Annotated in this window: 107 protein-coding genes, 2 pseudogenes and 1 riboswitch; of the genes and pseudogenes, 58 read left to right on the plus strand and 51 right to left on the minus strand. The window is 63.8% G+C overall.

Going from position 1 to position 102,569, the window contains the following annotated elements:
* The first annotated feature begins 324 nt into the window (after positions 1–324).
* A riboswitch (TPP riboswitch) is annotated at positions 325–440 on the plus strand.
* A 92-nt stretch (positions 441–532) separates the two neighbouring features.
* Positions 533–1,102 (plus strand): TenA family protein, encoded by a 570-nt coding sequence (locus DES43_RS04560; protein ID WP_245264655.1) that lies wholly within the window; start codon positions 533–535, stop codon positions 1,100–1,102.
* Between the two features lie 72 nt (positions 1,103–1,174).
* A complete protein-coding gene (locus DES43_RS04565; protein ID WP_035024586.1) occupies positions 1,175–1,837 on the plus strand; it encodes a TenA family protein in 663 nt (220 codons plus the stop codon).
* A 199-nt stretch (positions 1,838–2,036) separates the two neighbouring features.
* Here DES43_RS04565 and DES43_RS04570 read toward each other — a convergent pair whose 3' ends face one another.
* Positions 2,037–2,750: a L,D-transpeptidase gene (locus DES43_RS04570; RefSeq protein ID WP_035024584.1), complete on the minus strand. Its 714-nt coding sequence runs from the start codon at positions 2,748–2,750 to the stop codon at positions 2,037–2,039.
* 19 nt (positions 2,751–2,769) lie between these two features.
* Positions 2,770–3,444 carry a DsbA family protein gene (locus DES43_RS04575; protein WP_051520441.1) on the minus strand — a complete coding sequence of 225 codons (675 nt, stop codon included), beginning with the start codon at positions 3,442–3,444 and terminating at the stop codon, positions 2,770–2,772.
* 260 nt (positions 3,445–3,704) lie between these two features.
* On the opposite strand from DES43_RS04575, the gene DES43_RS04580 reads away from it, so the two are divergent.
* On the plus strand, positions 3,705–5,069 hold the full coding sequence (locus tag DES43_RS04580; RefSeq protein ID WP_035024583.1) for an ATP-binding protein: 1,365 nt from the start codon (positions 3,705–3,707) through the stop codon (positions 5,067–5,069).
* A gap of 74 nt (positions 5,070–5,143) precedes the next feature.
* Here the strand turns inward: DES43_RS04580 and DES43_RS04585 are convergent, their stop codons facing one another.
* The 4 genes from DES43_RS04585 to DES43_RS04600 all read right to left on the minus strand — a co-directional run bounded on the left by DES43_RS04585 (position 5,144) and on the right by DES43_RS04600 (position 9,096).
* Complete coding sequence (locus tag DES43_RS04585; protein WP_035024581.1) at positions 5,144–5,944, minus strand: TlpA disulfide reductase family protein; 801 nt, start codon at positions 5,942–5,944, stop codon at positions 5,144–5,146.
* 13 nt (positions 5,945–5,957) lie between these two features.
* Positions 5,958–7,784, minus strand: coding sequence for a protein-disulfide reductase DsbD (gene dsbD / locus DES43_RS04590; RefSeq protein WP_035024580.1), 1,827 nt, complete (start codon positions 7,782–7,784; stop codon positions 5,958–5,960).
* A gap of 34 nt (positions 7,785–7,818) precedes the next feature.
* Positions 7,819–8,319 (minus strand): thioredoxin family protein, encoded by a 501-nt coding sequence (locus DES43_RS04595; protein WP_166647705.1) that lies wholly within the window; start codon positions 8,317–8,319, stop codon positions 7,819–7,821.
* A 114-nt stretch (positions 8,320–8,433) separates the two neighbouring features.
* A complete protein-coding gene (locus DES43_RS04600; RefSeq protein ID WP_035024577.1) occupies positions 8,434–9,096 on the minus strand; it encodes a response regulator in 663 nt (220 codons plus the stop codon).
* 153 nt (positions 9,097–9,249) lie between these two features.
* On the opposite strand from DES43_RS04600, the gene DES43_RS04605 reads away from it, so the two are divergent.
* A complete protein-coding gene (locus DES43_RS04605) occupies positions 9,250–10,692 on the plus strand; it encodes a metal-dependent hydrolase family protein (RefSeq protein WP_035024576.1) in 1,443 nt (480 codons plus the stop codon).
* An 8-nt stretch (positions 10,693–10,700) separates the two neighbouring features.
* Positions 10,701–11,516, plus strand: coding sequence for a DUF481 domain-containing protein (locus DES43_RS04610; protein WP_051520436.1), 816 nt, complete (start codon positions 10,701–10,703; stop codon positions 11,514–11,516).
* Positions 11,517–11,580: 64 nt separating this feature from the next.
* On the opposite strand, the gene DES43_RS04615 is transcribed toward DES43_RS04610, so the two are convergent.
* From DES43_RS04615 to DES43_RS04630, 4 genes are all read right to left on the minus strand, one after another.
* Positions 11,581–12,135, minus strand: coding sequence for a copper chaperone PCu(A)C (locus tag DES43_RS04615; RefSeq protein ID WP_035024575.1), 555 nt, complete (start codon positions 12,133–12,135; stop codon positions 11,581–11,583).
* 184 nt (positions 12,136–12,319) lie between these two features.
* On the minus strand, positions 12,320–12,673 hold the full coding sequence (locus DES43_RS04620) for a DUF2946 family protein (protein ID WP_051520435.1): 354 nt from the start codon (positions 12,671–12,673) through the stop codon (positions 12,320–12,322).
* A gap of 103 nt (positions 12,674–12,776) precedes the next feature.
* Complete coding sequence (locus tag DES43_RS04625; RefSeq protein ID WP_035024573.1) at positions 12,777–13,964, minus strand: Gfo/Idh/MocA family protein; 1,188 nt, start codon at positions 13,962–13,964, stop codon at positions 12,777–12,779.
* 13 nt (positions 13,965–13,977) lie between these two features.
* The gene (locus tag DES43_RS04630) at positions 13,978–15,033 is read right to left on the minus strand and encodes a sugar phosphate isomerase/epimerase family protein (protein WP_035024571.1); all 1,056 of its coding nucleotides are present in this window, start codon (positions 15,031–15,033) and stop codon (positions 13,978–13,980) included.
* 127 nt (positions 15,034–15,160) lie between these two features.
* Here DES43_RS04630 and mgrA point away from each other — a divergent pair, with 127 nt between their 5' ends.
* From mgrA to DES43_RS04645, 3 genes are all read left to right on the plus strand, one after another.
* Positions 15,161–16,207 (plus strand): L-glyceraldehyde 3-phosphate reductase, encoded by a 1,047-nt coding sequence (gene mgrA, locus DES43_RS04635; protein WP_035024569.1) that lies wholly within the window; start codon positions 15,161–15,163, stop codon positions 16,205–16,207.
* 113 nt (positions 16,208–16,320) lie between these two features.
* The gene (locus DES43_RS04640) at positions 16,321–16,725 is read left to right on the plus strand and encodes a Fur family transcriptional regulator (RefSeq protein ID WP_035024568.1); all 405 of its coding nucleotides are present in this window, start codon (positions 16,321–16,323) and stop codon (positions 16,723–16,725) included.
* A 46-nt stretch (positions 16,726–16,771) separates the two neighbouring features.
* Entirely contained in the window at positions 16,772–17,314 is a 543-nt protein-coding gene (locus tag DES43_RS04645; RefSeq protein ID WP_035024566.1) for a hypothetical protein, read from the plus strand.
* Here the strand turns inward: DES43_RS04645 and DES43_RS04650 are convergent.
* Entirely contained in the window at positions 17,262–18,332 is a 1,071-nt protein-coding gene (locus DES43_RS04650; RefSeq protein WP_035024565.1) for a D-alanine--D-alanine ligase family protein, read from the minus strand. The two genes, DES43_RS04645 and DES43_RS04650, sit on opposite strands and share 53 nt — an antisense overlap.
* A gap of 178 nt (positions 18,333–18,510) precedes the next feature.
* Here DES43_RS04650 and DES43_RS22650 point away from each other — a divergent pair.
* Positions 18,511–18,945: pseudogene (locus DES43_RS22650) on the plus strand (GrpB family protein); the annotation flags it as partial.
* Between the two features lie 17 nt (positions 18,946–18,962).
* On the opposite strand, the gene polA reads toward DES43_RS22650, so the two are convergent.
* The gene (polA, locus tag DES43_RS04660; RefSeq protein ID WP_035024652.1) at positions 18,963–21,890 is read right to left on the minus strand and encodes a DNA polymerase I; all 2,928 of its coding nucleotides are present in this window, start codon (positions 21,888–21,890) and stop codon (positions 18,963–18,965) included.
* A 381-nt stretch (positions 21,891–22,271) separates the two neighbouring features.
* On the opposite strand from polA, the gene DES43_RS04665 reads away from it, so the two are divergent.
* The 5 genes from DES43_RS04665 to DES43_RS22655 all read left to right on the plus strand — a co-directional run bounded on the left by DES43_RS04665 (position 22,272) and on the right by DES43_RS22655 (position 25,151).
* Positions 22,272–23,657, plus strand: coding sequence for a M20/M25/M40 family metallo-hydrolase (locus DES43_RS04665; RefSeq protein ID WP_035024651.1), 1,386 nt, complete (start codon positions 22,272–22,274; stop codon positions 23,655–23,657).
* Between the two features lie 7 nt (positions 23,658–23,664).
* Positions 23,665–24,285, plus strand: a complete 621-nt coding sequence (locus DES43_RS04670) for a ribonuclease D (RefSeq protein WP_035024563.1) — start codon at positions 23,665–23,667, stop codon at positions 24,283–24,285.
* A 68-nt stretch (positions 24,286–24,353) separates the two neighbouring features.
* The gene (locus tag DES43_RS04675; protein ID WP_035024562.1) at positions 24,354–24,581 is read left to right on the plus strand and encodes a hypothetical protein; all 228 of its coding nucleotides are present in this window, start codon (positions 24,354–24,356) and stop codon (positions 24,579–24,581) included.
* 146 nt (positions 24,582–24,727) lie between these two features.
* Entirely contained in the window at positions 24,728–24,982 is a 255-nt protein-coding gene (locus DES43_RS04680; RefSeq protein ID WP_035024561.1) for a GlsB/YeaQ/YmgE family stress response membrane protein, read from the plus strand.
* A gap of 22 nt (positions 24,983–25,004) precedes the next feature.
* Positions 25,005–25,151, plus strand: coding sequence for a hypothetical protein (locus DES43_RS22655; RefSeq protein WP_035024560.1), 147 nt, complete (start codon positions 25,005–25,007; stop codon positions 25,149–25,151).
* A gap of 82 nt (positions 25,152–25,233) precedes the next feature.
* Here the strand turns inward: DES43_RS22655 and DES43_RS04685 are convergent, their stop codons facing one another.
* Positions 25,234–25,536 (minus strand): DUF982 domain-containing protein, encoded by a 303-nt coding sequence (locus tag DES43_RS04685; RefSeq protein ID WP_051520434.1) that lies wholly within the window; start codon positions 25,534–25,536, stop codon positions 25,234–25,236.
* 291 nt (positions 25,537–25,827) lie between these two features.
* Here DES43_RS04685 and DES43_RS04690 point away from each other — a divergent pair, with 291 nt between their 5' ends.
* The 11 genes from DES43_RS04690 (at position 25,828) to DES43_RS04740 (ending at position 36,663) form a co-directional block, all read left to right on the plus strand.
* Positions 25,828–26,277, plus strand: a complete 450-nt coding sequence (locus DES43_RS04690) for a universal stress protein (RefSeq protein WP_035024558.1) — start codon at positions 25,828–25,830, stop codon at positions 26,275–26,277.
* Between the two features lie 142 nt (positions 26,278–26,419).
* Positions 26,420–26,950: a hypothetical protein gene (locus tag DES43_RS04695; protein ID WP_035024557.1), complete on the plus strand. Its 531-nt coding sequence runs from the start codon at positions 26,420–26,422 to the stop codon at positions 26,948–26,950.
* A 287-nt stretch (positions 26,951–27,237) separates the two neighbouring features.
* Positions 27,238–28,122 carry a GNAT family N-acetyltransferase gene (locus DES43_RS04700; protein WP_245264654.1) on the plus strand — a complete coding sequence of 295 codons (885 nt, stop codon included), beginning with the start codon at positions 27,238–27,240 and terminating at the stop codon, positions 28,120–28,122.
* 143 nt (positions 28,123–28,265) lie between these two features.
* Positions 28,266–28,505 (plus strand): HP1242/YdcH family protein, encoded by a 240-nt coding sequence (locus DES43_RS04705; protein WP_035024554.1) that lies wholly within the window; start codon positions 28,266–28,268, stop codon positions 28,503–28,505.
* Positions 28,506–28,662: 157 nt separating this feature from the next.
* On the plus strand, positions 28,663–30,945 hold the full coding sequence (locus DES43_RS04710; RefSeq protein ID WP_035024553.1) for a transglycosylase domain-containing protein: 2,283 nt from the start codon (positions 28,663–28,665) through the stop codon (positions 30,943–30,945).
* Positions 30,946–31,041: 96 nt separating this feature from the next.
* A complete protein-coding gene (locus DES43_RS04715) occupies positions 31,042–31,791 on the plus strand; it encodes an SDR family NAD(P)-dependent oxidoreductase (protein WP_035024551.1) in 750 nt (249 codons plus the stop codon).
* Positions 31,792–31,961: 170 nt separating this feature from the next.
* Complete coding sequence (cysG, locus tag DES43_RS04720) at positions 31,962–33,404, plus strand: siroheme synthase CysG (protein WP_035024550.1); 1,443 nt, start codon at positions 31,962–31,964, stop codon at positions 33,402–33,404.
* Positions 33,401–33,700 carry a DUF2849 domain-containing protein gene (locus DES43_RS04725; RefSeq protein ID WP_035024548.1) on the plus strand — a complete coding sequence of 100 codons (300 nt, stop codon included), beginning with the start codon at positions 33,401–33,403 and terminating at the stop codon, positions 33,698–33,700. Before cysG ends, DES43_RS04725 begins: the two co-directional genes overlap by 4 nt.
* A 15-nt stretch (positions 33,701–33,715) precedes the next feature.
* Positions 33,716–35,386: a nitrite/sulfite reductase gene (locus DES43_RS04730; RefSeq protein ID WP_035024546.1), complete on the plus strand. Its 1,671-nt coding sequence runs from the start codon at positions 33,716–33,718 to the stop codon at positions 35,384–35,386.
* The gene (locus DES43_RS04735) at positions 35,361–36,110 is read left to right on the plus strand and encodes a phosphoadenylyl-sulfate reductase (protein ID WP_035024544.1); all 750 of its coding nucleotides are present in this window, start codon (positions 35,361–35,363) and stop codon (positions 36,108–36,110) included. Before DES43_RS04730 ends, DES43_RS04735 begins: the two co-directional genes overlap by 26 nt.
* Positions 36,103–36,663 carry a DUF934 domain-containing protein gene (locus DES43_RS04740; protein ID WP_035024541.1) on the plus strand — a complete coding sequence of 187 codons (561 nt, stop codon included), beginning with the start codon at positions 36,103–36,105 and terminating at the stop codon, positions 36,661–36,663. Before DES43_RS04735 ends, DES43_RS04740 begins: the two co-directional genes overlap by 8 nt.
* A 20-nt stretch (positions 36,664–36,683) precedes the next feature.
* Here DES43_RS04740 and DES43_RS22295 read toward each other — a convergent pair whose 3' ends face one another.
* Positions 36,684–36,896, minus strand: a complete 213-nt coding sequence (locus DES43_RS22295) for a hypothetical protein (RefSeq protein ID WP_156953465.1) — start codon at positions 36,894–36,896, stop codon at positions 36,684–36,686.
* Between the two features lie 217 nt (positions 36,897–37,113).
* Here DES43_RS22295 and grpE point away from each other — a divergent pair, with 217 nt between their 5' ends.
* Positions 37,114–37,722: a nucleotide exchange factor GrpE gene (grpE, locus tag DES43_RS04745; protein ID WP_035024540.1), complete on the plus strand. Its 609-nt coding sequence runs from the start codon at positions 37,114–37,116 to the stop codon at positions 37,720–37,722.
* 105 nt (positions 37,723–37,827) lie between these two features.
* On the plus strand, positions 37,828–38,460 hold the full coding sequence (locus DES43_RS04750; RefSeq protein WP_035024649.1) for a trimeric intracellular cation channel family protein: 633 nt from the start codon (positions 37,828–37,830) through the stop codon (positions 38,458–38,460).
* Positions 38,461–38,475: 15 nt separating this feature from the next.
* On the opposite strand, the gene olsB is transcribed toward DES43_RS04750, so the two are convergent.
* The 5 genes from olsB to DES43_RS04775 form a co-directional block, all read right to left on the minus strand.
* A complete protein-coding gene (gene olsB / locus DES43_RS04755; RefSeq protein ID WP_035024538.1) occupies positions 38,476–39,354 on the minus strand; it encodes a l-ornithine N(alpha)-acyltransferase in 879 nt (292 codons plus the stop codon).
* 122 nt (positions 39,355–39,476) lie between these two features.
* A complete protein-coding gene (locus tag DES43_RS04760) occupies positions 39,477–41,762 on the minus strand; it encodes an ATP-binding protein (protein WP_035024536.1) in 2,286 nt (761 codons plus the stop codon).
* Positions 41,763–41,838: 76 nt separating this feature from the next.
* A complete protein-coding gene (gene lspA / locus DES43_RS04765) occupies positions 41,839–42,351 on the minus strand; it encodes a signal peptidase II (RefSeq protein ID WP_035024535.1) in 513 nt (170 codons plus the stop codon).
* Positions 42,348–43,202, minus strand: a complete 855-nt coding sequence (locus DES43_RS04770; protein WP_035024648.1) for a TrmH family RNA methyltransferase — start codon at positions 43,200–43,202, stop codon at positions 42,348–42,350. Before DES43_RS04770 ends, lspA begins: the two co-directional genes overlap by 4 nt.
* Positions 43,199–44,200: an RsmD family RNA methyltransferase gene (locus DES43_RS04775; protein ID WP_035024647.1), complete on the minus strand. Its 1,002-nt coding sequence runs from the start codon at positions 44,198–44,200 to the stop codon at positions 43,199–43,201. The genes DES43_RS04770 and DES43_RS04775 overlap by 4 nt, the downstream gene beginning before the upstream one ends.
* Before the next feature lie 173 nt (positions 44,201–44,373).
* Here DES43_RS04775 and DES43_RS04780 point away from each other — a divergent pair, with 173 nt between their 5' ends.
* Positions 44,374–45,279: an alpha/beta hydrolase gene (locus DES43_RS04780; RefSeq protein WP_051520433.1), complete on the plus strand. Its 906-nt coding sequence runs from the start codon at positions 44,374–44,376 to the stop codon at positions 45,277–45,279.
* Between the two features lie 4 nt (positions 45,280–45,283).
* On the opposite strand, the gene DES43_RS04785 is transcribed toward DES43_RS04780, so the two are convergent.
* The 3 genes from DES43_RS04785 to sppA all read right to left on the minus strand — a co-directional run bounded on the left by DES43_RS04785 (position 45,284) and on the right by sppA (position 46,942).
* The gene (locus DES43_RS04785; protein WP_035024533.1) at positions 45,284–45,619 is read right to left on the minus strand and encodes a LapA family protein; all 336 of its coding nucleotides are present in this window, start codon (positions 45,617–45,619) and stop codon (positions 45,284–45,286) included.
* A gap of 4 nt (positions 45,620–45,623) precedes the next feature.
* Positions 45,624–45,908 carry an integration host factor subunit beta gene (locus DES43_RS04790; RefSeq protein ID WP_035024645.1) on the minus strand — a complete coding sequence of 95 codons (285 nt, stop codon included), beginning with the start codon at positions 45,906–45,908 and terminating at the stop codon, positions 45,624–45,626.
* Positions 45,909–45,991: 83 nt separating this feature from the next.
* Positions 45,992–46,942 carry a signal peptide peptidase SppA gene (sppA, locus tag DES43_RS04795; RefSeq protein WP_035024531.1) on the minus strand — a complete coding sequence of 317 codons (951 nt, stop codon included), beginning with the start codon at positions 46,940–46,942 and terminating at the stop codon, positions 45,992–45,994.
* Between the two features lie 234 nt (positions 46,943–47,176).
* Between sppA and lptC the strand changes: the two genes are divergently transcribed.
* From lptC to ptsN, 6 genes are all read left to right on the plus strand, one after another.
* Positions 47,177–47,899, plus strand: a complete 723-nt coding sequence (gene lptC / locus DES43_RS04800) for an LPS export ABC transporter periplasmic protein LptC (RefSeq protein WP_245264652.1) — start codon at positions 47,177–47,179, stop codon at positions 47,897–47,899.
* Positions 47,886–48,458 (plus strand): LptA/OstA family protein, encoded by a 573-nt coding sequence (locus tag DES43_RS04805; protein ID WP_035024529.1) that lies wholly within the window; start codon positions 47,886–47,888, stop codon positions 48,456–48,458. Before lptC ends, DES43_RS04805 begins: the two co-directional genes overlap by 14 nt.
* A gap of 44 nt (positions 48,459–48,502) precedes the next feature.
* A complete protein-coding gene (gene lptB, locus DES43_RS04810; protein WP_051520439.1) occupies positions 48,503–49,291 on the plus strand; it encodes an LPS export ABC transporter ATP-binding protein in 789 nt (262 codons plus the stop codon).
* Between the two features lie 165 nt (positions 49,292–49,456).
* On the plus strand, positions 49,457–50,986 hold the full coding sequence (rpoN, locus tag DES43_RS04815) for an RNA polymerase factor sigma-54 (RefSeq protein ID WP_035024527.1): 1,530 nt from the start codon (positions 49,457–49,459) through the stop codon (positions 50,984–50,986).
* A 249-nt stretch (positions 50,987–51,235) separates the two neighbouring features.
* Positions 51,236–51,817 carry a ribosome hibernation-promoting factor, HPF/YfiA family gene (gene hpf, locus DES43_RS04820; protein WP_035024526.1) on the plus strand — a complete coding sequence of 194 codons (582 nt, stop codon included), beginning with the start codon at positions 51,236–51,238 and terminating at the stop codon, positions 51,815–51,817.
* Positions 51,818–51,888: 71 nt separating this feature from the next.
* Entirely contained in the window at positions 51,889–52,353 is a 465-nt protein-coding gene (gene ptsN, locus DES43_RS04825; protein WP_035024525.1) for a PTS IIA-like nitrogen regulatory protein PtsN, read from the plus strand.
* A gap of 306 nt (positions 52,354–52,659) precedes the next feature.
* On the opposite strand, the gene DES43_RS04830 is transcribed toward ptsN, so the two are convergent.
* The 4 genes from DES43_RS04830 to DES43_RS04845 form a co-directional block, all read right to left on the minus strand.
* Positions 52,660–52,929 carry a BQ00720 family protein gene (locus DES43_RS04830; protein ID WP_035024524.1) on the minus strand — a complete coding sequence of 90 codons (270 nt, stop codon included), beginning with the start codon at positions 52,927–52,929 and terminating at the stop codon, positions 52,660–52,662.
* 58 nt (positions 52,930–52,987) lie between these two features.
* Positions 52,988–53,413: an Hsp20 family protein gene (locus DES43_RS04835; protein WP_035024643.1), complete on the minus strand. Its 426-nt coding sequence runs from the start codon at positions 53,411–53,413 to the stop codon at positions 52,988–52,990.
* A 166-nt stretch (positions 53,414–53,579) separates the two neighbouring features.
* Positions 53,580–54,476, minus strand: a complete 897-nt coding sequence (locus DES43_RS04840) for a methylated-DNA--[protein]-cysteine S-methyltransferase (protein ID WP_035024522.1) — start codon at positions 54,474–54,476, stop codon at positions 53,580–53,582.
* An 88-nt stretch (positions 54,477–54,564) separates the two neighbouring features.
* Complete coding sequence (locus DES43_RS04845; protein ID WP_035024521.1) at positions 54,565–55,059, minus strand: DUF2244 domain-containing protein; 495 nt, start codon at positions 55,057–55,059, stop codon at positions 54,565–54,567.
* Between the two features lie 52 nt (positions 55,060–55,111).
* On the opposite strand from DES43_RS04845, the gene nth reads away from it, so the two are divergent.
* On the plus strand, positions 55,112–55,885 hold the full coding sequence (gene nth, locus DES43_RS04850; RefSeq protein ID WP_425352066.1) for an endonuclease III: 774 nt from the start codon (positions 55,112–55,114) through the stop codon (positions 55,883–55,885).
* Positions 55,886–55,904: 19 nt separating this feature from the next.
* Here nth and DES43_RS04855 read toward each other — a convergent pair whose 3' ends face one another.
* The 4 genes from DES43_RS04855 to DES43_RS04870 form a co-directional block, all read right to left on the minus strand.
* Positions 55,905–56,405 carry an NUDIX hydrolase gene (locus tag DES43_RS04855; protein WP_035024519.1) on the minus strand — a complete coding sequence of 167 codons (501 nt, stop codon included), beginning with the start codon at positions 56,403–56,405 and terminating at the stop codon, positions 55,905–55,907.
* Between the two features lie 62 nt (positions 56,406–56,467).
* Positions 56,468–56,866, minus strand: coding sequence for a hypothetical protein (locus DES43_RS22810; protein WP_245264651.1), 399 nt, complete (start codon positions 56,864–56,866; stop codon positions 56,468–56,470).
* A gap of 17 nt (positions 56,867–56,883) precedes the next feature.
* Positions 56,884–57,069 (minus strand): Flp family type IVb pilin, encoded by a 186-nt coding sequence (locus DES43_RS04865; protein WP_035024518.1) that lies wholly within the window; start codon positions 57,067–57,069, stop codon positions 56,884–56,886.
* Between the two features lie 249 nt (positions 57,070–57,318).
* Entirely contained in the window at positions 57,319–58,272 is a 954-nt protein-coding gene (locus DES43_RS04870; protein ID WP_051520431.1) for a phosphatase PAP2 family protein, read from the minus strand.
* Between the two features lie 104 nt (positions 58,273–58,376).
* Between DES43_RS04870 and DES43_RS04875 the strand changes: the two genes are divergently transcribed.
* A complete protein-coding gene (locus DES43_RS04875) occupies positions 58,377–58,700 on the plus strand; it encodes a hypothetical protein (protein WP_035024517.1) in 324 nt (107 codons plus the stop codon).
* Positions 58,701–58,731: 31 nt separating this feature from the next.
* Positions 58,732–59,397: a peptide-methionine (S)-S-oxide reductase MsrA gene (msrA, locus tag DES43_RS04880; protein WP_035024516.1), complete on the plus strand. Its 666-nt coding sequence runs from the start codon at positions 58,732–58,734 to the stop codon at positions 59,395–59,397.
* Between the two features lie 29 nt (positions 59,398–59,426).
* On the opposite strand, the gene DES43_RS04885 is transcribed toward msrA, so the two are convergent.
* Together DES43_RS04885 and upp are read right to left on the minus strand one after the other, a co-directional pair.
* Positions 59,427–59,630 carry a SlyX family protein gene (locus DES43_RS04885; RefSeq protein ID WP_035024515.1) on the minus strand — a complete coding sequence of 68 codons (204 nt, stop codon included), beginning with the start codon at positions 59,628–59,630 and terminating at the stop codon, positions 59,427–59,429.
* Between the two features lie 7 nt (positions 59,631–59,637).
* On the minus strand, positions 59,638–60,267 hold the full coding sequence (gene upp / locus DES43_RS04890) for a uracil phosphoribosyltransferase (protein ID WP_035024514.1): 630 nt from the start codon (positions 60,265–60,267) through the stop codon (positions 59,638–59,640).
* A gap of 246 nt (positions 60,268–60,513) precedes the next feature.
* Between upp and ubiE the strand changes: the two genes are divergently transcribed.
* The 3 genes from ubiE to coaBC all read left to right on the plus strand — a co-directional run bounded on the left by ubiE (position 60,514) and on the right by coaBC (position 64,196).
* On the plus strand, positions 60,514–61,290 hold the full coding sequence (gene ubiE / locus DES43_RS04895) for a bifunctional demethylmenaquinone methyltransferase/2-methoxy-6-polyprenyl-1,4-benzoquinol methylase UbiE (RefSeq protein WP_035024639.1): 777 nt from the start codon (positions 60,514–60,516) through the stop codon (positions 61,288–61,290).
* Between the two features lie 13 nt (positions 61,291–61,303).
* Positions 61,304–62,878 carry a 2-polyprenylphenol 6-hydroxylase gene (gene ubiB, locus DES43_RS04900; protein WP_035024513.1) on the plus strand — a complete coding sequence of 525 codons (1,575 nt, stop codon included), beginning with the start codon at positions 61,304–61,306 and terminating at the stop codon, positions 62,876–62,878.
* A 79-nt stretch (positions 62,879–62,957) separates the two neighbouring features.
* Entirely contained in the window at positions 62,958–64,196 is a 1,239-nt protein-coding gene (gene coaBC / locus DES43_RS04905) for a bifunctional phosphopantothenoylcysteine decarboxylase/phosphopantothenate--cysteine ligase CoaBC (RefSeq protein WP_035024638.1), read from the plus strand.
* Between the two features lie 54 nt (positions 64,197–64,250).
* Here coaBC and DES43_RS04910 read toward each other — a convergent pair whose 3' ends face one another.
* The 4 genes from DES43_RS04910 to DES43_RS04925 form a co-directional block, all read right to left on the minus strand.
* Positions 64,251–64,727, minus strand: a complete 477-nt coding sequence (locus tag DES43_RS04910) for a DUF992 domain-containing protein (RefSeq protein WP_035024512.1) — start codon at positions 64,725–64,727, stop codon at positions 64,251–64,253.
* A gap of 168 nt (positions 64,728–64,895) precedes the next feature.
* Positions 64,896–65,732 (minus strand): tetratricopeptide repeat protein, encoded by an 837-nt coding sequence (locus DES43_RS04915; RefSeq protein WP_035024511.1) that lies wholly within the window; start codon positions 65,730–65,732, stop codon positions 64,896–64,898.
* Between the two features lie 154 nt (positions 65,733–65,886).
* A complete protein-coding gene (rpsU, locus tag DES43_RS04920; RefSeq protein ID WP_035024510.1) occupies positions 65,887–66,135 on the minus strand; it encodes a 30S ribosomal protein S21 in 249 nt (82 codons plus the stop codon).
* 164 nt (positions 66,136–66,299) lie between these two features.
* On the minus strand, positions 66,300–67,808 hold the full coding sequence (locus DES43_RS04925; protein ID WP_035024509.1) for a helicase HerA domain-containing protein: 1,509 nt from the start codon (positions 67,806–67,808) through the stop codon (positions 66,300–66,302).
* A gap of 215 nt (positions 67,809–68,023) precedes the next feature.
* On the opposite strand from DES43_RS04925, the gene DES43_RS04930 reads away from it, so the two are divergent.
* From DES43_RS04930 to DES43_RS04950, 5 genes are all read left to right on the plus strand, one after another.
* Positions 68,024–69,277, plus strand: coding sequence for a sarcosine oxidase subunit beta (locus DES43_RS04930; protein WP_035024508.1), 1,254 nt, complete (start codon positions 68,024–68,026; stop codon positions 69,275–69,277).
* 10 nt (positions 69,278–69,287) lie between these two features.
* The gene (locus tag DES43_RS04935) at positions 69,288–69,578 is read left to right on the plus strand and encodes a sarcosine oxidase subunit delta (RefSeq protein ID WP_035024507.1); all 291 of its coding nucleotides are present in this window, start codon (positions 69,288–69,290) and stop codon (positions 69,576–69,578) included.
* Between the two features lie 3 nt (positions 69,579–69,581).
* Entirely contained in the window at positions 69,582–72,575 is a 2,994-nt protein-coding gene (locus DES43_RS04940) for a sarcosine oxidase subunit alpha (protein ID WP_035024506.1), read from the plus strand.
* The gene (locus DES43_RS04945) at positions 72,568–73,146 is read left to right on the plus strand and encodes a sarcosine oxidase subunit gamma (RefSeq protein ID WP_035024505.1); all 579 of its coding nucleotides are present in this window, start codon (positions 72,568–72,570) and stop codon (positions 73,144–73,146) included. Before DES43_RS04940 ends, DES43_RS04945 begins: the two co-directional genes overlap by 8 nt.
* Positions 73,147–73,219: 73 nt before the next feature.
* Positions 73,220–73,447, plus strand: a complete 228-nt coding sequence (locus DES43_RS04950) for a hypothetical protein (RefSeq protein ID WP_035024504.1) — start codon at positions 73,220–73,222, stop codon at positions 73,445–73,447.
* Positions 73,448–73,539: 92 nt separating this feature from the next.
* Here DES43_RS04950 and DES43_RS04955 read toward each other — a convergent pair whose 3' ends face one another.
* The 6 genes from DES43_RS04955 to DES43_RS04980 all read right to left on the minus strand — a co-directional run bounded on the left by DES43_RS04955 (position 73,540) and on the right by DES43_RS04980 (position 80,854).
* On the minus strand, positions 73,540–73,776 hold the full coding sequence (locus DES43_RS04955) for a hypothetical protein (RefSeq protein ID WP_035024503.1): 237 nt from the start codon (positions 73,774–73,776) through the stop codon (positions 73,540–73,542).
* Between the two features lie 402 nt (positions 73,777–74,178).
* Positions 74,179–74,868 (minus strand): TetR/AcrR family transcriptional regulator, encoded by a 690-nt coding sequence (locus DES43_RS04960; protein ID WP_035024502.1) that lies wholly within the window; start codon positions 74,866–74,868, stop codon positions 74,179–74,181.
* A gap of 49 nt (positions 74,869–74,917) precedes the next feature.
* The gene (locus DES43_RS04965; RefSeq protein WP_035024501.1) at positions 74,918–75,388 is read right to left on the minus strand and encodes a MaoC family dehydratase; all 471 of its coding nucleotides are present in this window, start codon (positions 75,386–75,388) and stop codon (positions 74,918–74,920) included.
* A 111-nt stretch (positions 75,389–75,499) separates the two neighbouring features.
* Positions 75,500–78,628 carry an efflux RND transporter permease subunit gene (locus DES43_RS04970; RefSeq protein WP_035024500.1) on the minus strand — a complete coding sequence of 1,043 codons (3,129 nt, stop codon included), beginning with the start codon at positions 78,626–78,628 and terminating at the stop codon, positions 75,500–75,502.
* Between the two features lie 87 nt (positions 78,629–78,715).
* On the minus strand, positions 78,716–79,855 hold the full coding sequence (locus DES43_RS04975; protein WP_035024499.1) for an efflux RND transporter periplasmic adaptor subunit: 1,140 nt from the start codon (positions 79,853–79,855) through the stop codon (positions 78,716–78,718).
* A 171-nt stretch (positions 79,856–80,026) separates the two neighbouring features.
* Complete coding sequence (locus DES43_RS04980) at positions 80,027–80,854, minus strand: MurR/RpiR family transcriptional regulator (protein WP_035024498.1); 828 nt, start codon at positions 80,852–80,854, stop codon at positions 80,027–80,029.
* A gap of 142 nt (positions 80,855–80,996) precedes the next feature.
* On the opposite strand from DES43_RS04980, the gene DES43_RS04985 reads away from it, so the two are divergent.
* The 11 genes from DES43_RS04985 to DES43_RS05035 all read left to right on the plus strand — a co-directional run bounded on the left by DES43_RS04985 (position 80,997) and on the right by DES43_RS05035 (position 93,220).
* A complete protein-coding gene (locus DES43_RS04985) occupies positions 80,997–81,785 on the plus strand; it encodes an N-formylglutamate amidohydrolase (protein ID WP_035024497.1) in 789 nt (262 codons plus the stop codon).
* On the plus strand, positions 81,778–82,290 hold the full coding sequence (locus DES43_RS04990) for a TRAP transporter small permease subunit (protein ID WP_035024496.1): 513 nt from the start codon (positions 81,778–81,780) through the stop codon (positions 82,288–82,290). Before DES43_RS04985 ends, DES43_RS04990 begins: the two co-directional genes overlap by 8 nt.
* Positions 82,287–83,615 (plus strand): TRAP transporter large permease, encoded by a 1,329-nt coding sequence (locus DES43_RS04995; RefSeq protein WP_035024495.1) that lies wholly within the window; start codon positions 82,287–82,289, stop codon positions 83,613–83,615. The genes DES43_RS04990 and DES43_RS04995 overlap by 4 nt, the downstream gene beginning before the upstream one ends.
* Before the next feature lie 126 nt (positions 83,616–83,741).
* A complete protein-coding gene (locus DES43_RS05000) occupies positions 83,742–84,812 on the plus strand; it encodes a TRAP transporter substrate-binding protein (protein WP_035024494.1) in 1,071 nt (356 codons plus the stop codon).
* Positions 84,813–84,908: 96 nt separating this feature from the next.
* Complete coding sequence (locus DES43_RS05005; RefSeq protein ID WP_035024493.1) at positions 84,909–86,279, plus strand: glutamine synthetase family protein; 1,371 nt, start codon at positions 84,909–84,911, stop codon at positions 86,277–86,279.
* 106 nt (positions 86,280–86,385) lie between these two features.
* Positions 86,386–87,774: an aldehyde dehydrogenase family protein gene (locus tag DES43_RS05010; RefSeq protein WP_035024492.1), complete on the plus strand. Its 1,389-nt coding sequence runs from the start codon at positions 86,386–86,388 to the stop codon at positions 87,772–87,774.
* 18 nt (positions 87,775–87,792) lie between these two features.
* Positions 87,793–88,965 (plus strand): iron-containing alcohol dehydrogenase, encoded by a 1,173-nt coding sequence (locus DES43_RS05015; RefSeq protein WP_035024485.1) that lies wholly within the window; start codon positions 87,793–87,795, stop codon positions 88,963–88,965.
* Positions 88,966–89,189: 224 nt separating this feature from the next.
* Entirely contained in the window at positions 89,190–90,290 is a 1,101-nt protein-coding gene (locus DES43_RS05020) for an ABC transporter substrate-binding protein (protein ID WP_035024484.1), read from the plus strand.
* 169 nt (positions 90,291–90,459) lie between these two features.
* Positions 90,460–91,347: an ABC transporter permease gene (locus tag DES43_RS05025; protein WP_035024482.1), complete on the plus strand. Its 888-nt coding sequence runs from the start codon at positions 90,460–90,462 to the stop codon at positions 91,345–91,347.
* Positions 91,344–92,135, plus strand: a complete 792-nt coding sequence (locus DES43_RS05030) for an ABC transporter permease (RefSeq protein WP_133674829.1) — start codon at positions 91,344–91,346, stop codon at positions 92,133–92,135. The genes DES43_RS05025 and DES43_RS05030 overlap by 4 nt, the downstream gene beginning before the upstream one ends.
* A gap of 20 nt (positions 92,136–92,155) precedes the next feature.
* A complete protein-coding gene (locus DES43_RS05035) occupies positions 92,156–93,220 on the plus strand; it encodes an ABC transporter ATP-binding protein (RefSeq protein ID WP_035024480.1) in 1,065 nt (354 codons plus the stop codon).
* Here DES43_RS05035 and DES43_RS05040 read toward each other — a convergent pair.
* The 3 genes from DES43_RS05040 to DES43_RS05050 form a co-directional block, all read right to left on the minus strand.
* On the minus strand, positions 93,194–94,930 hold the full coding sequence (locus DES43_RS05040; protein WP_198027473.1) for an ABC transporter permease: 1,737 nt from the start codon (positions 94,928–94,930) through the stop codon (positions 93,194–93,196). The genes DES43_RS05035 and DES43_RS05040 overlap by 27 nt on opposite strands.
* Before the next feature lie 41 nt (positions 94,931–94,971).
* On the minus strand, positions 94,972–95,994 hold the full coding sequence (locus DES43_RS05045; protein WP_035024478.1) for a Fe(3+) ABC transporter substrate-binding protein: 1,023 nt from the start codon (positions 95,992–95,994) through the stop codon (positions 94,972–94,974).
* A 115-nt stretch (positions 95,995–96,109) separates the two neighbouring features.
* Complete coding sequence (locus tag DES43_RS05050; RefSeq protein ID WP_133674830.1) at positions 96,110–97,183, minus strand: ABC transporter ATP-binding protein; 1,074 nt, start codon at positions 97,181–97,183, stop codon at positions 96,110–96,112.
* A gap of 191 nt (positions 97,184–97,374) precedes the next feature.
* On the opposite strand from DES43_RS05050, the gene DES43_RS05055 reads away from it, so the two are divergent.
* Positions 97,375–98,220 (plus strand): EamA family transporter, encoded by an 846-nt coding sequence (locus DES43_RS05055; protein ID WP_035024476.1) that lies wholly within the window; start codon positions 97,375–97,377, stop codon positions 98,218–98,220.
* 6 nt (positions 98,221–98,226) lie between these two features.
* Here DES43_RS05055 and DES43_RS05060 read toward each other — a convergent pair whose 3' ends face one another.
* Both DES43_RS05060 and DES43_RS05065 read right to left on the minus strand, forming a co-directional pair.
* Complete coding sequence (locus DES43_RS05060) at positions 98,227–99,255, minus strand: serine hydrolase domain-containing protein (RefSeq protein ID WP_035024474.1); 1,029 nt, start codon at positions 99,253–99,255, stop codon at positions 98,227–98,229.
* A gap of 28 nt (positions 99,256–99,283) precedes the next feature.
* Complete coding sequence (locus tag DES43_RS05065) at positions 99,284–99,529, minus strand: hypothetical protein (protein WP_035024472.1); 246 nt, start codon at positions 99,527–99,529, stop codon at positions 99,284–99,286.
* Between the two features lie 168 nt (positions 99,530–99,697).
* Here DES43_RS05065 and DES43_RS05070 point away from each other — a divergent pair, with 168 nt between their 5' ends.
* The gene (locus tag DES43_RS05070; protein ID WP_035024470.1) at positions 99,698–99,949 is read left to right on the plus strand and encodes a GlsB/YeaQ/YmgE family stress response membrane protein; all 252 of its coding nucleotides are present in this window, start codon (positions 99,698–99,700) and stop codon (positions 99,947–99,949) included.
* A 457-nt stretch (positions 99,950–100,406) separates the two neighbouring features.
* Here the strand turns inward: DES43_RS05070 and DES43_RS05075 are convergent, their stop codons facing one another.
* From DES43_RS05075 to DES43_RS05090, 4 genes and pseudogenes are all read right to left on the minus strand, one after another.
* Entirely contained in the window at positions 100,407–101,411 is a 1,005-nt protein-coding gene (locus tag DES43_RS05075) for a tyrosine-type recombinase/integrase (RefSeq protein ID WP_133674831.1), read from the minus strand.
* 14 nt (positions 101,412–101,425) lie between these two features.
* Positions 101,426–101,569, minus strand: a pseudogene (locus tag DES43_RS23315) (hypothetical protein); the annotation flags it as partial.
* Positions 101,566–102,051 carry an HNH endonuclease gene (locus DES43_RS23320; RefSeq protein ID WP_133674833.1) on the minus strand — a complete coding sequence of 162 codons (486 nt, stop codon included), beginning with the start codon at positions 102,049–102,051 and terminating at the stop codon, positions 101,566–101,568. The gene DES43_RS23320 and the pseudogene DES43_RS23315, both read right to left, overlap by 4 nt.
* Before the next feature lie 203 nt (positions 102,052–102,254).
* Entirely contained in the window at positions 102,255–102,497 is a 243-nt protein-coding gene (locus DES43_RS05090; RefSeq protein WP_133674834.1) for a hypothetical protein, read from the minus strand.
* Positions 102,498–102,569: the final 72 nt, after the last annotated feature.

Genomic DNA, 102,569 nt, shown 5'->3' on the forward strand with positions numbered 1-102,569 from the left:
ACGGCCGTGAAACGCCCCTGCGCCGATGGTACTTCGTCTCAAGACGCGGGAGAGTAGGTCGCTGCCAGGTCTGCTAAACGCATGAAATCTTCTCGGGTGTAAGCAGAACAGCTTTATTTCAGGACTTCAGAACGCCGCCCTTCGGGGCGGCGTTTTGCGTTCCGGATTCTTTTGCAGACGATGCAGTGTTTGTGGTGGAACCGGAATATTCATAGCGCGAATTTCTTTCTGCAACGCGCCGGCCATGTGCGTTTGTCATTATCTTCGTCGCCTCATGGTTACGGTTCCGGATGGTGACGGATCCGGCCAGATCGTCTACAAGGAACATTCACCAAGGGGAGTCCCGGCAAGGGGCTGAGAGACCGCTGGCGCAAGCAGCGCGGTGACCCTCCGAACCTGATCCGGATCATGCCGGCGAAGGGATGGCGATTTTTCCTGCTGTCTTTTTTGCCGGCCTCCTTGCGAGGCCGCCTATGCCAGAAACCGATTTTTCAACAGCCGGTCTCGCTGTCATCCATGAAAGGACAGCGCGATGAGCGAACGCTTCACCGAAACCCTGAAACGAGAGAGCGAACCGCTATGGGCGCAAGCGGTAGAACACCGTTTCGTCGGCGAGTTGTTCGCAGGAACCCTGGCCAATGAGGTCATGACCTCGTATCTGGTTCAGGATCATCGCTTTCTCGACAGTTTCCTGACCCTTCTTGGTGCCGCAATCGCCGCCAGCGACAGCTTTGAGGCTCGGCTGCTTCTGGGCCGGTTCATCGGAATGGTGTCAGGAGAGGAAAACACCTGTTTCCTGCGTGCCTTCGATGCGCTGGGCGTCAGCGGGGAGCAACGCGCCACCATTCCCGATACGAAACCGACGCCGGGTTCAAGGCGATCATGCGTGAGGCGGCGACCTCGGGCTCTTATACGGCCACGCTTGCGGTGCTCAACGTGGCGGAATGGCTTTATCTCGACCGGGCCATCAGGGCGCCGGCCACACTGCCGCAGAATTTCATTCATGGCGAATGGATCAGTTTGCACGACAATCCGGATTTTCGCGATTTCGTCGGCTCTTCGCCGGGAACCGGACCGTGCAGCCCCGGCGAGGCCGACGTGAGCCGCTTTTCCGGAGGGCCGTGGCACTGGAACTGGCCTTCTTCGATGCAGCCTATGAGCAGGGAGAGTGAGAATGGATGTCTTTGAACGGTTGAAGCAGGCGGCGGCCGAAGACTGGAAGAGCTATGTCGGGCACAGCTTCGTGCGCGAGCTGGGTGCGGGTTCGCTGCCGCAGGAAGCTTTCAAGGCCTATCTGGTGCAGGATTATCTGTTCCTGATCCAGTTTTCGCGCGCCTGGGCCCTTGCCGCTTACAAGAGCCGTACCATACCCGAGATCAGGGCGGCGCAGGCGGGCCTTGCAGGAATATTGGACGAAACCGAGCTGCATGTGCGGCTTTGCGGGCGCTGGGGGCTTTCACCGGAGCAACTTCATTCAGTGCCCGAGCATCAGGCCACAGTCGCTTATACCCGCTTCGTTCTCGATTGCGGTGCGGCCGGCGACCTCCTGGACCTGCATGTGGCGCTTGCCCCATGCGTCATCGGCTATGCCGAGATCGGCAAGGCGCTGGCGCCGGAAGGTATCGAAAAGATCGACAGCGATCACCCCTATCGCGAGTGGATCGGCGAATATGCCGGCGATGCATTCCAGCAACTCGCAGCCGGTTCGCGCGGGCTGCTCGACGATCTTGCGGCACGGTCCATGACGGAACGGCGTTTCAAGGAGCTTGCGGACCTTTTCGGAAAGGCGTCCCGGCTCGAGGCGGACTTCTGGCAGATGGGGCTCGATGCGGCCTGAAGCGTGCCGCCCGAAAGCGGGCAGCGGTTTCGGGACAACGACATGCGCAAGAACAAGAGCTGAAAGCGTCAGGAGCGAATCGGAGGGATCGCGACGCGCTTTAAGGGGGAAAATGAAAAACCTCCCCGGCTTGCGGATCTCAGCCGGGAGGTCGTTTGGGCGGACCGCATGGGGGACCATGGGTCCGCAATGTTCCTGCCTACAGAATGACGACCTTGGAGCCGGGGCGCACGCGCTGGTAGAGGTCGACGACATCCATGTTGAGCATGCGGATGCAGCCGGCAGACACGGATTTGCCGATGCTGGAGGGCTGGTTGGTGCCGTGGATGCGGTAGTAGGTGTCCTTGCCATCCTTGAACAGATAGAGCGCGCGGGCACCTAGCGGGTTGCCGGGGCCACCCTCGACGCCATTCTCATATTTCTTGTACTGCTCCGGGGCGCGGGCGATCATGGAATCGGTCGGCCGCCAGCGCGGCCATTCCTGCTTCCATGCCAGATCGGTCACGCCGCTGAAGCCGCGGCCGGCGGCGCCCACCCCCACGCCGTAACGAAGCGCCTTTCCGTTTGCCTGAACCAGATAGAGGAAATGGCTGGCGGGGTCGACGACGATCGTGCCCGGAACATGGTCGGTCCGATAATCGACCATCTGGCGATGGAACTTCTCGGGAACCCTGGACAGGTCTTCGTTGGGGAGCGGGAAGCGCTCGTTCGGTTTCGGCCCATAGCGCGGAGGAGTGGCGGAGGTTTGAACCTCTCCGACCGGAGGGGGCGGTGCGGCGGCCGGCGCGGTCGGCTGCAATCCCGGAGGCGTCGCCGTCCCCGATGAGGTGGCACAGGCGGCCAGCCCCATGCAGGCGAGAAGCGCCATTGCCGTCAAAGCGCGTCGTGCCGGGCCGTCCGTTGCATCGATCATTTGCCTGAAGTCCTTCGTATCAGTTGCTGTCGCGCTCGCGCGCGTCGGAGATAACCTGCCTGAAGCCCGCCTCGTCGAGCGCGGAGGCGACAAGGAACGGGCCGATCAGGAAAACCGGCGTTCCGGCAAGACCGAGCGCATCGGCCTGCGCGCCGTGACGGCGCAAAAGCGCGGTGATTTCGGCATCCTTCGCCTTCATGTCGCGTTCCAGCCGCGCCATGTCGAGCCCCGCGCCAGCCACGGCCTTGCGCATCTTCTCTTCCGGAACCTTGCCGCCCGGTATGCCCATGAGGGCATGATGCGCCTGGCTGTACCTGCCCTGATAGTGGGCTGCCAGGGCCAGCTTCGCGCCGTAGATGGAAGCCGAGGTGAGGATCGGCCAGTCCTTGTAGACGAGGCGAACCTTGCCGTCCTGCTTCACGGCCGTGTTCAGAGGCCCCATGGTCTTCTTGCAGAAGGGGCAGTTGTAATCGAAGAAGTAGACGATGGTGACATCGCCACTGGCGTTCCCGGCTTTCGGGTCGGCCGGATCGTTCACGATCATTTCGGTGTCGAGGCCGTCTCCGTCCTGAGCATTGGCGCGCATGGCGAAACCAGGCGCGGCCGCTAGGGCCATCAGCCCCAGTGCCGCGCGCCGGTTAAGGGAGGCATTGCAAAAGGCTTCAGATGAACTGGTTTTCAAAAGCGGCAACATGATGCGGGACAGGGTGGTCGACATGATAAGCGGCCTCGGTTTCGGGTGTTCGGGCCGACAGGGTTGGGTAGACCTTAAGGCAGGCTTAAGGGCAAAAGGAAAGCCTTTGCGCACGTAAAAAACAGTGTGTTGCAGACAGCGCACAGCTGCCGTTCAGGCAACCGGCAAGGTTTCTTAAGTTTGCCTTAAGCCGCTTGCATGAGGCATGAAGCGCTCATGCCGTCCCGTGGGAGACGGCTCGGCAAACGGAGAAAAGCCCGATGCGTTCCATGCGGACCCGGCTGTTCGCTATTCTCATCCTTATCACCGGGCTGGTGTGGCTGTCGGCGGTGGCGTGGATCTTTCATTCCACCGGCGCGCAGCTCGAGCGGGTTCTCGATGCGCGGCTGATGGAAGCCGCGCGCATGGTGAACTCGATGGTGACGAGGCGCGCGCTTGGCGGGGGCGGCGACGCCGTGGTTCCGCCGGTCGGGATGGAAACGCACGAAGCCTATAACCGCCAGCTTTCCTGCCAGATCTGGTCGCTGGAGGGCACGCTGCTCAGCCAGTCCGAAGGAGCGCCGGAAGCCAGGCTGTCGGAGCATGCGGAAGGCTTCTCCAACACCGTCATCAACGGAGAGACATGGCGCGTCTACACGGTGGACAATCCGGAAGCGGGCGTGCGCGTGATGGTTGGCGATCGCGTCTACTTCCGTGACCATCTCGTCAACAGCGTCATCTTCGGTGTGCTATTGCCGGCGCTGCTCATCCTGCCGGTGCTGGCCGGCCTTATATGGCTGAGCGTCGGGCGCGGGCTGATGCCGCTCAGCCGGATTGCCGGTGAGCTGTCCATGCGTCCTGCATCCGACCTCCACCCGATCGACGCCGGCGGCGCGGCCAGCGAGCTGCAGCCGGTGGTGAAGTCTCTCAACGCGCTGTTCAGGCGGGTCTCGGATGCGCGCGAGCGCGAGCGGGACTTCATTGCCTTCGCCGCTCATGAGCTGCGGACGCCAGTGGCGGGCCTGAAAACACAGGCCCAGATCGCGCTGGCTTCGCAGGAACCTGCGATCCGGCAGAAGGCACTTTCGCAGATCGTGGCGGGCGTCGACCGGACGGGCAGGCTGGTGCGGCAGCTGCTCGATATCGCATCGCTTGAAAGCGGTGCCGCTCCAACGGCGGAAGGTCGGTTCAACGCCGGACAGATGCTGAAATCGGTAACCGATGACCTCGCTGCCCATGGGGGAGGTGCGGTCGTTATCGATCCGGCCCTGCATACCCTTCAACTGACCATGCCGGCAGAGCTTTTCCGGCTTGCCGCGCGCAACCTGATCGAGAACGCGCTGCACCATTCGCCGGAAGGCGCAAAGGTCGCCTGCGGAGTGTCGGAAGGGGAGGGTGAGGTTGCCGTCTGGATCCGGGACGAAGGGCCGGGCATTCCGGATGAGGAACTGGCGCGGGTAACCGAGCGGTTTTTCCGGGGCCGGTTCCGCTCCGCGGTGGGAAGCGGGCTGGGCCTGAGCATTGTCGAAACGGCGCTCGACCATGCCGGCGCGAGGCTGGAGCTGCGCAACGGCGAGAAGGGCGGTCTTTTTGCGGCCATCGTCATTCCTGCGGACAGGGCGCGGGTTACGGCGGCGGCCGCCTGAGCCGGAGTATTTCCGCGTTCCCTCGTCGTGAAGATGTTATGGCGCGCTGTGCATTTTACGGAAGTTCTGCGGGTTCAGTTCTGCAGTTTCCGGATGCCCGACAGAAGCGCCTCGCGGGAAATCTCGCCCATGTGGACAGCGCGCAACCGACCGTCCGCGCCGACGAACAGGGTCGCCGGCAGGCCGGGTGTGGTGTAGTGGCGCGAGAAGCGACCGAGACTGTCCAGCAAAACCGGATCGAGCGTCAGCGCTTCCCGTTCGAGGTAGGATTGCACGGTGTTCTCATTCTCACCCTGGTTGACGAACAGGAAGGCTGCATCCTCGCTGGCTGCTGCGACATCGGCCATCATCGGCATTTCGCGCCGGCATGGCGGGCACCATGACGCCCACAGATTGACGACCATGGGCTTTCCGGTGAGCGCCGAAGGTATGATCTCGCCACCGCCCAGCGACGTATAGGAGCCGGAAGGCAATGGAGTGGGCGGCACCCCGGCGGTAAGCTGGATGACCAGCGTGGCCATGAAGGCAGCGGCCGCCGCCGGAACCGGGGTCCACAGAAGCAGTCTGGGGTGGCGGCGCAGATGCAGGAGCGTCACGATTATCACCGCGGCAATGCCGGCCGGGATCATGAAGCCGCCCTGCCAGATGGCCAGCACGCGCCACGGCTCCGCTGCGAAGCTGTCGAAGTGGCGGATGAGATGGCCGAGGCGGGCGGCAAGGAAGAAGGCGACGGCTGCCCGCCACGTCCAGCCGGCAAAGCGTCGGTCTACAGTGCGGGCCAGAAGCTCGGCCCCGGCAAGAAAGGTGGCGATGGCAAGCACCGCGGCAAGGCGATCGGATGAAAACATAAGGGGGCCGATGGTGAAGGCGTTCATTTCCGGTCCCGCCCTATTTTCCGGCCAGAGTGGCTGAAGCCACCAGTGCATCGACACCGATCTCGCCGATCAGCCTGGTGCCATCGATCTCGGCCTTGTCGGGCCCGAAGAAGATCATCGTCGGCGGGCCGATCACCGCAAGGTCGCGCATCAGGGACCGGTTGGTGTCGTCGAGCCGCGACAGGTCCACCTTGATGCGGCGAAAGCCGGAAAGGTTTTCGGCTACCTGTCGGGCCGGCAGCACTTCGCGCTCGATCCCGGCGCAGGTCACGCACCAGTCGGCGGTGAAATAGACCAGCGTGGGACGCTTTTCGGAAGAGGCAGCGGCGAGCACGCTTTGCAGTTCTGTCGCGGAGGAAATACCGGCGAACTCCGGCGCAGCGGTCTGTGCTGTCTCTTGGGGAAGGCTGAAGTGCGCCAGCGGGCGGAGCGGATCGCTGCCGCCGGACGCCGCTCCCACACCGAGGATCAGCGCATAAAGCGCCAGCGCCATGCCACCGCCCTTGACCAGTCGCCGGCCCGCACTTGCATCGCTTCCCACCAGATCGAAAGCGCCGATGAAGGCAGCGGCGGTCATCGCCAGAGCCGCCCATAGTGCCAGTGTCAGGGGAGCCGGCAGCAGGCGCGATGCCATCCACACGGCCAGGCCAAGCAGCACGAAGCCGAATGCATATTTCACATATTCCATCCAGCCGCCGGCTTTCGGCAGGGCGCGGCTGCCGAAGGTGCCGAAGGCGATCAGCGGCAGGCCCTGTCCCAGACCCAGAGCAAACAGGGCAGCCGCACCCAGCACGGCATCGCCGGTCTGGGCGATGTAGAGCAGGGCTGCGGCCAGCGGGGCGGTGACGCAGGGGCCGACGATCAGCGCGGAGGTGAAGCCGATGGCGGCAGCGCCGCCCAGCGAGCCGCGCCGGCTGCTGCCGGCCCCCGCAACACGGCTGACCCATGCGGAAGGAAGCTGGATATCGAACAGGCCGAACATGGAAAGCGCGAGGATGGTGAAGATCGCCGCAACCGTGGCGACGGCATAGGGCGATTGCAGCACGATCTGCAGGTTCTGGCCGGACCAGGCGGCGGCGATGCCGAGCAGGCCGAAGGCCGCTGCCATGGCCAGCACATAGGCCAGCGACAGAGCAAAGCCACGGCGGGGCGTAAGCGTCTCGCCCGAGCGGGCGAGCGTCGCGCTCAGGATCGGATACATGGGCAGCACACAGGGGGTGAAGGCAAGCAGCAGCCCGAAAACGAGGAAGCTGCCCACGACCCACAACGCGCCGCCATCGGCCAGCAGCGAGGCGACCATGCCGCCCGCCGCCGCCTCCTGCGAGACCATGAAACCGGCGGCGGATGTCCCCGCGGACCGGGCAGGTGTCTGTACCTGTTGCGGCGCATCGGCGAACAGGCCGAAGCCCGAGGCGGCCGCCGTGATTTCGAACGTGTCGAGGTTCACCTTGCGCGTTTCGGGCGGATAGCAGATCGAATCCTTCTTGCAGCCCTGATAGGTAAGCAGGATCTCGGCTGCCTCACCTGCTGCGAGCCGTGCTTCCGCCTCGCCATAATAGACTTCAGAAACGCCGAAGTTCGGATCGTCTTCCCTGGTCCCATCGGGTGTTTCCAGCGCGACCGGCGTGTCGCCATTGGCGGCCTTTGCCTCCATGTGGTCGCGGTAAAGATAGTATCCGTCGGCGATCTCCCATTCGAAGATCGCGCCGCCTTCCGGTGCCGGCAGGACTTTCAGGCGGAACGCCTCATCGGCCTGAAGCAGGCCGGGCTGTTGTGCGGCAGCGGGAAGCAGACCGGCGAGGAGCAGCAGCGTACAAAGTGCAGGTATGATTTTTCTCAACGTTTCATTCTCTCGCTGGCTTGCCGGTGGCGGTTCAGGTGGCAAAGGGCTCCAGTCGGGCGATGAGGCTTTCGGTGGGGAAACTGCCCACCGAGCGCGTCCCTTCATGTTCGTGCCCGCTGGCTGCATCGACTATGAAAACCGTTGGCGGACCGTCAACCTTCAGATGCCGCAACAGGGCACGGTTGTCATCGGTCGTGGCGGTGACGTCGATCCTGATGAGGCCGAAATTCTGCATCAATCCCGCCACCCTGCGGTCGGGCAGGATCTTGTCGTCGATGACCTTGCAGAAGGCGCACCATTGCGCGCCCACGTCGACAAGCGCCTTGGCCTTGCTGCGAGCCAGATCGGCAAGCGCGGCCCGATATTGGGGAACGCTTTCGACCAGATAGGTCGAGGCGCGCGAGGGGGTGGCGAAAATGCCGGTGCCGGCGATCAGCGGCAGGCCAAGCAGCAATGTGCGGCGATTCACCTTCTGCAACGTCGCCGTACCCGGCTTCGCACTATCTCTGGCAGGGAGAAACCTGTCGTGCATGGAACCCTGGCTCCTTGTATGCCGGGACATCTGCCTCCGTCCGGCAACTCACTCGGTACGTGCATGAGGCTCGCAGCTTAAGTCAGGCTTAAAGCACGATCGTTTGCGGGCGGTTCAGGGTTCCGGACCCAGCCGGTAGCCCAGCCCGCGCACCGTCTCGATCAGCCCCGGTCCAAGTTTGGAGCGCAGATGGTGGATGTGGACTTCCACGGTGTTGCTCTCCACCTCTTCCTGCCACCCATAGAGCTTGTCTTCCAGTTGTGCCCTGGACAGGATCGCGCCCGGGCGGCTCATGAGCGCCTGAAGGAGGGTGAACTCGCGTCGCGACAGCCTGATCTGCCTTCCGGCACGTTCCACCAGCTGGCTGGCGGGCTGGAGCGTGATGTCGCGCCAGCGCAGCTCTGCGCTTGAACGCCCGTTGGAGCGGCGGGTCAGCGCCCGCAGGCGGGCCGCCACCTCATCCAGATCGAAGGGCTTTCCGAGATAATCGTCCGCGCCATTGTCAAGGCCGTTGATGCGGTCGGCCACCGTGTCGCGCGCTGTCAGCATCAGCACCGGTGTTTCGTCACGGGTGGAGCGCAACGATCTGAGGATGTCGAGCCCGGACCCGTCCGGCAGCATGAGGTCGAGGACGACGGCGTCATAGGCGTTCGTTTCCAGGGCCGCCCGCGCACTTTCGCAGGTGGCGACGGCATCGGTTGTAAAGCCCGCCAGCGACAGGCCGACCTTCAGCCCGTCGCGCAAAATATCGTCGTCTTCAACGATCAGCAGCCGCATCTCATGACTTCCGGTTATATCTCTGCGCATTCGCCGCCTTGCCTTAAGCCAGCCTTAAGGAATCATCGGGGCAGATGGACGCCGGTTTTGCAATGGATGGCAAATCGACTATCGTCATCGTTCGTCAGAGTCACCGGAGAGACAGGCGTGGGCATGAATTTCGGATCGAAGTACAGCCATCTGAGCCATGGTTTCGGCTGCCTGTGCCATAGTCCCATGGTCGCCGAAATAAATGCGCGGCTCAGTGGCGGCCTGTCGCGCAGGTCTGTGCTGCGCGGCATTGCCGGCGCCATCGGCGTCATGGCCGCGGGCGTGCCCGCTTTTGCCGCGGAGGGAAAGCCGGTGCTCCTGAGGAACGTCAAGATATTCGATGGCAAATCCTCTTCCTACATCGAGGGCCGCGATGTCCTGGTCTCGGGCGACCGGATCGAGAACCTCGTCGGGCAGGATGAGACGGTGGCCGATGCCGAGGTGATCGACTGCGGGGGCAGGGTGCTGATGCCGGGCCTCATCGATGCGCACTGGCACACCATCCTTGCCGGCATCAATCAGATGATGGCGATGACGGCTGATATCCCCTATGTCCATCTTGTGGCCGCGCAGGAGGCGGAACGCACGCTGATGCGCGGTTTCACCACGGTGCGCGATGTCGGCGGTCCGTCCTTCGCGCTGAAGCGGGCGATCGATGAAGGGCGCATGCCGGGCCCGCGCATCTATCCCAGCGGCGCGATGATCTCCCAGACCTCGGGTCACGGCGATTTCCGCATGCGCACCGATCTGCCGCGCACGGCGCAGAGCAACCCCAGCACCGCCGAGGCTGCGGGCATTTCTGCTATTGCCGACGGCGTGCCGGAGGTTCTGCGGCGTGCGCGCGAACAGCTGATGCTGGGCGCCAGCCAGCTCAAGATCATGGTGGGCGGCGGCGTGACGTCGCTGTTCGATCCGCTGGATTCGCTGCAGTTCACGGAAGCCGAGATCAGGGCTGCGGTCGATGCCGCCAGCGACTGGGGCACCTATGTGTGCGCCCACGTCTACACTTCGGCCGGCATCCGGCGTGCCCTGGACTGCGGCGTGAAGAGCATCGAACACGGTCAGCTGGCGGATGAGGAGACGGTGCGCCGCATCGCCGATGCGGGCGCCTGGTGGAGCCTGCAGCCATTCCTTGCCGACGAGGACGCCAATCCCGGCGGCACGCCCGAACAACAGGCGCAACGCCGGGAGATCGCGGAAGGCACGGTCCGCGCTTTCGAGCTCGGAAAAAAGCACGGCGTCAACATGGCGTGGGGCACGGATATTCTCTTCAACCCCAGGGGCACGGCGGCGCAGGGCCGTCATCTGGCCAAGATCGCGCGCTGGTTCGACAATCATGAAGTGTTGTCGCTGGCCACCAGCCGCAATGCCGAACTGCTGGCACTGTCGGGGCCGCGCAATCCCTACCGCGGCGCTCTGGGCGTCATAGAAGGCGGCGCCATGGCCGACCTGCTTGTCGTAGACGGCGATCCGTTGCAGGATATCTTGGTTATTGCCGACCCGGAAAACAGCCTGAAGCTCATCATGAAGGATGGGCGCATCCACAAGAACACGCTCGGAGCCTGATCACAGAAATGACAGCAAAAGCTATTGCCGGCCTCGCCGCACTTTTTGCCATGGCAGCTCCGTCCGCAATGGCGGCAGATGTGCTGCCGGTGAAAGCCCCGGCGGTGGTGGACACAGCGCGGCCGCTATGGGCTTTTCAGGTTACGCCCTATATGTGGGCGGCGGGCCTGAAGGGGGACATCTCGCCCTACCGGGTGGGTCCGACCATTCCGGTGGAAAAGAGCTTCGGCGACATCTTCGACGATCTCAATTTCGGTGGCTTCATCAATCTGTGGGGCCGCTATGATCGTTTCGTGTTCTCCGGCGACCTCATGTACACCAACACGACGGATGCACACAGCTTCGGAAATATCCCGCCATTTCCCGGCAATCCCGGGATCACCAGCGCGGATGTCAGCATCGACACCGCGCAGTTCACTTCCACGCTAGCGGCGGGCTACCGCGTTGTCGATGTGCCGGGCACCACGCTCGATCTGCTGGGAGGCGTACGCGTCTGGCACATATCGAACAGGGTAACGGGAACCGCGGCCGGGATCACCGTTTCCCACAAGGAGAGCTTCAGCTGGGTCGATCCGGTGATCGGCGCGCGTCTGTTCCATGGCCTGACCGACCGGATGTCCATCCAGATGCAGGCCGACATGGGCGGTTTCGATGTCGGATCGAAGTTCACCTATCAGGCTTTGGCTACCTTGAACTATATACTGACCGATCATCTTTCGACGTCGGTCGGCTACAAGGTGCTGAGCGTCGACTACCGCGATGACGGGCATGTGTTCGACACCACGCTGCATGGCCCGGTGCTCGGCCTGACCTATCGGTTCTGAGTTCGTAACGCCGGATATGTAAAATGCGAAGGCCGGCGCGGGGCGCCGGCCTTCGTGTTTGTGGTCAGTGACCGCTTTGGTCGTCTTTGTTGCCATGTTCGCCATGGCCGCCGTGATCGGGCTCTCCGCCCATTGCATCGACCGCGAACTCGACGTCGATCTTTCCGGCCTTCTCGAAAGTCAGCGTGCCGGGGAAGCGCTCGCCCTTCTTCGGTTGCGCTTTCAGGCCCATGAACATGAGATGATAGGAACCGGGCTTCAGTTCCACCTTGCCGCCGGGAGCGATTTCCAGTCCCTCCGGCAACTGGCGCATGGTCATGACGCCATCATTGACGGCCATTTCATGAATTTCGCCCTTCTCCGATATATCGGAGGAAACGGCGATCAGGCGGTCGGCTTCCCCGCCATGGTTGGTGACGGTGAGGTAGCCGCCGGCTACCTTGGCGCCGGCCGGGGTTTCGCGCGACCACGGATGCCCGATTTCAAGCTCGCCAAGCTTGTATTCATGCGCCGAAGCCGGCGCAGCGAACAAGCCGAGCGGAAGCATGAGGCCAAGGGTAAGGGCGGCCAGGCCGCGACGGGTGAGGGTGGTGCGTGCGGGGACGTGCGAACGGGACATTGGGTCTTCTCCGAAACTGATGCGCAACTGATGGCGCTGAAAATTGCATGATTGGCGGCGACCTCGCGGTCGTCGGTTAGAGCAGTTCCAGCAAAAGTGCGAAGCGGTTTTGCGTCCGGAACTGCGTAGAAACAAAGAGATAGAGCATTGTTGGTGATCCCTTTTTCACCAACAATGCTCCAGATCACGCCGTTTTCGGAGGTGCGCGGGGGTTGGCCGGAGAGCGCTGGCGCGCAAAGGACAGGTGATCCTGCGAGCCCGTCCGGAAACTGAGGGTTGCGAAACCGAAGCCGGTTTCGAGGGCCACGGGTGCCGGCGGATTGGCCAGAAGCGGGGCGGCCAGATTGCAGCCGAGCACGCAACAGTCCGGAAAATGGGCAGGCTGTGCACCGTCGGGAAGCTCGCCAATGCCCTCATGGGTGCAGATGACGTTGCCGAAGGCGTCGAGTTGCAGGCGCTCTGGCCCCGCTGCCATGGCGAAGGCGCCGAGCAGCGATTGCAAGACAAGGAACCAGGCTGCGGCGAAAGCCACTGCCATGTTCCAATTTTTGCGTCCTGCCCGCACCTGAGCCTGTCTCCGGCTGATCGGTGCCAGACCTAGCACATCGTGTTGCGCCGGCAAGCGGCCACTTTGTCGCCGCTCAGAGTTTCGTCCAGGCGCCGTTCTTCTTCGAGGATCTCACGCAGGCTTCGATGAAGGCCATGCCCTCCACCCCGTCATGAACCGTGGGGAAGACAATGTCCTTCGGTGGCTTGTGGCCGTCGCGGGCAGCGCGGATTGCGGCTGCGGCCTCGCGATAGATATTGGCGAAGCCTTCGAGGTAACCTTCCGGATGGCCGGCAGGCACGCGCGTCAGCCGGCTGGCGCTGGCGAGCGCGCCCGCTCCGCCGCGCGTCAGCAGCCGCTTCGGCTCGCCGAAGGGCGTGTACCACAGATAGTTCGGGTCGGCCTGCACCCATTCCAGCCCGCCCTTCGAGCCATAGACCCGGAGCTTCAGCCCGTTCTCGTGGCCGGGTGCGACCTGGCTCGCCCACAGCATGCCTTTGGCGGGCGGGGCGTTGGCCTTTGCCCTGAAGCGCAGCAGCACGTTGAGATTGTCGTCCAGCAGCCGGCCGGGCACGAAGGAGTCGAGGTCGGCGGCGAGGCTGTCCAGTTCCAGCCCGGTGACGAAGCGGGCGAGATTGTAGGCATGGGTGCCGATGTCGCCCGTCGCGCCGCCCGCTCCCGCCTGCTTCGGGTCCGAGCGCCACGACGCCTGCTTGTTGCCTGCGGCCGAAACGTCCTCGGTCAGCCAGTCCTGCGGATATTCGACCTGCACCAGCCGGATGTCGCCAAGCAGACCCCTTTCCACCATCTCGCGTGCCTGCCGCACCATCGGATAGGCGGTGTAGTTGTGGGTGAGCACGAACAGCTTGCCGGTTTTTTCGACGAGTGCGGCAAGCTTCCTCGCCTCGGCAAGCGTGGTGGCCAGCGGCTTGTCGCAGATCACGTGGATGCCGGCTTCGAGGAACGCCTTTGCCGCCGGGAAATGGTGGTTGTTGGGCGTGACGATGGACACCGCCTCGATGCCGTCCGGGCGCTTCGCCTCGGCCTTCGCCATCTCGGCATAGGAGGCATAGCTGCGCGCGGGATCGAGCCCCAGTTCCTCGGCGGAAGCTTTTGCGCGCTCGGGGTTGGAGGACAGCGCGCCGGCCACCAGCACGAACTCGCCATCCATGCGTGCAGCGATGCGGTGCACGCCGCCGATGAATGCGCCCTGGCCGCCACCCACCATCCCGTAGCGAATTGGGCCGTAGCGTATCGGACCCTGAAGTTTGTCGTTCGCCATGAAGTCCTCCTTCTCAGATGCCCATCATGGTGCGCAGCAGCTTGCGGTCGGTGGTGCTGGCGGCGAAATCGTCGAAGGCTTTTTCCGTCACCCGGATGATGTGGTCGCGGATGAACGGTGCCCCCTCGGCCGCGCCGTCTTCCGGGTGCTTGAGGCAGCATTCCCATTCCAGCACCGCCCAGCGGTCGTAGCCATATTGCGCGAGCTTCGAGAAAATGCCCGTGAAATCGACCTGTCCGTCGCCCGGCGAACGAAAGCGGCCGGCGCGTTCCAGCCAGCCCTGATAGCCCGAATAGACGCCCTGCCGTCCGGTCGGATTGAACTCGGCATCCTTGACGTGAAAAGCCCGGATGCGCTCGTGGTAGATGTCGATGAAGGCCAGATAGTCGAGCTGCTGCAACAGGAAATGCGAGGGGTCGTAGTTGATGGCGCAGCGCCTGTGCCCGCCCACGGCGTCGAGGAACATCTCGAAGGTGACGCCGTCGAACACGTCCTCGCCCGGATGGATTTCGAAGCCGATGTCGACGCCCTGTTCCTCGTAGGCATCGAGAATGGGTTTCCAGCGCCGGCCGAGTTCGGCGAAGGCTTCCTCGACCAGTCCTGCGGGGCGCTGCGGCCACGGATAGAGATAAGGAAAGGCGAGCGCGCCGGTGAAGCTCACCGACACGTCGAGGCCGAGATTGCGCGACGCCCTTGCCGCAAGATGCATCTGCTCGACGGCCCATTCCTGCCGCGCCTTGGGATTGCCGCGCACCTGCTCCGGCGCGAAGGAATCGAATTGCGCGTCATAGGCGGGATGCACGGCCACGAGCTGGCCCTGGATATGGGTCGAAAGCTCGGTGACCGCGACGCCGGCCTCGGCGCAGATGCCTGCAAGCTCGTCGCAATAGTCCTTCGAGGTGGCGGCGCGGCGAAGATCGAACAGGCGCGCATCGCCGCTCGGAATCTGGATGCCCTCGTAGCCGAGTCCCGCCGCCCATTTCGCGATGGCGGGGAGCGAATTGAACGGGGCCTCTTCGGCGGCGAACTGCGCCAGGAAGATCGCGGGACCCTTCATCGTTGTCGGCATCGGCATCTCCTTCAATTCCGCAACATCGGGGGAAATCCTGTGTTCCAGACCGGCACGGATTTTTCAATCGGTTCATACAGCGAAACCCGATCATTCCCCAGAGGTCCGCGATGCGCTAAGAAAGGGCATGGCTTACCTTCCCGCTTCCGACCGCTACAACAGGATGATCTACAACCGCTGCGGGCGCTCCGGCCTGAAGCTGCCGGCGATTTCGCTCGGGCTGTGGCAGAATTTCGGCGATACGACACCCCATGCCACGCGGCAGGCGCTGGTGCGCAGGGCGTTCGATCTCGGCATCACCCATTTCGACCTCGCCAACAATTACGGCCCTCCCAAAGGGGCTGCGGAAGCCGCGTTCGGCGAAATTTTGCGCACCGATCTTTCCGGCTATCGCGACGAGCTCATCATTTCGACCAAGGCCGGTTACGATATGTGGCCCGGTCCTTATGGGGAATGGGGCAGCCGCAAATATCTGCTCGCAAGCCTCGACCAGAGCCTGAAGCGCATGGGGATCGACTATGTCGACATCTTCTATTCGCACCGCTTCGATCCCGACACGCCGCTTGAGGAGACCTGTGGCGCGCTCGACCATGCGGTGCGCTCGGGCAAGGCGCTTTATGCCGGCATCTCGTCCTACAATTCGCAGCGCACCCGCGAGGCGGCCGACATTCTCAAGCAGATGGGCACGCCCTGCCTGATCCACCAGCCAAGCTATTCCATGCTCAACCGCTGGGTGGAGGATGACGGGCTGCTCGATACGCTGGATGGGCTGGGCATCGGCTCCATCGTGTTCTCGCCGCTGGCACAGGGCATGCTCACCACCAAATATCTCGCCGGCATTCCGCAGGACAGCCGGGTGAAGAAGGGCGGACCGCTGCGCGAATCCTTCATAAACGAGGAAACGCTGGCCAATATCCGCGCGCTCAACGCCATTGCCGAACGGCGCGGGCAGACGCTGGCGCAAATGGCGCTGGCATGGGTGCTGCGGGGAGGGCGCGTCACCTCTGCGCTGATCGGGGCAAGCCGCGTCGAGCAGATCGAGGATTGCGTTGGCGCGCTTGCGAAGCCCGATTTTTCGGATGCGGAGCTTGCCGGGATCGACACTTATGCGCGCGACGCCGACATCAATCTGTGGGCGGCATCGGCCGAGCGCGAGGGGCCGCCGCGCAAGTAGGGCGCGCGCTTGCTTCCCCTTTGGGCAGGCGGTAGCCATTGAGCCACATAATTACTACATAAGGGCAGGCGCGTTGCGGAACTTTCCCTGTGCGCTCCGGACAAGGCAGGACTATGGCGGCAAGAAGCAGTCTCACCAGGAACCAGCTCTGGGTGCTCGAAAAGCTCGAGGCGGCCGGTGCGCCGCTCAGCGCCTACACGCTGCTCGACCAGTTGCGCGAGAAGGGGTTTCGCGCGCCCTTGCAGGTCTACCGGGCCCTCGATGCACTGGTGAAGGAAGGGCTTGTCCACCGGCTGGAAAGCCTCAACGCTTTCGTCGCCTGCGCCGAGCCGCATGACCACAGCCATTCCATGACGACATTCGCCATCTGCGACACCTGCGGGCAGGTGGCCGAACTGTGCGATCACGACGTCAGCCACAGGCTGGAAGACTGGGTGCGATCGACCGGCTTTGCGCCGAAACATGCGGTCATCGAGTTTCGCGGCATCTGCGAAAGCTGCCGCAACAAGGCGGCCTGAGCCGGATGGCGGCTGTCCTGCCTGCCCACGCGCCATTGCCGGAATAATGGCGGGCAAGAAGAAAAAGCAGGCGCAGGAAGGCAGCGCGCGGGTTGCCTATCTGGTCTGCGCGCTGTTCGCTTTCATCGCCACCATCTTCGGCAGCATCGCCGCTTGTTTTCTCCTGACCACGCAAGGTCCGCAGGATGCCGCCGGCATTTTCATCGGTTTCGTCTGGCTGTTCCTGTCGGTCATCGTGGAGATACTGGTGATCGCCCGCGCCGGCCTGTTCAGGCAGACCGATGAACCGGCGCAACCCTTGCCGGAAGAGGCCCTGGAACGAAGCGTGTTCTACGGCAAGAGTCATGAAGCGAACGTGTCGGCGGAGGCCGAGGTCCGGGACCCGAAGATGCGCTTCGGGCTGACGGGCTTCATGCTCGTTTCGGCCCTTGGCCTGCTCGTTGTCGAGATCATGCTCTATCGCGCAGGGCGCTCGACAATGGCAGGCTTCGCCTTCTCATGCCTGCCGGTGATGTTCATGTGCTATTGGGCGGCGCTCAAATTACACGATCCGCCCGCGCGAAAGCGTGCGCGACCAGCCGGTCGATGATTTCGGGATAGCTGACGCCGCTTGCCGCCATGGCCTTGGAATACATGGAGATGTCGGTGAAGCCGGGGATGGTGTTGAGCTCGTTGACGAGGATGCGCCTGTCCGCCGTCACGAAGAAATCGGCGCGCGCCATGCCGTCGCAGCCGAGCGCGCGAAAGGCTTTCGCCGCAAGCGTACGGATTTCGTCCTCCACGCCTTCGGGCAGGTCGGCCGGCACCTTGATGGCGGCGCCGTCGGCATCGATATACTTGGCGTCATAGGTGTAGAAGCCGTGGCTGTCGGCCGGCACGATTTCGCCGGTGCGCGAGACGAACAGGCTGCCATCGGGGGCTTCGAGCACGCTGCATTCGACCTCGCGGCCATCGATGAACTCTTCAGCGAGCAGCTTTGTGTCATGCCTGAAGCCTTCCGCCAGCGCCGTCTCGTAGCCCTTTTCTCCCGATACCTTGCTGACGCCGACCGACGAGCCCTGCCTTGCCGGCTTGATGAACAGCGGCAAACCGAGCTTCTCCTGCATCTCTGCGAAGGAAGGAGCGGAATCGGGGAGAATGGTGAGGGAGCGTGCCGCGGGAACGCCGGCCTCGTTGAACAGGCGCTTGGCGATGTCCTTGTCCAGCGCATTGGCGGAACCGATGATGCCGCAACCCGCCAGAGGCACGCGCGCCACCTGCGCAAGCCCCTGCACCGCACCGTCCTCGCCATGCAATCCGTGCAGCACCGGGAAAAGAATGTCGATCCTGTCCAGCTCGTGCGGCGTGCCGTTTTCCGGGATCGCCAGTGCGCGGCCCTTGCCGCCAGCCAGCAGGCTGACTTCGCTGCCGCTGGCAGGCTTTTCGAGGGCGCCGTCTTCGAAGCTGCTCAGCAGCCAGCGGCCTTCGCGGGTGACAAAAATCGGGACGGCGTCATATCGGACGGGATCGAGAGCCCGCATGACATTTGTGGCGGAGAGCACCGAAACGTCGTGCTCGGCCGAGCGCCCGCCGAAGAGGACCGCGATGCGCAATCTGCTGGAGGCCATGTCCTGCCTTTCATGTCGAGGGGTTCAGCGTATAGAAGTGCCGAACTGACTAAGAACAGATGAAAGAGACAGAAAAATGCCGCCTCCCATAAAGGTCGCTCTGGTTGCACACAACTCGGATTGGGCGAGGCAGGCGGAGGCCGAAGCATAGAGTCTTTCGGCAGCGGCAGGCGGCTGCCTCGTCGCCGTCCATCATATTGGCTCGACCGCCATTCCCGGCATCCATGCCAAACCGGTCATCGACCTGTTTCCGGTGGTGCGCGATCTGGAGGCGTTCGATGCCTGATGTGTCGCAGTCGAAGCGCTCGGCTATGAATGGTGAGGAGAGTACAGGTTGCCGGGGCGGCGCTACTGCACCAGGTCGGATCCGCAAAGCGGGCAGCGGCTTGTTCAGGCGCATTGCTATCTGGAAGGCTCGCCGGTAATTACGCGCCATCCGGCCTTCCGCGATTATCCGCGCGCCCATGCCGACACCGCGGCCGAATATGATCGCGTGAAGCAGGGCTGCCGCGACGCGCATCCAGACGATTCGCACGCCTATTCGGATTGCAAGGACGGCTGGATCAAGCGCATCGAGGCCGATGCGCTCAAATGGGCCGGGCAGGCGGCCTGACGCGTCCTGCCATTACCTCAGTGCGCCTCGTCCCAGTTGAGAGCAGCGCGCGCATCGACCCTGAGCGGTACCGACAGCGAGCGAGCCGGCATCGGCGCGTTTTCCATCACGTCGCAGATCACCGGGATCGTCGCCCCGACCTCGTCGTCGGCCACCTCGAAGATCAGTTCGTCGTGCACCTGTAGAAGCATGCGGGCCGAAAGCCCGGCCTCGGTGAGGGCAGGCTCCATGCGGATCATGGCGCGGCGGATGATGTCGGCCGCCGTGCCTTGCAGGCGGGCGTTGATCGAGGCGCGTTCGTTGAAGGCGCGCACCGAAGGGTTGGGCGAGCGGATTTCCGGGTAGTGGATGCGCCGGCCGAACACGGTCTCGACATAGCCGAACTCGCGCGCATAGGTCTTGGTCGCCTCGATATAGTCGCGGATGCCGGGGAAGCGCTCGAAATACTTCTTGATGTAGGCCCCGGCCTCCTCGCGCGGAATGGAAAGCTGGTTGGCGAGGCCGAAAGCCGAAATGCCGTAGATGATGCCGAAATTGATCGCCTTGGCGCGCCGGCGCACCTCGGAAGGCATGCCTTCCACCGGCACGCCGAACATCTCCGAAGCGGTGATGGCGTGGATGTCGGCCCCTTCCGCGAATGCCTGCTTGAGCTGGGCAATGTCGGCGACATGGGCAAGCACGCGCAGCTCGATCTGGCTGTAATCCGCCGAAACCAGCTTGAAGCCCTTGTCCGCGACGAATGCGGTCCTGATCTTGCGCCCCTCGGCGGTGCGTACCGGGATGTTCTGCAGATTCGGGTCGGATGAAGAAAGCCGCCCCGTCGTGGTCGCGGCGAGTGCAAAATTCGTATGAACGCGGCCTGTCTCAGGGTGAATGTAGCCGGGCAGGGCGTCCGTATAGGTCGATTTCAGCTTGGTGAGCTGGCGCCAGTCCACGATCTTGCGCGGAAGCTCATGACCTTCCGCCGCAAGGTCTTCCAGCAGTTGCGCGGAGGTCGACCACTGGCCGGTCTTGGTCTTCGAGCCGCCGGGCAGGCCCATGCGCCCGAACAGGATTTCGCCCAGCTGCCTGGGCGAGCCGATATTGATGCGCTCGCCGATCAGGCCGTAGATTTCCTCCTCGATCGCCGCCGCGCCCTGCGCCAGTTCGCCGGAAAGCCGCGACAATATCTGGCGGTCCACCGAGATGCCGCGCTGCTCCATGCGGGCCAGAACCGGGACGAGCGGGCGTTCCAGCCGCTCATAGACCGATGCCAGCCCCTTGGCCGCAAGGCGCGGCTTCAGCACCTGCCACAGCCGCAGCGTCACGTCGGCATCCTCGCCGGCATAGCGGGTGGCCTTGTCGATGGCGACGTTCTCGAAGCCGATGAAGCTCTTGCCGGTGCCGGCGACCTCGCCGAACTGGATGGTCTTGTGGCCGAGCCATTTTTCCGCGAGCGAGTCCATGCCGTGGCCGCGCGCCGCGCCGCCGTCCAGCACGTAGGAGATCAGCATCGTGTCGTCATAGGGGGCGATGTCGAGGCCGTAGCGGCTCATCACGACAAGGTCGTATTTCAGATTCTGCGCCACCTTCAGCACGGAAGGCGCTTCCATCAGCCGCTTCAGCTCGGCCAGCGCCTCGCGCACCGGCAACTGACCCTCGACCGGACCGCCGCCGAGCAGATCGCCGGCGCCTTGCCTGTGGCCAAGCGGCACATAGGCCGCGCGGCCCGGCCTCGTGGCGAGCGAAAAGCCGACCAGTTCGGCCTGCATCGGGTCGAGAGAGGTGGTCTCGGTGTCGAAGGCGACGACGCCGGTCTCGAACGCTTCTTCGATCCAGTCCTTCAGCGTCTGAAGGTCGGTTATGGTGTGATAGGCATCGACGTCGATCTTTTCCGCCGTCGCCGCCCCGGCCCGCAGGGCCGCGAGCAGGGAAGGGGTGTCGCCTTCGTCCATGGCCGGAGCGGCCCCGGCGGTCTCGTCCGCAGCTTCGGCGGGGGCGGTTTCCATGTCCGGGCCGTGCGCGGAATCCGCGCGCTCCACAGGAATGTCCGCCGGCTCGATCTCCGCGGCATCCGTTCCCGTCGCTTCGGCGACGCGACGGGTCAGGGTGGTGAACTCCATCGCCTTGAGGAAGGCGAGCAGCTTTGCACCATTGGACGGTTCGAGCACGAAATCGTCCGGCACTTCCTTTACCGGAACATCGCGCTTCAACGTCACCAGCTCGCGGGAGAGGCGGGCCTTGTCGGCATTTTCGATGATCGATTCGCGCCGCTTCTGCTGCTTGATCTCTTCCGCGCGGGAAAGCAGCGTGTCGAGATCGCCGAACTGTTCCAGAAGCTGGGCGGCGGTCTTCGGGCCAATGCCGGGAACGCCGGGAATGTTGTCGATGGAGTCGCCGGTGAGCGCCTGAAGATCGATCATTTTTTCCGGCGGAACGCCCCACTTCTCGATCACCTCGGGAATGCCGATCTGGCGGTCCTTCATCGGGTCGTACATGGACACGGCCGGGCTGACGAGCTGCATCAGGTCCTTGTCGGAGGAGATGATGGTGGCGTCGGCGCCCGCTTCCTCGGCCATCCGGCAATAGGTGGCGATCAGGTCGTCGGCCTCAAAGCCTTCCATCTCCACGCAGGGCAGGCTGAAGGCGCGGGTGGCGTGGCGGATCAGCCCGAACTGCGGGATCAGGTCCTCTGGCGGGGCCGAGCGATTGGCCTTGTATTCCGGATAGAGGTCGTTGCGGAAGGTCTTCGACGAATAGTCGAAGATGACGGCGAAATGGGTGGGCGTGACGCCGACATCGGTGTCGCGCGCATCGCGCATCAGCTTCCACACCATGTTGCAGAAGCCGAGCACCGCATTGGTGGGCAGCCCATCCGACTTGCGGTTGAGCGGCGGCAGTGCGTGATAGGCGCGGAAAATATAGCCCGAGCCGTCGACAAGGAAGAGATGATCGCCTTTTTTCATGGCGAATGGATAGCGTGGCGAGGCGTCGCGGTCCATCGCAAAGGCGGGTTATACCCGCCGTAACCGGCCTCTGCTGACAGGGGAAACAGGCATCACACCTATGTTACAAAGATGTAATCTTTGTGCCCTTGAATCGCCATGTTCCAATCCACAGATAGCAGTCATCGGCAGTTTTCGCCGAAGTCCGGAACCAAGGCCCGTCCCCCGCCTTTCCCGGACAAACGCGGCAGCCTATCCCCCTCTCCGGGCTGCCGCGCCGTTTGAAGCAAGCCGCCGTGGTTCCCCCTCCGCCACGGCGGCACTTTTTTGCGCTTTTGGCGGGCTTCCGGTTTTCAGGCAACGGCTTTAGGGTTGCGCGCAGAATCGAAAGGCCCGAAATCCATGTCCAGACTTTCCCCCGTTCTCGACCGCATCGACCAGTCGCTCGACGACAGCCTTGAGCGGCTGTTTTCGCTGTTGCGCATCCGCTCGATCTCGACCGATCCCGAATTCGCCGCCGATTGCCGCAAGGGCGCCGAATGGCTGGTCGAAGACCTCAGGAGCATCGGCTTCGACGCTTCGGTGCGCAACACGCCCGGCCACCCCATGGTCGTCGCCCATCATGATGGCCCGGAAGGCAGCCCGCATGTGCTGTTCTACGGCCATTACGATGTGCAGCCGGTCGATCCGCTGGAGCTGTGGCATGACGACCCTTTCGCGCCGGCGCTGAAGGAAGTGGAGCCCGGCCGCAAGGTCATAACCGGACGCGGCTCGGCCGACGACAAGGGTCAGCTCATGACCTTCGTCGAAGCCTGCCGGGCATGGAAGGCGGTTCATGGCGGCCTGCCATGCCGCATCACGCTTTTGTTCGAGGGCGAGGAGGAAAGCGGTTCGCCGTCGCTGAAGCCGTTCCTGGAGGCCAATGCCGAGGAATTGAAAGCCGATTTCGCGCTGGTGTGCGACACCGGCATGTGGGACCGGGATACGCCCGCCATCTCCACGGCGCTGCGGGGCCTGGTCGGCGAGGAAGTGACCGTTCATGCCGCCGACCGCGACCTTCATTCGGGCGAGTTCGGCGGCGCGGCCGCCAACCCGATCCGCATCCTTGCGCGCGCGCTTGCCGACATCCACGACGAGAACGGCCGCGTCACCATTCCCGGCTTCTATGACGGGGTCGAGGAAACGCCCTCGCAGGTTCTGAAATCGTGGGAGACGCTGGGCGAAACGGCCGAGTCTTTCCTCGGTCAGGTCGGCCTGTCGATCCCGTCCGGCGAAAAGGGCCGCTCGGTTCTGGAACTGGTGTGGGCGCGCCCGACGGCCGAGTTCAACGGCATAACCGGCGGCTACACCGGCAAGGGCTTCAAGACGGTGATCGCCGCGCAGGCTTCGGCCAAGGTGTCGTTCCGCCTCGTGCACAAGCAGGATCCGGCGAAGATCCGCGCCGCCTTCCGCAAGTTCGTCGAGGAGCGCATTCCCGCCGACTGCTCTGTCGAGTTCCACGAGCATGGCGGCTCGCCCGCCATCCAGCTTTCCTACGACTCGCCGTTCCTGGCCAAGGCCAAGGATGCCTTGTCCGACGAATGGCCGAAGCCGGCGGTGATGATCGCCATGGGCGGCTCGATCCCGATCGTCGGCGACTTCCAGACCTATCTCGGCATGGAGTCGCTGCTGGTCGGCTTCGGTCTTTCCGACGACCGCATCCATTCGCCCAACGAGAAATACGAGCTGTCGTCCTTCCACAAGGGCCAGCGCTCGTGGGCGCGCATCCTCGATGCGCTGACGCAGTGAGGCCAGCATGAGCACCATCCGTTTTCACAAGGGCGATCTGCCCGATCTCGCCCATTACGACGTCGATGCGATCGCCATCGACACCGAGACGCTTGGCCTCAATCCGCATCGCGACCGCTTGTGCGTGGTGCAGATTTCTCCCGGCGACGGGTCGGCCGATGTGATCCAGATCGCCGCCGGCCAGAAGACGGCGCCGAATCTCGTCAGCCTTCTGGGCAATCCGAAGGTGACGAAGCTGTTCCATTTCGGGCGCTTCGACCTTGCGGTGCTGTACAATGCCTTCGGGGTGATGCCCGAGCCGGTGTTCTGCACCAAGATCGCCTCGCGGCTGACCCGGACCTATACCGACCGCCACGGGCTGAAGGACATCTGCAACGAGTTGCTGGGCGTCAGCATCTCCAAGCAGCAGCAGTCATCGGACTGGGCGGCCGAGACGCTGTCGCCCGAGCAGCTCGAATATGCGGCTTCAGACGTGCTCTATCTGCACCGCCTGCGCGATGTGCTGGCGGGGCGGCTGGAGCGCGACGGGAGGGTGAGGGAAGCCGAAGCCTGCTTCCGATTCCTGCCCACGCGCTCGAAGCTCGACCTCATGGGCTGGGAAGAAACCGATATCTTCGCCCATAGCTGAGACCGGAACCGCCGGTGGCGCGGCGCGTTGCTCAGCGTCACCGGACATGCATCAGGAAGGAACGCTTCATGGCCGACCGCGAACCCATTTCCAGCGCCCCGAAAGACGGTTCGCGCGTCACCGTCTACTGGACCGACAGCGACGGGGTGATGAACGAATCCATTGCACGCTGGGATGCCGGGGATCAGGCGTGGTGGGCCTATACGGATTCGAGGACGCAGAAGAAGATCGAGCCGACAAGCTGGCGTCCGGACAATGCCGATGACGAGGCGGATGAGGCCGACGAGGAAGAATAGCATCGCCAAGGCTTGACGGCCTGCAACCGTGCCCAATGTAACGGCTGGCGGCGGTGTGCATATTCCCATACCCTGCATTTGTTGAAACCCGAGGTTGATTCGGGGCGAGACGCTCCGACTTGGCCATTTCTCATGGAGGGAATGTCATGGGTGTGGAAGGTCTTATCATCTTTCTCATCGTCGGTGCGGTCGCGGGCTGGCTCGCCGGCCTGATCGTCAAGGGGTACGGCTTCGGCCTGCTCGGCAATATCGTGGTGGGCATTGTCGGCGCGCTCATCGCCGGGTGGCTGTTGCCGCGGATCGGCCTTTACATTGGCGGCGACATTATCGGTGCCATTATCAATGCGGTAATCGGCGCGGTGATCCTGCTGCTGCTCATCCGCCTCGTGAAAACGGCCTGAGCCTGGTCGAGAGAGTGTGCCTATGAACAGGAATATGCTTTATCTTCTCATCGGCGCGCTTGTCGTCGTCGTGATCGGGCTGGGTACCTACGTTTATCGCGAGGAATCGAAGCCGAGCGGCGTCGAGCTCAAGATTGACGAAAGCGGCGTTTCCATCGAGCAGAACTGAACATGCGCCGCCCGCGACGGGACGTCTGCGGGTGGCGTTTCCTTTGCAACCCGGCTGCCAGACCGGTGCTGCGATGCATCGGTCAGGTTGCCGGACGGCGCATGCCCGAGCGTGCGCTGGCCACGAACGGCGATGGGCCGCTGTCGATCAGCAGTCCGGTGATGCGCGCAAAGCCCGCAAACGATTTGCGGGCTTCCTCCGCGCTCATCTGGGCCGCCATTGCCGCCGCGCAGCAGTTCAGCGCGCAACGGTATACCGGGCCACGCCGGCCGATCGGCCATTCGCGCAAAAAGGCGAGGGCCTCGGCAACATTCTCGATGTCATGAACAGGTTGGCCGCGCCCGAGCGAGACGCGGACAGGCGAAAAGAACTGCAGGCGATCCATCGGCAACCTCCCTGGACATGATGCACTGGTGGAGAATTTACCTTAACGCAGAAAAGCGCAGATGGTTCCGAGAACCGGCCCTGGCGGCGAAAAATATGCGGCCATGAGATGGAATGGCAAAGCGGGTTGACCTGCATCAAGGTCGTGGCTGGGCCATTGGGGTGAAGTGCATTTGTGTTCCGGGCGGCAGTTTGTGCCACAGCCGGATCATCATTGTCTGTCTGGCCTGACACACTTGCGGGCCATGCGCGGCTCTGGTTTCCTTAACCGGACACAAAAAGAGGTCGAACCATGTACACCCACATCCTCATCGCCACCGACGGATCCGAACTTGCCCAGAAGGGCATCGATCACGGATTGTCGCTGGCCAAGGCCCTGTCTGCCAAGGTCACTTTCGTAATGGTTACGGAACCTTTCCCCGTTGCTGCCGGCGCAACCGCTTCGGGCTGGGTCGCTGGCCCGAACGATATTTCCCGTTACGAGGAAGGCCAGAAGGAATTCGCTGGCGGCATCCTGGAGAAGGCGCGCGCGGCGGCGGAGAAAATGGGGGTCAAGGCCGATGTCGACCATCTGGCCGACCGCTGGCCGGCCGATGCGATCATCGAAGTCGCCGAAGAGAAGGGCGCCAACCTGATCGTCATGGCCTCGCATGGACGCCGTGGTCTCGGCCGTCTGCTGCTCGGCAGCCAGACGGTGGAGGTTCTGACCCACTCGAAGGTGCCGGTACTGGTCGTGCGCTGAGATCGATGCGCGTGCCCGGCACCTGTGCCGGGCATTCCGGCGCGGGCCGTTTCCCGACCAGCCGGTGCCGGGCGGGATGATCATGTCATTGGCCTTGTCGGCTGCCCTTTTTTTTCGCTATAGGCAAAAAAGGAGGCCTGAAATGCATATACTGCTTGCTGTTGCCGGTATTTTCGCAGCGGCGGCGTTCTGGTGGTACCGGCTCAAATATATGAGAGAGGCTGCGAGCGAGGTGGCCGATGCTGTCGGCAAGGTGCGGGGAAACCTCAGGCGCAACACGTTGCGCAAGAAGGCCGCGATTGCACCGGTTACGGCCATCGACCATCCGGTGACTGCCGCCGCCACGGTGGTGATGGCGATAGCCGCGGAAGACAGACCCGTCTCCGATGTGCTCGAAACCCGTGTGCGGGAGCAGATCGAAACTGTCGCAGACAGCGAAAAGCAGCTCGACGAAGCCATTGCCTATGCCAAATGGGCGAGCGATCAGGTGGCCGATGTGCAGACCGTGATCGACAGCACTGCCGATTTTCTGAAGCCTCTTCTCGATCTCGCCGAGAAAGAGCAACTGGTCGCAATCGTTCTTGCCGCGACGCCGGTGGCGGAACGTCATCACATGTTCCGGCAGCGCGTTGAACGCTTGCGCCGCAAGCTCGGCCTTGAAACCGTTTCCTGACGGACGCTTTCGGCAAGCGGGCGTGATCGCGAATTTCAGGAAGACAAGGGAAGATGGCGACCGCTCTCTGCGACCGCTGCCATGGGCGCACGACGCTCTGGATTAACCATGCCTCGAAACTGGGCGGGAAAGCCACTGTCAGCCGTGCGGCTTCGCCTGCTATTATCGCTGGCGAAGGTTTGGGGGAACCTGAAACATGCGCGCAATGGCTGTAAATCTTAATTTAATCAATTAAGGATTGCATTTAGCGGCCATGGCGATCATGCGCCGTTGCATTTGGGGACAGAATGGCGGTTCTTGGGGGACTACCCGCAGGCAGCAATTTCCGACCGATAGAACAGGCGGACTGGCCGGGGGTGATTGCCTGCCTGTGCCGGGGTTTCCCCGACAGGAATCCCTCTTATTGGGAACAAGCGCTGGTCAAGCTGTTTGCGCGTCCGCCGGTAGACGATCTGCCTCGCTGCGGCTTGCTGCTGGAAGTGGAGGGACGCATCGTCGGCGTGGTGTTGACGCTCTATACGCGTCATGCAGGCGACGAGGGCGACGCTATACGCTGCAATCTGTCCAGCCTCTGTCTGGATCCCGAATTCCGGCCCTATGCGACCAGGCTGATCGCCATGATGCTGAGGCGAAAGGATGTCACCTATGTGAACATCTCGCCTGCACCCGCAACGGTGCGTATCAACAAGGCGCTGGGTTTCCGCATCCTTACAAGCGGCCAGATGATGTTCCTGCCTGTCCTCAGCGCGGTAAGGGAAGCCGGCCGCGTATTGGATGTGCACTCATCTCTGGCAGAGCTCGCCCGCCTGCCGCAGGCGCATCGGAATATGCTGGTGGAGCATGCCGCGATGGGATGCCGGGCCCTAATTTGCGAATGCGGCGGCGAGATGCATCCCTTCCTTCTGAAGCGGCGTTCCCTCCTGCATGGCGTCGTGCCGTGCCATCAGGTCATTTACTGCCCGTCTCTGGCAGATCTGTCGCATTGTGCCGGGCTGCTGGGCCGTCATCTGATGCGCAGCGGCATCCTTTTGTGCCTCGTCGATGCCAACGAGCCGGTGCCGGGGCTGACAGGACACTATTTCGCCGACAGGGCGATAAAGTTCGTCAAGGGTCCCAATCCACCGGGACCGGGAGACCTGACCTTCACGGAACTGGCGGTGTTCCAGTCCTGAAGGCTGCTTTCCTTTCGAATCGGCTGTGCGCTGAATGCGTTCAAAGCACGCTGGTTGCCGGACCTTCGCGGCGCTGTTTGACCTTGATCAAGCGTCGCTGCGCGTGAGCCTGTATGCTTGCGGCGAATACAACAGGAGACGACATGTCCAACACCCCACACACCCTTGGCGAGGAGTTTCCCGGACAGCTCGATGCCATCCATGCCATCAAGGCTAGGGACCCTGAATTCGCGCGTGTTCTGGAAGAATATGACGAGGTCAACGACCGGATCCACAGGGCGGAGACCCGCATAGATCCGATCAGCGACGACGCGGAAGCCGAGCTGCGCAGGCGTCGCCTTGCCCTCAAGGACAGGATCGCGGCCGCCCTGAACGCACAATAACAGGGATCGTCTTCGCACCGCTGTCCGCACCCGTGCGGCGGCGGTGTTTTCACATGCGCAGGAATGCCACGTTTTCTGGCGAATTAACCCGCCCTTAAATCGCCGCAACTAGCCTTCACCTCATCGCCAATGGCTGGGGGCAGGTACGGCATCGCGCATGGCGAACCGCAGAAACAGACGCATCGAACCGAGTTTCGACGAGCCGGCGCGGGACGCATCGGTGGCGGGCTTCTCGCTGCGTGAGGAAGATCGGGTCGTGCCTTCGGGCCGCAAGCCGCGTTCCCGCAAGGCGGAAAGCTCGCGGCGGTCCCCTAAGGCGCGTTCCGGGCGCGGGGGCCGGCGCAAGCGACGCGGCCTGTTCGGCATCTTCATGCGGACGGTCTACTGGTGCTTCGTGCTGGCGATCTGGGGCGGCATCGCGGCTGCCGGCATGGTGGTCTACTACGGCGCCAAGATGCCCGCCGCCACGACATGGTCCATTCCCGAGCGGACGCCCAACATCAAGATCGTTTCGGTGGACGGGCGTCTCATCGCCAATCGCGGCATGAGCGGGGGCGAGGCCGTGCGTTTGTCGGAGATGTCGGCCTATATCCCGAAAGCGGTGATCGCCATCGAGGACCGCCGCTTCTATTCGCATTTCGGTATCGATCCGATCGGTCTCGGCCGCGCCGTCGTCACCAACCTCATGCATGGGCGCTTCTCTCAGGGTGGCTCGACGCTCACCCAGCAGCTCGCAAAGAATCTTTTCCTCAAGCCCGACCGCACGCTGGAGCGCAAGGTGCAGGAGGTTCTGCTGGCGTTGTGGCTGGAGCACAAGCACACCAAGGACGAGATTCTCGCCATGTATCTCAACCGGGTCTATTTCGGCTCGGGCGCATATGGCGTGGAGGCCGCGTCACGGCGTTATTTCGGCAAGAGCGCGCGCGATGTGAGCCTTTCCGAAGCCGCTCTCCTTGCAGGGCTGCTCAAGGCCCCGTCGCGGCTTTCACCGGCGCGCGACCCCAAGGCGGCGGAAGAGCGCTCGCAACTGGTGCTGGCCGCCATGCAGGACGAGGGGCTGGTAAGTTCGCGCGAAGTGGCGCACGCCATGAGCGCGCCGGCCGCGCGCGTGCCATCCTACTGGACCGGGTCCGAGAACTATGTCGCCGATACGATCATGGAGGAACTGCCGGCCCTGATCGGCGAGGTGCAGGGCGACATCGTGGTCGACACCACCATCGATCTCGATTTGCAGAAGCTGGCCGAGCGCTCCATCCGCAGGCTGATCGACGAGAGCGGCAGGAAGCTCGACGTCAGCCAGGGCGCGCTGGTGTCGATCGACAATTCCGGCGCGGTGCGCGCGATGGTCGGCGGCTACGACTATTCGACCAGCCAGTTCGACCGCGCCTCCGAGGCGCGCCGCCAGCCGGGCTCGGCCTTCAAGCCTTTCGTCTATGCGGCCGCGCTGGAGGCAGGCCGTACGCCCGACAGCGTGCGCAACGATGCGCCGATCCAGATCGGCAAGTGGAAGCCGGTCAACTATGGCGGCAAGTATTATGGCAAGGTCACGCTGGCGACCGCGCTTGCCAGGTCGCTGAATTCCGTTGCGGCACAGCTTGCCATGGAAGTCGGGCCGGAAGCGGTGATCGAGATCGCCAACCGCATGGGCGTGCAGTCGGACCTTCAGAAGAACGTTTCGATAGCTCTCGGCACCTCCGAGGTGACGCCGCTGGAACTGACGGCTGCCTATGTGCCCTTCGCCAATGGCGGCTATCGCCCGCAAGTGCATTTCGTGCGCCGGGTGACAACCGCCAAGGGCAAGGTGCTTTACGAATATACCGGGGGTTCCGCCCCGCGCGTGCTGAAGCCCGAGATCGTCGGCATGATGAACGCGATGATGATGGGCACGGTGGAAATCGGCACGGCGCGCAAGGCTGCCTTCGCATGGCCCGCCGCCGGCAAGACCGGCACCAGCCAGAATTCCCGAGACGCCTGGTTTGTCGGCTATACGGCCAATCTCACCACCGGCGTCTGGTTCGGCAACGACGATGCGAAACCGATGAAGAACGTGACCGGCGGCGCGCTGCCGGCACAGGCCTGGCACGAATTCATGGTGGCCGCGCATGAAGGCGTGCCGGTGGCGCGCCTGCCAGGTAGCTGGCAGCCCGCCCCGGCCAGCGTCGCGCCCGCGCAGGAAGCGCCGCCCGCGCTTCCGCCGGCTGTGGTTGGCAAGCCCGCCAACCCCGCTCCGCAACGGGTGACGCCTGTCCCGCCCGCGGCGGTTCCGAGGCCCTCCGTGCCGGTCGCCGGCGGTGCGAAGAGCGGTGGCAATGGCCGCCCGGCCATGCCTTCCGACGGCGGTTCGACCGCTTCGATCAAGCGTCCGGTGCCGCCTGGCGATGTCGGCGGCCCCATGAAGAAGGGCTCCGGCTCGATCCTCGACATATTGACCGGCGGCTGAACCGGCCTCGTCGTCGCCCCGTGGCGCCGCCCTCTCGCCAGAACCTTCCGCTTGAGCTAGATGTCTCGGCACAGATCAACAGGCCGGACCTTCGCCATGACCGAGACAGACAGCAGAAAGACGATCGTGCTGACCGGCGCCAGCCGCGGTATCGGCCATGCGACGGTGAAGCGCTTCTCCATGGAAGGGTGGCGCGTCATCACCTGTTCGCGGCAGGCCTTCGCCGAGAACTGCCCGTGGCCGGCAGGCCCGGAGGATCACATCAAGGTCGATCTGGCCGACCCGGAGGATGTGGGCGTTGCGGTTGCCGAAATTCGTCACCGGCTGGAAGCGCATGGCGGTCAGCTCAATGCGCTGGTCAACAATGCCGGCATCTCGCCGAAGCTGCCCGGCAGCCAGCGTATGGACTCGCTCGAAACGCCTATGCATGTGTGGCGGGATGTGTTTCAGGTGAATTTCTTCGCGCCGATCATGCTGGCGCGGGGCCTGTTCAGGGAACTGGCGGCGGCCCGGGGATCGGTGGTCAATGTCACGTCCATCGCCGGTTCGCGCGTGCATCCCTTCGCGGGGACGGCCTATGCGACGTCCAAGGCCGCGCTCGGCTCGCTGACGCGCGAGATGGCGCACGATTTCGGCCCCCACGGCATCCGCGTCAACGCCATCGCGCCGGGTGAGATCGACACCGCGATCCTGTCTCCTGGCACGGACAAGCTTGTCGAGACCATTCCGCTGCGGCGGCTCGGCACCACGGCGGAAGTCGCTGACATCATCTATTTCCTGTGTTCTGGCCAGTCCTCCTATGTGACCGGCTCCGAAATCCACATCAATGGCGGCCAGCACGTCTGAGCCCGGAAATCCGGTGAGGCACGGCATTCGCGTCGCACCGGAATGGTTTTCTTCCAAATGCCGGCCCTGGGCAAAAAACATTGCCTGCCGCAAAGGCAGGCGCGAGCCCGTTTCTTCGCCGCGCTCCCCTTTCAGGCTAAAAATGCCAGCCTGTACAGGGTTTTACCGCTATGCCGCATGTTCCTCCCAAGCTGAACGCTTTTCCCGTCTTCATGCGCGTCGAAGGCGAGACGGTCGTCATCGTCGGTGATGGCGACGAAGCGCTGGCCAAGGCAAGGCTGCTTGGCCAGTCCTCGGGGCGTTTGCGCATCGTCGCGCCCGAAGCTTCAGCCGACCTGCTGGGCTGGATCGCCGCCAATGCGGCTGTTCATGTCGCGCGCGCTTACGCGCGGGAGGATCTCAATGGGGCCGCGCTGGTGTTCGCCGCGAGCGGGGACGAGCCACTGGATCGACGCGTTGTCGCGGATGCCCGTGCTCTCGGCATCAAGGTCAACGCGGTCGACCGGCCCGAGCTTTGCGATTTCTTCACCCCGGCGCTGGTCAATCGCGCCCCGGTCGCGGTCGCCATCGGCACGGAGGGTGCCGGGCCGGTTCTTGCCCAGATGATTCGTGCGCGCATCGACCGGATGCTGTCGCCGTCGCTGGGCACGCTCGCTTCGCTGGCCGTCACCTTTCGCGATGCGGCGGAGAAGCTGCTTGCCAAAGGCGCGCCGCGCCGTCGCTTCTGGCGTGAGTTCTTCGAGGGGGCGCCGGCGCGCGCCGTTGCCGGGGGCGATGTCGCGGGCGCGCATGCGGTGGCTTCCGCCATGCTCACCGGTCCCGACACATCGACCGGCCATGTGGCTCTGGTGGGGGCCGGTCCGGGGGCGGAAGACCTTCTGACGCTCAGGGCGCAGCGGCTTCTGATGGAGGCCGACATCATCCTGCATGACGCGCTGGTGCCGGACGCCGTGGTTGCCATGGGGCGCCGCGATGCCGAGCGCATCGCGGTGGGCAAGCGCAAGGGCTGCCATTCGAAAAGCCAGTCCGAGATCAATGCGCTGCTGGTCGCGCTTGGCCGTGAGGGCAGGCGGGTGGTGCGCCTGAAATGCGGCGATCCACTGGTGTTCGGGCGCGCCGGCGAGGAAATGGCGGCACTTCGCGATGCCGGGGTTTCCTGTGAGGTTGTGCCGGGCGTTACCGCCGCTTTTGCTGCCGCTGCGGATTTCGAACTGCCGCTGACGCTGCGCGGCGTCACCTCGTCCATGATGTTCACCACGGGCCACGACCTGAAGGGCGGGGCGCTGCCGGACTGGGCGAAGCTTGCCATCTCGGGCGCGACGGTTGCGGTCTATATGGGCCGTTCGGTTGCGGCCGACGTGGCAGGCCGGCTGATCGAGGCGGGGCTGTCGCCCGATACGGCGGTGGCCGTTGTGGAGAACGCCAGCCTGTCCGGATGCCGCCGTTTCCATGGCACGCTGGCCGATCTGCCGGCGCTGGAGGACCGCCACGATCTTGCCGGTCCGGTGATGACCATCATCGGCGATGCCGTCGCCGGGGCGAATTTCAGCCGCTCGCAGGCGCTTGCCGCGCTTCCGGTTCGCGGGCTGACCCGTAACGAGGTTGCAGCATGAAGATCCTGACCGCAAACCGCCTGAGCGACGGAGAGGTTGTCTGGTTCGCAAACGGACAATGGGTGGAGAGCATCTCCCAGGCTGAAATCGCGGAAGACAAGGCCGCCGAAGCCGCGCTGGAAGCCGCGGGAGCCAGGGGGCTGGCGGACAATCTCGTGGTCGATGTCGACCTGATCGACGTGGAGATCGTCGACGGTGCGACCCATCCTCTTCGACTGCGCGAGCGCATTCGCGCCGCCGGTCCTACCAATCGCAACGATCTGGGCAAGCAGGCCCGTACGCAGCACGCGGCGTAAGCCGGAGGACCACCGATGTACCGCTACGATGAATTCGACCACGAATTTGTACAGGCAAGGGTCGCACAGTTCGCCGATCAGGTGGAACGGCGCCTGTCGGGCGAACTGACCGAGGACCAGTTCAAGCCGCTCCGGCTCATGAACGGCGTCTATCTGCAACTCCATGCCTATATGCTGCGCATCGCCATTCCCTACGGCACGCTGCATCCACGCCAACTGAGGATGCTGGCCCACATCGCGCGCACCTACGACAAGGGCTACGGCCACTTCACCACGCGCCAGAACATACAGTTCAACTGGCCGGCGCTTTCGGACGTTCCGGCCATCCTTGCCGATCTGGCGCAGGTCGAGATGCACTGCATCCAGACCAGCGGAAACTGCATTCGCAACGTGACCGCCGACCATTTCGCAGGAGCGGCGGCCGACGAGGTCGCCGATCCGCGCCCCTACGCCGAGATTTTGCGGCAATGGTCGTCGGTGCATCCCGAGTTCTCCTATCTGCCGCGCAAGTTCAAGATTGCGGTCACGGGCGCCGAACGCGACCGGGCCGCCATCAAGACGCACGACATCGGCCTGCACCTGAAGAGGAACGAGGCGGGCGAACTGGGCTTCGCCGTCTATGTCGGCGGCGGACTGGGCCGCACGCCGATGGTGGGCAAGAAAATCCGCGATTTCCTGCCGCAGGAGCATCTGCTGTCCTATGTGACGGCGATCCTGCGCGTCTACAATCTGCATGGCCGCCGCGACAACAAGTTCAAGGCGCGCATCAAGATTCTGGTCCACGAAACCGGAACGGAGGAGCTGGCAAGCTGGATCGAGGCCGAATGGCAGGCGCTGAAGGACAGCGAACTGAAGCTGCCGGAGGGGGACGTCGCCGCCATCAAAGCCTATTTCGCGCCGCCGGAACTGCCGGCCCGGCCGGAAGGTGACGATGCCGTGCGGCTTGCGCGGCTGGATTCGCGCGCCTTCTCCGAATGGCTCGGCCAGAACGTCACCACGCATCGCAACCCCGATTATGCGGCCGTTACCATCTCGCTCAAGGGGATCGGCGAGGCACCGGGCGACGTGACCGATGTCCAGATGGAGGCGGTGGCCGACCTTGCCGAGCGCTATGCCTTCGAGGAAGTGCGGGTGACGCATGAGCAGAATCTCGTTCTGCCGCATGTGGCGCGCGCCGATCTGAAGACAGTCTATGACGAGCTGGTCGGGATCGGTCTCGCCACGGCCAATGCGGGGTTTATCAGCGATATCATCGCCTGCCCCGGCCTCGACTATTGCGCGCTGGCCAATGCCCGCTCGATTCCCGTCGCGCAGCAGATTTCCACCCGCTTTTCCTCGCTGGAGCGCCAGCGCGAGATCGGTGAGCTGAAGCTCAAGATTTCAGGCTGCATCAATGCCTGCGGTCATCACCATGTCGGCCATATCGGCATCCTCGGCGTGGAGAAGAAGGGGGCGGAGCTTTACCAGATCACACTGGGCGGCTCGGCCGACGAGAACACCAGCGTTGGCGATATCATCGGGCGCGGTTTCGGGCCGGACGAGATCGTCGATGCCATCGAGACGCTGGTCGAGACCTATCTCGCGATCCGCTCGGATCGTTCGGAAAGGTTCCTCGACGTTTATCGTCGTGTGGGCCCCGCGCCTTTCAAGGAAGCGCTCTATGGCGCGGAAGCCAGGGCGGCCTGAGGTGGACGCACCGGACGTCGCCGCTCTCGATGCGCGCCACGGGCACTTGCCCGCCGTCCGTATCATCGAGCTTGCCGCGGCTGAACTTTTTCGCGGAGAAGTGGCGGCGGTGTCGTCGTTCGGGGCGGATTCGGCGGTGCTGCTGCATCTTGTCGCTCGGGTGGACCGGCATCTGCCCATCGTCTTCCTCGATACCGGCAAGCATTTCGAGGAAACGCTCCGCTACCGCGATGCGCTGGCCGACGACTTCGGCCTCACCGACATCAGGGTGATCCATCCGGACGCGACGGCGCTGCAACGCGCCGATCCGTCGGGGCGCCTGCATGAAAGCGATGTCGAGGCTTGCTGCCATGTGCGCAAGGTGGAGCCGATGGCGCGGGGCGTCGAGCCGTTCCGGGCATGGTTCACGGGCCGCAAGCGTCATCAGGCACAAACGCGCGCCACCCTGCCGGTGTTCGAGGCCGTGGGGCCGCGCGTGCGGATCAATCCGCTGGCGAGCTGGGCTCCGGCCGATCTGGCCGACTACATGCAGGCGCATGAGTTGCGCGAAAATCCGCTGGTCGCCTATGGTTATCTCTCCATCGGATGCTTCCCCTGCACGCGCCCGGTCGAGCAGGGACAGGATGCGCGCAGCGGCCGCTGGGCCGGCCAGGCCAAAACAGAATGCGGAATCCATCTTGGCGGGCTGGAACAGTCCCTCGGTCAGGAAAGACACCATGAGTGAGACGATAGCCGGACGCGACGAAAATCCGGCTCCCGAAAGCCGTTTGTGGACGCCTCACGGCTTCCGCGACGACGAATGGGTGCATGCCGAAACGGCCGATGCGCTTGCCGGCAACGGCCGCGTGATCCTGCCGCTTGCGGTTTTCCTTGAGCTCGATCCGCAGGCGCGGGCCCTCAACCGCGAGCGCCTGGGCGTGCTCCTGCAACCCGGCGACCAGCTCGATGCAATCGCCGGGCTGCTCGATACGCTGTCGCTGGTCGCCCTCGCGTTCCCCGCCTACAATGACGGGCGCAGCTACTCCAAGGCAGAATTGCTGCGAAGCCGGCATGGGTTCAAGGGTGCGGTTCGCGCGGTCGGAGACGTCTTGTACGACCAGCTTTCCCACATGCTGCGCGTGGGTTTCGACGAGTTCATCATCGCGAATCCGGTGCTGATCAGAAGGCTCGAGGATGGGAACACTGGTGGACTTCCTCTCCATTATCAGCCTTCGGCGCGCTCTTCCGGGGCGACGGGAGGCTATTCGTGGAGGCGCGCCGGCCACAACCGGGCTTAGAGCAATTCGAGCAAGGCGCTTCAGCGCCTGCGGCCCTCGCTGGGCTGCAATTCCGCAGCGTCGAGGCTGTCCAGAAGATTCTGCAGGTGTTCGGGCATGTCCTTGACGACCTTGAAGGTCGGCATGGAACGCAGAAGTCCGCGCGTGGCATGGCTGCGCACCTGGCTGCGGATGGTCGTTGCCAGCTTCATGCGAACCATTTCCTGCGGACGCTCTTTGCCTGTTCGGGTCATCGTACCAAAAATCCTTTCGGTCTCGAAACTCCCTGTAACCGGCTATGGTTCCCCTTGTTGACCGGTGTTTCCCTTCAGGTCACTCCAACAAGGTAAAATTTGAATTAAATGCAAGTTTGCGCAGGGTGAGGTTGCCGACAGGCGAGCCCTTGATTTTTGGCCGTCGAACCTCGATATCGGGCGCAACTGTGCTGTTTGAAAAGAATGGGAATACGCCATGAGTGACCAGGCCAGAGACGAGCGCACGCCCGAAGAGATCGAGGCTGCGGAGGCTGCCGCCGAGCGCCCCGCCGAGGCTGCCGAGGGCGATTATGAAGCGCTCATGCGCCTGATGAAGGAAAACGAGGACCTGAAGGACAAGGCCCTGCGGGCCGCCGCCGAGGTCGAGAACATGCGCCGCCGCGCGGCCCGCGACGTGCAGGATGCCCGCGCCTATTCCATCGCCAATTTCGCGCGCGACATGCTGACGGTCGCCGACGATCTCCAGCGGGCGCTGGATGCGATCCCGGAAGAGGCGAAGGTTTCCGGCGATGCGGGCTTCAAGGCGCTGATCGAGGGCGTGGAGATCACCGCGCGCGGCCTGCTTGCCGCTCTTGAACGCCATGGCGTCAGGAAGCTGACGCCCGAGGGTCAGAAGTTCGATCCGAATTTCCATGAAGCGCTGTACGAGATTCCCGATCCGCAGGTCGTGAGCGGCACGGTCCTGCAGGTCGTGCAGCCCGGTTATTCGATCGGTGAACGCGTTCTGCGCCCGGCCAAGGTCGGCGTCTCGAAGGATGGCCCGAAGCAAGCCGCCAGGCCCGCGGACGAAAACGCCGGGGGCTGACCGCTTCCGCGGTCGGAACGCCCGCGGAGTTGCCGTTGGGGCTTTCACTGCGCAGGACGGCTGCTACTGTGGCGGCCGCCTGACACCGGAGTGAACGCCGCCGCGATGAATCTCGTCACCTTTCTCGACTATTCCGGCGTCGCGGTCTTTGCCGCCACGGGCGCGCTTTCCGCCTCGCGCAAGCAGATGGACATCATCGGCTTCCTGTTCCTTGCCGGGGTGACGGGGATCGGTGGCGGTACCTTCCGCGACCTCATCCTCGACGTGCCGGTGTTCTGGATCGCAAACCACGACTATGTGCTGGTCTGCGCCGCCATGGCCGTTCTGGTGTTCTTCACGGCCCATCGGGTCGAATCCCGCTACAAGCTGCTTCTGTGGCTCGATGCCGTCGGCCTCGCCGCTTTTGCGGTGATGGGAGCCTCCAGGGGACTGGCGGTGACAGGATCGCCGGTGATCGCCATCATCATGGGCGTTCTGACTGCGACCTTCGGCGGCATATTGCGTGATATCCTGGCGGGGGAACCCTCCGTTCTGCTTAGACCGGAAGTGTATGTCACCGCGGCTCTGGCTGGCGCGGGCGTCTATACGCTGGGCGATCTGGCGGCCTTGCCGCCCATTGTCTGCCAGCTCGCGGGCTTCATTGCCGCGCTGGCGGTCAGGGGAGGGGCGATCCGCTTCGGCTGGCGTATTCCACCCTACAAGAGCCGGCCCGGACGCCGGCCCGAGGATATTCCCTGAACGCCCCCGCGCGGTTCAGGCCGCGTAGCTCTGGCCGTCCCCGGCATAGTAGGTGATGTAGCGGGCGGCGATCTCCTTCACCGGCATGACGATGAAGACGTCGACGGTCGCGAAGTCGCGGTCGACGACGCAGCCGTCGCCGATGCGCGCCCCGATGCGCAGATAGCCTTTCACCAGCGGCGGCATGGCGGCGATGGCCGCTTTCGGGTTCACCGCGTCGATCGGCATCAGCTTCATCGGGTGATAGCGGCCGGCGACGGCGCGCACATCCCAGTCGGATGCGGTGCGGCAATGATGCGCAAGATAGGTCAGCGCTTCGGCGTGGGCGGCAGGGTCGATGCCGGGGAAGGAGGCGCAGCCCACCATGACGTCGATCCGGTAATGGCTGAGATAAGCCCAGATACCCTGCCACAATGCCTCGATGGTGCGTTTGGAGCGATATTCGGGCAGGACACAGGACCGGCCGAGTTCGAGGAACCGGCGCTCCGGGTGGCGGGCAGCCAGCCCGCGCAGCTCGAACTCGCCTTCCGAGTAGAAACCGCCGGCTGCTGCCGCCATTTCCTGCCGCAGCAGGCGATAGGTGCCGACGATGCGGCGATGGTCGGGTCCGGTCAGGCTGTGGTCGAAGACCAGAAGATGGTCGCAAAGCGGATCGAACCGGTCGGCGTCGCGGCGGTCGATGTGGTGCAGGCTGCTGCGGGCGCCGAGCTCGTCATAGAAGATGCGGTAGCGGATTTCCTGCGCGGCCTCGATCTCCGCCTCGTTGCGGGCCAGCCGGACTTCAAGGGTGCCGATGCGGCCCAAAGGCCTGGTCAACGGGTGCCCTTTTGTTCCGGCGGTCGGACCGGGAACGCCATTCGGGCGGGTGTGACCTTGCGGCATCGCTGTCTGCACGGGCGATTCTCCTTCGAGCCATCCCTCGTGGCGCGGGGATACGATTGTGGTGCAACAGGATTGTGACAGTAGCGTGATATGTCGTGATCGGCAACAAAGGCGGCTTCAGGCAAAGGTGTTGTTCATGCTGAAACCTGTTCCTGCACGGCGGCGACCAGGGCCTGCGGATCGAGCGGCTTGCTCAGGAAGCCGTTCGCGCCATGGGCAAGCACGGAATGGCGTGTCGTTTCCTGATTGTCCGCGGACAGAACGAGGATCGGCACGGGGAGCAGGCCACGCGCCTCCTCATGGCGTCTGATGTGGGCGATGGCGTCCATGCCGTCCATCACCGGCATGTGCAGGTCCATCAGCACCACGTCGTAGCGTTGCCGGCTTCCGGAAGCGGAGAGCGCCTCGACGGCTTCCTTGCCCGTGCGGACGACATCGACCCGATGTCCCGCCTTGGTGAGGCTGGCTCGAGCCAGCATTGCGTTGATTTCATTGTCTTCCGCAATCAACACATGAAGGCTTTCCTCAGCCGGACCTGTGTCGCCCGCATGCTCGCTGGAGCCGGATTCCGATATGGCAACCGATTCCCGGGCAAGCAGGACCCTCAGCAGGGTTTCGCCGCGCACCGGGCGGGCGAGGAAGCTTCCATAGCCGCTGGTGCGGTATTCCGTGAGCCGGCCACGGTCGGTCGGCGCGATCATGGTGATGGCCCGGCTCGTTGCGAAACCTGCGTCGCGCAGCTTGCGGAGCAGCAGGCCGTCTCCGCACTCGAGCGCAGCATCGACCAGCAGCGTGTCGCAACCGCCCGCCAGCGCCGCAGCCCTGGCGGGCGTGTCTGCCAATTCCGCCCTGCCGCCGAGAGTGCGGATGGTTCCGGCAATGAGTTCGGCCTCCACCGTGCTGGGCGAGAGGATCACGACCTTGCGCCCGGCGAGCATGTCATGGCGGTCATGGAGGGGCGCGCTGGCGTGGGTGGCCGGAAGTTCGAGAATGAACTCGCTGCCTTCGCCCGGCGCGCTCGATACGGACAGGGTGCCGCCCATGGCCGCGACCAGGCGGCGGGAAATGGCGAGGCCAAGCCCGGCGCCGCCATGCCTGCGGGTCGAAGTTCCATCCACCTGCTCGAATTCGTGGAAAATTCGCTCCAGATCGCTCTGGTTCATACCCGCCCCGGTATCCGTGACGGTAAAGCGGATACGGTCGATGTCACCGTGCCGCTGACGCGTGATGACGAGTGCCACGCCGCCATCATCGGTGAATTTGATCGCATTGCCGAGCAGATTGAGCAGAACCTGCCGCACCCGCCCGGGATCGGCGGTGATCATGCGGGGAACGTCGGGCGCGACATGGCAGCCGATGCCGATGTTGCGCGCATAGGCGCGTGCAGCCAGAAGCTCCACGACATTGTCGGCGAGCTCGCGTATCGACATGGGCTGCGGTTCCGGATCGAAGCGGCCGGCCTCGATCTTGGAGTAGTCCAGCAGATCGTCGATCAGCGCCAGCAGCGCGCTGGCCGAAGTGGAGACGGCGTTCACATAGGTCCGCTGCTCGGGCGACAGGCCGGTGTCGGAAAGAAGCCTAGCCATGCCCATGATGCCGTTCATGGGCGTGCGGATCTCGTGGCTCACCGTGGCGAGGAAGCGGGACTTGGCCTGACTGGCGAACTCGGCCCGCTCGCGCGCGGAGATGAGCGATGCCTCCGCCTGCTTGCGGGCAGTGATGTCGCGCGCGATGGCGCGGTGGGAAACCGCGCCGCTATCCCCGTCGCGCATCGAAAGCTCGATCCAGGAGAACCAGCGCAATCCTGCCGGCGTGCGGATGCCGACATCGGTGGAGCTGAGGCATTCGTTCTCGGCGAATGCCGCATCGGGCACGACGCCGACCTCGATGCCGAGATCGCCCAGCGTCATGCCGTGCAAAGCCTTGGCGTCGATGCCGACCAGATCGGCGAACACCTTGTTTGCATAGACGATGGCGCCTTCGCGGTCCCGATGGACAACGAGATCGCCGAGCGCATCGATCAGGCCATGGAAACGCTCCTCGCTCTCCTGCCTCTCCCACATGCGGTCGGACAGCGTTTCGAGGTCCGAGCGGGTGCGGGCAAGCTCGCTTGCCAGTCTGGAACGCGCGTGATGCTCCCTTATGCGGACCAGTTCGTGCAGAAGGATGCCGGCGAGGCCGGTCGCCAGTATGGCCAGGCTCAGCAAAGCCGGCGCGCCGGTGAGATGGGCAAATCCGGCAAGCAGAATAACGACGAAGTAGAGCGCAAAGGAGATGCGACCGGCAAGAGGCGCTGGCTGGTGAGCGGAGAAGTGGGAGGGCACCAGAGGCGGCGGCACCACGCGGGCGCGCCATGTGGCCGGCGCCATCTCGTGGGCGTTCCCCTTATCCGCCTGTTTTTCCGCAAGCTCCGCCATCATGCGCAATCAATGGCAGAAACACCTTAGGGAAGGCTTCGGGTTACTGCTGCAATTTTATCGATTGCGCCGCTTCGATTCAATTTTTCGGCATATTTGGCTGGCCCCGCCAGCCAACGAACTCTTCCAGCACCACCAGAATTGCGCCGAGGCTGATGAAGACATCGGCAAGGTTGAACACCGCGAAGGACCATCCCGGCGTGTGGAACAGAATGTAATCCACGACATGGCCGTAGAGGGCCCGGTCGATCACATTGCCCACGGCACCGCCAAGGATCAGCGCGAAGCCGAGGCGGGCGAAAAGCTGCCGCGGGGTGCTGCGCAACGCCAGATAGACGATGAAGGCCGACACGGCGAGCGAGATGACGATGAGCCCGGTGTCGCCGAAGGAGGACAGCATCGAGAAGGCGATGCCGGTATTGTAGGTGCGAAACAGCGCCAGGAACGGCAGCAGGCCGATCTTCTCCTGAAAGGGAAGGCCGGTTTCAACCAGATATTTGATCCATTGGTCGAGCGCCATGGCGACGACCGTCAGCGCGGCGTAGGGGCCGAGCGATCTGACCGTGCCGGATTCTGGTGGAGCCGTGGTCATTGCGGCGATACCTCCAGCCTGAGCGCGTCGCGGCGGATCTCGAACAGCATGACGCCCGTTGCGACGGCCAGATTGAGCGAATCGGCGCGGCCCGCCTGCGGAATGCGCAGCAGCCGGTCGCAGCTTGCCGCCAGATCGTCGGGCAGGCCCTGCTGCTCGTTGCCCATGAGGAGCAGGACGGGTTTGCCGGAGAAATCGACCGAGCGATAGTCGACCGCGCCTTTCAGATGCGTGCCGGCGACGAGGCCGGGAAAGCCCTTGCGCCAGGCAAGGAACGCCTCGACGCTGGCCCTGGCGACGGGCACGGCGAAGATCGAGCCCATGGTGGCGCGCACCGTTTCCAGCGAGAACGGGTCGGTGGTGTCGCCGACGAGGATCACGCCCTTCGCGCCGACCGCATCGACGGTGCGGATGACGGTGCCCAGATTGCCGGGATCGCGCACCCGGTCGAGCGCCACCCAGACATCGCCGTTGGCGGGACGAATGTCCTTCAGCGGCACGAGGCGCTGTGTGAACACGCCCACCACCATCTGCGGATTGTCGCGCCGGGTGATGGAAGACAGGACCTTTTCCGAGACTTCCAGCACGTCGCCGCCGGCGGCGACCGTGCGGGCCGCCACCTTCTCGACAGCCGCATTGCCGCGCCCGGCCTTGGCGAAGATCAGGGTGCGGATTTCCCAGCCGAGATCGAGCGCGTCGATGACCAGCTTCAGCCCCTCGGCCATGAAGGCATTGTTCTGGTCGCGGAATTTCTTCAGCGCCAGCGCCTTGATGTCCTTGACCAGCGGATTTGAAAGACTCGTGACTTCCTTGACCCGGCCGACCGGGCGGCGTTTTTCATGTTCGCTCATCTGGCGACCCATCTGGAAAAGAGCGAGGTGGAGAGCGCGCGACCGGCCGATTTCTCGCGGATGATCAGTTCGCCGGATTCCACGGTGCCGCCCATGCCGGCGAAGGTGTCGCGCATCAGGGCGTGGATGGCGAAGAAGGAGGCGCGGATCGAATAGGCGGTGAGCACCACGGCCAGCGGCTTCGGCGTCAGGATCGAGCGGCAGATGTCGGCAAGCGCCGGCAGGTGTTCGAACAGTTGCCAGACCTCGCCCTTCGGTCCGCGCCCATAGGCCGGCGGGTCGAACAGGATGATGTCGTAGCGGCTGCCGCGGCGCTCCTCGCGCTCGGCGAATTTCATCGCGTCCTCGACGATCCAGCGGATCGGCTTGCTGGTCAGCCGGGCCACTTCCTGATTTTCGCGTGCCCAGCCGATCGCCTTCTTCGACGCATCGACATGGGTGACCTCGGCCCCGGCGCGCGCCGCGACCAGCGAGGCAAGGCCGGTATAGCCGAACAGGTTCAGCACCTTGACCGGCCGCTTCGCTCCCTCGATCAGGGCGGCCATATGGTCCCAGTGCGAAGCCTGTTCGGGAAACACGCCGACATGGCGGAATGAGGTGAAGCGGCCGAGATAGTCGATGCCGTCATGCTTCATCGGCCATGTCTCGCCAAGCGGATTGCGCGGGAAATGCCAGCGGCCCATGCCTTCCTCATCCGTATTGCCGGTGAAGATGGCGTCGGCGCGGCTCCATTCCTTGTCGGGCAGGGCGGGACGCCAGATGGCCTGCCCCTCGGGGCGCACGATGCGGTAGGGGCCGTATTGCTCCAGCTTGCGGCCGTCGCCGCTGTCGAGCAGGGCATAATCGGCATTGGGCGCGACTTCGAGGATCAGCGGCAGCTTTTCCGCCGGCAGCGCGCCTTCGCGGCGAACGAGCCGGCGCTTCGGCTGCGGCGGTGCCTCGCGCTCTCTTTCGGGGCGCGTCCTTGCCTCCTGGCTTCTGTTGCGCGTGGCTTTCAAGCGAATGCTCCGGTGGAAATGTGCCTGCGCTTCTGCCATAGCGGCCGGCGAGCCGCAACATGCAGCGCCTTGAGCCGGGATGCACGATCATGAGAATCAGCAGGAAAACAGCTTTCATCGCCGCATGCGTTCTGCTGTGCTGTGTGCCTGCATGGCAAGCGGGAGCCGGGGACATGACCGAAACCGAGGTCGAGGCGCAGGTCGCGAACGGCCCGCTGAAAGGCGCCATGCTGCTGCCGCCGCAGGCCAGGGGGCGGCCGGCGGTGGTCATCATTCCCGGCTCCGGCCCCACCAACCGCGACGGCAACAGCCCGATGGGCATCGAGGCCGGCTATCTGAAGATGCTGGCCGGCGCGCTGGCCGAGCGGGACATAGCGTCGATCCGGGTGGACAAGCGCGGCATGTTCTCCAGCACGGGCCAGTTCGCCGATCCCAATGACGTGAGTTTCGACGACTACGCCGGGGACGCCAGGGCGTGGCTGCGGGCGGCACGGGAGCGGACGGGCGCCGGCTGTGCATGGCTGCTCGGCCACAGCGAAGGCGGGCTGGTGGCACTGATCGCCGCCCAGACGGCAGGGCCGGACCTGTGCGGGCTGATTCTGGTGTCGACACCCGGCAGACCGCTGGGGGAAATCCTGCGCGAGCAGTTGCAAGGCAATCCGCTCAACAAGCCGATCCTGCCTCAGGCCCTTGCCGCGGTGGAGGCGCTGGAGCGGGGTGAGAAGGTGGATGCGGCCACGCTTCCGGGCGTGCTCCAGCCCCTGTTCAGCGACAAGGTGCAGGATTTCCTGATCGACGGCTTCAGCCGCAGGCCTGCCGAACTGATCGCCCGGCTCGAAGTGCCGGTGCTGATCGTGCAGGGCGACAATGACCTTCAGGTCCGGCAGATCGATGTCGAAACGCTCTCAAAGGCGCAGCCGGCTGCCGAACTGAAGATCGTTTCCGGGATGAACCACGTCCTGAAGGCAACGCCTGCGGGCGATCTGGCTGCCAATCTCGCATCCTATGGCGATCCGAAGCAGCCGCTTGCTCCGGGTCTGGCGGAGACGATCGCCGATTTTGTCCGCAGCCGCCGCTGACGGATCAGGTAGTCGGGCGCGGCAGGGTCGGCGCGTCCGCGACGGGGGGCGCCGGACGGCCCGCCGCCTGTTTCAGGCTCTCGGCCTCGAGCGCGCGCTGACGGGCCAGCTTGCGATAACGGCCCTGCCGGAACCATGTGGCGAGGCTGCCGATGACCATGCCGAGCGCCAGCGCTGCAAACAGGAACACGAAGAACGGCAGCGTATAGGTCAGCGCCGGATTGCCGGGGTTGAACGGATCGACCGTGAAGGCGACCGGAGCACGATTGGCGACAGCCAGCGCGATCAGCACGATGGCCAGCGGCACGAAGACGAGGACGAGGGCGAAGCGGTTGAACATCGGCCTATTTCTCGTTGTTCAGCCTCTCGCGCAGTTCCTTGCCGGTCTTGAAGAACGGCACCCATTTCTCCTCGACCTCGACGGCCTCGCCGGTTCGCGGATTGCGCCCGGTGCGGGCAGGGCGGTTCTTGACCGAAAATGCGCCGAAGCCGCGCAACTCCACGCGATTGCCTTCGGCCAGCGCATCCGTGATCTCATCGAACACGGCGCTGACGATGTTTTCGACATCGCGCAGGAACAGATGCGGGTTGCGAGAGGCGATGATTTGCACGAGTTCGGACTTGATCATGCGGTCGGTCCCCTTGAAAAAAAACACGCTGTCGAAATTATGCAGATGATTTTATTTGCTTTTTTCACCCGTAGCGCGGGCTGTCAAGGGTGCCAGACCGATACCAGCCCGTCAAGGAACAGCCGTTCCATGCCAAGCTCGTTGATCAGGTCGCCGCTTTGCTCGGGCAGGCCGAGCGCGCGCGCCACCGTGCGGACCAGAGCCTGCGACCAGATCAGCCTGCCGGCGCCTTCCGCCGGCTTCCACTCGATCACCCTCAGATCGGGCGCCACGCCCTTGCTCTCCAGCCACGCGACAGCTTCCTCCTCCCCGCCAAGGGCGTCGACCAGCCTGTTTTGCAGTCCCTGCCGTCCGGTGAAGATTGAGCCGTCGGCCAGCGCCAGCGCCTGCTCGCGCGGCATTGCGCGGCGCTCTGCGACGATGTCGACGAACCAGTCATAGCTGTCCATGATGAGGCGGCGCACCATGGCGCGCTCTTCCTCGTTCGTGGGCTTGAAGGGTGAGGGTGCTGCCTTGAGCGGCGAGGATTTCACCTCTTCCAGCCTGATGCCGAGCTTTTCCATCAGGCCGGTCATGTCCGGATACTGGATCAGGACGCCGATGGAGCCGACAATGGAGGACTGGCGTGCGACGATATGGTCGGTGGCGCTGGCGATCATGTAGCCGGCGGAGGCCGCCAGCGTCCCGACCTCGGCAGCCACCGGCTTCTCGGCCGCGATCTTGCGGACGGCTTCATAGATCGACTCGCCGCCGGTCGTCGTGCCGCCCGGCGAGTTGATCTGGACGATGACGCCCGCCACCCTTGACGATTTCCGGATCTTCTCGAGCCGCTTGAGTAGCTCGTCGTCCTCGGTAATGGTGCCCTCGATCCTGACCTTTGCGATGTGTGTGGCGGTGCCCAGCCCATCGTCGCGGAACCATGCAGCGAGCGAGATGACGCCAAGCGCAAGGATGATGACGGTGAGTGCGCGCCAGAAGGTCAGTTTGCGCCGCAGTCTGCGCCGGTCGATCAGGTCATCGGCTCTCTGTGCCATGCTGGGTCTCGTCCTACAGGAAATTGCAGAGCCTATTTAGAGCATGGATGCGGCGGCGACCACCGCTTTTGCGATCATGGCTGACCGGCGGCACTTGCCGGCCATTTGTGTCATCATGTATCCTTATACTGGTCATATTTTTACGGTTTTGATCCATCCGGACTTGTTTGCAAGGCCCCGCATCCCGAATTGCAGGGCGGTGGAGGCGGGCCTGTTTGTAGAAAGCAGTTGATTTTGTCGCAGACGACTGACCCGATCGGCATGGAAGGCATGCTGCCGAAACCCGGAGCTGCCCATGCCGGCGCCGACAATCGGCAAGCTGCGTTCGGGCGCGCGCAGCAGCACTCGCGCCGTGTGCGCCGACTGAAATTCGTGGTGCCCGCCATAGCGATTGCCCTGGCCGTCGCCTTTCCGCTCTATTCCTACATCGTGGCTCCGGAGACGGTTCCGGTCGCAACGGAAAGCAGCGCTTTTTCCGATGGAAAGCTGGTAATGTCCAATCCGAAGCTGGAGGGATTCACCAAGGCCCTGCTGCCCTATGCGATGACGGCGGTGCGCGCCATCCAGGAGGCCGGCAACGAAGGCGTCATCGAACTGGAGGGGATCAATGCCCGCCTGCCGATCAATGCCGGTACGACTGCGAGGGTGGATGCCGCGAAAGGCACCTATGACCGCGCCAGCAATACGCTCAACATCGACAGCGACGTAACCGTTACCACCACCGACGGAATGGTCGTGAAGCTGAAATCGGCCTTCCTCGACATCGACAAAGGCAATATGAAGACGGAGCAGCCCGTCGATATCAGCCGGCCCGGTTCGCGCATCACCTCCGATACGATGGCGGTGGAGGAGGGCGGCAAGGTCATGATATTCGAGAACCGGGTTCGCATGAGCATCGATCCCGCCGCAACCCCGGCGGATCAGAAGAAGAGCGGAGACACCAATGCGACGCAGTGATTCGGCGAGGCTTGCAGTCCTTGCATCGGCCTTGTCCCTTGTCGTGGCGGGCTCCGCCTTCGCCCAGACCGGCGCGACCGGTTCCATGCCCGGCCTGAAGCTGGCCGGCGACCAGCCGATCCAGATCGAAAGCGACAAGCTGGAGGTGCGCGAAAACGAGAGCCTCGCCATCTTTACCGGCAATGTCCAGGTGGTGCAGGGGCCGACCCTGCTGAAAGCCGGGGCGATGAAGGTCTATTACGTCAAGGATCAGGCCCAGGCGGATCAGGCATCTGCGGGCTCGGCCACCACCGGTACGGCCAACATCGACCGGCTGGAGGTTTCCAGCAAGGTTTACATCAAGTCCGACACGCAGGTCGCCACCGGCGATCGCGGCACCTTCGACATGAAGAGCGAGGTTCTGGTGCTGTCGGGCGACAAGGTCGTGCTGTCGGATGGCGACAACGTCCTCACCGGCTGCAAGCTCACCGTTCAGATGAAGACGGGCCTTGCCCAGGTCGAAGCCTGCGGCAAGCGGGTCATGATGTCGATCACGCCGGGTTCGCAAAAGAAACCGTAGGATCGCGTATGCTTTCATTTCCCAGGTTGGGCTTCAGGTCTGGCATGTCGGGGCGCAAATCCGGCACGACGGCCGGGAAGGCCACCGACGGTTCGGTGACTGCCGGGCTCAAGGGCACGCTCATCGCGCGCGGCCTGACCAAGAGCTACAAGGGCCGCAAGGTCGTGAACGGCGTGTCGCTCGGCGTGCGCGCCGGCGAGGCCGTGGGCCTGCTCGGCCCCAACGGCGCGGGCAAGACCACCTGCTTCTACATGGTCACCGGGCTGGTGCCGGTGGACGAAGGCACGATCGAGATCGACGGCTACGATGTCACCTCCATGCCGATGTACCGCCGTGCGCGGCTCGGGATCGGCTACCTGCCGCAGGAAACCTCGATCTTTCGCGGCCTGAGCGTCGAGCAGAACATCCGCGCGGTGCTGGAGGTGGTGGAAAAGAGCCGCAAGCAGCGCGAGAAGGACCTCGACGAGTTGCTTGAGGAGTTCCATATCGGCCATCTGCGCCATGCGCCCTCCATGGCACTGTCGGGCGGCGAACGGCGGCGCCTCGAAATCGCGCGGGCGCTTGCCAGCAGGCCGGCCTATATGCTGCTCGACGAGCCCTTCGCCGGCATCGATCCGATCGCGGTGGCCGACATCCAGCAACTCGTTCGCCACCTCACCAGGCGGGGCATCGGCGTGCTGATAACCGACCACAATGTGCGCGAGACGCTGGGGCTCATCGACCGCGCATACATCATCCATGCGGGCGAAGTTCTGACGCATGGTCGCGCCGATGAAGTGGTGGCCAACCCCGATGTGCGGCGGCTCTATCTGGGCGAAGGCTTCACACTGTAAAGGCTTCCGGCCGGCTGCCACCTTTTTGAAAGGACGGCGCAATCTGTCATCCTGCTGGCTGTCGTGTGCCTGTTTTGCTTGACAAGCAAAAGCCGGGCCAGTTTCTATCTTCCGTAGGAAAATCCTGCCAGACCGGGCAGGCGCGAGGGAGAAATACGGCACCAGATGGCGCTTTCAGCCAAGTTGCAGCTCAGGCAGACACAGTCGCTGGTGATGACGCCGCAACTGCTGCAATCGATCCGTCTCCTGCAATTCACCAATGTCGAGCTGGAGCGCTTCATCGACGAGGAGGTGGAGCGCAACCCCTTGCTGGAGCGGGCGGAGCCTGCTGCGGACGATGCCGCCGAACCGTCACGGACGGGGGAGGCCGAACCGAGCCGAGAAGCGGGCGAAGACTGGTTCGGCAATGAGGCGGACCTCTCCGCGCAAACCATCTCGGACCGTTTCGATTCGTCGCTGGAAAACCTCTTTCCCGACGATCCGGGCCGGTCGGAGTGCCCCGATCCGGCTTTGTCGACGCAATGGAAGTCCCTGGGAGCGGGAAGCGGTCAGGGCGGTGCGGGGGACGGGTTCGATCTGGAGGATCTTGCGGCGGCACCTGTCACGTTGCGCGACCATGTCGGCGAGCAGATCGCCTTCGGCTTCGCCGACCCGCGGGAGAGGCTGATCGCCGCCGAACTGGCCGACGGGCTGGATGATGCCGGCTATCTGCGCATCGACCTCCATGAGGTCGCCGAGCGGCTTGGCGCGGATGCGTCCGGGGTCCGGGCTGTGTTGTCGCGCTGCCAGTCCTTCGACCCGCCGGGGCTTTTTGCGCGCGATCTTGCCGAGTGCCTGTCCATCCAGCTTCGCGCCCGTGACCGGTTCGATCCGGCCATGCGCACGCTGATTGACAACCTGGACCTTCTGGCACGCCGCGACTTCCAGCAACTGAGGCGGCTGTGCGGGGTGGACGAGGAAGACCTGCTCGACATGCTGGCCGAGATCAGGGGGCTCGATCCGCGACCGGGGCTGGCCTTCTCCGGCGGGGCCAGCGAGGCGATCGTGGCCGATGTCGAGGTGCGCCCGGCAAGCGATGGCGGCTGGGCCGTGGAACTCAATGCGGATGCCCTGCCTCGCGTGCTGGTCGATCAGTCCTATTTCGCGCTTGTGTCCGGCCGGACCCGCGATCAGGCCGAAAAGGATTTTCTCGGCGAATGCCTTCAGAATGCCAACTGGCTAGCGCGCAGCCTCGACCAGCGCGCCAGAACCATCCTCAAGGTGGCTTCCGAGATCGTGCGCCAGCAGGATGCGTTTCTGGCCCATGGGGTGCGTCATCTGCGGCCCCTGAACCTGAAGACCGTGGCGGACGCCATCGGCATGCACGAATCGACCGTCAGCCGGGCAACCGCCAACAAATACATCCTGACGCCGCGCGGGGTGTTCGAGATGCGTTATTTCTTCACCGCTGCCATCGCCTCCTCGGATTCGGGCGAATCCCATTCCTCGGAGGCCGTGCGCGATCGTATCCGGACCCTGATCGAGGCCGAGACGGCGGATCACATACTTTCGGATGATACGATTGTGGAGATGTTGAAGAAAGAAGGCGTCGATATCGCCCGGCGCACCGTCGCCAAATATCGCGAAGGCATGAACATACCCTCTTCCGTCCGGCGAAGGCGTGAAAAACGGGCGCTTGCGAGCCTCAGGGGCTGACACAAAGGCGTTTTCCACAGCTTCTCCCTTCGTTGACAAGCACGAATGAAGTGTCTAGAAGCCCGCCCGCATGAGGCGGGCGGTGCCCGTGCAGGGATGGCCATCGGTGCATGAACGGCGGGCTGTCAGGATCGACTGCGAAGTTCACGAGCAAATTCGGCACATGGTGTGCCGTGCGGCTTGTACGAACAGACTACGGGTATAAACTCCGGTTAGTTCGAAGCCTGTACAGGGAAGGTCACTAGTCAGATGGCACTGCGGATTGCGGGAAAGCACATGGATGTCGGCGATGCGTTTCGTACGCGCATCACCGAACGGGTCACCGACATCATCCAGAAATATTTCGACCGTGGATTTTCCGGTCAGGTCACGATGATCAAATCGGGATCCCGCTTCACCTCAGACTGTGTAATCCGGCTGGATTCCGGCGCTTCCTTGCAGGCAGCCGGGGAATCTCACGATCCCATCCAGGCTTTCGAAGCAGCGGCCGAGCGTCTGGAAAAGCGTTTGCGCCGCTACAAGCGCCGCCTCAAGTCGCATTATCCGGTCAATGCCGCTTCCGATGGAACCAGCATCGCCTACGCCGTGGTGGAAGCGCTGGCCGAGGATGACGAAGAGGATATCCCGGAGGATTTTGCGCCGACCATCGTCGCCGAATCGACTCTGGCGCTGAAAACCATGTCGGTGGCTTCCGCCGTCATCGAACTCGATACCACAGGCAGCCCCGTGCTGGTGTTCCGCAATGGCGGCACCGAACAACTCAACATCGTCTATCGCCGGCCTGATGGGAACATCGGCTGGATAGATCCCGCGACGGTCAAGACCGCGTAAGGGTTTTTGAAAACGGCGCGGCCCGCCAGTGCGGGCCGGCCGCGGCAGGCGAAGCAGAGGAATTTCAAGAAATGGCTCTGAACGATCTTGTCGACGTCCCGGCAATCATGCCGGCGTTGAAGGCCAACTCCAAGAAGCAGGTGCTCCAACTTCTGGCCGAGCGTGCATCCGCCATCTCCGGTATTCCGGAGCGGGACATTTTCGAGACCATTCTCCAGCGCGAGAAGCTGGGTTCCACCGGCGTCGGCAACGGCATAGCCATCCCGCATGGCAAGCTGGCCGGCGTAAAGGGGATCACCGGCGTGTTCGCACGGCTGGAAACGCCAGTCGATTTCGAGGCTCTCGACGATCAGCCCGTCGATCTCGTATTCCTGCTGCTGGCTCCGGAGGGAGCGGGGGCCGATCACCTCAAGGCGTTGTCACGCATCGCGCGCGTGCTGCGCGACGGCGATACGGTGGCCAAGATCCGCGGCACCCGCGACGCTCAGGCCATCCACGCGCTTTTGTCGGAGACGCCGGCTTCGCACGCGGCGTGAGCGGCTGCGCGGTCTGAAATCAGCTTTCCGAAAGCCGACAGCCGTTTTTCAAGGGCCGCATTTACGCGGCCCTTCTCCTGTGGACGCAATCCTTGCGGCCTTAAAGCGTGTCGCGATCTTTCAGATTCGCTCCGTACACTTCAAGTTCCTGTGGTTACGCATGTCGTTGCCCCGAAACCGGTTCCCACTTTCGGGCGACATGCCTTAGATCATTTCATCGTTTCTCCGAATCGATGAAACGATCTAACTATTTGTTTATAATGCATTTGTGCGACGCCAAATGTTTCCATTTGGCTGCAAAATGCTCTAGTGGGTGGCGACCGTCGTCAGGTCGTTCTCCATGGCACCCGCAAGAGCGCGGTCGCGCTCATCGGCCAGCAGAATGGGCTGGCCATTGGCGGCGAACAGAGCCCAAAGCTCCAGTCCGGGCGTGATCTGGGCAAGGCCGGGGAAGCGGCCGCGCAGATCGTCGCTCGACATCTTCCTCAGATAGGCGACCGAGCCTTCGCCAAGATGAGCCAGTTCGCCGGCGCTCATCACCGGCTTTTCGGCAGTGGTGTCAACGGTTCTGGTCATGTCCAGGCCTCCTGTCTATGAGCCGCCTTCAAGGCCGGCTCCTCACCATCGGCAAAGATCAGTCTTTCACCGATATGTTTATTTTCCGTACAAGCCGCTCGGCCTCGGGCCGGTCGAGATCGATGGACAGGAGCCCGTTCCTGAGCTCCGCTCCGATCACGCGCATGCCGTCTGCCAGCACGAAGCAACGCTGGAACTGGCGGGCTGCGATGCCGCGGTGGAGGAATTCGCGCTCGGAGTCGTCGGACTGGCGACCGCGCACGATGAGCTGGCTTTCCTCGGTCGTCACCTCCAGATCGCTTTCGGCGAAGCCCGCGACCGCAAGCGTGATCCTCAGCTTTTCTGTTGCGCCGTCGGCGCCGCGTAGGCGCTCGATGTTGTAGGGAGGATAGCCGTCGCCCGATTTTGCCAGGCGCTCCAGCGTTTTCTCCATGGCATCGAAGCCGAGAAGCAGGGGGCTGGAAAAAGGCGTCATTCTGGTCATGCTGTCCTGTCCTCTTGAGAGCGACATGTTTCGAAAGAACCCGAACGGCATTCTTTCCTGCACCAGATATGGTCTGTCGGGAGACGCAGTTCAAGATTTCGCCGCATACGCTGCACAGGAAACGGCAGCGAGCGGTGTTTGGACAGCATTGCGTGGCTGGAACGGTTCAGTGCGGCGAAACCTGCCCCGCTTCCCAGCCCAGAATGGCGCGCTTGCGCGTCAACCCCCAGTGGTAGCCGGTCAGCGCACCGGACTTGGCCAGCGCCCTGTGGCAGGGCACGACGAAAGAGACGGGATTTGCCCCGCAGGCCGCACCGACCGCGCGCGATGCCTGCGGTTCCCCGATCTGACGCGCCAGTGCGGAATATGTGCGGGCCTGGCCCATCGGGATGGACAGGAGCGCTTCCCACACACGCACCTGGAAGTCGGTGCCGATCATGACCACGCGCAGCGGCTGGTCCGCCCGCCATCTCGATGGATCGAAGATGCGGGTCGCATAGGGCAGGGTGGCGTCCATGTCCTCGACATAGGTCGCGTTCGGCCAGCGGCCCGACATGTCGGCAAAGGCGGCCCGCTCATCGCCGGGATCGTTGAAGGACAGGCCGGCAAGCCCCCTGTCCGTGACCATGATCAGGGCGATGCCGAAGGGCGAGGTGTGGTAGCCGTAGCGAATGGTCAGGCCCTCGCCACGGTTCTTGTAGGCGCCCGGCGACATCGCCTCATGGGTGACGAACAGGTCGTGCAGGCGGGCCGGACCGGACATGCCGACCTCCAGCGAAGCCTCCAGCAGCGGCAGGCCGGAATCGAGCAGCCGGCGGGCATGATCGAGCGTTACCGCCTGCAAGAAGGCTTTCGGCGAAAGCCCGGCCCAGCGGGTGAACAGCTTTTGCAGGGCGGTAGGCGTTTCGCCTACCGTCTCGGCCAGTTCCTCCAGCGAAGGCTGGTCGCGATAGTCGAGGCTGATCTTTTCGATCACCTGGCGCACGATCTCGTAATCGCTGCCTTCGGGCGTGATGTCCCTTTCGAGGACGGGAACGGGTTTCATAGAGGTGCGGGCGTTCATGGGACTTTCTCGCAAATCTGTATCTGTCATGGCGAATATCGTCCCCGGGTCGCGCTTTTCCCACCCGTTTCCTGACATATGGGTCGTTTCAGCCTGCCTTTGCGGTCGCCAGAGCCCGCGAGAACGCACTGGCGAAGCTTTCCCGGTCGTCCGGATTGAGGAAGCTGCCGATGGGAACACTCTTGTCGCGGGATTCCACGGCCATGCGGGTGATGCCGATTTCAGCGTGGCGGGCTACCGAGAAGCGTGCCCAGAACGGATTGAACCGGTGCTGCTCGGACTTGCCGGAAGGCGAAATCTTGCGGATATGCAGTTCCGTACGCGATACCGACACTTCCTCGCAGGCGCGGGCGGCGCGATAATTGAGCCGGAAGGCGACGTAGATCGCCACCACGTCCAGCCCGAAGAAGCCGAACACCGGCCATGCGCCATGGCTGAGGAAGATGATGCCGGTGACTGCCCAGGCAAAGAGCAAGGCGCCGATCAGGATCGCGAATCCCGTTCGTCCAAGCGATCTGTGCGGCTTCAGAAGCGCCTCGAAGAAGGGCCTGTCCGCGGCAAAGTCGACATTTGTCTCGCTCATGGCGCGATACTATAGGATGCGTATGAGCAAGCCCAAGCCAAAAGATCGGTCCATGTCCGAAAACAACGGCGATTCGGCCACGCGACCCGCGAGGGCGGTGAAGCGCGCCGCTCCGTCTTCGCGCAAGGGGCGTTCGCTTTACACGCCGGCAGAGGTGCATGAGATATTCCGTCGCTTTTGCGTGCAGCGGCCGGAGCCGAAAGGCGAACTGGAACATGTCAACGCGTTCACGCTTCTGGTGGCGGTGGTGCTGTCGGCGCAGGCGACCGACGCCGGCGTCAACAAGGCGACGCGCGCCCTGTTCGCGATAGCCGATACGCCGCAGAAGATGCTGGCGCTGGGTGAGGAAAGGGTCGGCGACTGCATCCGCACCATCGGCCTGTGGCGCAACAAGGCCAAGAATGTGATCGCCCTTTCACAGGCGCTGATCGACGAATATGACGGCGAGGTGCCCGGGGATCGCGATGAACTGGTCAGGCTGCCCGGCGTGGGGCGCAAGACGGCCAATGTCGTTCTCAACATGGCCTTCGGGCAGCACACCATGGCGGTCGACACCCATATTCTGCGCATTGGCAATCGCATCGGGCTTGCGCCGGGCAAGACGCCCGAACAGGTCGAGGCTGAACTGGTGCGCATCATCCCGGACGAGTATATGCGCCATGCCCATCACTGGCTGATCCTGCATGGGCGCTATGTGTGCAAGGCGCGCAAGCCCGATTGCCCGGCCTGCGTGATCGCGGACATCTGCAAGTCGCCGGAGAAGACCACGTCCATTCCGGCGCCGCTTGTGGAACTGGCGCCGCAGGAGATTCCTCAATCCCTGTAGCGAAGTCGGCCTGCGACAATCAGGGGGAGTGCGTTTCCGCTTCCCCGGACCGGGCCTTGGCATCTTCCTTCGGAATGGTCAGGTTCCGGACAAGGCTTGCCAGTTCCGGCTCGTCGATCAGCACCGCCGCCTGCTCGGGCCGCAGCCATGCGCGCTGTCGCGTTCGCGCCTCGCGCCATGATTTCAGTTGCTCGGTGACCTCGAGCAGATAGACGGTGACGTCGACCCGCACGAAGGCGGCCGGCAGGCGTTTCCAGTAATGATAGGATCCGGCGGGTGCTTTCAGCGTTTTGCCGGCGACGCCTGCCTCTTCAAGCGCCTCGATGGTGGCGGCCTTGCGGCCGCTCTTTCCTTTCATCGGCCAGCCCTTGGGCAGGATGAAGCGCTGCGTTTCGCGCGAGGTGACGAGCATCACCTGCAGGTCGCCGTCCGGGCCTGCGCGAAAGGGAATCGCCGCAACCTGGCGAATCTTCTCGCCTCTCTTGGCCTTGCGCAGGACCTGCTTCTTGTTTTTTGCCATACTTTTCCGATTCGATATGCACCGAACAGAATAGTCGGCTAATTATCCGAAGCAACCCGCGGTCAGCGGCAATTCCTCACATAGGTGTTGCCTGACAAGGTAATTTGACAGTTTTGCCGAAAGGTGGGGACCTGCGGGCGCGGTGCAGGCGGCTGAGTGACCTGCTGGCGGTCGATCTGCCGGTTAAGCTGCTGCTGCTGTTCGAACTGCTGGCGCTGGATGCGGTTCTGCAACTGGATGATCTCAGTGGCGTTGTCCCGGGGCGCAGGCAGTTGCTGCTGCGCGGCGGCGGGAAAAGCGAGGCAGGCCAGAAGCGTCATCGCGGCGAGCGGCCTGCCGCCGGGGGCCTTAACCGTCGAGTGCGTGCGCAGGATCATGAACTGAATATAAGCGCGCCGCGCCATTGTTCCAGCTTTTGCTTCCGAAAACAGAAAAGGCCGCCCGAAGGCGGCCTTTTGCATTGAAAATCTTGGAAGTCTTACGGCGCAGCCGGCGTAACGGCATCAAGTGCGGTACCGACCTGCGTGAACTTGGTGTTGACGGAGCTGCCGACCCAGCGGGCGCCGCCGATGATGGCGATGGCGATCAGAGCTGCGATCAGGCCGTACTCGATGGCGGTGGCGCCGGACTCGTCCTTGACGAAACGTGCGAAAAGCTTGGTCATATCTGTGTTCCTTGTTGCCCAGGTTGTGACTTTTTTTCTCGACGGTTTCTTGCTGAACCGTGGCCTCACTATCGCGGGTACCGCTTTCGGTTGAGTTAAGCGCAATGGTAAATGAAACATGTCGAAAAAATGTGCTTAACAAAGGCAGAATAACTTGGGTTGCTTTGTCGGAAGATCGAGATGGCGACTGCACACAAAAGAAAAAGGGCCGGATGCTTTCACCCGGCCCTGTAATCCTGTCGGCACAGATCAGCGTGAAAGGCCAACCGTTCCGGTGCCGGCTGCCAGTTCTTGCCGGCGCTGCGGTTCAAGAACCATGCGCGCGCACGCAAGCGCCACGACGAGCAGCGCGATGCCACCGGGAATGTCGACCAGATGATGTCCGCCATGCACCAGAACGCCGGGTACGACCGCGAGGTTGACAAGCGCATAGGGAAGGAACAGCCAGCGGATGCAGCGGGCATGGAGCGTCGCTATGCCGGCCAGCACGATATGCATGGACGGAAACGCGATCATGCCGCGAAACTCGTCCGGGCTCAGCAGGGAAATGCCGCTGCCGAGGTGGACCGCTATTTCAACGCCATATTCCGGAGACACGACTGGCTGGACGCGTTGCAGGACATCGGCCGGCAGCTCGAAATACGCGCTTGGCCCGATGCTTGGGAAGATGGCCCAGAAAACGACCGCCATGAGGCTGGCGATCGCTACAGCCACCATGAGCGAGTGAAGTTCCTTCACGCGGTTGCTCAGGGCCAGGACGACCACAAGCAGGGCAATTTGCGGAAGCGTCGAGATGTATGCGAGACGCATGGCCTGATTGAACCACGGATGCTCCCCCGACCATGCTACGATTGCGGGCCAGTCGTAGCCCAACATGGTGTCCAGGCGTATCAGCCAGTGGTCGATGACCGGATTCGGGTTCGGGGTCAGCAGATAGTTGAACAGCGACAGCGAGCCGGTGAACAGTATGAATATCCCGGTTGCCGTCGTCACGCTGCCCAGTTCCGCGCTGCGGCCGGAACGGCGGTAAAAGAAGCCCAGCGACAGCAGGATAAGGACCAGGCCGCCCAGGGTCGAATAGGCTGGCCAGTCCATGGCGGCCTGATGAAAGGCGATCAGGAAGGCATCGGCCGCAAGCAGGGCAAGAGTGATCCTGAAAAGGAATTTCTCCGCAGATTCATAACAAGCAGGTGTTCTGGCCATGGCCGAGCTATGTCACAACATAGCTTACAATTCGCTAAACTGATCCGGCATGGATTGCGCGCCTGCTGGGTCCGCCATATCTGTTGTGCCAGAAAGGTGCATCGATGTTCCGTTTCCTGTTCCGGCTTGCCGCAATGGTTTCTCTTTCCGTTGCCGTCATCATGGCGGTGCTCGATGCCACGCGCAGCGTTGCGGCCTCTCAGCTTGTCACCACACCGCTGAAAACGAGCTGGAACGCTGTTTCGCCCGACACGCTGGGCGCGGCGGAGATGTTCGTGCGCGAAAGGATCAACCCGCTTTTGTGGGATACGGCCGTGAACTGGGTGCTGGCGCTGCCGGGCTTCGCGGTTTTCGCCGGGCTGGCGCTGTTGCTTTACGCCATCGGCTACAGGCGGGAGCGCACGGTCGCGCGCTACGCCACCGGTTGAGCGGCGGCGGTTTCGAGAAAGGAAGGCAGCCATGTTGTTCCAGAGCGATTTCCTGAGCAAAAAGACCGCGATGCCGCGGGCGGAAGATGCTTTGCCGGGGCGTGACCGGCCGATTCCCACCGCCGTTTCGCACTTCGTGAACGGCAATCCGCTGAAGGGTCCTTACCCGGACAGGCTGGAAAAGGCTCTGTTCGGGCTGGGCTGCTTCTGGGGCGCGGAGCGGCTTTTCTGGCAAATGCCGGGCGTATGGGTAACGGCGGTCGGCTATGCGGGCGGCTTCACCCCCAACCCGACCTACAAGGAAACCTGCACCGGGCTCACCGGACATGCCGAGGTGGTGCTGGTGGTCTACGATCCCGGCGTGGTTTCCTATGGCGATCTGCTGAAGCTGTTCTGGGAAAATCACGACCCCACGCAGGGCATGCGTCAGGGCAACGACATCGGCACGACCTACCGGTCGGCGATCTACACCTTCGACGAGGCGCAGCAGGAGCAGGCGCGGGCCTCGCGTGACGCCTATGAAGGCTCGCTGCTTGCGGCAGGGCGCGGCAAGGTGACCACGGAAATCGCGCCGGCTCCGGAATTCTACTTCGCCGAGTCGGAGCATCAGCAATATCTGGCGAAGAACCCGGACGGTTATTGCGGATTGCAGGGCACGGGGGTTTCCTGTCCGATCCCCACCGGCGTCCGGGCCTGAACGCGCGGCTCCGTCTGGAGCGTTGCCCCCTACCAGTGCGGCGGCTTCGTCGCCTGTATTTCGGGCGTGGCCTGTTCTTCCAGCACAAGGAAGCGCTCGGTCAGGGCCTCCAGCTTTTTCTGAAGCCGTTCGATGACCTTCCACTGTTCGGCGATCTGGCCGGACAGTTCCTCTATGGTCTTTTCCTGCTCGGCTGCGCGGATTTCCAGCGCAATCAGCCTGTCCTCGCTCATCGGGCGCCTATTTCGTTCCGTACATGCGGTCTCCGGCATCGCCCACGCCGGGCATGATGTAGCCCTTTTCGTTGAGCTGCCGGTCGATGGCGGCAGTATAGACCGGCACGTCCGGATGGGCGGCGGTGAAGCGCGCAATGCCCTCCGGCGCGGCCAGCAGGCACAGGAAGCGGATGTTGGTGGCCCCGCGCGCCTTCAGCCGGTCGATGGCGGCGGTGGCCGAATTGGCGGTGGCCAGCATCGGGTCGACCACGATCACCAGCCGGTCGGCCAGATCGCCCGGCGCCTTGAAGAAATATTCGATCGCTTCAAGCGTGTCATGGTCGCGATAAAGCCCGATATGGGCCACGCGCGCGGCCGGCACGAGGTCGAGAAGTCCTTCCAGCAGGCCGTTTCCGGCGCGCAGCACCGAGGCGAAGACCAGTTTCTTGCCTTCCAGAACCGGGGCTTCCATTTCCTCGATGGGCGTTTCGATGGTGGTGGTGGTCAGTTGCAGGTCACGCGTGACCTCGTAGCCGAGCAACAGCGAGATTTCCCTGAGCAGGCGGCGAAAGCCCGCAGTCGAGGTGTTCTTGTCGCGCATGATGGTCAGCTTGTGCTGAACCAGCGGATGGTCGATGACGGTGACGCCCTGCATGGTCTTCTCCGGCTCGTTATGTTCTTTCAGTTCCGGACGCGAAACCCGCTGCCCCCGTTCCGGGATCGCCCGGTTTCACACCGGATAGTGAATGCTGGAAAGCAAATAGGAAAGGGCTATGCGACCTGCCGGATGCAAAGTCCACAGGGTGCCTGCGACCATTCACCGGTCAAATGAGGGGCCAAGGCCATGGCGCGGCGAAATCGGTTCCTGTATGGTCCGCCCGCATAAAAGCGGATCGTGATCATGTCAGTTGAAAGAACCACCGCCAATGGCGGCATGGAAACCTCCTACGGCTTCAGGCAGGTGGGAGCCGGCGAGAAGCAGCCGCTGGTCAACGAGGTGTTCCACAAGGTCGCCAACCGCTACGACCTGATGAACGATCTGATGTCGGCCGGCATGCATCGCGTGTGGAAGGACGCCATGATCGCGTGGCTGAATCCGCCGAAACGGCCGGGCTGGAAGGTTCTGGACGTGGCCGGCGGCACTGGCGACATCGCATTCCGCATCATCGAGGCCAGTCAGCGCAACGCGCACGCCACGGTACTGGATATCAACGGCTCGATGTTGCAGGTCGGGCGCGAGCGCGCGGAAAAAAAGGGGCTGTTGCCGCATCTCGATTTCGTCGAGGCCAATGCCGAGGAATTGCCCTTCGCCGACGCGACGTTCGATGCCTATACGATCGCCTTCGGCATCCGCAACGTGCCGCGCATCGATGTGGCGCTTTCGGAAGCCTTCCGCGTGCTGAAGCCCGGCGGACGTCTCCTGTGCCTGGAATTTTCCGATGTGGATATGCCGTTGCTGGATCGCATCTATGACGCCTGGTCGTTCAACGCCATTCCGAAGATCGGCCAGATGGTGACGGGCGACGGTGAACCTTATGCCTATCTGGTGGAGTCGATCCGCAAGTTTCCCGATCAGAACAATTTTGCCCGGATGATCGGCAAGGCGGGTTTCGAACGGGTCAGCTTCCGCAACTATTCAGGCGGTATCGCGGCCCTTCATTCCGGCTGGAAGCTGTGACGGAACAGGCCGCATGAGCAGTTTGAGCGCAGGGTTCCGGCTCATCAGGGCCGGCTGGGTTCTGGTGCGGGAGGGCGTGGTTGCGGCCCTGCCGGGCGACCAGCTTTCGGGGCTGCCGAAACTCGGCTGGCGCGTGGCCACGATGTTCACGCGCCGCCGCGCCCTGAAGCAGGACCGCAGCGACCGGCTGGCGCACGCGGTGGCGCGGCTTGGGCCTTCCTATGTCAAGCTCGGCCAGTTCCTCGCCACGCGCCCCGATGTGGTCGGCAACGACATCGCGCTCGAACTGGCGCTGTTGCAGGACAAGATGCCGACCTTCCCCAGGGCGGAGGCGCAGGCCGCGATAGAGGCGTCGCTGGGGCGCACGACCGGCGATCTTTACCTTGAGTTCGGGGATGCGGTGGCCGCCGCTTCGATAGCGCAGGTGCACCCGGCCGAGATCGATTATCCGCAAGGCCGGCGCAAGGTGGCGGTGAAGGTCATCCGCCCCGGCGTACGCCGCCGCTTCAACCAGGACCTCGAAAGCTACTTCCTCGCCGCACGCCTTCAGGAACGTTACATTCCCTCAAGCCGGCGGCTTCGCCCCGTGCAGGTGACCGAAACGCTTGCCCAGACCACCCGCATAGAGATGGATCTGCGGCTGGAGGGGGCCGCCCTTTCCGAGCTTGGCGAGAACACCAAGGAGGATCCCGGCTTCCGCGTTCCGGCGGTGGACTGGGAGCGGACCGGCCGCGATGTCCTGACCATGGAATGGGTCGACGGCATCAAGATGAACGATATCGCCGCGCTGGCGGCCGCCGGCCACGATCTGCGGGAGATTGCCGCCAACCTGATCCAGTCCTTCTTGCGGCACACGCTGCGTGACGGCTTTTTCCATGCCGACATGCATCCGGGCAATCTGTTCGTGGAAGCCGATGGCACCATCGTTGCCGTCGACCTCGGCATTGCCGGCCGGCTCGGCAAGAAGGAGCGCCGCTTCCTCGCCGAAATCCTCTACGGCTTCATCACACGCGACTATCTGCGCGTGGCGGAGGTGCATTTCGAGGCCGGCTATGTACCGGCAAAGCACGATGTCGCCGCCTTCGCGCAGGCGATCCGCGCCATCGGCGAGCCGATCCATGGCCAGCCGGCCGAAACCATCTCCATGGCCAAGCTGCTTACCCTGCTGTTCGAGGTCACGGAACTGTTCGACATGCAGACGCGGCCTGAGCTGATATTGCTGCAAAAGACAATGGTGGTGGTGGAGGGCGTGGCGCGCACGCTCGATCCCGCCTTCAACATGTGGAAGACGGCGGAGCCGGTTGTCGGCGGCTGGATTCGCGACAATCTGGGGCCGCGCGGGATTCTGGCCGACGCGCGCGAGGGGCTGCATGCCCTGTCGGCGCTGGCGAGGCAGATGCCCGAGATCGCGCAGCGCAGCGAGCGCCTGTCGCGCGAGATCGATCGCATGGCCGAGCACGGTTTTCGCTTCGACCCCGAAACGGCGCAGGCCATCGGCAAGGCCGAGGCCCGTCACACCCGGTCCGGCCGGGTGGCGCTGTGGGTGATCGCGCTGTCGCTGCTCTTCATTGTGTGGAAGCTGCTCTGAACGGCAAATTGACCGCACGGATCGTCCTGTCTAGTTTTCCTGTACAGTCCGGACACCGCTTACGGAGTTGATCAACGGCATGTCGAGCACCCTTTCGGGCAAGCGCATTCTGCTCATCATCGGCGGCGGTATCGCAGCCTACAAGACACTCGACCTCATACGCCGCCTGCGCGAGCGGGGTGCGGCGGTGCGTCCGGTGATGACGCAGGCGGCGCAGCAGTTCATTACGCCGCTGGCCGTTGGCGCGCTCGCCGCCGACCATGTGTTCACCGACCTGTTCGACCGCCAGGACGAACAGGATGTCGGCCATATCCGCCTGTCGCGCGAGGCAGACCTCGTCGTGGTGGCGCCGGCCACGGCCGACCTGATGGCGAAGCTTGCGAACGGGCTCGCCAGCGATCTGGCATCCGCCGTCCTGCTGGCGACCGACAAGCCCGTCCTGATCGCGCCGGCAATGAACCCGAAGATGTGGTCGCATCCGGCCACGCGCCGCAACCGCGAGACGCTGGCGCGCGACGGGGTGGCCTTCGTGGGGCCGGCGCGGGGAGAAATGGCCGAAAGCGGCGAGGCGGGCGAAGGCCGCATGGCCGAACCGCTGGAGATCGTGGCCGCGATCGAGGCGCTTCTGGAGCCGGCGGAAAGACCGCTCGCGGGCAGGCGAATCATCGTCACCTCCGGGCCGACGCACGAGCCGATCGACCCGGTTCGCTATATCGCCAACCGTTCGTCCGGCAAGCAGGGGCATGCCATCGCCGCAGCGCTTGCCCGGCTGGGCGCCGACGTGCAGCTCGTTTCCGGGCCGGTGACGATCCCCGATCCGGCGGGGGTTTCCACCACGCATGTGGAAAGCGCGCGCCAGATGCGCGAGGCGGTGGAGGGTCTGCTGCCGGCCGATGCCGCCATCTTCGTCGCCGCGGTGGCTGACTGGCGCACGGCCGATGCCGCCGGCGAGAAGATCAAGAAGGTGGCAGGCGAGGGGCCGCCGGCACTGCAAATGGTGGAAAACCCGGACATCCTTGCCGGCATCGGCCACCATGCGCGGCGGCCGTTCCTCGTCGTCGGCTTCGCAGCCGAAACGCAGGATGTGCTTAAGAATGCAAAGGCCAAGCTGGACAGGAAGGGCGCCGACCTGATCGTTGCCAACGACGTGTCGCACGACAGCGGAATCGGGCCGGGCGGAGTGATGGGCGGCGACCGCAACCGCGTCCGCATCGTCTCGAAGACCGGTGCGGAGGAGTGGCCGGAACTCACCAAGGATGAGGTCGCCGAACGGCTGGCGGCGCTGATTGCCGGGCGGTTGCAGGCCATCGAGACATAAAAAGGGCGGAACGTCGCGGTACCGCCCTTTTTGCTCTTTCCGGCTTCCCTGGGCCTACTTCAGCGAATGAACCAGTTCGAGCGACTGCACCGCGACTGCGAGGTTGAGCCCGGTCTGCGCCTGAACGCTCAGCGGCTGCAGGGTATAGGAGCGCTTGAAGCCGCCGAGCAGCAGGTTTGCGCCACCGCCGGTCACGATGCTGGCTTCGGCGTTGACGCCGAAATAGTTGCCGGCCAGCTTGCCGCTGTCATAGTCGCGGGTGGCGGCAAGCACGGCCCAGACGAGATTGCCCTGATGGGTCTTGCCGAGATCGACACCCAGCTTGGAAACAATGCCGCTGTAATATTCCGTGGCGCGGCCGTCGGAGGGCTTGAAGGTGCAGGCAAGACCCTTGTTCGAGGTGATGAGGTAGCCCGTGCCGCCATCGACCTTACAGTCGAGCACGCCGAGTTCGAACTGGCCGGTCGCATTGGCGGCGGCCGTCATCGACAGGAGGCCAAAAGCGGCAGCGGCGACAAGTTTCTTGGTCATTGGAAAACTCCTGAATCCTGATCGGTCGGTGGCAGAATCGCCATGCCGATCAACGCTTGGCAGGGCGATACGTTGCCTCGAACCGTGGCGCGATGATGGCGCAGGCGCACCGGATTGTCTCAGGCATGCCTTACGCTGCGCGAGGTGAGGAGCGGGGCGCGCCGGCGCTTACTGCGTGCGCGAGAGACCGTCTTTGGCAGGCTGGTAGGCCGGCTTGAGGCGTACCGCCTCGCGATAGGACTTGGCGGCCTTGGCCTTTTCGCCGCGCCGCTCGTAGATCAGCGCCTGATTGGTCCAGGCTTCCGCGTTCTTCGAATCCAGCTTGATCGCCATGTTGAAGTCGGCGAACGCGTTGTCTTCCTGGTTCATCGCCAGATAGGAAAGGCCGCGTCCGTTGTAGGGCTCGGAGGCATCGGGGGCCAGCGAGATGGCGGTCGAGAAGTCCTCGATCGCATAGGTATGCTGCCCCTGACCCTGATAGATCAGGCCGCGATTGTGGTAGGCGCGGGCATCTGTGGTGTCGAGCTGGATGGCCTTCTCGAAATCGCCGAAGGCTTCCTGCGTCCGTCCGGCCTGCCGATAGACATTGCCGCGCCCGATATAGGCGGCGTCGTAGCTCGGATTGATCTGCAGGGCACGGTTGTAGTCGGCCAGCGCCTTGCCGTTGTCACCCATGAAGCGATAGATCAGCGCCCTGTTGGCATAGGCCTGATAGAAATTCGGGTTGAGCGAGATGGCGGTGTCGAAATCCTTCAGCGCCTGCTGGTAACGGCCGCCCCGCCCATAGGCGGACCCGCGTACATTGTAACCCTCGGGATCGCGCGGATTGGCATTGATGACCTGGGTGAGGGACGAGATGTTCTCGCTGGAGGCCTGTGTGGCATCGACGTTGCCGAGATCGATGGCCGGGCCGGACTGGCAGGCTGCAAGCAGCACCCCGCTCAGGAGTGCGGCGGCCATGGAAAACCCGTAACGGGCGGCGCGCCGTTCGCTCAATGCTCCCATTGCAGTCTTGTCCTCGCTTTGTCTTGCCTGCCAGAAACTAGCCCGCCGCCTGTCGTCTGTCCCGGCTAAAAAGTTCCAGCCAAAACAAAAGGTGGCCGCGATCGGAATCGCGCCACCTCGATAACCCTTGAAAAGGGCGAAAAACGGACCGTAATCAGCGTGCGGCGCGGGCAGCCGGGGCCGGACGCGCGGCGCCGGGCAGCAGACCTTCGCGCTGGGCGCGCTTGCGGGCCAGCTTGCGCGCACGGCGCACGGCTTCCGCCTTCTCGCGGGCCTTCTTCTCGGACGGCTTCTCGTAGTGACCGCGCATCTTCATTTCACGGAAGATGCCTTCGCGCTGCATCTTCTTCTTGAGGGCGCGAAGCGCCTGATCAACATTGTTGTCGCGGACGAGTACCTGCACGGTTGTTCCTGTCTCTCAGGTTAGAATCCATCAAGCGGACGGGCAAAGCCGCCAGCCTCCGTGACGGATTGCGCCACGAATTTGCGGCGGCTGATAACAGAATGGCGTTTTCTTGTCCATACAAGAAATCGCGAGTTGTCGAGGCTTGCGTGCCAATTGCGCATCTATTCGGCGGCGTCGGCCGAGGGCGCGGCCTCGTCGGGCGCATTGGGGTCGCCCGGCGCGGTTTCGCAGCCGAGATCGGGAAAGGCGACGACGCGGTTGTTGTGGAAATCGGTGCGAACCACGATCAGGTCGCGCTCCTCGAAATAGGTGAGAAGCCTGCGGGCACGGCGCGCCGAATGGGTGCCGTAGGCACGCGCCAGCGTTGCGTCGGAGGGGCAGGGCGCGCCGGTCACGGCAGCCTGCGCCACCATCAGGAATACGCCCTGAACGTCGTCGGGCAGGCTTTCTGAAAGCTGGAGCGCCTGCGGCCAGGCTTCGCCGCCGGCGGTCTTGCGGTCCACACCCGCGCGGGCGACGGCGAGGCGTCTGCGGAAGGCGGCGAGCTGCAGCGGTTCTCCGGCGACGCGGCGGATGCGGCAGCGCACGAGGAAATCCTGATAGAGAACGGCGTCGGTGCGGAAGCCGGCGTCGGGATCTTCGAGGATTTCCTTCAGGACGGTGTCGATGCCCGCCTCGCGCTCGGCTTCGTCGATTTCGGGGAACATGGGCTCCACCGGCGGCGGCATGGGCGCGGGCTGGGGGCGCGCAAGCTGAGCCATCAGGTCGGCGGTGGGGATGGGCTGCGGCGCGGGCCTGCGCACCGGCATGCGGGCTTCTTCCGGCCCCGGCGTGAAGACGAGATCGGCGACGTCCTCGGGCTTTTCCGGCAGCGGCATCAGTTTCGGGCTGACCGAGCGGGCCGAGGTCTCGACGCTGCCGATGGTGACCGGCAGCGGCCTGCGCGACATGGCGGGCCCCAGCGCCACGAAACAGCCGCGCGCGAGGTCGCGGAACATTTCCGCCTGCCGCCGCTCCATGCCCAGAAGATCGGCGGCGCGGGCCATGTCGATGTCGAGGAAGGTGCGCCCCATGAGGAAGTTGGAGGCTTCCGCGGCGACGTTCTTGGCCAGCTTGGCCAGTCGCTGGGTGGCGATGACGCCGGCCAGGCCGCGCTTGCGGCCGCGGCACATCAGATTGGTCATGGCGGCGAGCGAGATGCGGCGCGCCTCGTCGGACACCTCGCCGGCGGCGGCGGGCGCGAAGAGCTGCGCCTCGTCCACCACGACAAGGACCGGATACCAGTGTTCGCGCTCGGCATCGAACATGCCGCCAAGGAAGGCGGCTGCGGCGCGCATCTGCTGATCGACGTCCAGCCCTTCCAGATTGAGCACGGCGGAAACGCGATGCTGGCGGATGCGGCCGGCGATCCGGGTCAGCTCGGCCTCGGTGCGCTGCGCATCGACCACCACATGGCCGAACCTGTCGGCCAGCGTGACGAAGTCGCCTTCCGGATCGATCACGCATTGCTGCACCCAGGGCGCGCTCTGTTCCAGCAGGCGGCGCAACAGGTGCGACTTGCCGGAGCCCGAATTGCCCTGCACGAGCAACCGGGTGGCCAGCAGTTCCTCAAGATCGATCATGGCCGGCTTCCCGGGGGAGGCCGTTCCCATGTCAATGTCGACTCTCATTGCAGCTCCTTGTACGGGCGCTTTACCATCCCGGCGCCCCGGTTGCGAAGCCGTGCGGGGCGATACCCACAGGCGCGGTTCGCCGCAGCCGGATACGGCGTATATAGCGCCAGGCTTCGTCGCAAACAGCGCATGGGTGGCCGGGTGGTTTGGCTAGTGATAAGAAAAGGCATCGGCGTCGGGGATGTTGCCGCTCAATCGCGAGGCGTGGGAACGTGAAGAAATACTCGGTATTCGCCATTGCGCGGGAAGCGATGCGCGGCCACAGGGGCTGGGAACAGCAATGGACCTCGCCGGAGCCGAAGGCGGAATACGATGTCGTTATCGTGGGGGCCGGCGGGCATGGGCTGGGCACGGCCTATTATCTCGCCAAAGAGCACGGCATCACCAATGTCGCGGTTCTGGAGAAGGGCTGGCTCGGCGGCGGCAATACGGGCCGCAACACCACCATCATCCGTTCCAACTATCTCTATGACGAATCGGCCGGCATCTACGACCATGCGCTGAAGCTGTGGGACGGGCTTTCGCAGGACCTGAATTACAATGTCATGTACTCGGCGCGCGGCGTCATGATGCTGGCGCACAATGTCCATGACGTGCAGTCGCTGAAGCGCCATGTCCATGCCAACCGGCTGAACGGCATCGACAACGAATGGCTGACGCCGGAGCAGGCGAAGGACTATTGCCCGCCGCTCAACATATCGCGCGACGCGCGCTATCCCGTGGTCGGAGCCTCGTTGCAGCGGCGCGGCGGCACCGCGCGCCACGACGCGGTGGCGTGGGGATATGCGCGCGGCGCGTCGGCGCGGGGCGTCCACATCATCCAGAACTGCGAGGTCACGGGCATCAGGCGTGGGCCAAACGGGGCGGTGACGGGCGTCGAAACTTCGCGCGGTTTCATCGGCGCGAAGAAGATCGGCGTGGTCGCGGCCGGCAACACCTCCGTTGTCATGAGCATGGCCGGTGTGCGCATGCCGCTGGAAAGCTATCCGTTGCAGGCGCTGGTGTCGGAGCCGGTCAAGCCGGTGGTGCCCTGCGTGGTGATGTCCAATACGGTGCATGCCTACATATCGCAGTCCGACAAGGGCGAACTGGTGATCGGGGCGGGAACCGACCAGTACACCTCCTATTCGCAAGCTGGAGGTCTGCACATCCTCGAACATACGCTCGATGCGATCTGCGAGATGTTCCCGGTGTTCACCCGCATGAAGATGTTGCGTTCCTGGGGCGGCATTGTCGACGTGACGCCCGACCGTTCGCCGATTCTGGCGAAGACGCCGGTCGGGGGGCTTTACGTGAACTGCGGCTGGGGCACCGGCGGCTTCAAGGCGACGCCCGGTTCGGCGCATGTCTTCGCCCACACCATCGCGCGCGACGAGCCACATCCGATCAATGCGCCGTTCACGCTTGATCGCTTCCGCACCGGCCGGCTGATCGACGAAGCGGCGGCTGCCGCCGTGGCGCATTGAGGGGGACATCATGCTTTTGATCCGCTGCCCCTATTGCGAAGAAGAACGCCCGGAGATCGAGTTCCGGCATGCGGGCGAGGCCCATGTGGCGCGCCCGTCCGACATCGCTTCCATAAGCGACGAGGAGTTCGAGGCATTTTTCTTCATCCGCGCCAATACGCGCGGCACGGTTTATGAGCGCTGGCGGCATGTGAATGGCTGCGCCCGTTTCTTCAACGCGGTGCGCGATTCGGTAAGCGACCGCTTCATCATGACCTACAAGGCCGGCGATCCGAAGCCGAAGAAGCTGCCGGGAGTGTAATAAATGGCCGAATCGTTCCGCCTTCCGGGCAGGGGCCGTCTCGCGCAGGCCAGAACCGCGCGCTTCACCTTCGATGGCAAAAGCTACAGCGGCGTGGCCGGCGATACGCTGGCATCGGCCCTTCTGGCCAACGGCATCCATCTGGTCGGCCGCTCGTTCAAGTATCACCGGCCGCGCGGCATCCTCTCTGCGGGCGCGGAGGAGCCCAATGCGCTGGTCGGCATCCATCGCGACGCCTCGCGCAAGACGCCAAACGTGCGCGCCACCGTGCAGGAGCTCTATGACGGGCTGACCGCCGTGTCGCAGAACCGCTGGCCGTCGCTCGGCTTCGATGTGGGCGCGGTCAACGATCTTGCGTCGCCGTTCTTTTCGGCCGGTTTCTATTACAAGACCTTCATGTGGCCGAAGGCGGCGTGGAAGTCGCTCTACGAGCCGTTCATCCGCTCCGCAGCCGGTCTCGGCGTGGCGCCGGACCAGCCCGATCCCGATCACTATGCCGCGCGTTTCGCCCATTGCGAGGTGCTGGTTCTGGGTGGCGGTGCGGCAGGACTCGCGGCGGCTCTTGCCGCGGCGGAATCCGGTCTGCGCGTCATCATCTGCGACGAACAGGCCGAACTCGGCGGCTCGCTGCGCTTCGAAAGCGGGGCGGCCATAGATGGCCAGAATGGCTGGGACTGGGCACAGGCGGCGGCGGCCAGGCTGGCGGCGATGGACAATGTGCGGGTGCTGACCCGCACAACCGCATTCGGATACTATCTTCAGAATTTCGTCGCGCTGGCGGAAAGAGTGAGCGACCATCTGTCCAGTCCCGGCGATCTGCCGCGCGAGCGGCTGTGGCAGGTGCGGGCAAAGCGGGTTGTGCTCGCCACCGGCTCCATCGAGCGCCACATGGTGTTTCCGGACAACGACCGTCCCGGCGTGATGCTTGCTTCGGCGGCGCGCACCTATCTCAATCACTACGGCGTGGCGGTGGGCCGCAATGTCGGTGTCTACACCGCCAATGACAGCGCCTATGCCGGGGCTATCGACCTGAAGAGGGCCGGGGTGAACGTGGCCGCGATCGTCGACCTGCGCGACAATCCTTCCGGGCCGATGGTCGATGAAGCCCGCGCGCTCGGCATCGAAATCCATGGCGGGCGTGGCGTGGTGCGCGTGGGCGGGCGTTTGCGCGTCAGTTCCATCACCGTGAAGCCAAGGACCGGAGGGGATGGTGAGCGCACGATTGCGGTCGATGCGCTTCTGGTGTCGGCCGGCTGGACGCCGTCGGTGCATCTGTTCTCGCAGTCGCGCGGCAAGGTGGCCTTCAACGACGAGGTGAAGCGCTTCCTGCCCGGCACCTATACGCAGGACTGCATCTCGGTTGGCGCCTGCAACGGCACGGACGGCCTGGCCGCCACCATCGACGAGGCCTATGCGGCGGGCGCGAAGGCTGCAAGGGAAGCCGGAGGCAAGGCAGGCAAGGCTGCGAAGCCGAAGGTGGAAGGCAGCGAGAACTGGTCGCGCGGCATGCTGGGGGCCGGACCCGGCGCGGAAGCCGGCACCACGGTCAAGGCGTTCGTGGATTTCCAGAACGACGTGACGGCCAAGGATATCCGTCAGGCGGTTCGCGAGGGGATGCAATCCATCGAGCATGTCAAGCGGTTCACCACCAACGGCATGGCGACCGATCAGGGCAAGACCTCGAACATGCACGGTCTGGCCATCGCCGCCGAGGAGCTTGGCAAGGCCATACCGGAAGTCGGACTGACGACGTTCCGCGCGCCCTATACGCCGGTGACCTTCGGCACCATCGTCGGCCATGCGCGCGGAAAACTGTTCGAACCGACGCGCCGTACCCCAATGCATGGCTGGGCCGAGCGCAACGGCGCGGTGTTCGAGGATGTCGGCCAGTGGAAGCGCGCCTGGTATTTCCCTCAGCGTGGCGAGGACATGCATGCCGCCGTCAACCGCGAATGCGTGACGGTTCGCAAGAGCGCCGGCCTGTTCGATGCATCGACGCTGGGCAAGATCGAGGTGGTGGGGCCGGATGCCGCCGCCTTCATGGAACTCATGTACACCAATCCGTGGCAGAAGCTGGAAGCCGGCCGTTGCCGCTACGGCGTGATGCTGCGCGAGGACGGTTTCATCTATGACGATGGCGTGGTCGGGCGGTTGGCCGAAGACCGCTTCCATGTGACGACGACCACCGGCGGGGCAGCCCGCGTCATGAACCACATGGAGGACTATCTCCAGACCGAGTTCCCGCATCTGAAGGTTTGGCTGACCTCGATTTCCGAACAATGGGCGGTGATCGCCGTGCAGGGGCCGAAGAGCCGCGACATCATTGCACCGCTGGTCGAAGGCATCGACCTTTCCGACGAGGCCATGCCGCATATGTCGGTGCGCGAGGGCAGGATCTGCGGCGTGCCGACGCGGCTGTTCCGCATGTCGTTCTCCGGCGAGCGCGGCTTCGAGGTGAACGTGCCGGCAGACTATGGCGAGGCGGTCTGGGAGGCGTTGTGGGCACAAGGGCAGAAGCACGATGCCTGCGCCTACGGCACCGAGACCATGCACGTGCTGCGGGCAGAGAAAGGCTACATCATCGTCGGCCAGGACACGGACGGCACGGTGACGCCGAACGACGCCGGCCTCGACTGGGCGGTGGGCAAGAAGAAGGCCGATTTCGTCGGCATACGCGGTCTGAAGCGGCCCGATCTGGTGGCCGAGGGGCGCAGGCAGCTCGTCGGCCTCAGGACCCGCGATCCCGATGTGGTGCTGGAAGAGGGCGCGCAGATCGTCGCCGATCCGAAGCAGCCGGTGCCGATGAAGATGATCGGCCACGTCACCTCCAGCTACTGGTCGGAAAATTGCGGTCGTTCCATCGCGCTGGCGCTGGTCGAAGGCGGACGCAAGCGCATGGGCGAAACGCTTTACGTGCCCATGCCGGACCGCACCATCGAGGTGGAGGTTACCGGCATGGTGTTCTTCGACGAGAAGGGGGAGCGCCTCAATGACTAAGGCGGGAGCGAAGACCGTTCAGGAAGCCGTCGGGGCGGAACGCCGTCCGGCGCTTGGCGGGCAGGACATGTCGGCCAGAGGCGTGAAGGTGGCGGTGTTGCCGCCGGCGAACCGCGTGTCGCTGCGCGTGCCGGAGGAGGCGGTGGCATCGCTGTCACGCGCGCTGGGCGTCGCCCTGCCGCAAAAACCGAAGACGTCCGCCGCGAAAGACGGGCGCACGGTTTTCTGGCTCGGTCCGGACGAATGGTTCGTGTTCGACGAGCAGGGCGGGGATGCGCTGGCCGATTGCGGGAAGGCGAAGGGGCTTCACTCGGCGGTCGACGTTTCGCACCGTAACGTCGCCTTCGCAGTGAGCGGTCCCGGCGCCGAGGCGGCAATCGCGGCCGGTTGTCCGCAAGACCTCGCATTGGCGGCGTTTGCGGTGGGCGCCTGCTCGCGCACGGTGTTCGGCAAGGCGGAAATCCTGCTCTACCGGGTGAGCGAGCAGGAATTCCGGGTCGAATGCTGGCGTTCCTTTTCCGGCTACGTCTTCGGACTGCTGGGCGAAGGCGCGCGCGACGCTGCCGCCTGAGGGAACCCTAAACGGGGGACGCCAGTTTCTATCACGGTTCCCTGATCAAGGGGAATGTCCGGGAGAAACTGGAATGGCAAGCAACGCGAAAACGACAAGCAAGGCGCGCAGCAAGACATCGGCTGTCAGGTCCCTCGAGCAGGAACGTCGGGCCCGCGACGAGACGGAGGAACTGGAAGAGGGGCTGGAGGATACCTTTCCGGCCAGCGATCCGGTTTCGGTGACCTCTTCGGCGATACCCGGCGGACCTAAAACCCCCGGGCAGGCCAAGAAGGTTGCAGGACGCAAACCGGGACGCTGAGCTCGCGGCCTGAAATCCGGACTTGAAACAGTATCATGTCGCGACAACGGGCGGCTATCCGCCTGGACGCCGCCCCTGCCGCCTCGTGCAGCTCAAAGACCGGGCACGAACGGATTCACATCAATGCCGAGGCGCGGTCCCGCGGTCTTGCCTTCGCCGGCATTCTTGCTGATCGAGCCGGTGCTGGCGCAATCGACCTTCACCTTCTTGCCCGTCGTCTGATCGACGGCAATGCATGTGGCGGGGGAGTTCTGTGCGAGCTGGGGTGCGGCTACGCCGGCGCCGGACAGGGCGAGCAGGGCGGCAAGCGCAACTATGGCGGTCTTCATATCCTTCTCCAATTGTCGTACGTGTATTTTATGGCGTACATGTACATAATTTGAGAGAGGGATTCAAGATGTTTTCGTACATGTACGAAAATGTGATCTACGCAGGGAAAACACGACAATCTCCGCCCTGTTGCAGGGAAGCGGAAGGCGTGGGCATCAAAGGGCTGCCGGCGTCTGTTTTTGGCGCAGCGACAGTGGAGCGACCGAGCCGGACGGCTATCCGGTTGCACGCATCTTGGCATCAGCGCGTGGACGAGATCGCAGGGGATAAGCCCGCATCGGGTTCTTTCGCCGGAATGGCCAGAGCGTTTTGCAGCCAGATGGAAACACTTGGCGTCCCACAAATGCAGTAGAAACAGACAGACAGATCGTTTCATCGATTCCGTGAAACGATGAAAAGATCTATTTCCGCGTCAGCCGGCACAGCCCGCCGGGGTTGTCGCTGAGCGGCTGCACATCCTGTCCTTCCAGCGCCCCGAGGGCGAGATCGCACATGCGCTTCACATAGGCATCGGGGTCGCCGAATTCGTGGAAGGGAAAGGTGATCAGGAGCGAGATGGTGCCGTGGGCAATGCTCCACAGAATGGTTGCGATGGCGAAGGGGTCGCCTTTCAGCCTGCCTGCCGCGATGCAGGCCTCGACGCGGCCGAGAAGCGCCAGCATGGCAGGGTTGCTGGCGTCAAGCTCCTCGAAGGTCATGCCTTCCGGCGGCCTGGTTTTCTCGGTCATGAAGACGATGCGGTACTCATTCGGATTGCCCAGCCCGAAAGCCGCATACTCGGTCATCACCGCGCGCAGCGCCTCTATCGGATCGTCCGACGTGTTTTCCTCGATGCGGCGTGCAAGGATTGCAAAACGATCTTCGGCCAGCGCCAGCAAAATGTCCTGCTTGTCGGCGAAGTAGGAGTAGACCGACATCGGCGCATAGCCGACCCGTTTGGCCAGCTTGCGAATGGTCAGGCCATCGTAGCCTTCCTCCTGCACAAGCTTCCGCGCTGCCTCGATCAGGTCGGATCGAAGCGTTTCCCGGTGCCGTTCGCGCCGTTCCTGCACGGTGAGCGATACGGTCTTCGTTTTGCGAGCGTCCTCCACGGGTTTGACTATATCCCTCATGTGTCCGGGGGCAAGCCGTGCCGCAACGTCAGGCTTCGGGCTCGACGAAGGTCAGGGTCAGCCAGCGCGCGGTGAAGGCGGGCTTCTTCGAACCCTCGATCTCGACGGTCACATCGTGTGTCACCTGCACCCAGCCGGAAGGTCTGGCCTTGACGTCTGCAAGCACGAACCGGGCGCGGATCTGCGAGCCGGTCCTGACCGGCGCCATGAAACGGATCTGGTCGAAGCCATGGTTGACGCCCATCCTGCCCTTTTCCAGCGGCGGCAGCGTCTCGAAGGTCATGGCCGAGAGCAGCGAGAGCAGCAGGAAGCCATGGGCGATGGTGCCGCCGAAGGGGGTTTCCTGCGCCGCACGCTCCGGGTCGCAATGGATGAACTGATGGTCGTCGGTCGCGTCGGCGAACTGGTCGATCATCGTCTGCGTCACGGTGCGCCAGGGCGAGACGCCGACCTCCTTGCCGATGCTGGCCAGAAGCTGGTCGAGGCTGATCGGTTGCATGATGGCCGCTTCTCCTGATGCCCGGATGCCGTGATGGTTCGGGCAGGAGCAATACAGGGCCGTGCCGGCCCTGTCACCCGCGCAATGGATGCCGGTGGGGAAAGGGCCTGCCTATTCGGCCGGCTCCATATCGGTGTAGGCGGCTTCCTCCAGCTCACGGCGCAGGCGGTTCTGTTCCTCCACCTTCGGGATGACGAAGCGGCCGAGCAGCAGATAGGCGACCGGCGTGAGGAAGAGGGTGGAAACGGTCGCGAGGCCGAGACCGCCGACGATGACCCAGCCCAGCGCAATGCGCGCCTCGGCGCCGGCGCCGCTGGCCAGAACGAGAGGCAGGCCGCCCAGCACCGTGCAGATCATGGTCATCATCACCGGGCGCAGGCGCACATTGGCCGCTTCCTCGATGGCCTGCCGGACATTGGCCCCGCGGTCGCGCAGCTGGTTGGCGAACTCCACGATGAGAATGCCGTTCTTGGCCATCACGCCCACCAGAAGCACGAGGCCGATCTGGCTGTAGGCGTTGAGGCTGGTGCCGGTGAGGATCAGCGCGAAGATGGCGCAGGCGAGCCCCAGCGGAACGGTCGCCATGATGATGATGGCGGAGACGAAGCTTTCGAACTGCGCCGCCAGCACCAGAAGGATGATGATCAGCGCGAAGCCGAACACGGTAAGCATTCCTGTGTTGGTTTCGCCAAGCGTCGCCGCCTCGGCCAGCGGAAGCAGGCGGGTGCCGGGCGGCATGAGATCGGCAGCGATGCGCTGCGCTTCCGCATAGGCATCGCCCAGCGCGAAGTCGGAACGCAGGCCGGTGGTGATCGCGACCGAGGCTTGCCGCTGCTCGCGCGTCAGGGTCGGCGGCACCGCCTTTTCCGTCAGCGTGGCGATGGTGGACATCGGGACGAAGCGGCCGTCGCCTGTCTTGAGGAAGATGTTTTCCAGATCTGTCGGATCGTTGATCGGACTGGTGGTCGACACCAGCTTCACGCCGAAGGCTCGGTCGCCGATATAGACGTCGCCGATGTCGTTGCCGTCGAGCATCGCCTGGAGCGTGTTGGCGAGCCCGGTGATGTCGATGCCGAGATCGGAGGCGCGTTCGCGATCTATGGAAACGGAAAGCTGCGGCTGCGACGGATCGATCGAAAGACGCGGCTGCTCGAAGCGCGGGTCCTGCTCCAGCGCGGCGATGATGCGGTCGGCCGTCTCGCTCAGCTTCGAGCGGTCGTTGCCGGTCAGGGCGAATTGCAGGCCGTTGCCCGCGCCGCGGATGCCGAGGCTGTTCGGCTGCACGGGAAAGACGCGCACGGCAGGCATCTGCCGGGTGTACGAGCTGATCTCCGACCAGATCTGCTGCTGGGTACGGGTGCGGTTTTCCCATGGCGCAAGGGTGATCACCATGAAGCCGCTGTTGTAGTTGCCGCTGTTGCCGGCGAACTGGAAGGTGCTTTCGATCTCGCCCGAACGGCGCATCGGCTCGATCAGGTCCTCGATGGCGCGCATCTGCGCGGCCGTATATTCGAGGCTCACCCCCTGCGGGGCGCTGACGCGCAGCAGGACCGCCGAGCGGTCCTCGGTCGGGGTCAGTTCCTGCCGGATCGTGCCGAAGAGGACAACGGCCAGGCCGGCGAACAGAGCCGCTGCGAGGACGACGAGCCAGGGCGCGTTGAGGCAGGCACTGAGGAAGCGCTTGTAGAGCGCGGCGAGCTTCGCGCCGATACGGCTGCCGATGCCGGTTCCGCCTTCGCGATGCAAAGATGCGGAGGTGAGCATGCGCGAGGCGAGCATCGGGCACAGCGTCAGCGCCACCACACCGGACAGGAGCACTGCAATGGCCAGAACGAAGCCGAACTCGCGGAACAGGCCGCCGGTCTGGCCCGGCATGAAGGAAATCGGCACGAACACCGCGACCAGCGTGGCGGTCGTGGCGACCACGGCGAAGAACACCTCCTGCGTGCCGAGAACGGCGGCCGCACGGGGGCCGAGGCCCTGGTTGCGGCGGCGCACGATGTTCTCCAGCACCACGATGGCGTCGTCGACGACGAGGCCGGTGGCCAGCACCAGCGCCAGCAGTGTGAGGATGTTGATGGAGAACCCGGCAAGATAGATGGCGGCGATGGTGCCGATCATGGCAACCGGCATGGAGAGACCGGGAATCAAGGTGGCGCGCCAGTCGAGCAGGAAGGCGTAGATGACGATCAGAACGATGGAGACGGCAAGCACCAGCGCGATCTCGACTTCATGAACCGCGCCGTTGACGAACACCGCATCGTCCGAGGTGATCTTGATGGTCATGCCTTCCGGCAGGTTCTGCTGGATGGTCCGGACCGCAGCCTTGACGCCTTCGGAAATGTCGAGCGTGTTGGATTCGGCGGCGCGGACGATGCCGATGCCAATGCCGGATTTGCCGTCGGAGCGCAGCATGCTCTGCCCGATGTCGGGGCCGAGCGTCACGGTCGCCACGTCGCCGATGCGGGTGCTGCCGTCGATGTAGAGCTGCTCGAAGGCTTCCGGCGTGTTGACCTCGGCGGTGGTGCGCACGATCAGGTTCTGGTCGCTGGTGGTGATGGAGCCGGCCGGCTTGTCGAACGCCACGGAGGCCAGCGTGCGGCGCAGGTCCGCCACCGTATAGCCGAGGCTGGCGAGCCGTGCCTGATTGACGTCGATGCGGAATATCTTTTCCCGGTCGCCATAGACCTGCACGTCGGCGACACCCGGAACGGCGGCCAGCGCATCCTCGATCTGATCTTCGACGATGACCGTCATGTCCTCGACGGTCATGTTGTCCGAGGTGACGGCCAGCCGCATGACGGCTTCCGCATTGGCGTCGGCCTTCACGATGCGCGGAGCGTCGGCTTCGTCGGGCAGCTGGTTGGCGACGCGCGATACGGCGTCGCGCACATCGGAAGCCGCGACGTTGAGGTCGACGCCATCGTTGAACTCGATGGTGACGCGGCTGGAACCGTATGAGGAGCGCGAGGAGATCGATTTCACACCCGAGACGCGCGCAACCGCGCCTTCGATGATGTCTGTCATCTCGCGGTCCACCGTTTCGGCGGCGGCGCCGGTGAAACTGGTGTTGACCGAGATAACCGCGCGGTCGACGTCCGGCAGTTCGCGCACCTCGACGCCATAGAAGGCAGCGATGCCGGCGACGGCGATCAGCGTGTTGAGCACGAAGGCCAGAACCGGACGGCGGATGAACAGGGCCGTGAGGCCGCTCTGGCCGCTCCTGATCTCGTCATTCATGGCTTGTCTCGTCTTCCGCAGCCGTTAAAGCGTTCTTGCTGTTCGCACCGCAAAACCGCTTCGCAATTCTGCCAGGGTCGCTCCGGGTCAGCCATCGGCGCCCACGGTCCGGGCGGGATCGCCGGCGATGCGCACACCGCCGCCTTCACGCACACTCTGCACGCCCTCGGTCACAACGATGCTGCCGGCCAGGATCGGCGCGTCGACCAGCACGCTTTCGGTGTTGCGCTGGATGATGCGCACCGGAACGCGTTTGGCCTTGCCATCCTCGACGGCCCAGATGAACGCGCCTTCCGAGCCCCATTGCACGGCCAGAGGACTGACGGCGGGATAGGATTCGCCGGGAAACTGCATGGCGATCTGGAAGGACATGCCGGCGCGCAGTGAATCGGACGGGTTGGCGATGGTTGCCTGCACCCAGAGCGTCCGGCTCTTTTCGTCGACGCGGTTGTCGATGGCGGTGACTGTGCCGGCATATTCCCTGTTGGGGTTGGCAAGCGGGGTCGCCCTGACCGGAGCGCCGATCTCGATCATCGCGGCGAAGCGTTCCGGCACATGGAAATCCACCAGAATCGAGGAGCGGTCGTCGATGGTGGCGATGGAGGTCTGGCTGGTGACGTAGTTGCCGGCTTCGATGGGCAGGATGCCGACGATGCCGGTAATGGGAGAGGTCACCGAGCGGCGGTCGAGCGCGACTTCGGCATCATGCAGGGTAAGCTCGGCATTGCGCAGGGCAAGCTCGGCGTCGGTCAGCTGAACCTGCGTCGCGGCATTGGATGTGCGAAGCTGGCGGATACGCTCGACCCGGGCGACGGCATCGTCGCGCGCGGCGCGGGCCCGGTCGACGGCGATCTCTTCCGTGGCCGAATCGAGCCTGGCAATGACCTGACCGGTCTCGACATGGGCGCCGGACTGGACCAACAATTCGGTGAGACGTCCCGATCCGTAGGGCGTGACCGAAACGGTTGCCCTTGCGCGCCCCGTGCCGATGGCGCTGAGACGGTCGTTTATCGTCGCTGTCGAGACGGGGGCCGTAACCACGGACACAGCGCGCGCGCCCTGTTCCTCCTGCCCGCCGATCGAGCCGGTCGCAGTCGCGGGGTTCTCGACGGAACCGAGCGCGAGGCGCGCCAGCGTCGCCGCCGATCCGGGCACGAACATGTAGCCTGCAACAGCGGCCGCCATGAGAATCGCTATCGCGAACAGGATCTGCTTCCAGGCTGCCATCGGTACTCCGGTCGTCTGCCAAGCTGCGCGTCATGCTCCAGCCCCTGGAGCCCGGACGCAGGGTACCACAAAACGCATGAAATGCCCGGTACCCGGCCTTTATGACAATTCTTCGGTGCCAAAGCACATTAAATCTGCGTAAGGTTGCCGGGGAGGGCGGGACAGGCTGCTTCAGCGCAGCCCCTCCATCTCGCGGATGCGCCGCGCTCCCGCGCTTTCCAGCCGCCTGGTGACGGCGTCGATCAGCGATTCCGAAATGGCGAAAAGCGCGGCCGAGGAATCCCAGGCCGAAGGCATTGCGGTTCGCCCCGCGACGACATGTTTCGCAAACCGGGCGATGGGCGACAGCCACTGGTCGGTGATGAGCACGATGGCGACGCCGCGCTGGTGCGCCTTCTCCGCAAAGCGCAGCAGGCTGTCCTGATAGCGCCTGATGTCGAAGATCAGGATCACGTCATGCTTGCCCATGTCGATGAGCCGGTCGCGCCACATGCTTTCCTGCCCCGCCAGATGGAACACGTTTGGCCGGATGATGGCCAGATGCGCGGCCATGTAGCGGGCGAGCGGATCGGTGAAGCGCCCCCCGATCAGGAACATGTGCCCACGGCGCTCCGCGAGGCAGGCGGCGATCTCCTCCAGCTGCCGGTCGGAAATGTGACGGAAGGTTTCCCGCAGATTGTCGAGCGTCGCCTCCAGCATGGGCGAGACAGCGCCCCTGCCGCGGCTGCTTGGCGCGTAGGTGCGCGAGGCGGGCGACTGGAGCTGTGCGGCCAGCTCATCCTGAAGCGCGGCCTGAAATTCCGCATAGTTGTGAAAGCCGAGGCGGCCGACGAAGCGTAATATGGTGGGCGAGGACACGCCTGCCTGCTGCGAGAACTCGGCCACCGTCTTCAGTCCGATCAGCGGATAGTTGGCGACGAGCGTCTGCGCGGCCCGGCGCTCTCCTGCCGGCATGGCGTCCAGTCGTTTGGCAATCAGCTCGGCGACGTTCGATTTCATCTTGTCCCCTGTCCAGGCGCATTGGTCCAGATCGCGCCAAATCGGATTTGACAAACTCCGATAATCTGTATGAAATCATCCACCAGGGCGAAATGAAAAACAATAAGTAATATATGGTACGTCGCCTGAGGAACGGAGTGCTATGGGGAACGAGCCTTCATGCGAGCAGGCGGTCCGGGTCTCGAATCCGGGAGGGGCGAGCCCCTACGTGTTCACCTGCGACCATGCATCCAACCACATGCCGCCCGAAATCGGGACGCTCGGCCTCTCCGAAGAGGACTTCCAGCGCCACATTGCCTGGGACCCCGGCGCGCTTCCGGTGGCGACCATGCTGGCGCAGGCGCTTGACGCAACGCTGATCGAATCGTGCGTGTCGCGGCTGGCAATCGACTGCAACAGGCCGCTCGATGCGCACAACCTCATCCCGGAGGTCAGCGAGACGACGGCTGTTCCCGGCAATGAAGGGCTGACGGCCGAGCAAAGGCAGGCGCGTATCGATCTCGCCTGGCGGCCTTTCCACAACACCATCGCGGCAACCATCGAGGAGCGGCTGGCCGCAGGGCGCGAGACGCGGCTGGTGTCCGTCCATTCCTACACACCCGTCTATTTCGGCAAGCAGCGCCCCTGGCATATCGGGATCATCCACGATGAGGACGAGCGCATCTCCGCGCCGCTGCTGCGGGCGCTGAACGGCGTTGCCGGCATCAAGGTGGGCGCCAACCAGCCCTATTCGCCGGCCGATCTGGTCTATTTCACGCTGGAGCGGCACGCCCGCTCGCGCGGACTGGCCTGCGCGATGATCGAAATCCGCAACGACGAGATCGCCGATGCGGCGGGCCAGCGCAAATGGGCCGAGCTGCTGGGCTCGCTGCTGGGCAAGATCCGGATCGGGGACGGGATCATGGCGGACAGAGGAGGGATCAATGCCTGAACCGATCAGGCTCTACGTGCGCTATGTCGATGCGGTGGGCTACCGGGTCGGCCGCTTCGCCATGTATCTGATCTTCCCGATGGGCGCGATCCTGCTCTACTCGACGGTGATGCGCGTCTTCTTCGGCTATCCGGTCAACTGGGTGATGGAGATGTCGCAGTTCATGCTGTCGGCCTACTATCTGCTCGGCGGCGCCTATTCCCTTCAGATCGACGCACATGTGCGCATGGATCTGTTCTACAGCATGATGTCGCCGCGCCGGCGCGCCATGACCGACGCCTTCACGATCCTCTTCGTCATCTTCTATCTGGCGGTGCTGTTCCGGGCGGGCGTTTCCTCGACGGAATATTCCATCACCTACGCCCAGAAGAACTACACCGCATGGGCGCCGCCGCTGTGGCCGATCAAGACGATCATGACCTTCGGCATCTTCCTGATGCTGCTGCAATCCATTTCCACTTTCTTCAAGAACGTGGCTGAAGCGCGCGGGAAGTCGCTGGCATGAGTTCGGAACTGATCACCATCTTCATGTTCGCCTCCATGCTGCTGCTCATGGCGACGGGGCAGCGTGTGTTCGGCGTCATCGGTGCGGTCGGTGCGGGTGCGGCGCTGTGGCTGTGGGGCAACGGTGCGGCGGAGATGCCCTTCAACGCCGCCTTCCAGGTGCTGAACTGGTATCCGCTGATCACCGTGCCGTTCTTCGTCTTCATGGGCTACATGCTTTCGGAGTCCGGCATCGCCAACAATCTCTACCGCATGTTCCATGTGTGGTTCGGGTCGGTGCGCGGCGGTCTCGCCATCGGAACGATGGGCCTGATGGTCATCATCTCCATGGTCAACGGGTTGTCGGTTGCGGGCATGGCCATCGGCGCGACGGTCGCGCTGCCCGAGTTGCTGCGGCGCGGCTACGACAAGACCATGATCACCGGCGTCATCCAGGGCGGCTCTTCCCTCGGCATCATGGGCCCGCCCTCGGTGGTGCTCATCCTTTATGCGATGATCGCGCGCCAGCCGGTGCTGCAACTGTGGCTCGCCGGCATCGGGCCCTTCATCCTGATGGCGATCATCTTCACCGCCTACATCTATATCCGCTGTCGTTTGCAGCCGGAGATGGGCCCGGCGCTCGCGCCCGAAGAGCTGTCGCAGATCACCCTGCGCGAGAAGCTCGTCCTGCTGCGCGAGGGGCTGCTGCCGTTCGGCCTGTTCGCGGCCATCATGGGCCTGTTCCTGACCGGGACCACCAGTCTGGTCGAGACGTCGATGGTGGGCGCGCTGCTGGCGCTGCTTGCTGCGCTGTTCACCGGCCGCCTGACGAAAAGCGTGCTGGAGGAAACCACGCGCAACACGCTGGGCGTGTCGGCGATGTTCCTGTGGATCATCCTCGGTGCGCTGTGCTTCAGCGCCGTCTATGACGGACTCGGCGCCATCAAGGCAATCGAGAACCTTCTCCTCCACACCTGGGAACTGAGCCCGTGGGGCGTGCTGTCGATGATGCTGTTTTCGTTCATCATCCTCGGCATGTTCCTCGACGACACCGCCATGCTGGTCATCGTCGCCCCGCTCTATATCCCGCTGGTCAAGGCGCTCGGCTTCGATCTGATCTGGTTCGGCATCCTCTACACGATCACCTGCCAGATCGCCTACATCGTGCCGCCCTTCGGCTACAACCTGTTCCTGATGCGGGCCATGGCGCCGCCGGAAATCACCATTGTCGACATCTACCGCTCCATCGTTCCATTCTTCTTCATGATGGTGCTGACGATGATCATCATCATGGTGTTCCCCGACATCGCGATGTGGCTGCCTGAAACCTACATGGGAAAGCGATGAGATGAGTGCGCACGAGCGCCTTTGCACAGGGATGCGGCGGCGGAGGCTTGAATGCCCACGCCTGTCCGTGTGGGTGAGCCCATGTGGGCGAGCGTTGACGGTTCGATATAACAGAGGGAGCACGTTATGACCGACAGCAAGAAGACCATCAGCAAGCGCGATTTTCTGCGCAAATCCGTTCTGACGGGCGCCGGTGCGGTGGGAGCGACCGCTCTGGCCACGCCTTATGTGAAAGCGCAGGCGCCGATCAAATGGCGTCTCCAGACCTATGCCGGCCCGGCGCTGGCGGAGCATGTGTGCAAGCCCGCCATCGATGCCTTCAACAAGGCGGCGAATGGCGAAATGGTGATCGAGATGTACACTTCGGACCAGCTCGTGCCTCAGGGCGAGCTGTTCCGCGCCGTGCAGGCCGGCACGCTCGATGCCGCGCAGAGTGACGACGATTCCATGGCCTCGCCGGTCGACGTCGCCGTGTTCGGCGCCTATTTCCCCTTCGCCTCGCGCTACAGCCTCGATGTGCCGGTGCTGTGGAACTGGTACGGGCTGAAGGAGATCTGGGAAGAGGCCTATGGCGAAATTCCCGGCGTGACCTGGCTCAGCGCCGGCGCGTGGGACCCGTGCAACTTCGCCACCACAAAGCCGATCCGCTCGGTGGAGGACCTCAAGGGCCTGCGCGTCTACACCTTCCCGACCGGCGGCCAGTTCATCTCGCGCCTCGGCGTTGTGCCTGTGACGCTGCCCTGGGAAGACATCGAAGTGGCGCTCCAGACGGGCGAAATCGACGGCATCGCCTGGTGCGGCGCAACCGAGACCTATACGGTGGGCTGGGCGGACGTCACCAAATACTATCTCACCAACAACATCTCGGGCGCGTGGTCGGGTTCGTTCTTCGCCAACACCGACAAGTGGAACGCGGTTCCCGACCATCTCAAGACGCTGTTCCAGCTGGCGATGGATTCCTCGCACTACTATCGCCAGCACTGGTACTGGTGGGGCGAGGCGCACTACCGCACCACCGGCGGCAAGCTCGAGCTCACAACCATTCCCGAAGACGAATGGAAGAAGGTCGAGGACATGGCGATGGAGTTCTGGGACGAGATCGCCGCCAAGAGCGAGCGCAACGCCAAGGTCGTGGAGATCCTCAAGAAGTATCAGGACACGATGCGCAAGGCCGGCGCGCCCTATCGCTACGGCTGACACACGCCTTCGCCCGGCCGCTTCCGGCGGCCGGGCCTTACCAGACTACGGAACTGAATCGGAACACATGCGGCCGCAGGCGCGGCGGAGAACAGAATGGCCGGAAAACTCTCTTTCGATCAATTGAAGAGCGCAGTCGCCGCAGGCGAGATCGACACCGTGCTGGTGGCGGCGATCGACATGCAGGGCCGTCTGATCGGCAAGCGCTTCCTCGCGCAATTCTTCGTGGAATCCGCCTATGAGGAAACGCATGGCTGCAACTATCTGATGGCCGACGACATCGATATGGAGCCTGTGCCGGGCTACAAGGCGGCGAGCTGGTCGCGCGGCTACGGCGATTTCGTCATGAAGCCGGACCTTTCGACCATCCGTCCCGTTCCGTGGCTGGAAAAGACGGCGCTGGTGCTGTGCGATTCGCAGGACCATCACACCCGTGAAGACCTGCCGCATTCGCCGCGCGGCATCCTCAGGAAGCAGCTCAAGCGGCTGGAGGAGCGCGGCTACCTCGCCTATTTCGCGTCCGAGCTGGAGTTCTTCCTGCTTTCGGAAACCTACGATACCGCGCGCGAGAAGAACTGGCGCGACCTCAAAAGCGCCTCGCCCTATATCGGCGACTACCTCATCGGCATCACCACCAAGGAAGAAGGCTATATGCGCCGCCTGCGCAACGAGATGCACGCGGCGGGCATTCCGATCGAGAACTCCAAGGGAGAGTGGGGGCCGGGGCAGGAAGAGATCAACGTGCGCTATGCCGAGGCGCTGGAAATGGCCGACCGGCACGTATTCCTGAAGAACGGCGCGAAGGAGATCGCCGATCAGGAAGGCAAGGCCGTGACCTTCATGGCCAAGTACAATTACGATCTGGCCGGCAATTCCAGCCACGTCCACAACTCGCTGTGGAGCGCGGATGGAAAGAAGCCGCTGTTCTTCGACAAGGATGCGCCGTGGACGCTTTCCGAGCTCGGACGTCAATGGTGCGCCGGGCAGATCAGATACGCCAAGGAATACACCTATTTCCTCGCCCCCTACATCAATTCCTACAAGCGCTTTCAGGCCGGCACTTTCGCGCCCACCAAGATCATGTGGTCCGAGGACAACCGCACCGCCGGCTTCCGCCTGTGCGGCGAGGGCACCAAGGCGATCCGCATGGAATGCCGCATCGGCGGCGCTGACCTCAATCCGTATCTCGCCTTCGCGGCGCTGATTGCGGCGGGGCTTGCGGGCATCGACGAGAAGCTGGAATTGCAGAAGCCGTTCGTGGGCGATGCCTATCAGGCCGCCCGCCTGCCGGAAATTCCGAAGACGCTGCGCGACGCCACCGAGACCATGACCAGATCGAAGATGCTCCGGCAGGCTTTCGGCGACGACGCCATAGATCACTATGTCCATACGGCGCGGTGGGAGCAGCTCGAATATGACCGCCGCATCACCGACTGGGAATTGCATCGCGGTTTCGAACGCTATTGAGTGCAGGCAGCTTTCGGGGGGCCGGACGCCGGTTTCCCGGAACGTTGAGAATGTGAGTAACGGGCGGCTTTCCCATCCGCACCAACCTACGAAGGAAAGAAACACCATGACCGAAACGGTCAAGCTCAAATCCCCCATCGACGGCTCGATCTATGCCGAGCGGCCGGTTGCGACCGATCCGGAGGTGAATGCCGCGGTCGAGCGCGCGCGCGCGGCGCAGGCAGGCTGGGCGCAAACCTCCATCGCGGAACGCGGCAAATATATGCTCGCCATGCTGGAAGCGCTGGTTTCCATGACCGACGAGATCGTGCCGGAAATCGCATGGCAGATGGGGCGCCCGGTGCGCTACGGCGGCGAGTTCGGCGGTGTACGCGAACGTGTCTCCTACATGGTGGAGATCGCCGAGCAGGCGCTGAAGCCGGTGCCGGCGTCCAACCCGAAGGACGGCTTCCGCCGCTATGTGAAGAAGGAGCCGCTGGGCGTGGTGATGGTCATCGCGCCGTGGAACTATCCCTATCTCACCGCCGTCAACACCATCGTGCCGGCGCTGATGGCAGGCTCGACGGTGATCCTCAAGCATGCGGCCCAGACCCTCTTGGTCGGCGAGCGCTTCGCAAAGGCGTTCGAGATGGCGGGGTTGCCCCGTGGCGTGTTCCAGAATGTGGTGCTCAACCATGGCCAGACCGAGAAGCTGCTCGGCTCCGGCAGGATCGACCATGTCAACTTCACCGGTTCGGTAGGCGGCGGGCGCGCCATCGAGAAGGCGGCGGCCGGTACCTTCATGACGCTGGGGCTGGAACTCGGCGGCAAGGATCCGGCCTATGTGCTGTCGGATGCGAAGATCGACCATGCGGTTGCAAGTCTGGTCGACGGGGCCTTCTTCAATTCGGGCCAGTGCTGCTGCGGCATCGAGCGCGTCTATGTGCATGAAAAGGTCTATGACCAGTTCGTCGAGGGCTTCATCACCGAAACGAAGAACTATGTCGTCGGCAATCCGCTGGAGCAGGCGACCACGCTCGGGCCGATGGCGCAGGCGCGCTTCGCCGACCTGATCCGCGAGCAGAAGGCCGAGGCGCTGCGCAAGGGCGCCGTGGCGCATGTCAACATGAAGGTCGACAACGACGTCGCCGGCTCGCCCTATATCGCGCCGGAAGTGCTGACCAACGTCGACCACCAGATGAGCGTCATGCGCGAGGAAAGCTTCGGCCCCATCGTCGGCATCATGAAGGTGCGCAACGACGAGGAGGCCGTCGCGCTGATGAACGACAGCCCCTACGGGCTGACCGCCTCGATCTGGACGAGCGACACCGAGCATGCGGTTTCCATCGGCGACCGTGTCGAAACCGGCACCATCTTCATGAACCGCTGTGACTATCTCGACCCGGCGCTGGTGTGGACCGGCGTCAAGGATACCGGCAAGGGCGCGGCGCTGTCGGCCATCGGCTACGACAACCTGACCCGGCCGAAGAGCTATCACCTGCGCGAAGAAATCTGACATTCAAGAAGAACAGACATGACCAATCCCGTCTCCAAATGGAACTACCCCACCACGATCCTCTTCGGCGTGGGGCGCATCAAGGAACTGCCGGGCGCGCTCGCCGCTTCCGGCATCAGGAAACCGCTCTTCGTCACCGATCCGGGGCTGGCGAAGCTCCCCGTGGTAGCCTCGACGCTCGCCATCCTCGATGCGGCCAAGGTGCCCTACGGCGTGTTTTCCGACGTCAAGCCCAATCCGGTCGAAGCCAACCTCACCGCCGGCATCGAGGTCTTCAGCAAGGGCGGCCATGACGGTGTCATCGCCTTCGGTGGCGGCTCGGCGCTCGACCTCGGCAAGCTGATCGCCTTTCAGGCCGGCCAGAGCCGCCCGGTGTGGGACTTCGAGGACATCGGCGACTGGTGGACGCGCGCCGATGCCGACAGGATCGTGCCGATCGTCGCCGTGCCGACAACGGCAGGCACCGGCTCGGAAGTCGGCCGCGCCGGCGTCATCACCCATGAGGCATCGCACACCAAGAAGGTCATCTTCCACCCGAAGATGATGCCGGCCATCGTCATCGCCGATCCGGAGCTGACCGCCGGAATGCCGCCCTTCATAACCGCCGGAACCGGCATGGACGCGCTGGCCCACTGCCTCGAAGCCTATTGCGCGCCGGGCTATCATCCGATGGCCGACGGCATCGCGGTGGAGGGCGTTCGGCTGGTTCTTGAAAACCTCCCCAAAGCTTTCCATGACGGTTCGGACCTCATCGCCCGCGCCAACATGATGAGCGCGGCCGCCATGGGGGCCACCGCCTTCCAGAAGGGGCTCGGAGCCATCCATTCCCTCTCGCACCCGATCGGGGCGCTCTACGACACCCATCACGGCATGACCAATGCGGTGTTCATGCCTTATGTGCTGGCCTTCAACCGGGAGGCAATCGAGGAACGCATCGAGCGGCTGGCCGCTTATTGCGGCATCGAGGGCGGTTTCGACGGTTTTGCCGCCAGGATCCTGAAGCTGCGCGAGGAGCTGAAGGTGCCGCACACGCTGTCCGGTCTGATCCGGGACCTCGACATGGATGCCGGGCGCAAGGAACTGATCGCGGACATGGCCATCGTCGATCCGACGGCCGGCGGAAATCCGTTGAAGCTGACGAAGGAAGGCGCACTCAGGCTGCTCGAGGACGCCATCGCCGGAACCGTCTGAGAAGCGGCGAGAAGCCGCCCGGACCGAACCGAAACCACCAGAGGGGAACAAGGAGGAGTTTTATTTAGCCGGAAAACATATTGGCCGATTGTCAGGATCGGCAAAACTGGTTTAGCCTTTCGTTTTGTGGCGAGAGGGGTTCATCTGGCTTTCATCCAAACGTCACATGAACTCGCTACCGCGTCGCAGGCGTCACAAGGCGTCAGCTCAATGGAGATAACGAGATGTTCAAGTTTGCGGGGAAGGTACTGTCCGTAACGGCAGCCGCTCTGATGGTCACATCGGCCATTTCGTCCGCCCAGTCGCTGGACGAGATCGTCGAGGCGGCCAAGAAGGAAGGCATGCTGACCACCATCGCCCTGCCGCACGACTGGTGCGGGTGGGAAGGAATCCTGGCCGGCTTCAAGGCCAAGTATCCGGAAATCACCATCAACGAGCTGAACCCCGATGCGGGCTCGGCCGACGAGATCGAGGCGATCCGCGCCAACAAGGGCAACACCGGCCCGCAGGCTCCCGACGTGATCGACGTCGGTCTTGCGTTCGGCCCGTCCTCGACCAAGGAAGGCCTGCTTCTGCCCTACAAGGTCTCGACCTTCGACGGCATCGAGGTGAAGGATCCGGACGGCCACTGGTACGGCGGCTACTACGGCGTTCTCGCCTTCGAGGTGAACACCGACATCGTCAAGGAAGTGCCGCAGGACTGGGCCGATCTGCTGAAGCCCGAATATGCCAATTCGGTCGCGCTGGCCGGTGATCCGCGCGCCGCCAACCAGGCGATCCTGTCGGTTTATGCCGCAGGTCTGTCGGCTGCCGGCGGTGACGCCTCCAAGGCTTCCGAAGCCGGTCTCGACTTCTTCAAGCAGCTCAACGAGAAGGGCAACTTCGTGCCGGTTATCGGCAAGGCCTCGTCGCTGGCGCAGGGCACCACGCCGATCATCGTGCGCTGGGACTACAACGCGCTTGCCGACCGTGACACGCTGAACGGCAATCCGCCGGTCGAGGTCGTGGTGCCGAAGAGCGGCGTTCTCGCCGGCGTCTACGCACAGGCGATCAGCGCCTATGCGCCGCATCCGAACGCCGCCAAGTTGTGGCTGGAGTACATCTACTCCGACGAGGGCCAGCTCGGCTTCCTGAAGGGCTACTGCCACCCGGCTCGCTTCAACCAGCTGGTTTCCGAGGGCAAGGTGCCGCAGGAAATCCTCGACAAGCTGCCGCCGGCGGAGGCCTACACCAAGGCCGTGTTCCCGTCGCTTGAGGAGCAGGACGCCAACAAGAACGCCGTCACCGGCGGCTGGGACAGCGTCGTCGGCGCCAACGTCCAGTAAACAAGCCTGAACAGTCCGGCGCGGCTCCGGCAGGAGCCGCGCCGGACCTGCCGATGCATCGGCCATGAAACCGGGACCGGTTCAATCCGATGCTCGTCCAAGGGGACAAGATCGCCGCCGCGCACCCGTCGTGGCCTGTGACGATCCCGGAAAGGGGCCTGTACCGCGCATGAGTCAACCGATAGCCGCGCCGGCTTCCGCAGCAGTGCGACCGCGCATGTCGCTTGCGTGGCTTGGCGTGATGCCATTCCTGTTGTTCGCCCTCCTGTTTCTCGTCTTGCCGACCATGCAGATCATCGTCGGCTCTTTCCGCAACGCGGCGGGCGAGTTCACGCTCGATAATATCGTCAACCTGTTTCAGCCGTCGATCATGGCGGCGTACTGGATCTCGATCCGCATCAGCGTCGCCTCCGCGCTGCTTGGCTGCCTCGTCGGCTTTCTGATGGCATGGGCAATGGTGCTCGGCGGACTGCCCGGATGGCTGCGTTCGCCGCTGCTCACCTTCTCCGGCGTGGCCTCCAACTTCGCCGGCATCCCGCTGGCCTTCGCTTTCCTCGCCACCTTCGGGCGGCTCGGCCTCGTCACGCTCATCTTGCGCGACTGGTTCGGCATCAACATCTATGCGATGGGCTTCAACATCCTGTCGTTCGGCGGATTGACGCTGACCTATCTGTTCTTCCAGATACCGCTGACCATCCTGATCATGACGCCGGCACTGGACGGAATGCGGCGCGAATGGCGTGAGGCTGCCTCCATTCTGGGGGCATCGCCCTTCCAGTACTGGCGCATGGTGGCGCTGCCGATCCTGTGGCCGAGCCTGCTTGGCACTTTCGCGCTCCTGTTCGCCAATGCCTTCGGCGCGGTCGCCACCGCCTATGCGCTGACCGGCAGTTCGCTGTCCATCGTGCCGATCCTGCTGTTCGCGCAGATCCGGGGCGACGTGTTGCAGGACCCGCATCTCGGCTACGCGCTGGCCTTCGGCATGATCGTCATCACCGGCATCGCGAATTTCATCTATATCTGGCTTCGCGCCCGCAGCGAGAGGTGGATGAAATGAAGATAAACCGCTTCTGGTCCTGGCTGTTCTTCGGCGTCGGCGCGCTCTATTTCGTGCTGCCGCTGATCAGCACGGCCGAATTTTCGCTCAAGATGCGCCGCGGCGCCTATACGCTCGACGCCTACTGGACGGTGCTGGCCGATCCGCGCTTCCAGCAGACATTCACCTACTCGGTGCTGATGGCGCTCGCCACCATCGCCTTCGGGGTGCTGCTTGTGGTGCCGACCGCATACTGGGTGCGGCTGAAGCTGCCGCGCTGGCGTCCTGTGCTGGAGTTCATCACGCTTCTGCCGCTGATCATTCCGCCGATCGTCATCGTGTTCGGCTATATCCGCCTGTACAACACCTCGTCATGGCTGCCGCTCACCGGCTCGGCCATGGGCACCAACCTGCTTTTGATGTTCGGCTATGTGATCCTGTCGCTGCCCTATATGTACCGGGCGGTGGATACGGGCCTGCGCGCCATCGACGTGGCGACCCTGACCGAAGCCGCCCAGAGCCTCGGGGCCGGCTGGGTGACCATCCTTACCCGCGTCATCCTGCCGAATGTGGCGGTGGCGGTACTTTCGGGCGCATTCATCACCTTCGCCATCGTCATCGGCGAGTTCGTCATGGCGGCGCTGCTCAACCGCCCGTCCTTCGGGCCTTACATGCAGCTTCTTGGCGCCAACCGGGCCTATGAGCCGGCGGCACTTGCCGTTATCGCCTTTGCCATAACCTGGGGCTGCATGGCCCTGATCCAGTTCGTCTCGAAGTTCGCGCCCAGGGCGCCGGGCGCACAGCACTGAGAACGGAGACCGCGCAGCCAATGCCAGAGCCCTTCCTGTCGATCCAGTACGTCCGCAAGTCCTTCGGTGCAACCACCGTCGTGCAGGATTTCAATCTCGACGTCGAAGCGGGCGAGTTCATCTCCTTTCTTGGCCCGTCCGGTTGCGGCAAGACCACGGTGCTGCGCATGGTCGCCGGTTTCGAGGAGCCGAGCGGCGGGCGTATCGTCATCGGCGGCAAGGATGTGACGGGGCTGAAGCCCAACCAGCGCAACATAGGCATGGTGTTCCAGGCTTATGCGCTGTTTCCCAACCTGACGGTGGCGCAGAATATCGGCTTCGGCCTCAAGGTGGCGGGCGTTGCCAGGGCCGAGATCGACAGCCGCGTGGCCGAGATGCTCGACATCATCAAGCTGCCGGCCGGCGAGTTCGGTGCGCGCTACCCCTACCAGCTCTCGGGCGGCCAGCAGCAGCGCGTCGCGCTGGCGCGGGCGCTGGCGCCGCGGCCCAAGGTTCTGCTGCTCGACGAACCGCTGTCGGCGCTCGATGCCAAGGTGCGCGTTTCGCTGCGTGAGGAAATCCGCTCCATCCAGAAGAAGCTCGGCATCACAACCATCTTCGTGACGCACGATCAGGAAGAGGCGCTGTCCATCTCCGACCGCATCGTGGTCATGTATGGCGGCAAGGCCGAGCAGGTGGGCACAGCCTTCGAGATCTACAACCGGCCGGCGACGCGCTTCGTGGCCGGTTTCGTCGGTACGCTGAACGTGCTCGAAGGCCGGCTCGGCAATGCCGGAAAGGTGCAGGTCGGCAGCGGCGAGATCGCGCTGCGGGAGGAGCCGGCGGGGGGCAGATCGGGCGATACCGTTTCACTGGCCCTGCGCCCGGAGGCAATCGCGCTGGGCCGACGTGACGGCGACGATGCGGTGCTTCCCGGCGAAATCGCCGACGTGCATTTCCTCGGCTCGGTGATCCGGGTCCGGGTGAGGGCAGGCGACAGCATCGTTTCGCTGGATACCTTCAACAATCCCGCGACGCCGCCGCCCCGGATCGGGGACAAGGTCGAGATCAGCTTCTCGTCAGGCGACGTGATGCTGCTGAACTGACGGCAGCGACCGGGGCAGGGGAGCGACATCCCCCTGCCGCAGATTCCGCTCCGAGCCCACCCGTGACAACAGCACCACGGGCAATATGGCAATCAGCACGATGGCAAGCGCCGAAATCGATGCCTCCTCATAGGTGCCGCGCGCGGCCTCGCCGTAAAGATGGGTGGCGAGCGTCTCGACATTGAGCGGGCGCAGCAGCAGCGTTGCCGGCAGCTCCTTCACACAATCGACGAAGACCAGCAGGGCCGAAGCGGCGAGCGCCGTCTTCGACAAAGGCAGGTGAACGCGTCGCAGGGTGCCGGAGGCGGTCTCGCCCAGCGTGCGCGACACCTCGTCCAGCGACTGGGGGATGCGGCTGAGGCCCGCCGCCATGCCGCCGGCCGAAATGGCGAGGAAGCGGGCCGTGTAGGCGTAGACCAGTGCCGCGCCCGAACCGAGGAAGATGAGACCGGTGGAGATGCCGAACCATGAGCCGGCCAGCGCGTTCACCGTACGGTCGAAGGCGCCAAGCACGATGACCAGCCCGATGGCAATGACGGTGCCCGGTGCGGCATAGCCGATGGTGGAAAGCCGGAACGCCGTGGCGGAAACGCCGCCCGGCCGGGTGCGGGCCGCATAGGCTGCCGCCGCGCCGAGCACCAGTGTCAGCAAGGTGGCGGCTGCCGAAAGGAGGATCGTGCCCGATACCGTCGACAGGAAGCGTGGCGGCAGGCCGGCATAGCCGATGCGGGTCCATGCTTCCGTTGCCAGATAAAGCGCCGGGCCGACAAAGCCGATCAGTACCGGGATCAGCCCCAGCATCAGCAGCAGCAGGCCGGCAGAGGCAGACACGCGCTGCCGTTCGAAATTCTTGCCGCCGCGTTGCGCGCCGGCCGCGAAGCGCTGGCGGCGCCGCGCATATTGTTCGAGCGCCACCACAGCCACCACCACCACAAGCAGCGAAAGCGCGATCTGCGATGCGCCCGGCAGGTCGGAGCGGGTGATCCATGTCGTGTAGATCGAGACCGTGAGCGTGCGCACGCCAAGGAACTCGGCAGCGCCGATGTCGTTCAGCGTCTCCATCAGCGCAAGGCTCATGCCCACGGCCACGGCGGGGCGGGCCAGCGGCAGGGCAACCCGCCAGAACACGGCGCGGCGCGAGACGCCCAGCGTGCGGGCCGCCTCGATCAGACTGGCCGGCTGGGTCAGGAACATGGCCCGCGTGGCGATGTAGACGTAGGGGTAGAGAACGAAGGAAAGGAGAATTATGCAGCCGGTCATCGAGCGGATGTCGGGCAGGCGGAATTCGCGCGGGCTGGAATAGCCGAGAACGGTGCGAATGGTGCCCTGGACGACGCCGATCGGGTGCAATATGTCGAGATAGGTATAGGCGACGATATAGGTCGGAACGGCCAGTGGCAGCAGCAGCGCCCATTCCAGCGTGCGCCGTCCGGGAAATTCATAGGCCGTGACCAGCCATGCCGTTCCGGTGCCCAGAATGGCAACCAGCACACCGACACCGGCAAGCAGGATCAGCGTGTCGCGCAGGGCGACCGGCAGGATGGTGGAGAAGAGATGGTTCCACAGCCCTTCCGAGCCGTGCATCGCCTCGACCAGAAGTGCGAGGAAGGGCAGCGCGACGGCGAGGGCCGTTGCGCCGGCCGCAATGAGCCAGACGGCGCCGGAGCGCCGCCTCCCGTTCCGTCCTGAACCGGTTGCCGCCATTGTCATGAAAAGCGGAATGGCATCCGTGGGAATGCCATTCTCCCCTGTCAGTTGTCGAAGCCGACCTTGTCGACCAGCTCGCTGGCCGCCTTGCGGTTGGCGACGATCTCGGTGAGCGGCTTGGAGTCGATCTTCAGCTCGCCCAGTTCGGCGATGATCGGATCGGCTGCGACGCCGGCCTTGACCGGATATTCATAGTTCGCCTCGGCGTAGATCTTCTGCGCCTCGTCGGAAACCAGATATTCCAGCAGCTTGACCGCTTCTTCCCTGTTCGGAGCATGTTTGGCGACCGCCGCGCCCGAGATGTTCACATGGGTGCCGTCGTCCCTGAAGGTCGGCAGGAGAACCTTGATGGCGTCGGCCCACTGCTTCTGCTCGTCGCCGCCCTTGCCCGAACGCATCAGGCCCACATAGTAGGAGTTGGCGACGGCAATGTCGCAGACGCCGCCGAGGATGTCCTTGGCGCCCTCACGGTCGCCGCCGGCTGCCTTGCGGGCCAGGTTGCCCTTGAGGCCGGTCAGCCACTTCTCGGTTTCCTCCGGCCCGTAGTGGGCGATGTAGTCGGCGATCAGGGCAGTGTTGTAGGGGTGCTGGCCCGAGCGGATGCAGACCTTGCCCTTCCATTTCGGATCGGACAGGTCCTCATAGGTGATGGCGTCGAGATCGAGGTCCTTGGCGGCGTAGACCACACGGGCACGCATGGACAGGCCGAACCAGTTGCCGTCCGCGTCGCGGAGCTGGGCCGGGATTGCCTCGCTCAGCACGGCGGATTCGACTGGCTGGGTCACACCCTTGTCGACCAGATCGACGAGGTTGCCGGCGTCGACCGCCATCAGGATGTCGGCCGGCGAGCTTTCGCCTTCGGAGGCCACGCGCTCGGCAAGGCCGTCCTTGAGGAAGACGGTATTGACCTTGATGCCGGTGGAGCTGCTGAAGGAATCCAGCAAGGGCTGGATCAGGCCGGGTTCGCGGGTGGTGTAGATGCTCACTTCCGCTGCCGAGGCCGAATTGGCAACGGCAAGTAATGAGGCGGCGGCGAGAAGCGTCGTCTTGAAATGTGCGTTGCGCATGGAGCCTCTTCTCCTGTGTTGAGCTTGCATATGCGCTGCACCATTTATGATCCAGTTAGTCAAGTTTTCTTGAGCCGGTTTGTGCCAGATCACAAAAAGTTTATCGGGGTGATGGTCAGGCGGCGGCGAACGCCAGAACCGTATCCGGGTCGATGCTGAAGCTCAGCCTGCCGTCGCGTATATGCAGGCGTTGCGTCGTGCGCATGGTGAGCGGCGCCTCCAGCCCCTCGACGTCCAGTTCTATCTGCTCGATCTCGCCGCGAAAGCTGCGCGACCGCACCGAGCCTGAGAGGGCGCCTTCGGCAAGGCAGGGGCACACCGCCTGAGGACGGATGAAGGCCAGCGCCTCGCTGCCTTCGGAAACATCCAGCCTGCATGGAAAGACGCCGAGCGCCGTATGCAGCCGCCCTTTGCGGTAGGTGCCGGGAATCCGGTTGAAGGTGCTGAAGAACTCCGCCGCATAACGGTCGGCCGGCCTGTCGTGCAACTCGCGGGGGGTGCCGCTCTGGACGATGCGCCCGGACTTCATCAGCACGACGAAGTCTCCGGTGGACAGAGCCTCTTCGGGATCGTGGGTGACGATGATTGCGGTGGTGTCGGTGCGACGCAGCAGGGCAATGGTGTCATGGCGCACCCGCTCGCGCAGGTCGCGGTCGAGATTGGAGAAGGGTTCGTCCATGAGCACCACCGAAGGCTGGGGCGCCAGCGCTCGCGCCAGGGCCGCGCGCTGCTGCTCTCCGCCTGAAAGCATATGCGGATAGCGATCGGCCATGGCAGAGAGCGCCGTGAGTTCCAGAAGCATGGCCACGCGGGAGCGTGCGTCCTCGCGCGACCATTTGCGCAGGCCGAACATGATGTTCTGTTCGATGGTCAGGTGCGGGAACAGGGCATAGTCCTGAAAGACAAAGCCGATGTTGCGCATCTCGGGCTCGACGAATACGCCGGAACCCGCCAGCTCCCTGCCATCCAGCCGCAAGGCTCCGCTGTCCGGCTGCTCGATGCCGGCGATCAGGCGAAGCAGAGTGGACTTTCCACAGCCCGAATGGCCGACGAGGCAGACGATCTGCTTCGGCTGAATGGCCAGATCGACCGGCCCCAGTGCAAAGCCGGGGCCAAGACGGCGGGCGAGCTTGTCGATTTCCAGAACCGGTGCCGGACTTTTCGCATTGCCATGAAGTTGCTCCGCCACGAAACCATCCTTTCGCTTAAGCTTCACAAGCCGGGCTATATGGTCGCGCTGCCTGGATCAAGCATGCAGCGGTCCGGTGGGCCAAAGGACCACGCGGTTCATGCGCATTGCAAGAGCCGTCATCGCCCTTTACTGCGGGGAACGGATTTTAAGCCGGGTTTGCAATCCGGCGGCACAGCAGGTGGGATGACATGAGCCTTGCCGTCTTCAGCGCCGTCCTGGCCGCGGCACTGATGCATGCTTCGTGGAACGCCCTGATCAAGGTCAGGCTCGACCGCTTCGCCTCGATCTCGCTCACCTCGCTCGGCATGGCCGTCACGGCGCTTCCGGTCCTGCCGTTCGTGGACTTCCCGGGTGCCGGCGCGTGGGGATGGATCGGCGTGTCGCTGTGCATGCATATCGGCTACCGGCTGTTCCTGATCCGCGCCTATGAGGTGGGAGACCTCGCGCAGACCTATCCGCTGGCACGGGGCTCCGCGCCGCTCATAACCACCATCGGCGGCGTCATCCTCATTCAGGAAGTGCCGGGTCCATTCGCGCTTGCGGGGATTCTCATGCTCTCGGCGGGCACCTTCCTGATGTCGTTGCGCGGTGGCGGACGTCTCGCGGCGTTCAACCTGGCAGCCGTCGGCTATGCGTTGACGACTTCGCTGTTCATCGCCGGATACACGCTGGCCGATGGCATGGGCGCGCGCGAAGCCACCACAGCGCTGAGCTATGCCGCCTGGCTGTTTGTGTGCGATGGCCTCGTTGCGACCGCGATCGCGCTTGTCTGCCGGGGGCGGCGCCTGGCGCGGACACTGGCTGTCGAATGGCGCATCGGCCTGCTCACCGGTTTTCTCAGCGGTGCGGCCTACGCGATCGCCATGTGGGCGATGACGAAGGCGCCAATCGCTTCCGTGGCGTCGCTGCGTGAGACCTCGATTCTTTTCGCCATGGCGATCTCGGTCTTCGCGCTCGGCGAGAAAATGACCGGCTGGCGGGCGGCCTCGGCCCTGTGCATCGTGGCCGGGGTCGTGGCACTGCGGCTCAGCTGACAATTGTCAGGTCGGCGGAAGCGACGAGGTCTTTGCCGCATCGATGATCCGGCCAAGCAGGTCGTGCAGGCTGTCCCGGTGCCCGGTGCGGCCGGACGGAGCGTTTTCGTCGGAGGTCATCACCACGGTCAGGCTGACGGACGGGACGATGTAGAGCATCTGACCGCCATATCCCCAGGCATAGAAGACATCCTCGCCGGCGATGCTGCGCCGGAACCAGCCATAGCCGTAGCCGTCCTGCGTGAAGTGCGAACGGGTGCGCACGCGCCAGGATTCCCCGATCCAGTCTTCGGAGATCACACGCTTGCCGTTGCCGGCGATGCCGCCTTGCCGATACATCTCGCCGAACGCCAGAAGCGAGCGTGGGCTCATCGCCATCTGGTTGCCGCCGAAATAGATTCCCTGCGGGTCGCGGTCCCACGAAGCGATCGAGAAGCCGTCCAGCCCGGAAAACCATTCCCGCGCCAGCGCGAGGGTGGATTTTCCGCCGGCCTGCGTAAGGATTGCGGACAGAAGATGCGTCGAGCCCGTCGAATAGAGCATCGATCCGCCGGGCTCATCCACGAATGGCCGGGTCATCACGAAGCGAACCCAGTCGCGGCTCGCCACCCAGCGCCCGTAATTCGCCCCCGATGTCCGTTCCAGCCCGGCCTGCATCGACAGCAGGTGCCCGATGGTGATTTCGCGCAGGCGCGGGTCCGGCTCATCGGGGACATATCTTCCAAGCAGGGCGGCGACGGGCTGGTCGACGCCCTGTATCAGGCCCTTGTCGATGGCGATGCCGACCATGGCGGAGACGATGACCTTGGAGGCGGACTTGATGTTGGAGGGGGCGCTCACCGAATGGCCGCGATAGCTGCGCTCGGCAACAGTCTCGCCGCCATGGGCGACGACGACGGTGCGCAGCGGCGCCAAGTTGCCGGCATCGTCGAGGATGCTCTCCAGCCGCTCCCGTAGCCCGGTCTGTGCAAAGGCCGATGCTTCGAGAAGACATATCCAGACGAGCGCTGCGGCCGATATGGCGATGGCTCTCATGCTTGCGCTCCGGGCTTTGAGCGGGCCGTCAGCGCGACAGCCGGCGAAGATTCGCGCGGACCTTCCTGCGATAGCCTTTGGCCACGGTTCCGGGCGATGCGCCGCCGGCGATCTTCGTCGATGCCTGTGCCGCGGCAACGAGCTTTTCGCCGATCATCCTGCGCGCTTCACGTTCTCCTCTTTTGCCGCCCATGGCAAGTTTCATGGTTCGCAGCCAGATCACCTGCTGGGCCTCGATGCCGAGCATGGTCATGTCGAACCAGAAACGCAGCATGTCTGCCTCCGTCAAAGCCGGGGCAACAACGCGAAAGGAGGGGCATGGTTCCCCGGGGTCGTGGCGACAGGGCCGGATGCGGGCGCACTGGCGCGGGCCTGCGTCGTCTTGACGCTTCCGGTATCGTTGCGCATTCTACAACCTGCGGATGAGCAAAGGAGATATCGCATGGACGATGCAGGTGTGGGCTGGATCGCAGCCATTATAATCGGTGGCCTTGCCGGCTGGATCGCGTCGAGGTTCATGAACAGCGATACCGGCGTGTTCATGAACATTATCCTTGGAATCATCGGCGCGGCCGTGGCCAGCTTCATCTTCGGCTTCTTGGGCGTCTCGTTCGGCGGCTGGCTCGGATATCTCGTTGCGGGCTTCGTCGGCGCCTGCATCCTGATATGGGGCGCGCGCGCCGTCAGGAGCTAGCCCATATGGCCGGCAACGAGGATCCGCCCGGTCATCGCGGCCGGCCCCCGAAAAGGGGGCGGGCCTTCATCTATATCCTTCTGGCCGTTGGCATTGCCATCTGGCTGGCAACGGGCGACTGACCGGCGCCGTACGCCGCCATGGGTGGAGCCGGCTGCGGTAAACGGTAAATGCGTGGGAAAGCGATGCGTTTCCCCCGGAAAGCAGAGCCGGCTGCGCGAGCGGCCGGGCACATTCCGGATGCTGCCGGGTCAGGGGAGGAGATTGTGAGCAAAGGGTCGGATGGTGGGCGTACCAAGGATCGAACTTGGGACCCCTTCGATGTCAACATCGTTCCCCCGCCTGAACACCGCAGAACTCCGGGAAAAGAGCACTTCTGATTGAGGCGTTTCGGGAACTGTGTTCTGTCTGTGTTCCGCTTTTCAGGTTCGGTGGACCTAAAGAGCACTTCGTGCACCTACACAGCCAGGCTATCGGCAAGCTTGCGCAGGTGGGTTGGCGAGAACCGCGCATAGACGCGCGTTGTCGTTTTCACATCATCATGCCCGAGATACTGCGCTATTTCGTGCATGGAGTGACCGTCTTCAGCGAGCCAGACCGCCGCGCTATGGCGCAACATGTGCGGAGACACGTCCGGCCTGCCGATTGCCTTCCCTGCTGACTTAAGGCCCTTCTTGAGCGACTTGACCGGCTGCCCGGCCCACTCGACTACATACGGGCTGAGAGCGCCCTTATGGGCTTCTACGAGAGCGTCATGCAGGCTGTCATTCATGGGAACAGTCGCGCGGCCCTTTCGCCGCGCCCGGTCGAACGGATTCCGCAACTGGATCATTCTTCGCTCGAAGTCCACACGATCCCACGTAAGCTGCAAGGCGGCTTCGTTGCGAGCGCCCGTTCCGATCATGAGCATGATCGCAAGCTTGATGTGCGGCGTGCCGGCCGCATCGATCAGTGCGCGGACTTCATCGCGTGATAAGTGTGCATCTTTGGGCTCAGGCTTTGATGGGCGCTCAATTGGCGGGGCTTCGGCAATGAGGCCATGCTTCGCCGCCCACAGGAGGACCATGCGCAGGTGTCCCAACTCCGTGTGGATGGTGCCGTCGCTAATGCCTTCTGGATGGCGGCTGGACCGAATAGCCCGGCGCTCAGCCGTATGTGCCCGACAATCGGCAATTGTTATTTCGGAAGCCTCCATGCTCCCGAACCGACCTTCCAGAGCTTTCCATGTGTATTTCATGGTGCCTACGACGACGCGCCCTGTCATGTCTTGGCAGTAGGCATCCCAAAGGTCTTTTACCTTTGTCCCGCGCGGGCGCGTAAGCTCGGCGTATCTAGACGTGGCGAGGCGGGACGCCTCTTTCGGGTCTGATGTTCCAAGTCGATAACGTCGCCGGATGCCTTCTCCATCGACCCATGTGACGCAGAACTCTCCGCGCAATTTTGTGAGCCGCCATTCTGGCATTCGAAAGCCTCCACGTATTCACCCCTGATGCGCAGGAGCTTCCCGCCCAACCTGAAGGCCACAAGCTCACCGCGGTCAATCATGTTCCGAACATGCCGTTCCGAGCAAGCCCACCTCTCGGCCAACATCGCAGGGGTGTAGACTGTTGCCCTACTCATCCTGTCACCTCGTGAAGAGACGCCCACCTTCTCCCAGTGTGTATTGCTGACACAAGATTATCAGATACGCCGAATTGTTTCGCTATTTCACGGTTGAGCTTCCGTCCTTTTAAATTGAGTATTTCCCGCGCTTGACGGCGGGTAAGCTTGGCTCTCCCGTTTCTCTCCCCTCTATTGTCGGTGCCGTGGACAATCCGGTCTGCTGCATTCTCCTGCGGGGTTGCCCACCGTAGGTGCCTCGGGCTAACGCAACCCTCATGCCCCTTCCCACAGGAATGAGCAGCTTGGTGACGTTTTGACGGTGGAGGCCCGTTTACTGCCTCGCACACAACCCTGTGAACCATCACCCACTTGTTTTTGACGCCCAATACTCTGATTTCGCCGTACCCTGTCGCTTTGCGTTTGTGGGGCCATATCAAGCATTCGTCCCGGTCAAACGGGATCACAACATTGTCGAGAAAATCACGCGCTGAACTAGCCATCCTTCCCCTCCGTGAGAGCGGCGCGACCGGCAGGAGTGATGCGCCATGCCCAGTTTTTGCGATCGAAGTAGGCCCATTGCCTTTGCTTTGCTCGTAGCCGCGCCCTGTCTTGCGCTCGGCTGGCTAGTGGGATTTCCCATCTACCTGTCGGAGCGCCGTCCGAGCGCAATGACGACAAGAATTTCCGTTCTTCTTCTGTCAGCTTAGCCATCCCGCGCCTCCAGCGCTTTGAGGGCGGCTGGCGTGTCATCGTAATTGACATTCCAGCGGCGGGCGATCTCATGGGCAAGAGCCAAAGCCTCCTTGCCCGCGCCAATCATTATCGATCTGGTGCCTATGGTCAGAACCGCCTCGCCGCCCCAAGAATAGCCATCACCGTCACGATATGGCAGTTGAGACGCATGTGCTTTCGCTGCTTCCAGCTTGGCGATAAGGTCACTGTGCATCGTCATATTCCTGTTCGTCGGTGCTGAACGTCCAACTTGCTAGGCTGCTGACCTGAAATTCACGGTCGCAAG

Source organism: Aquamicrobium defluvii, assembly GCF_004363725.1.
Classification (GTDB): domain Bacteria; phylum Pseudomonadota; class Alphaproteobacteria; order Rhizobiales; family Rhizobiaceae; genus Mesorhizobium; species Mesorhizobium defluvii.

What these genes read in the sequence shown, in the direction of transcription:
- DES43_RS05025 (WP_035024482.1), top strand. Translation starts at nt 90,460, where the DNA reads ATGAGTCAACCGATAGCCGCGCCGGCTTCCGCAGCAGTGCGACCGCGC.
- DES43_RS04970 (WP_035024500.1), bottom strand. Translation starts at nt 78,628, where the DNA reads ATGAATGACGAGATCAGGAGCGGCCAGAGCGGCCTCACGGCCCTGTTC.
- DES43_RS04695 (WP_035024557.1), top strand. Translation starts at nt 26,420, where the DNA reads ATGCATATACTGCTTGCTGTTGCCGGTATTTTCGCAGCGGCGGCGTTC.
- DES43_RS05055 (WP_035024476.1), top strand. Translation starts at nt 97,375, where the DNA reads ATGAGCCTTGCCGTCTTCAGCGCCGTCCTGGCCGCGGCACTGATGCAT.
- DES43_RS04565 (WP_035024586.1), top strand. Translation starts at nt 1,175, where the DNA reads ATGGATGTCTTTGAACGGTTGAAGCAGGCGGCGGCCGAAGACTGGAAG.
- DES43_RS04620 (WP_051520435.1), bottom strand. Translation starts at nt 12,673, where the DNA reads ATGGCAGTGGCTTTCGCCGCAGCCTGGTTCCTTGTCTTGCAATCGCTG.
- msrA (WP_035024516.1), top strand. Translation starts at nt 58,732, where the DNA reads ATGTTGTTCCAGAGCGATTTCCTGAGCAAAAAGACCGCGATGCCGCGG.
- DES43_RS04885 (WP_035024515.1), bottom strand. Translation starts at nt 59,630, where the DNA reads ATGAGCGAGGACAGGCTGATTGCGCTGGAAATCCGCGCAGCCGAGCAG.
- DES43_RS04560 (WP_245264655.1), top strand. Translation starts at nt 533, where the DNA reads ATGAGCGAACGCTTCACCGAAACCCTGAAACGAGAGAGCGAACCGCTA.
- DES43_RS04615 (WP_035024575.1), bottom strand. Translation starts at nt 12,135, where the DNA reads ATGTCCCGTTCGCACGTCCCCGCACGCACCACCCTCACCCGTCGCGGC.
- DES43_RS04870 (WP_051520431.1), bottom strand. Translation starts at nt 58,272, where the DNA reads ATGGCCAGAACACCTGCTTGTTATGAATCTGCGGAGAAATTCCTTTTC.
- DES43_RS04865 (WP_035024518.1), bottom strand. Translation starts at nt 57,069, where the DNA reads ATGACCAAGCTTTTCGCACGTTTCGTCAAGGACGAGTCCGGCGCCACC.
- DES43_RS04750 (WP_035024649.1), top strand. Translation starts at nt 37,828, where the DNA reads ATGAATCTCGTCACCTTTCTCGACTATTCCGGCGTCGCGGTCTTTGCC.
- nth (WP_425352066.1), top strand. Translation starts at nt 55,112, where the DNA reads ATGTCCGAAAACAACGGCGATTCGGCCACGCGACCCGCGAGGGCGGTG.
- DES43_RS04790 (WP_035024645.1), bottom strand. Translation starts at nt 45,908, where the DNA reads ATGATCAAGTCCGAACTCGTGCAAATCATCGCCTCTCGCAACCCGCAT.
- sppA (WP_035024531.1), bottom strand. Translation starts at nt 46,942, where the DNA reads ATGGCACAGAGAGCCGATGACCTGATCGACCGGCGCAGACTGCGGCGC.
- DES43_RS04610 (WP_051520436.1), top strand. Translation starts at nt 10,701, where the DNA reads ATGACAGCAAAAGCTATTGCCGGCCTCGCCGCACTTTTTGCCATGGCA.
- DES43_RS04925 (WP_035024509.1), bottom strand. Translation starts at nt 67,808, where the DNA reads ATGAGAGTCGACATTGACATGGGAACGGCCTCCCCCGGGAAGCCGGCC.
- DES43_RS04835 (WP_035024643.1), bottom strand. Translation starts at nt 53,413, where the DNA reads ATGACCAGAATGACGCCTTTTTCCAGCCCCCTGCTTCTCGGCTTCGAT.
- DES43_RS04670 (WP_035024563.1), top strand. Translation starts at nt 23,665, where the DNA reads ATGAGCACCATCCGTTTTCACAAGGGCGATCTGCCCGATCTCGCCCAT.
- DES43_RS04705 (WP_035024554.1), top strand. Translation starts at nt 28,266, where the DNA reads ATGTCCAACACCCCACACACCCTTGGCGAGGAGTTTCCCGGACAGCTC.
- DES43_RS04760 (WP_035024536.1), bottom strand. Translation starts at nt 41,762, where the DNA reads ATGATGGCGGAGCTTGCGGAAAAACAGGCGGATAAGGGGAACGCCCAC.
- DES43_RS04575 (WP_051520441.1), bottom strand. Translation starts at nt 3,444, where the DNA reads ATGTTGCCGCTTTTGAAAACCAGTTCATCTGAAGCCTTTTGCAATGCC.
- DES43_RS04700 (WP_245264654.1), top strand. Translation starts at nt 27,238, where the DNA reads ATGGCGGTTCTTGGGGGACTACCCGCAGGCAGCAATTTCCGACCGATA.
- DES43_RS04725 (WP_035024548.1), top strand. Translation starts at nt 33,401, where the DNA reads ATGAAGATCCTGACCGCAAACCGCCTGAGCGACGGAGAGGTTGTCTGG.
- DES43_RS04595 (WP_166647705.1), bottom strand. Translation starts at nt 8,319, where the DNA reads ATGCACGACAGGTTTCTCCCTGCCAGAGATAGTGCGAAGCCGGGTACG.
- DES43_RS04680 (WP_035024561.1), top strand. Translation starts at nt 24,728, where the DNA reads ATGGGTGTGGAAGGTCTTATCATCTTTCTCATCGTCGGTGCGGTCGCG.
- ubiB (WP_035024513.1), top strand. Translation starts at nt 61,304, where the DNA reads ATGAGCAGTTTGAGCGCAGGGTTCCGGCTCATCAGGGCCGGCTGGGTT.
- DES43_RS04875 (WP_035024517.1), top strand. Translation starts at nt 58,377, where the DNA reads ATGTTCCGTTTCCTGTTCCGGCTTGCCGCAATGGTTTCTCTTTCCGTT.
- DES43_RS05075 (WP_133674831.1), bottom strand. Translation starts at nt 101,411, where the DNA reads ATGCCAGAATGGCGGCTCACAAAATTGCGCGGAGAGTTCTGCGTCACA.
- DES43_RS05045 (WP_035024478.1), bottom strand. Translation starts at nt 95,994, where the DNA reads ATGCGCAACGCACATTTCAAGACGACGCTTCTCGCCGCCGCCTCATTA.
- DES43_RS04910 (WP_035024512.1), bottom strand. Translation starts at nt 64,727, where the DNA reads ATGACCAAGAAACTTGTCGCCGCTGCCGCTTTTGGCCTCCTGTCGATG.
- DES43_RS04675 (WP_035024562.1), top strand. Translation starts at nt 24,354, where the DNA reads ATGGCCGACCGCGAACCCATTTCCAGCGCCCCGAAAGACGGTTCGCGC.
- mgrA (WP_035024569.1), top strand. Translation starts at nt 15,161, where the DNA reads ATGGCTTACCTTCCCGCTTCCGACCGCTACAACAGGATGATCTACAAC.
- polA (WP_035024652.1), bottom strand. Translation starts at nt 21,890, where the DNA reads ATGAAAAAAGGCGATCATCTCTTCCTTGTCGACGGCTCGGGCTATATT.
- DES43_RS05015 (WP_035024485.1), top strand. Translation starts at nt 87,793, where the DNA reads ATGACCAATCCCGTCTCCAAATGGAACTACCCCACCACGATCCTCTTC.
- DES43_RS04630 (WP_035024571.1), bottom strand. Translation starts at nt 15,033, where the DNA reads ATGCCGACAACGATGAAGGGTCCCGCGATCTTCCTGGCGCAGTTCGCC.
- DES43_RS22655 (WP_035024560.1), top strand. Translation starts at nt 25,005, where the DNA reads ATGAACAGGAATATGCTTTATCTTCTCATCGGCGCGCTTGTCGTCGTC.
- DES43_RS22295 (WP_156953465.1), bottom strand. Translation starts at nt 36,896, where the DNA reads ATGACCCGAACAGGCAAAGAGCGTCCGCAGGAAATGGTTCGCATGAAG.
- DES43_RS04780 (WP_051520433.1), top strand. Translation starts at nt 44,374, where the DNA reads ATGACCGAAACCGAGGTCGAGGCGCAGGTCGCGAACGGCCCGCTGAAA.
- DES43_RS04730 (WP_035024546.1), top strand. Translation starts at nt 33,716, where the DNA reads ATGTACCGCTACGATGAATTCGACCACGAATTTGTACAGGCAAGGGTC.
- DES43_RS04665 (WP_035024651.1), top strand. Translation starts at nt 22,272, where the DNA reads ATGTCCAGACTTTCCCCCGTTCTCGACCGCATCGACCAGTCGCTCGAC.
- DES43_RS04645 (WP_035024566.1), top strand. Translation starts at nt 16,772, where the DNA reads ATGGCGGGCAAGAAGAAAAAGCAGGCGCAGGAAGGCAGCGCGCGGGTT.
- DES43_RS04945 (WP_035024505.1), top strand. Translation starts at nt 72,568, where the DNA reads ATGACTAAGGCGGGAGCGAAGACCGTTCAGGAAGCCGTCGGGGCGGAA.
- DES43_RS04830 (WP_035024524.1), bottom strand. Translation starts at nt 52,929, where the DNA reads ATGACCAGAACCGTTGACACCACTGCCGAAAAGCCGGTGATGAGCGCC.
- DES43_RS05070 (WP_035024470.1), top strand. Translation starts at nt 99,698, where the DNA reads ATGGACGATGCAGGTGTGGGCTGGATCGCAGCCATTATAATCGGTGGC.
- ubiE (WP_035024639.1), top strand. Translation starts at nt 60,514, where the DNA reads ATGTCAGTTGAAAGAACCACCGCCAATGGCGGCATGGAAACCTCCTAC.
- DES43_RS04940 (WP_035024506.1), top strand. Translation starts at nt 69,582, where the DNA reads ATGGCCGAATCGTTCCGCCTTCCGGGCAGGGGCCGTCTCGCGCAGGCC.
- DES43_RS04955 (WP_035024503.1), bottom strand. Translation starts at nt 73,776, where the DNA reads ATGAAGACCGCCATAGTTGCGCTTGCCGCCCTGCTCGCCCTGTCCGGC.
- DES43_RS04785 (WP_035024533.1), bottom strand. Translation starts at nt 45,619, where the DNA reads ATGTTCAACCGCTTCGCCCTCGTCCTCGTCTTCGTGCCGCTGGCCATC.
- DES43_RS05000 (WP_035024494.1), top strand. Translation starts at nt 83,742, where the DNA reads ATGACCGACAGCAAGAAGACCATCAGCAAGCGCGATTTTCTGCGCAAA.
- DES43_RS04915 (WP_035024511.1), bottom strand. Translation starts at nt 65,732, where the DNA reads ATGGGAGCATTGAGCGAACGGCGCGCCGCCCGTTACGGGTTTTCCATG.
- DES43_RS22810 (WP_245264651.1), bottom strand. Translation starts at nt 56,866, where the DNA reads ATGCAAAAGGCCGCCTTCGGGCGGCCTTTTCTGTTTTCGGAAGCAAAA.
- rpoN (WP_035024527.1), top strand. Translation starts at nt 49,457, where the DNA reads ATGGCGCTTTCAGCCAAGTTGCAGCTCAGGCAGACACAGTCGCTGGTG.
- DES43_RS04640 (WP_035024568.1), top strand. Translation starts at nt 16,321, where the DNA reads ATGGCGGCAAGAAGCAGTCTCACCAGGAACCAGCTCTGGGTGCTCGAA.
- DES43_RS04935 (WP_035024507.1), top strand. Translation starts at nt 69,288, where the DNA reads ATGCTTTTGATCCGCTGCCCCTATTGCGAAGAAGAACGCCCGGAGATC.
- DES43_RS04980 (WP_035024498.1), bottom strand. Translation starts at nt 80,854, where the DNA reads ATGAAATCGAACGTCGCCGAGCTGATTGCCAAACGACTGGACGCCATG.
- DES43_RS23320 (WP_133674833.1), bottom strand. Translation starts at nt 102,051, where the DNA reads ATGGCTAGTTCAGCGCGTGATTTTCTCGACAATGTTGTGATCCCGTTT.
- DES43_RS04650 (WP_035024565.1), bottom strand. Translation starts at nt 18,332, where the DNA reads ATGGCCTCCAGCAGATTGCGCATCGCGGTCCTCTTCGGCGGGCGCTCG.
- lptB (WP_051520439.1), top strand. Translation starts at nt 48,503, where the DNA reads ATGTCGGGGCGCAAATCCGGCACGACGGCCGGGAAGGCCACCGACGGT.
- DES43_RS04600 (WP_035024577.1), bottom strand. Translation starts at nt 9,096, where the DNA reads ATGCGGCTGCTGATCGTTGAAGACGACGATATTTTGCGCGACGGGCTG.
- DES43_RS04735 (WP_035024544.1), top strand. Translation starts at nt 35,361, where the DNA reads ATGGCGCGGAAGCCAGGGCGGCCTGAGGTGGACGCACCGGACGTCGCC.
- DES43_RS04580 (WP_035024583.1), top strand. Translation starts at nt 3,705, where the DNA reads ATGCGTTCCATGCGGACCCGGCTGTTCGCTATTCTCATCCTTATCACC.
- lspA (WP_035024535.1), bottom strand. Translation starts at nt 42,351, where the DNA reads ATGACCACGGCTCCACCAGAATCCGGCACGGTCAGATCGCTCGGCCCC.
- DES43_RS05035 (WP_035024480.1), top strand. Translation starts at nt 92,156, where the DNA reads ATGCCAGAGCCCTTCCTGTCGATCCAGTACGTCCGCAAGTCCTTCGGT.
- DES43_RS05060 (WP_035024474.1), bottom strand. Translation starts at nt 99,255, where the DNA reads ATGAGAGCCATCGCCATATCGGCCGCAGCGCTCGTCTGGATATGTCTT.
- cysG (WP_035024550.1), top strand. Translation starts at nt 31,962, where the DNA reads ATGCCGCATGTTCCTCCCAAGCTGAACGCTTTTCCCGTCTTCATGCGC.
- DES43_RS05040 (WP_198027473.1), bottom strand. Translation starts at nt 94,930, where the DNA reads ATGACAATGGCGGCAACCGGTTCAGGACGGAACGGGAGGCGGCGCTCC.
- DES43_RS04995 (WP_035024495.1), top strand. Translation starts at nt 82,287, where the DNA reads ATGAGTTCGGAACTGATCACCATCTTCATGTTCGCCTCCATGCTGCTG.
- DES43_RS04740 (WP_035024541.1), top strand. Translation starts at nt 36,103, where the DNA reads ATGAGTGAGACGATAGCCGGACGCGACGAAAATCCGGCTCCCGAAAGC.
- DES43_RS04570 (WP_035024584.1), bottom strand. Translation starts at nt 2,750, where the DNA reads ATGATCGATGCAACGGACGGCCCGGCACGACGCGCTTTGACGGCAATG.
- DES43_RS05030 (WP_133674829.1), top strand. Translation starts at nt 91,344, where the DNA reads ATGAAGATAAACCGCTTCTGGTCCTGGCTGTTCTTCGGCGTCGGCGCG.
- DES43_RS04690 (WP_035024558.1), top strand. Translation starts at nt 25,828, where the DNA reads ATGTACACCCACATCCTCATCGCCACCGACGGATCCGAACTTGCCCAG.
- DES43_RS04685 (WP_051520434.1), bottom strand. Translation starts at nt 25,536, where the DNA reads ATGGATCGCCTGCAGTTCTTTTCGCCTGTCCGCGTCTCGCTCGGGCGC.
- DES43_RS05005 (WP_035024493.1), top strand. Translation starts at nt 84,909, where the DNA reads ATGGCCGGAAAACTCTCTTTCGATCAATTGAAGAGCGCAGTCGCCGCA.
- DES43_RS04985 (WP_035024497.1), top strand. Translation starts at nt 80,997, where the DNA reads ATGGGGAACGAGCCTTCATGCGAGCAGGCGGTCCGGGTCTCGAATCCG.
- DES43_RS04710 (WP_035024553.1), top strand. Translation starts at nt 28,663, where the DNA reads ATGGCGAACCGCAGAAACAGACGCATCGAACCGAGTTTCGACGAGCCG.
- DES43_RS05020 (WP_035024484.1), top strand. Translation starts at nt 89,190, where the DNA reads ATGTTCAAGTTTGCGGGGAAGGTACTGTCCGTAACGGCAGCCGCTCTG.
- DES43_RS04585 (WP_035024581.1), bottom strand. Translation starts at nt 5,944, where the DNA reads ATGAACGCCTTCACCATCGGCCCCCTTATGTTTTCATCCGATCGCCTT.
- DES43_RS04840 (WP_035024522.1), bottom strand. Translation starts at nt 54,476, where the DNA reads ATGAACGCCCGCACCTCTATGAAACCCGTTCCCGTCCTCGAAAGGGAC.
- upp (WP_035024514.1), bottom strand. Translation starts at nt 60,267, where the DNA reads ATGCAGGGCGTCACCGTCATCGACCATCCGCTGGTTCAGCACAAGCTG.
- DES43_RS04855 (WP_035024519.1), bottom strand. Translation starts at nt 56,405, where the DNA reads ATGGCAAAAAACAAGAAGCAGGTCCTGCGCAAGGCCAAGAGAGGCGAG.
- DES43_RS04990 (WP_035024496.1), top strand. Translation starts at nt 81,778, where the DNA reads ATGCCTGAACCGATCAGGCTCTACGTGCGCTATGTCGATGCGGTGGGC.
- DES43_RS04605 (WP_035024576.1), top strand. Translation starts at nt 9,250, where the DNA reads ATGAATTTCGGATCGAAGTACAGCCATCTGAGCCATGGTTTCGGCTGC.
- DES43_RS04950 (WP_035024504.1), top strand. Translation starts at nt 73,220, where the DNA reads ATGGCAAGCAACGCGAAAACGACAAGCAAGGCGCGCAGCAAGACATCG.
- DES43_RS04845 (WP_035024521.1), bottom strand. Translation starts at nt 55,059, where the DNA reads ATGAGCGAGACAAATGTCGACTTTGCCGCGGACAGGCCCTTCTTCGAG.
- DES43_RS04805 (WP_035024529.1), top strand. Translation starts at nt 47,886, where the DNA reads ATGCGACGCAGTGATTCGGCGAGGCTTGCAGTCCTTGCATCGGCCTTG.
- DES43_RS04770 (WP_035024648.1), bottom strand. Translation starts at nt 43,202, where the DNA reads ATGAGCGAACATGAAAAACGCCGCCCGGTCGGCCGGGTCAAGGAAGTC.
- DES43_RS05090 (WP_133674834.1), bottom strand. Translation starts at nt 102,497, where the DNA reads ATGCACAGTGACCTTATCGCCAAGCTGGAAGCAGCGAAAGCACATGCG.
- DES43_RS05065 (WP_035024472.1), bottom strand. Translation starts at nt 99,529, where the DNA reads ATGCTGCGTTTCTGGTTCGACATGACCATGCTCGGCATCGAGGCCCAG.
- ptsN (WP_035024525.1), top strand. Translation starts at nt 51,889, where the DNA reads ATGGCTCTGAACGATCTTGTCGACGTCCCGGCAATCATGCCGGCGTTG.
- DES43_RS04975 (WP_035024499.1), bottom strand. Translation starts at nt 79,855, where the DNA reads ATGGCAGCCTGGAAGCAGATCCTGTTCGCGATAGCGATTCTCATGGCG.
- DES43_RS04625 (WP_035024573.1), bottom strand. Translation starts at nt 13,964, where the DNA reads ATGGCGAACGACAAACTTCAGGGTCCGATACGCTACGGCCCAATTCGC.
- DES43_RS05010 (WP_035024492.1), top strand. Translation starts at nt 86,386, where the DNA reads ATGACCGAAACGGTCAAGCTCAAATCCCCCATCGACGGCTCGATCTAT.
- coaBC (WP_035024638.1), top strand. Translation starts at nt 62,958, where the DNA reads ATGTCGAGCACCCTTTCGGGCAAGCGCATTCTGCTCATCATCGGCGGC.
- hpf (WP_035024526.1), top strand. Translation starts at nt 51,236, where the DNA reads ATGGCACTGCGGATTGCGGGAAAGCACATGGATGTCGGCGATGCGTTT.
- DES43_RS04715 (WP_035024551.1), top strand. Translation starts at nt 31,042, where the DNA reads ATGACCGAGACAGACAGCAGAAAGACGATCGTGCTGACCGGCGCCAGC.
- grpE (WP_035024540.1), top strand. Translation starts at nt 37,114, where the DNA reads ATGAGTGACCAGGCCAGAGACGAGCGCACGCCCGAAGAGATCGAGGCT.
- DES43_RS04965 (WP_035024501.1), bottom strand. Translation starts at nt 75,388, where the DNA reads ATGCAACCGATCAGCCTCGACCAGCTTCTGGCCAGCATCGGCAAGGAG.